Consider the following 115,343-nt stretch of genomic DNA (forward strand, 5'->3'; position numbering starts at 1 on the left):
AGTAAAGAAACGCTGCCGCTGCGTTGGAAGCGGTGGGTGCCACACCCAAAAACAGTGGCAGAAAGAATATACGAGGAGAGATTGTGGGAATGAGCTCGTATGAAATGCTTGTTGACGAAATAGTTTCGTTGATGGGGATGAAGGGTTCTTACGCGGGGATTGAGAAACTTGAATCCATGAGGCGCGAGGGAGACACCAATGCGACGACCTGCCTCGGAGAGCTTTACCTCGAAGGAGCTGGCGTAATTGCAGATACGGAGATGGGCATCAGCCTTCTCCAAGAAGCATCGGAGGCAGGAAACCCGCACGCGGACGATACCCTTGGAAGGGTCTACCTGTACGGTTCGTACGGGGTACCCGAGGACAAGCCGAGGGGCCATGCGTATATAGAAAAGGCGGCCAATGCTGGTATTCCAGAGTCTATCGGCACCTGTGCCTGCGATTACTACTACGGCAAAGGCGTTACGAAAGACCTTGAAAAAGGCTTCGAATGGGCTTTACGCGGAGCTAAGCTGGGGGACCCCGTCTCAAATGCATTGTGTGGTGACGCCTATCAGACGGGCGAAGGCGCCACGAGAAACATCCCTCTTGCGATTCAGCACTATCGCGAGCATCTGAAATCTAATTCAGAGAACACCGATGTAATGTGCGACCTGGCGATTTGCCTTGCTGATATCGGCGGCGAATATGGAACTTTCCCCTCCCAAGACGACCTGACGGAGGCCTTCGGACTGCTCGGCAAAGCTGTCGAGATGGGCGATGTTAGAGCGCATTGCCTTCTCGGAATTATGTACGGAGACGGCAATGGGGTCCCTCAGGATTTCGAACTTTCGCATCATTACATTGAGCTTGCCGCAAATAACGGCTTTGAGCCTGCACAAGAGCTGCTCGGTCGCTTCAGGCGGACCATGCGAGGCAAATGGACTCTCTAATTGGCTTTATCCGCCTGTCGAGCGGTGAGCATATCGTGATACGCACAGAAAGGAAAGACGAACATGCTTAAACTCAAGGATCTTCAGGAGATGGGAAATGTGACATTCGGCGACGCTGCGAATGTCACGCTCGACAATATCCAAACCGCAATCACTGACCTTGCAAAACAAAACGGGATTCCGGTAGCTTTTTATCAGGAAGACGCGAAGGACGGAGGGCTTTTTGGGAGTACCTACACCGCTCTTGTCGCATATCACCCCGAGCATCGTCGTGACTACTTCAACATGGCGATGATAATGACAAAGCAAGGCAACTTCGGCAATGTCTCTGTATATGCAGCAGGCAAATCCAAGCAGATGAACAAGTTCGCTCGCTCGGATGCCTCGAAAGCCGGCTTTGGCGCTGCGATTGCTGGCGGAGGGTCTTTCGCTGTTGGGCAGATGATAGGCGGAGCTCTTGGAAGCATCGGCAAGAGCAAGGCGAGGCTCCAGGAGGAGCAAACGTACTACGAGATTATTTTGAATATCATAGGCGCCGCCTTGAACGAATAATCGATTCATGTCGCAGAGGATGGTTTGCTCCCTTCCTCTTCAAATAAGCTTATGAAGCCGCATTGCCGATGGGTCCATTGAGACAAATCGACAATGCGGCTAATAAGAGCAAGAGCTGTTCTTATCGAAATTCGAGTCAGCGAATCGCGGCGATTGCTGTTCGCACTGGGCAGATAATTGGCTTTTCGGAGAAGGATTCGCTTTTGTAATGTCCAGCGTTTGGAGATTGTGCCACACTGGCGCTCGCGCTCTCGGACATCGTGGCGGCCTGCTTTATTTCTCTTGTTTTGGGAATGGCTCTCACGCCGTTTTCGGTCCAGCGCGGCAGCGGTTCGCTTCGAAGTAATTCGAGCTCTTTCTTTCAGTTGTTTTTTGTGCTGGGAATGCTTGGGGTAGGGGAAGGCTGGCAAGTTTTGCTTGGCACATTTGTTGTCGCTTGCGTATCCAGCGTATAAGGCATATGCGGTTTTCGGGACATAGCAAGAATTTATACAGGTGGTCGCATAATAAACGCTGGTGTTTTTTGGTGCCAGCTGAGCAGTCTATTGAGATGAAACGAGAACGACATGAAGACGTCGAAGTTTAATTACATCATCAAGAAGCCCAATACTGACTCCATTGTTTACAACACGTTGAACAACAGCTTTGTATCTCTTTTAAATGAAGAGCTGGAATGCCTAACAACCGGCAAGTTTGACTTATTGCCGCAAGAGGTGGTAGGTAGCCTGTATGATAACGGTTTTCTTATTGATGAGACCATGGATGAGACCGAGTTTCTTAAGTATCAGTTCGATAGAACCCGATATGCAACTGAAACTTTTGCTGTAACCATAGCACCGACTCTAAATTGCAATTTTGCTTGCGAGTATTGCTATGAAAGTCCACGTCCAGGAGTTCTTGATGATGCTGGATTTGGCTTAATAATGGATTTTATTCGCAGCGCCTACGACCGTGCTCCGTTCAAAAGGCTCCAGGTGAATTGGTACGGTGGAGAGCCTATGCTCTGCATCCAGTCCATAGCTCGATGGAGCAAGGGGCTCCTTAGATTCAGCGAATCCCATGCAGTTAAATATGTGTCACATATTATCACTAACGGATCGCTCGTAACCGAGAAGAATGTCGCCTTGCTGGAGGGCAGCAAGATAAGTAACGCCCAGGTCACCATTGACGGTTGGGGCGACATGCACGACAAAAGGCGTCCATCTCGGGACGGAAAGCCGAAGTTTGATTTAATCCTTTCTGCGGTCGAGCTTATGGCTAAGCATGGCATCGAGGTGAGCATTAGGGTCAATGCCGACATCAACAATCTTTCTGATTATCAGAAACTTGCTGACTACTTTCAAGGAACTGAAAATGTGTATGTGCACATTGGTCACTTGCGTGATTACGAGGCGCTTCCTGCTGACATCTTTAGATGCTTTGATTGCGAGGGGTTTTCGAAAGCGGAATACGAGATCTTTGAGAAATCGGGCTACACAATCGAAGATCTGGACAATATTTTCTCTAAGAGACGAATGTTCTGTGGTGCGTGCACGGAGAACAGCTATGTGATTGACGATCGATGCAACGTTTACAAGTGCTGGAACGATATCGGAGATGAGAGCCAAGCGATATTCAACTTACACGTGCCCGAGGAGAGCCGCGACGTGAACTACGCGGCTTTATGTAGGTATATGACATGGAATCCCTTCGAGGACGAGACCTGCGGAGCATGTGCGTGGATGCCAATTTGCGGCGGAGGCTGCATATTCGAAAAAAGGAAGCTTGGCGACCCATTCTGCTATCCACCGGTTTACTCGGTAGATAAATATTTAGACCTGTATTTGAAGGAGGTGAGAGAGGATGAAGATAATCAAGAAAGCTGAGAGGCAGAGTGCGTACAGCGCGAGTTTTGTACGCAAAAGCTCCTGCGTAGGCTGCTTATGCGACAGTAAGCAGTGCTCTCCGAGCTGCCCTAAGGTTTTGAAATAAGGTCAGCTCGGCGCCCGGAACGATTCCGATATCGTTCCGGGCGCGTTTGATTGTACCATCGTCATTGGTTGCAATCAGGGTGCTCGGGAATGACTATTGGGGTGCTTGCAGGGTGGGTATGTCGACGGAGTCATAATGGCGTTGTATCTCAGTGTCTGCCGATGACAACAGTTTCCCAATGTCCTTCCTCGGAATGAGCAACAGCTTTCTCTCCGGTTTTTTCTTGATGAATCTCACTGTGGTAGCCGGAACCTTCTCCGGCGAGCATGTGCTGCTTGCTGTGGGCAGACGTGTTCCCTGTGATGTCGGCGCCGCAGATGTTGCAGACCGATCTCTCGACGCTCTCGTAGATGGGAATCGTTTCGACCCATGCAGCCTTGTCGACGACCCAGATCTTCTGGGATTCGGCGAGGCTGTTTGATTGCGAATCAGCGAAGCCTTCCCCCGCGCTTGTGGCGTCCGTATAGTCTCCATCGATGACGGTGGTGCTGCTGTCCGTTACGGTTGGCATGGCTCCCGTGGTTTGTTCTGTGCTTTGGCTTTCGGATCGACGGGCATCCGCCGTGCTTGCCTCGGTGCTGCTGGACTCCTTCCCGACGCTTCCTCGATCGGCTGATTCATCGCTCGATACGCTCGCGTTACCGGCGCCATTCGCTCATCCGCCTTGCTGCTTTCGTGGCCTCGGCCGTCGAGGGCTTCGCCGAGCCCGGGGGCAGGCCGGCGCCGACCGAGGAGAGGCGCCGCGCGTTCGGGCGGCGCGCCAAGGAGGTCGTGGACGAGATAGTCGAGAGGCGCGGCCTCAAGAAGGAGTAACATCGGAACTTGCAGCGACGGACGCCAGGACCCTCTTACGCCACATCCGCGCGCGCGACCTTTTGGGCCGAAACAAATACGCGAACGGGGCCTCCCTCAGGGAACGCAGGATGCCTTTAGCGGCGCTTGCTGTGCTGGCGAGCCACTTCGGCGCGGTGTGCGCGGCCGGGGCGGAAGTCGCCCTTCGGCTTCGCGGCGCTCGTCTGCTTGCGGCCGCTTCCGCCCTGCGTCTGCTTGCGCGAGTGATCGCCCTGAGCTTGCGCGCTCTTGCGCGAGCGTTCAGCCTGCGCTTTTGCTCCCTTGGCGGGCTTGCTTGTCGCGGGCGAGCTCTTGCGGGCGCGTTGCCCGTCAGCATGCGTCGCCTTCTTGCTGTTGTGCGCCTTGGTGCCCTTGCCCGCTGGCTTTCCGCTGCGCCCGCCGTTCCCGCTGCGCGCTTCCTCGCGCTCCTCGGCGGCGCGGGCCTGCGCCTTCTTCTTTTTCTTCTCGCGCTTGTCCATCTCGCGCTTCGCCTCGGCGATGTCGGGGTCTCGCTTTGCTGCCGCCTTCGTGGCACGCTCGGCGGCGGCCACGGCGCACGCCTCCTCGTCGAAACCCTCGATGCGCACCTCGGGAATCTCGCGCTTCGTGAACTTCTCGATGTCGGCGAGCGCTTCCTGCGTCTCGGGCGTGACGAAGGAAATCGCGCGGCCCTTCGCGCCTGCACGGCCCGTGCGCCCGATGCGGTGTACGTAGTCCTCCGCCTGCGTGGGCAAATCGTAGTTCACGACGTAGTTCACCTCGTCAACGTCGATGCCTCGGGCGAGCACATCGGTTGCCACCAGGATGTCGGTCGTCCCGGCCGCGAAGTTCTCGAGCGCGCGTCGGCGCTGGTTCTGCGTGCGGCTTGAGTGGATGGCCTCCACCGAGTACCCGGCGCGCTTCAGGCGGCGGCACGTCGCGTCGGCGCGGCTGCGCGTGCGGGCGAACACGATGACGCGCTCGTGCCCCCATGCGGCGATCGTCGCGCGCAGAAGGTCGGCCTTGAGCACCTGCGGCACGCGCACGATGCACTGGTCGACCGTGTCGGCGGTCTCGCCCTTGTGCGCGATTTCCACCACCTCGGGGTCGCGCAAGAACGTGCCCGCAACCCCCTCGATCGAGCGGTCGATGGTGGCGGAGAACAAAAGCGTCTGGCGCGTTTTCGGCGTGGCGGCGACAATCTTTTTCACCGACGGCAGAAAGCCCATGTCAAGCATGCGGTCGGCCTCGTCGAGCACGAGCACCTCCACGCGATCGAGGTGCGCAGCCTTCTGCTCCATGAGGTCGATGAGGCGCCCCGGCGTGGCGATAAGCACGTCGGTTCCGCGTTTCAAGGCGCTGATCTGCGGGTTGTACGACACGCCGCCCACGACGGAAAGCACGCGGTGGTGGGTCGATTTCGCCACAGCCTCGCAGACCTCCGCGATCTGCGCGGCGAGCTCGCGCGTCGGGGTGACGACGAGCATGAGCGGCCCGCGCTCGCCCTTCGCATGCCCGAGCTTGTCCATCGAGGGAAGCGAGAAGGCGGCGGTTTTGCCCGTTCCCGTCTTCGCGGCGGCAATGATGTCGTGCCTTTCGAGTACAAGCGGGATCGCGCGCTCTTGCACGGGGGTCGGCTCTTCGTAGCCGAGGGACGCGACGGCGGCAAGCGCCTTGGGGCTCAGCCCCAGATCGTCGAATGAAGCCATAATTTTTCAGTTGTTCCTTTCCATCTCGGCGCGATGCCGAGTGCGTTAGCGGATGTGTGCGGGGGTATGCCCCCAGTAGAAGTGGAGGAAGTGCTTCTTGCGCATGCGCGCGTCGGTGCTCGGCTCGGCTGCGGCCAGGCGCAACGCGTTGCGAGCGATGTCGATCGCCGCGTTCGGGCGGCGCAGGAAGGAACCCTGCGTGAGCATCGCTTCCACGATAGCGGGGTTCGCATCGACATGACCCATCGCTCCGACGAGCTCGCGCGCGGTCGTCACGTGCAGGGCGGCACCGAGTGAGGTCAGCATGCGCACGTTGATGTTCTCCTGACCATAGGCGCGCCCGAGCAAGATCATGGGCGCCTTCGCGCAGAGGCACTCGGTCACGGTGAGCCCGCCCGGCTTGCAGATTACCAGATCGCTCGCGGCCATGAGCTCGGCCATGCCCTCCACGTACTCGAGCACCGTGGCGTTCGGAATTCCCAGCTCCTCGCATTCCCGTCGCAGATGGGCGGCGTATTCCGCGTCAGCGCCCGCTACGATCACGAGGTGGGTGTTCTTGAAACGGTGCAGGTAGGGAAGCATCTTGTCGAGCGCCTCGCGGAAGCGCACGTAGGGCGTGGGGAGATACGCGCCCGCGAGCGCCAGCACGATGCGCTTGTCCTGCGGCAGCCCGAACTTCTCGCGTCCTGTGGCCTTGTCGTAGGTCTTGCGGAACGCGGGGCGCGCGGGGATGCCCGTAATCGTGATGCGCTCCTCGGGCACCTTGCGCGGGCGTAAGGTCTCGGCCATCGACTCGTTCGCGACGCAGAAAAGGTCGCTGTGCAGATGGGGCCACATGCCCTCCGTCTCGTAGTCGGTGGGGACGCATACGATGGGGAAGGACTGCCCGGTGATCATGCGCGCGCCGACGGCGACGTTGGCGGCGGTGATGTGCGTGCAGACGATGGCGAGGGGCTGGGTTTTGCGCACGTGCTCGGTGAAACGGGGGAACATGATACGCGACCAGGCGGTGCCGCCTCCCCACAGAAGGCGCCCCGTGAGGGTGTAGCGCCAGGTGAGGTCGTAGATGGGACGCGTCGGGCCGGTGAACATCGACGCCATCTTGTCGCCGTTCATGCGCATGCGGCCGAAGTCGAGCACGTCGAGCACCTCGACGTTTAGGTCCTCGGGGCAGGGGACGCCATCGCGAAGGGACGGGTCGTCGCGCAAAAGCTCGAGCGCCTGTGCGACAGCGTTCGCCGCGCTGCGATGGCCCGAGCCGACCGAGGCGTGCATCACGATGACCGTCGGGCGCGCCGCGTCGTCGGGGGTGCTGCCGGCAAGCTCGCGCTCGGGTGCGCCATCGCTCGCGACGACGGCAACCTCGCGCTCGGGTGCGCTGGGTGCGTCGCCCGTGGCCGTGTTCTTCATTTCACCGGTGAGTTCCATGTTCCCCATGCTATACGAGCCGGCCTAGCTCTCGCTCGGCGTTTCGGCAGGCGCGTCTCCGCCGTCGAGGAAGATCTTCCGCGTGACGAAGTTCCACACCATGACGATGAACGTGGCGCCGATCTTGGTGATGAGGTAGTGGATATGCGCGAGCTCGACGCCTGCCCACATGCAGAGGTTGTTGATGATAAGGCCGATCACCGACAAGGTCACGAAGATGATGAACTCGCGGCGCCGGCTCATCCCCTCTTTATGGGTGAAGACGTAGCGCATCGAGGCCAGGTAGTTGAAGATGACGGACGCGGTGAAAGAAATCGTGGCGCTCACCAGGTAGTTCACGCCGAAGACTTCCGTCAAAAGGGCGAGCAGGCCGTAGTCGATGATGAACGCGATCACGCCGACGACGCCGAATTTCATAAGCTGTGCGATAAGTTTCTTCACAATACCCGAGTGCCTTTCGAGCGCGCGTCTTAAGCGTGCGCCCCGTATGTGGTTCCAATAAGCACGCTCAAATCTCGCGCGCAGGCGGTTTCAACCCGCGTGAACTCTATCACAGCGAGCTGCTTGCGGCGCGTTCTCCTCTGATTCCCTGTTTTTCCCTTGACGTCGTGCCGGTTCGGGCTTTCATCCCCTAACATTCACTAGTTAGAAGTTTTGAGTTGCGCGCTTCGGCGCGGCTGATTGCACATATTCACGAGGAGCACCTACATGAGCCTTGAGGCTGCCGATAACACCACCGATCGCACGGGGAAGCCCTCCGTCGCCGTCATCATTCCCTGCTACAACGAAGCGCTCACCATCGCGAAGGTGGTCGACGACTTCAAGCGCGTCTTGCCCGACGCCTCGATCTACGTCTACGACAACAACTCCACCGACGGCACGGGCGACATCGCGCGCGAGCACGGTGCGCAGGTCCGCGTCGAGCGCCGCCAGGGGAAGGGTAACGTTGTGCGCCAGATGATGCGCGACATCGACGCCGACTATTACATCATGGTCGACGGCGACGACACCTATCCCGCCGAGGCCGCGCCCAAGCTTCTGGCGCCGCTTATGAACGACGAGGCCGACATGGTGGTGGGAGATCGCCTGTCGAACGGCACTTACGGCGAGGAAAACGACCGCGCTTTCCACGGCTTCGGTAACAATCTCGTCCGCTTCCTCATCAAGGCCATCTACGGGTTCGAGTTCTCCGACGTCATGACGGGGTATCGCGCCTACAACGAGGTGTTCGCGAAGTCGATGCCGGTGCTCTCGCCGGGATTCGAGATCGAGACGGAGCTGTCGATCCATGCGGTCGACAAGCGCTGGCGCATCGCTGAGGTTCCCATCGATTACCGCGACCGCCCCGAAGGCTCGGAAAGCAAGCTCAACACCTTCTCCGACGGCATGAAGGTGCTCATGATGATTCTCTCGCTGTTCAAGGATTACCGCCCGTTGGCGTTGTTCTCGCTTCTGGGGCTTCTGCTGTGCGTGGTCGGCCTTTTGTTCGGCGTGCCCGTGATCTGGGAGTTTGCCCATACGGGACTCGTCCCGAAGATGCCGAGCGCGCTTTTGGCCGTGGCGTTCATATTCTTGGGAATGCTGTCGTTCTCGTGCGGCCTGATCTTAGACACGGTGGTGAAGGGGACGCGCAAGCAATACGAGCTCGAGGTCACGCGCATCTACGAGGAATGCGGCAAGACTACGCACGCATAGCTGCGGGAATAAGCCGGTGGCAGCGTCCCGCTGCGCCCGCAGTCTCAGGTGGCGGTGTCGGGCGTGCCCAGGCGGTCCCGCGCCGTGTGCTCGCTCAGCGTGCGGCGGCTTCAACCCTCTTTGTGTATCGGGACGCGGCGGCATATGTGATTGCAGGCGAGTTGCGGCTTTCCTAACAGGTGTTTTGCGCTGCCTGAGTAATCTCTCCCCTTTTCTCTCCCCAAAAAGTATCTCTTGGATTACCATTAGCCAGGTATAACTTTCGAGATTCATACAAGTGAAAACGGGGAAGACGTGTTCGATAAACGCTTGCTTTCGATGGTGCCGGGCGCCGTCAAGTTCATCGTCGCCGACGTGGCGTTCCAGTGGATGGCCCTTGCGTGCAACATCGCGCTGTTCATGGTGATCGGCCTGTTCTTGCAGGCAACGCTTGAGGGCGCGGCGGACGCGGGCATGGCGATCGGCGTGCTTGCGGCATCGGCGGCGGCGATCGTGGTGCGCATGGTGTGCCAGACGGCGGCGCAGCGCATGGGCCGCAAGGCCGCTTCCTGCGCGAAATGCTCCATTCGCCAGCAGGTCTACGACAAGCTCGCAGCGCTCGGGCCCGCCTACAGCGAGACCGTGGCGACTGCCGTCGCCGTGCAGGTGAGCGTCGAGGGGACCGAGCAGCTCGAGAGCTACTTTGGCCAATACCTGCCGCAGCTCTTCTACGCCCTGCTCGCGCCCTTGACGCTGTTCGTGGCGCTTTCGCCCCTGTCGCTTCCCGCCGCCGTGGCGCTGCTCGTGTGCGTGCCGCTCATTCCCGCATCCATCGTCTGCGTGCAGAAGATCGCGCGCCGTACCATGCGCAACTACTGGGGCAGCTACACCGATTTGGGCAGCATGTTTCTCGAAGCGATCCAGGGGCTTACGACCCTCAAGATCTATTCCGCCGACGCGCACAAGCACGAGGAGATGAACGGGGCGGCCGAGAGCTTCCGCAAGGCGACGATGCGCCTGCTCACGATGCAGTTGAACTCGATCACCGTCATGGACCTCTTCGCGTTCGGCGGCGCGGCGGTGGGAATGATCTCCGTGCTGTGGCAGTTCTCGTGCGGTGCGGCGACGTTCGCTGCGGCCTTCTCCATCGTGTTTCTGTCGAGCGAGTTCTTCATCCCCATGCGCACGCTGGGCTCGTTCTTCCACACGGCCATGGGCGGCATGGCTGCGGCGGAGAAGATGTATGCGATCCTCGATGCGCCCCTGCCCGTTGACGGTGCACGCGAGGTCGACCCGCGCGATGCGGGCGTGGAATGCCGCGGTGTCGGGTACTCCTACGACGGGAAGCGCCAGGTGCTTGAGGGGGTCGATTTCTCGGCGCCGCGTGGCAGCTTCATCGGCGTGACGGGCGAGAGCGGCTCGGGCAAGTCGACGCTCGCGGGCATTTTGTCGGGCGTGAACGCGCGCTATGCGGGCAACGTCAGCATCGGCGGGATCGATTTGCGCGACATCTCAGCCGAGTCGCTGCGCAAGACCGTCACCACGGTGCCGTTCTCAAGCTACGTGTTCAAGGGAACGCTGCGAGCGAACCTGCTGCTCGCCAAGCCCGATGCGAGCGACGACGAGCTGTGGGGCGCCCTCGCGAAGTGCCGGTTGGCGGGCTTCGTGCGCGAATCGGGCGGTCTCGATATGGAGATCGCGGCAGAGGGCGCGAACCTCTCGGGTGGTCAGCGCCAGCGCCTGGCGTTCGCCCGGGCCCTCCTGCACGACTCGCCCATCTACATCTTCGACGAGGCCACGAGCAACATCGACGCCGAAAGCGAGGCCGCTATCATCTCAGCCGCGCGCGAGCTTGCGGGCAGCCACACGGTCATCATGATCTCGCATCGTTTGTCGGCCATCGAGCATGCCGATGAGATTTATGTCCTTGAGCAGGGAAAACTTGTGGAGCATGGAACGCATTCCCAACTGCTTGCGCGCGGATGCGCCTACGCGCGGTTGTGGAAGAGCCAGTCGCAGTTGGAGGCGTTCGCGCAGGGCGACGGGGAAGCGGCCTCGGGCGAGACGGCGATCCCGGGCGCGAGCGTCCCGGAGTCGCCTTGCGAAGCCGACGAGCCGGTGCGGCCTGCGGGTGACGCCCGCCGCGGGACCCCGGGCGCCGCAGTGCCGCGCCGCCGTTCCAATTTCTCCATCATGGCGCGGCTTGTGGGGCTTACGCGCCCGCTTCTTCCCGTGATGGCGCTCGCCATCGTGCTGGGTGTGCTCGGCTTCCTCGCGGCGATCTTCCTCACCGTGTTCGCAGCGTACGGCCTGCTCAATGCAGCGGGCTCGTGGGGCGTTGTCCCTCTAGGCGTGGCGTGCGCGCTCGTGGTCGTGTGCGGTGTGGTCCGCGGGCCGCTTCGCTATGGCGAGCAGCTGTGCAACCACTACCTGGCGTTCAAGATCCTCGCGCTCGTGCGCGACAAGGTGTTCGGCAAGATGCGCACGCTTGCGCCCGCAAAGCTCGAAGGCCGCGACAAGGGCGACCTTGTGTCCCTGCTCACAGGCGACATCGAGCTTCTCGAGGTGTTCTACGCGCACACGCTCTCGCCCGCCGCGATCGCCCTTATCGTGTCGGTCGTCATGGTGGCGTTCACGGCAACGCTCTCGCCGCTTTTGGCCGCCTTCGCCGCCTTTTCCTACGCGGTCGTGGGCATTGCGGTCCCGTGGATTTCGTCGAAGGCGAGCGGCACGGGCGGGCGCGAGGTGCGCGACGCCATCGGCTCCATGAACGCGTTCGTGCTCGACAGCCTGCGCGGCCTGCGCGAAACGCTGCAGTTCGGGCGCGCCGGCGATCGCGCGTGCGAGCTGGCCTGCCGCATGAGCGACCTCGCCAAGGTGGAAGGTCGCTTGAAGGATCGCACGGCGGTGGCCATGGCGGCGACGGGTGCGGTGGTGCTCGCGCTCGATATGGGCATGCTGCTCGCGGCGATGCATCTGGCGAACAGCGGGACGATCGCCTTCGGCCCGGCGGCGATCGCGTGCGCGGCGCTCATGTCATCGTTCGGCCCGGTCATCGCCGTGGCGAACCTGGGTTCGACGCTGCAGCAGACGCTCGCATCGGGCGCCCGCGTGCTCGACGTGCTCGACGAGAGTCCGCAGACCGTAGAGATTGAAGACGGCGTCTCGCTCGACGGGTTCAGCGGCGCTATGGCGAGCCATGTCGACTTCTCGTACGGCGATGCGTGCGTGCTCTCCGATGTCGAGCTGAGCATTCAGCCAGGTCAGGTGGTTCGCATCGCGGGACGCTCGGGATCGGGGAAGTCGACCCTGCTCAAGCTGTTCATGCGCTTCTGGGACGTGAGCAGCGGCGCTATCGAGGTGTCGGGGCGCGACGTTCGCCGCGTGGCCACCGCGAGCCTGCGCCAGGTGGAAGGCTTCATGACGCAGGAGACGCACCTGTTCGCGGGCACCGTGCGCGACAATCTTGCCTTCGCGAAGCCGGGCGCGAGCGATGAGGAAATCATGGCCTCGTGCGAAAAGGCCTCCATCGCCGGCTTCGTCCGCAGGCTTCCTTCAGGCCTCGATACTCAGGTGGGGGAACTCGGCGATGCGCTTTCGGGCGGCGAGCGCCAGCGACTGGGACTTGCGCGCGTGTTTTTGCACGACGCGCCCTTCGTGCTGCTTGATGAGCCCACGAGCAACTTGGATGCCCTGAACGAGGCCGCCGTGCTGCGGGCGCTCGCCGACAATCGGGCGGGGAAGACGGTGCTGCTCGTAAGCCATCGTCCGAGCGCCGCCGCCATCGCCGATGCGACCTACTCGGTCGAGCACGGCCGGGTGTCGTAGTGCGAGGGAGAGCTGCGCCGCGGGGTAGATGGCGACGTGCGGGAAGCGCTGCCTCACGGGGCTCGTGGGAAGGCGCTGCGCCCCGTGGGGCTTGCAAGACTCGCGAGCGGGTGCTGCGGGCGCGGCTATCCCTGCAATAAGAAACGCCAGGTCTTGCGGCCTGGCGTTTTCATTTTACCCTGGTGCCCCTGGCAGGATTCGAACCTGTGGCTTTCTGCTCCGGAGGCAGACGCTCTATCCCCTGAGCTACAGGGGCACAACCCAGGAATTATACGCTATCATGGGTGAATCGCAAACATCGATATCGAAAATGAAAGAGAACGGGCAAAGGGCATGGGAGAAATCGTAACGATCGAGCGCATGGGGTTCGGCCCCGAGGCGGTCGCGCATCTTGAGAGCGGCAAGGCCGTGTTCGTCGAAGGCGGTGCGCCGGGCGACGTGCTCGCCATTGAGCTGACGGAGGAGAAGCACTCCTTTGCGCGTGCGCGCATCACCGAGGTGAAAGAGCCTGCGGCGTGCCGCGTGGCCCCCACCTGGGCGGAGCCGTCGTCGCAAGGGGTCGCTCCTTGGCAGCACCTCAGCTATGAGGCCCAGCTTGCCGCGAAGACCGACAACGTCGTTGCGGCGCTTTCGCGCACGGCCGGCTTCGGAGACGAACGCGCGGCTGCCCTCGTGCGCCCTTGCCTGGGAAGCAAGCGACAGTGGGGGTATCGCAACAAGATCGAGCTCGGCGCGGCGTTCGATGCGGCGGGCATGTTCCAGCTGGGCTTTCACGATGAAGGCTGCCAAGACGTCGTCGCGAGCGCCACGTGCCCGGTTGCCTACAAGCAGATCGAGCGTGCCCCCAAGGCGCTGCGCGGGGCGCTCCGCTTCGCGCAAGGTGCGGACGACCTGGGAATTTTCCGCGTCGGCGTGCGGCATAGCGTGCGCACCCACAGCACCGAGGTCGCGCTTTGGACGACGCCCGCCGCCTTCCCGCGCGGCCATGTGGCCAACATCCTCAAGGGGTCGTTCAAGGCCACGAGCATTGTGCGCGTGCTCGCCGACCCCGGTCGCGCGCGCAAGATCAAGGGAGTGGAGGTGCTCGACGGCAAGGGCTTTTGGGAGGAGAAGCTGCTCGGCTTCACCTTCCGCGTGGCAGCGCCGTCGTTTTTCCAGGTGAACACCGCGCAGGCGGAAAAGCTCATCGGCGAGGTCATTCGCGGGCTCGGTGGGGAAGTAGGCGATGAGGGGCCTGTCGGCCTTGACGAGATGCTCATTGCCGATCTGTACTCGGGCGGCGGCACGTTCTCCATCCCGCTCGCCGCGGCGGGCGCCGACGTGATCGCCGTCGAATCGGCGGGAAGCTCCGTGCGAGATCTGCGACGCAACGCCGACGCCAACGGGGTCGACATCGAGATTATCGGCGGCGATGCGGCCCGCGAGCTTCCCGAGCTGGGCGAGCTCGACGCGCTCGTCGTCGACCCGCCGCGCGCGGGCCTGGCGGACGGCGTGGTGGAAAGCATCGCTGCGGCGCGCCCCGAGCGCGTGGCGTACGTGAGCTGCAATCCCGCGACTTGGGCGCGTGACGTGGCGCGCTTCGAGGACAACGGCTATGGGCTGCTTTACGCGCAGCCGGTCGATTTGTTCCCCCAGACCTACCACGTCGAGGTCGTGAGCATTTTTGTGCAGAAAAATGCAAAATAGTTCTTGCCAAGGGCCGCGACCTTTGCGATAATATCCTGGCTGCTTTCGCAAGGAAGCGACTTCGTCCCCATAGTCTAGAGGTTAGGACGCGGCCCTTTCAAGGCTGAGACACGAGTTCGATTCTCGTTGGGGGCACCATTCGAAATGAACGGGCTGGTTGTTATCTTCCAGCCCGTTTTTCGTATGCGCGCTAAAACGGCGGTAGTTGTTCCTTTGCCCCTTACCCGCGTGTCTTCTGGTTTTGCCTTCGTTTGCGAACATTGCGGTTTTTGCATCATGTTCGCCGCATACTGGTAAAATACAGGTTCGTATGCAATCATCTGCCCGCCCGTGCAGCCTGGTCGGCCGCCCTGCGGGTCAAGGAAACGCAAAGGAGCCGCCTTATGGCGTTGTACACCCCCGAATACAAGCCGAACGGCAACGAAATCGCCGTCCTCACCACTTCCAAGGGAACCATCCGCGTGCAGCTCGCCGGCAACGACGCCCCCATCCACGTGGGCAACTTCGTCGAGCTTTCCCAGAAGGGCTACTACGATGGCCTGAAGTTCCATCGCTACGTCCCCGGCTTCGTCATCCAGGGCGGCTGCCCGAACACGCGCGACCTCACGCCTGAGCAGGTCATCAACGAGGGTTCTCGTCGCGGCTGCGGCACGGGCAACCCGGGCTACTCCATCCATGAGGAGTACACCACCAACCCGAACAATGTGCACAAGGACGGCACGCTCGCCATGGCACGTTCGTCAAACCCCAACTCCGCGGGTTCCCAGTTCTACTTCTGCCTGGGCGCGCAGCCTTTCCTTGACGACGGCTACACCGTGTTTGGCCAGACCATCGAGGGCAAAGACGTCATCGGTCAGCTCCGCGTGGGCGATGTGATCGAGAAGATCGAGATCGAGAACGCCAACGAATAAACCGATATCCCGGCGTTTTGCCCGGATCGAAGGAACCAGATGAACAACGAGCTTTTCAACAAAGCGCAATCTCTCTACGACGCCAAGGACTTCCAGGGCGCGCTCATGGCGTTCACGCAGTGTCTGCAGGATGAGGCTATGCCGCCGGCGCCCGGCGAGACGGGGCGTTTGTACCACCAGATCGGCAACTGCCTGATCAAGCTGAGGGATGCCAACGAGGCCATCCAGGCGTACACGCAGGCCGTGGCCGATCCCGCCTACGACATGAAGGGCGCGGTCGACTGCAATCTCGGCATGGCGTACGCGTCGCTCCACGACTACGACAACGCGGTGCACTATTTCGAGGCCGCGGTGGCCGACGAGGGATACGACGCGCGCTATAAGGCCTACATCGGCATGGGCAACGCGTACATGAAGGTGGGCAAGACCGCGGAGGCGGGCGTCGCGTTTCGCGAGGCCGCGCTCGACGAGGGCAATCCCGATCCTACGAAGGCGCTGCTCAACCTGGGTGTTTGCTTCATGGCCCTCAACCGTCCGGCAGATGCGGTCGCGTCCTACGAGAGCGCGTTCCAGTTCGACATGCCCCAGGCGATGAAGAACAAGCTCAACGCGAATCTGGGTCAGGCCTACGTCGCGTGCGGCGAGATGGCGAAGGCCGTCTCCGCATTCGAGTCGGCCATCGCCGATCAGACGTACTTTCTCTCCGACTCCGCGAGCGTCGACTATCAGCGCGCGGTGGGCGCCGTGGCTCAGGGAACGTCTTCCCAGCCTACGCAGGTGCTCGCGCCTGTTGACATGTCGGGCTTCGACGTGGTCGCCGACGGTACGGCGGTCTATCCCGAGGCTGAAAGCTATCCTGCCGAAGCAGTTCCTCAGGACCCGTACTATTACGACGACGGCCCCATGGAAGGCGCGCCGGGTTATCCGGAAGCTTACGCGGATGGCAACGACGACCGCTTCTTCACCGCGAGCGACGAAGAGCTCGAGCAGTGGTCGCGCGGCATCGCCAAGCAGGAGCGCAAGCGCAGAAACGTCGGCCTTAAGATTGTGGTGGCCATCATCATCGTGATCATCCTCGCGCTCGGCGCCGCCGTGTTCGCCTACACCCAAGGCTACGGCTTCCCGACGCAGGAAAGCGTCGCCAAGGAGCTGCTCGCGAACCCGTCCGGCTCCGATGCCCTGTTCTCGAAGGACGTTGAGGACATCGATTCGCTTACGGGCCCGATTGTGACTGACTCCTCCGCGGAGGTGCTCGGCGTCGACAAATCGATGAGCAACTCGACCGTTTACGTGAAGGCAACCACCGACCAGGGTGGGGAAGTGCAGTACAAGATCTCGATGGTTCGCGACCTCATCGGTTGGAAGATTTCGAACGTCGAGCTTTATTTCCCCAGCCAAAACTAACTATTTCGCGCGCTTTGGGCGCGTGGGAATAAAACGAACCGAACAAGAAAGGTTACAAGCATGGCAATCGAGAAGACCTACAACATGATCAAGCCCGACGGTGTGCGCAACGGTCACATCGGCGAGATCATCTCCCGCATCGAGCGCGTCGGCCTGACCATCGAGCGCATGGAGCTCGGCATGGTGACGCTTGAAGAGGCGGAGGCGAACTACGGCGAGCACAAGGGCAAGCCGTTCTACGAGGGTCTTGTCTCCTACATCACGTCCGGCCCGGTTGTGAAGATGGTCGTCTCCGGCGAGAACGCCGTGGCCACCATGCGCAAGCTCATGGGCGCCACCAACTGCGCCGATGCCGCCCCCGGCACCATCCGCGGCGACTTCGGCCTGACCGTCGACGAGAACGTGATCCACGGCTCCGACTCCGTCGAGTCCGCCGAGCGCGAGATCAAGGTGTTCTTCGGCGCATAAGCTGCGATTGAGCGAGCGTCATAGGGAGCACGTTTAGCCCCAAGCGCATCCGAAAGCCGGCAAGCCCTCATGGCTTGTCGGCTTTCTTGCGTTTTCGAGGGGTGTGACAGTGGTGCGCAGGCACGAAATCCCATCCATCCCGCGTCGGGGAAACGTGCCACTGGTCGATATGTTACTCTTTGGGTGCGCTTGTCGGAGTAGCATGATACGCGCACGAAGTAATCCCAGACGAGATAAGGATGCGTGCGTATGCTCTATCGAGTTATCGATGCGGGCGAGCTTCCCTCGCTTGTGTCGGCCTTCTTGGAAACCTATGAGGTGATCGCCCCCGTCAAGAGCGGCATGAGCCATGCGTACTCGACGGTCGAGTCGTTCGAGGAAATCGCGCTCGATTACACGACCACCATCACCCCGCTGAAGAAGCTCTTCTTGCCGGTGCGCGAGACGCTTCTCACCTTCGACGCCGAGACCAACGACGTCACCGAGTACTCGGAGCCTGTCGTACCGCGCGTCGTGTTCGGCGCCCATGCGTGTGACATCAACGCGCTCAACAGCCTTGACCTGGTGTTCCGAGACGGACCGTACCCCGATCCGTACTACACGGCGCGCCGCAACGCCACGCTTATCGTGGGCATCAGCTGCATGCCGACCGACACCTGCTTTTGCCATCTGTGGGGAAGCGACGAGGCTCGCTTCGGCTACGATTTGTTCCTGCAGGATATCGGCGGGAAGTACCTGGTGAGCATCTCGAGCGTCGAGGCCGCGAACATCTTGGAGGCGGCGTGCTCTCCCCGTGAGGCGACCGACGAGGAGCGAGCGGAGTTCCGCCACGTCACCCGCCGTCGTCAGGAGGCTTTCAACAAGGAAATCCCCGACATCCAGGAAGTCGCCATGCTGATGGACGCCTTCCATTCCGACCCCTTCTGGGAGGAACTCGGCGGACGCTGCCTGTCGTGCACCGCGTGCGCCTCGGCGTGCCCGACGTGCTACTGCTTCGATATCCGCGACGTGCGCACCCCCGACGGCAAGCACGGCTCGCGCGAGCGCGTGTGGGACTGCTGCACGAACCCGCAGTTCGCCGTCGTGGCGGGCGGGCACAACTTCCGACCCGACGGGCGCAACCGCGTGCGCCATCGCATGTATCACAAGCTCAACGGCTTTCTGGCCACGCACGACCGCATGCTCTGCGTGGGATGCGGGCGCTGCGTGCGCGCTTGCAAGGCCAACATCAATCCCATCGAGGTGCTGAAGTTCTTCGAGCGAAAGGGGGCAGACGATGCCGAATAACGTTGCAGCCTCCGCAATCGAGGTGCATCCCTTCCATGACGCCGGGTCGCCGATGACCGGCGCCGAGCGCATGGCCGCGAACCCGTATCGCCCGTGGCCGGCGCGCATCACATCGATCACCGAGCTCACCGCGACCGAGAAGCTCTTCGAGTTCCGCCTGGTCGACGAGTGCATCCGCAACGCGTTCCACCATGAGCCCGGCCAGTTCGTCGAGCTTTCCATCTTCGGAGTGGGCGAGGCGCCGATCTCCATCTCGTCCTCGCCGTCGAAGAGCGGCTTCATCGAGCTGTGCGTGCGCCGCGCGGGCCGCTTCACCGAGGCGCTCCATAAGATGCAGTGCGGCGACATCGTGGGCATTCGCGGGCCTTTCGGGCGCGGCTTTCCCTTCGAGAAGATGCGCGGTCACGACATCCTGCTCGTGGCGGGTGGTCTTGGCATCGCGCCGCTTCGCAGCCTTATCAACAACATCCACGACGAGCGCTCCGACTTCGGCAAAGTCACCATCATCTACGGCAGCAAGACGCCGCAGGAAGTGATGTTCCGCAACCAGTTCGAGATGTGGCGCCACCGCAGGGATTTCGACCTCTACCTTACCGTCGACCACGCCGACGAGACGTGGGACGGCGAGGAAGGCCTGGTCACGAAGCCCTTCGAGCGGCTCGAAATCAACCCGGACAACACATATGGCGCCGTGTGCGGCCCGCCGGTGATGTATCGGTTCGTCGTGCAGGAAATGCGCAAGAAGGGTATTTCCTACGACCACATCTACATGAGCTTCGAGCGGCACATGAAATGCGGCATGGGCAAATGCGGCCACTGCCAAATCGGGCACCAGTACTGCTGTATCGACGGGCCCGTGTTCAACTACTGGGAAGCCAAGAACATCCAGGGGTCGATGTAGCATGAGCAATCTTGAATTCGAGCGCGAGCGACCGGCTGCACCGCGCGTTGTGGTGGTGGGCCTGGCGAGCTGCTTTGGCTGCCAGCTCCAGATCACCAACGCCGAGCCCTACCTGCTCGACGTGTTGGGCCAGATCGACCTGCGCTATTGGCAGCTTGCCTCGAGCGATCCCATGCCCGAGGAGTTCGACGTGGCGGTGATCGAGGGTGCGGCGACGACCGCCGAGGCCATCGAGACCCTCAAGGCCGTGCGCAAGAAGGCGAGTGCGGTGATCGCCGTGGGAGCGTGCGCCACAACGGCGGGCATCCCCGGCATGGCGGCGGGCAATGTGGAAGCTGGCGCCGCTGCTGTCTACGGCGAGGCCGGCGCGCCCGAGGCGTGCGGTAAACTTGTCGACCCCGCGCCCATCTCGGCATACATCGATGTCGACTTCGAGGTGCTCTGCTGTCCTATCGACACTTTCGCCTTTATTGACGTGCTGCAGCGCGCGATTTACGGCTCGAACCGCCTGCCGCAGACGGCGACGCTGTGCGGCGAGTGCAAGCACAACGACCGCGGGTGCTTCTTCGGCCGCGGCGTTTTGTGCCTGGGGCTCGTCACGCGCTGCGGGTGCGGTGCGCGCTGCACGTCGCTCGGCCGTCCCTGTAACGGCTGCGCGGGTCTTTCCCCCGATGCGAACGTGGCTGCCGCGCGGGCGGTGTGCGCCGAGTCGGGCGTGAGCGTTACGGCCTTCGACGAGGCCCTTCAGATGTTCAATTACGTGAACCCCGCCCTTTCCGAGGCGAGCGAGGAGTAGACGCAAGATGAGATGTTCGATCAACGTTGACCATATCGCGCGTATCGAGGGCCACGGCAACGTTCACCTCGCGATCGAGGACGGCGCGGTCGCAACCTGCGAGATGAACGTCGTGGAGCCGGCGCGCCTGTTCGAGAGCATGGTGCGCGGCCGCACGTTCTCGGAAGTGCCCTACATCGCCTCGCGCATCTGCGGCATCTGCTCGGCAAGCCACGTGGTCACCGACCTTCTGGCCATCGAGCGCATCTTCGGCGTCGAGGTGAGCGACCGCACGCACGCCCTGCGCGAGCTTTTGATCTACGGGTCGTACCTGCAGAACCACGCGACGCACCTGTTTGTGTTCGCGGCACCCGATTTCACGGGGCACGCGAGCGTGTTTCCCCTGGCCACCGAGGCGTCCGAGCTGTTCAACCAGGCGCTTGCCCTGAAGGCCTTGGGCAACGAGCTCTGCACGAAGGTGGGCGGGCGCTCCGTCCACCCGATCACGGCGGTCGTGGGCGGCTTCACGAACGAGATCTCGCGCGACGAGTACTTGGCGCTCGCCGAGAAGATGGAAGCGATGCTTCCCTTCGCCGAGCAGACGGTCGACCTGTTCAACAGCTTCCCTATTCCCGACATCGAGACGGCGGGCGACATGCTCGCCATGGTGCAGGAAGGCTACTACCCGGTGTGCACCTCGCGCGACGCGCGGTTTGTGGGCACGGGGGAGACCTTCGACGCCGACGACCACGAAGCCCATGTTGAGGAATACGCCGTGCCGCACTCCGGCGCGCTCTTCGCGCGTTCTCGCTTGTCCCGAAAGCCGTACATGACGGCGTCGCTTGCGCGCATCAACGTGTCGTGGGGCCAGCTCGGCCAGCGCGCGCGACTGGCTGCTGCGAAGGCGGGGCTACGTCCGCCGGAGCGCAATCCCTTCCGCAACAACGTCGCGCAGGCCGTCGAGCTCGTCGATGCGCTCGACCGTTGCGCGCGCATCGCGCGCAGGCTCGCCGAGGGTGACAACGGCTTTGCGGGCTCGAGCGCGCCTGCGCCCTTCGAGGTGCGCGCTGGTCGTGCGACCGGGTTCACGGAGGCTCCGCGAGGCGTGCTCTTCCATGACCTGGAACTCGACGGGGAAGGCCGCGTGAAGCATGCGTCGATCCTCACGCCCACGGCGCAAAACGTTGCAAACCTCGAAGGCGACATGCGCGTTCTCGCCGAGAAGATGGTGGCGGAAGGCGCCGCCGAGGCCGATATTCGTCTGCGGGTGGAAGAGCTTGTGCGAGCCTACGACCCCTGTCTCTCCTGCAGCGTTCACTAGGGTATGCCAAAGAAGCGGCAACTCCACGGATTCCCTCGGAAAGCATGCGAATGGCAATGGGTAATCGCGTCCTTCTCATCTCCGGCAAGCCGAGCAGATGGGGAGGGCGCTTTGGGTTTGTCACTCGCTCCGTAGCACTTCTCAAGCGCAGATGGGTTGATCTAGCAGTTGCTGCCGCACGCCCTTTCGCCGACGGGTGCGCATCGTTTGAGACTGAGCGATTTAGTGATACTATTAAGTGCATGTTTGCCTAACACTGAGGGCAAGTTTTATTTCGCTAGCGAAATAAACGAGCTCTGCGGTGGGCTGCGGATTTGCTTCGGGAAAAGATGGAAGAAAGGAGATTGTTGGTTATGGCGAGCAGGAATACTCAAAAGACGGGGGGGGGGGTGGCTCTTCTCCGCGATTTTCTCGATGACGTTGGTCTTTGGGCTTCTGCCGAGCATTGCGGCTGCTGAGACGAACGCCGCCGACGCGAACGCGAAGGATGCCGATTCGACCGATGCCTCCCTCAGCATCGAGAGCGTCCCGAGAGATGTCGAAGCATCGTTCGGCGAAATCGTGAATGTCCGCACAAGCGAGGTCTACACCGACCTTGCTCTCGCCGCGGCCGAGGCGCAAAGCGGCGACACCCTCAAGCTTGGCGAGGGCAACTACACCCTCTACAAAGTGCCTTCCGAGGGCCACACCAAGGGCAAAGACCTCACTTTCGAAGGTTCCGGCACCGATAAGACAAGCTGGAACATCGGTGCAGAGGTGCCCGATCCTACCTATTTCGGCACCGAGTACAATGGCGACTACTCCTTCGACGGCGCCGGTACCGTGACGTTCAAGAACATGACGCTTCGTTCCGGCAGCGCCAACTATCTCGGCTTCATTCGCGCCGACAACACCGTGGTCGACGGTTGCGTCGTCAACGGCAAAACCTTCTACTGGGGTTACCAGAGCGCCACATTCACGGACACGACGTTTAACGCCCCTAGCGGCGACTATGCGATTTGGACCTACAGCTCGCCGATTATGACGTTCAATGGCTGCACGTTCAACGCGAGCGGCAAGGTCATCAATGTCTACACCGATGCCGGCGCGGGCAAAAACAACATTACCGTGAACGTGAGCAATTGCGCGTTCAATTCGAAGGCTTTTTTGGGCCTCTACAAGCAGGCGCTGAACATCAATGACTCGAATATGGGCGACTACAAGTACGTCATAAACTTCACTGGAAATAATATGGTCACGGCCGAGCGCGACAAAGCCACGTGCACTCAATTGTTCGGTTTCGGCGGCAAGTCGGGCAACAACACCGGGCGCAGCGACGTGTCCATCGGCGGTAAACTCGTGTACTCTGGTGGCAAGATGCTTTCCCACGATTACACCGATGGCGAGCATGAGGGCAACTTCGTCGATCAAGACGACTACGTATGGGAGCAGAAGGCCGATGGCTGGTACTGCACCGGCCACGCCAAGTGCGGCTACTGCGGCTGGCCGCTCGAGGAGACCGTGAAAGCTGAGCTCACGACCGAGACCAGCTGCACCGAGAACGGCAAGGCCATCTACACTGCCAACTTCCAGCACAAGTGCTTCGCGCCCCAGACAAGGTCCGACGACCTCGATCCGCTTGGCCACGACTGGGCCTCGCCTGTGTATACGTGGGCCAAGCAGGGAGACGACTGGTATTGCACCGCCGAGCGCGTCTGCAATCGCGACGCCAGCCACATCGAGAAGGAGACCGTGAAAGCATCTTATAAGGTGGCTGTCCCCGCCACTACCGAAAAAGAAGGCGAGGGCACTTATACTGCCGTCTTCGAGAACCAGGCGTTCGAGACTCAGGTTAAAACCGAGCCAATCGCGAAACTTCCGGCAACGCCGAGCGATTCCGGCAACCCTTCCGGCCCCGCCGATTCCGACAATCCCTCCAAGAGCCCGGATACCGCACAATCCCAGCTAGACAAGACGGGGGATGCAACCCTTGTTGTTCTGCCTGCAGTTGCGGCGATTGCGGCTGGTTCTGTGCTCTGCATCGGCTTTGCCGCTCGACGTCGTAAGAGCTGCTAAGGCAATCGTAATTCGATCGATGGCGACCTAAGGGCCGTGCGGGAATGCTCTCGTACGGCCCTTGTGCCCCTCATGGATTTTCAATCAGGTGAAATGCCGTGTGATAAAATCAGTCGTTACTTGAAACAACTGTGACCTCAAGGGGTTTTGCTTTTATGTCGTTTATGGATTGGTTCTCGAACCTTACGGGCCAGATGGGCACCGACATGGCCATCGACCTTGGAACCGCGAACACGCTCGTCGCGATGACGGGCGAGGGCATCGTCATCAACGAGCCCTCGGTCGTCGCCATCGAGAAGAGCACCCATCGCGTTCTCGCCGTCGGCCACGAGGCGAAGAACATGATCAACCACACGCCCGAGGCGTTTTCCGCCGAGCACCCGCTCAAAGACGGCGTCATCGCCGACTACGACGTGACGGAGGCCATGCTCTCGGCGTTCATCAACAAGGCGGCGGTCCGCAAGTACCCGTGGCAGGCCAAGCCGCGCATCGTCATCTGTATTCCCTGCGGCGCCACGTCCGTCGAGAAGCGCGCCGTCTTTGAGGCCGCCATCCAGGCGGGCGCCCGCCAGGCGTACCTTATCGAAGAGCCGATGGCCGCGGCGATGGGTGCCGATCTGCCCGTCACCGAACCGACAGGCTCCATGGTGGTCGACATCGGCGGCGGCACCACCGAGGTGGCCGTCATCTCCTTGGGCGGCATCGTGACGTCCTCGAGCCTTCGCCTTGCGGGCAACCGCATGGACGAAACCATCGCTATGCACCTGCGCGATCTGCTCGGCATCAAGATCGGCGAGCGCACGGCTGAGGTCATCAAGATCAAGATCGGCTCCATCCTGCCCTTCGAGGACGGGCGCGAGCGCGACATGATCATCTCCGGCCAGGACGTGCTCACCGAGCAGCCGAAGGAAGTCACCATCCAGTCCGAAGATGTGCGCCAGGCACTTCAGGCGCCGTGCGAGGAAATGGTCATCCATATCAAGGAAACGTTCAAGAAGACGAACCCCGATTTGGCTTCCGACATCATCCAGAACGGCATCCTGCTCACGGGCGGCGGCGGTCTGCTTTCCGGTCTCGACCGTTATCTGTCCGACAAGCTCGAGATTCCCGTGTGGGTGAGCGAGACGGCGCTGACCAACGTCGTTACGGGCTGTCTGAAGGTGCTCGAGACGCCCACGGCGCTCAAGCAGACGCTCATGCGCTCGAAATAGGTGCTGAACAGCTTTTATGTCGCTTAATTTCCAAAACAGAAACGGAGCATCCGCCAATCGGGTGCTCCTTATCGTTCTGCTCGCCGTCTCCCTCGTGATGGCGACGGTGTATTCCCGCGAGGGGGAGTCGGGGCCTTTGCACGCGCTCCAGGGCGCCGTAAGCTCGATCGCCGCGCCCCTGAAATTCGTCGGTGCGTCCGCTTCCTCCGGTGTGAGCGATGCCCAGGATGCGCTCACTGACGCCTCCGCGGACGATGCGACGCTCACGCAGCTGCGCGAGCAGAACGCCGAGCTGCTCGAGCTCGTCGCCCAGACCGAGGAGTACCGCCAGGAAGTCGAGCGCCTCGAGGGGCTCCTCAGCCTCAAGGAAAGTTCAGGTGCCGAAGGAATCGGCGGCCGTATCATCGGGCGCAACACCGATGCGTGGAACCAGACGGTCACTATCGACGTGGGAACTTCCTCCGGCGTGACGACCGGTCTTACCGTCATGGGGCCGAACGGCGTGATCGGGCAGGTGGTCTCGGCGCAGGCGAACTCCTCGACCGTGCGCCTTTTGAGCGACCCGCGCTCGGGTGCGGCGGCGCTTATCCAGTCGAGCCGCGCGGAAGGCGTGGTCAGAGGCTCGCTCGACGGCTTGCTCTACCTTGAGAACATCGATTCGGACGTGCAGGTCTCGGTGGGCGATGTCGTGCTCACGTCGGGTCTGGGCGGAAGCTATACTCGCGGGCTGCTCATCGGCACCGTCGTGAAGATCGAGGGCGCGCAAAACGACGCGAGCCGCCGCATCGTCGTCTCTCCCAACGATGCTGCGACGTCGCTTGAGGAGGTCCTCGTCGTCACGAGCGCTTCCGAGAGCTCGTCGGACTCCTCGTCTTCGTCGTCGTCCTCTTCCTCTTCTTCCTCGCAATCGAAGTCGTCGTCGAGCACGGGAGGTGCGCAGTAATGAACGAACCGATCACCGTCGTGCCGCGCGTCATCGGCGCGATCATCGCCGTGCTGCTCCAGATTGCGCTCGCTCCGAACATTGCGCTTTTCGGTGTGGTCCCTAACTTCATCATGGCCTACGTGCTCATCGTATCCATCGTCTGCCCCGGCCAATCGGGACCTGTGTTCGCGTTCGTCTTGGGCCTGCTGTTCGATCTTCTGGGTACGGGTCCTGTGGGTGCGATGGCGTTTCTGCTCACCGGCGTGTCGTTTCTCGCGAAGCGCATCTTCATGCTGGTGAACAACGACACGCTCTTCATGCCGCTGCTGCTTGCCGCCATATCGACGCTTGTCATCGAGCTTCTCTACGCTGCGTTCATGATGGCTTTCGGTGCGGGCGTGAGCGCCCTCGATGCGTTCGTCTTCCGCGCGCTGCCGGGCACCGTCTACAACTTCCTTGCGGCGCTTATCTTCTACCCGATCGTCGTGCGTTTCCTGGCGCAGCCGATTCAGCAGCAGCCTGGAACGCCGCATCTTCGCTAGGGGGCCCGCATGCTGGTAGCCATCATCGCAGCAGTGGTCGCGGCGCTCGTTGCGGCTGCGATCATCGTCGTCGTGCTCTCCGTGCGCAACCGCACGAAGACCCCTTACGCGAACAGCGGAAAGAAAGAGGTGCAGCAGCTCTCGACCGTCGGCGTCGGCTCGAGCGGGGGCTTCGCCCGCGGCAAGGGCGCCTCTTCCCGCCCCGAGTCCGATGTGCAGGTGAAAAGCGGCCATGCCAACTCGAAGAAGCCTGCCGACAGCTTGAAGGGCCGCTTCACAGGCGTCAGCATTTTCTCCGTCGCCGTCTTCGGCACCTTGGCGGCGAAGCTGTGGAGCATGCAGATCCTCTCAAACGAGGATTACTCGAACAAGGCTGCGAGCAACCTTTACACCACGGTGTCGACGCCCGCACCGCGCGGCTACATCTACGACGCCGATGGCATCGCGCTCGTGAAGAACCGCTCGAGTCAGACCGTCCTCGCCGATGCGGACGTGGTCGACGACCACGACGTCGTTGCCCGGCTTTCGGCCGTCCTCGGCGTTCCCCAGGCAATCGTGCGTCAGCGCATCCAGTCGACCACGGCGGGCGCGCAGAGCCAGCGCGTCGTGGCGAGCGATGTCCGCCTGCGCGACGTCGCCTTCATCGCCGAGCATTCCGACGCCTTCTCGGGCGTGACGGTAGAGACGCGCACGGTGCGCGATTACCCCTTCGGCGCCCTGTGCGCCCATGCCCTGGGTTACACGGGCACGCCGAGCGAGGACCAGGTTTCCAACGCACCATCCAACCGCGATATCCAACTAACCGATGACGTGGGCAAATCGGGTATCGAAAGCGCGTACGACAACCTGCTCGCGGGCGACCATGGGCAGCGTGTCGTCACCGTCGATGCGCAAGGTAACGTCGTGGACGTGGTGAGCGAGACCAAGGCGACCCGCGGTTCGGACGTGTACCTGACAATCAAAGGCTCGGTCCAATACGCCGCCGACGAGGCGCTCGCGAGCCTTATCGCGCCTAGTGACGGCGTTATCGGTACGGGAAAGGGCGTCGGTGGCGCGGTCGTGGCCATGGACGTGCGCGACGGCAGCATCATCGCGCTGTCGAGCTATCCCACGTTCGATCCGACGAACTGGGTCGGCGGGCTGTCCACCGAGGCGAACAACGTCTACAACTCCGATTCCGCGCACGCGCCGTTGCAAAACCGCGTGACGGCGGGCCTCTACGCCGCTGCCTCCACCTTCAAACCCTTCACCGGGCTTGCAGGCTTGGAATACGGCTTCGCGGAAGGCCGCTCGTGGGACTGCACGGGCAAGTGGGACGGCTTCAACACCGGATCGCCTCAGTGGTGCTGGTACCACAACGGCCACGGGTACCTCGATTTCCGCGGCGGCATCGTCAACTCGTGCGACGTCGTGTTCTACGAAATCGCGAAGAGCTTCTTCTACGCATCGAAAAGCCAGGGCGGCAACTTGTCCGACACCGCCATCCAAGAGATGGTCCAGCGGTTCGATTTCGGGAAGAAGGCGGGCATCGACATCGGCGGCGAGGTCGAGGGGCTTGTGCCCACGCCCGAGTGGAAGGCGACGCGCTGGCGCAACGTTCCCGCGAACGCCACGTGGACGGGCGGCGACTACACCAACATGATCATCGGCCAGGGCGACGTGCAGGTCACGCCGATCCAGGTAGCGGTGGCCTATGGCGGCATCGCGACGGGCAAGATCATGAAGCCGCATCTTTTGAAGGAAGTGCGCAACGCTTCGGGCCAGACGGTCGTCAGCTATGAGTCCGAGGTCGTCACCGAACCCGACGTCGACCAGCGGTATCTTGACACGGTGCGCGACGCCCTCCGTGGCGTGGTCACCGAGAACGAGGGCATCGCGTCCCTGTTCGCCGAGTCGGGCATCAAGGCGGCGGGCAAGACCGGCACCGCCGAGCATACCGACAAGGGCGACGACGCGTGGTTTGTGTGCTATGCGCCCTACGACGACCCGAAGTATGTGGTCGCGACCGTTATCGAGCAGGGCGGCGGCGGCTCGGCCGTGGCGGCTCCGGTGGGCGCGAAGGTAATGGAAGCGGTCATGGCCGCCGATGCCGGCAGCAACGACGCGTCCTCGATGGGCCGCATCGCAGGCTCGTCGGGCCGTCAAATCGAAGGCTTCAGCACCAAGAGCGCAAGCCGCTCCGACTAGGGAAGCGAGGTGGAATAGCATGGCATTGCCGCAGATAGACAGCTTGAAGACGCCCGATGCGTCGCTTTCGCGTGCAGCGAGCCCGCGCAGGGGGAGGCTCCCTCTGGTAAACCTCCCCTTTGTTGCGATTATCGTGCTGCTCGTGGGGTACGGCCTGCTTGTGTGCTGGTCGTCCATCGAGGGGTCGACTGACACGACCTACAGCTTCACGCGTCAGCTTATCTTCGCTGCGGTGGGCGCTGTCGTCATGATGCTCATGTGGCGGGTGGACTACCAACGGTTCGCGAACGCGGTCATGCCGCTGTTCATCTTGAACATCGCGCTCATCTTGTCCCCGCATATCCCGGGTCTCGGCACCGACGCTGGCATGGGCGCCCAATCGTGGCTGAAGCTCGGCATTCAGGTGCAGCCGGGCGAGTTCGCGAAGGTTACGATCATCCTCATGGATGCGGCCCTTGTGGCGCGTTACGGCGGCCGTCTCGATGACCTGCGGGAATACTTGAAAGTCGTTTTCTTCATCCTGGTGCCGTTCTTGGCCATCATGACGCAGCCCGACTTGGGCACGGGACTAGTGTATCTCGCCATCGGCGCGATGGCGCTCGTTGCAGGCGGCGCGCGTTCGAAGTACCTGCTCATCACGTTGGCGCTGGGAATCGCGGCCATCGCGGCGGTGTTCGCGATTGACCAGGTCATTTACAATTCCACTGGCGAGTACAAGCTGCTCAAGCAGTATCAGCGCAACCGCCTGCTCGTGTTCCTCGACCAAGACGGCTCGAACACGTCGTCGTCGGGGTATAACCTCCAGCAGGCGAAGATTGCTATCGGCTCGGGCGGGCTGTTCGGGAAAGGCCTGCTCAACGCTACGCAGTCGGGGCACGGCTTTCTGCCCGAGGCGCAGACCGACTTCATCTTCTGCGTGCTTGCCGAGCAGTTCGGCTTCGTGGGGTCGATGGCCCTGCTCGCGCTCTACGGTGCGCTCATCTACGTGAGCATGCGCATCGCGCGCAATTCGAACGACCTGTTCGGAACCTTGATAGTTATGTGCGTTGTCGGCATGTGGTTGTTCCAGATATTGGAGAATATCGGCATGGATTGCGGTCTTATGCCCATCACGGGCATTCCCCTGCCGTTTGTGAGCTACGGTTCGACTGGCATGATCATGAGCTTCATGGCGCTGGGGCTCATCGGCTCGGTCTATCGCGGATCGAACATCGACAAGAAGAAAGAAGGGCGGCTATGAAACTTCCCATCGACCTTAAGGCGGTCATCGAGGCGGCGACCGACATCGAAAGCGCGCGCAGCACGCCAGTGTCTGTGAGCGTGCTCATCGATGATTCGGCGCCTGGCGATGTGGCTGCGCATGTTCGCTCGGCCTTCGTCGGCGCGGGTGCGCATGCTCGCGTGACCGTGGGGTATTTCGCGGGTCCCGCCTTCTCGCCGTACGAAGGCGACGACATGGCGGTGATCGTCGCCGGCTTCTCCGAGGAAGTGGGCCGCCGAGCTGCGGAAATTCGCGCTGCGGGTGTTCCCGTGATGGTTGTGACGTCGATGCCGAGCCTCGTAGCCGACATGGCGAGCGCGTACGGTAATCCCATTCCCGAAGGCGACTTGGTTGCGCCTGAAGGCGTTGAAGGCTGTGAGGCCGACGGCAAGGCCGCCTGCGCGAGCGGGGAAGTCGCGGGTGCGCATGTGAGCGTGTTCACGGGCATACGCGCGGCGAAGTCAGCGGGCGCGGGTGCAGCCGCGGGGTTCGCGGGCGCGGCGGCGAGTTCGCCTGATGCCCTCGACGCCCCGATTCCCATCGATGCGGCTGCGGCTTGTGCGCTCGATCGCCGCATGGGCGAGTGGGTTGTGGCTGCGTGCCGCGAGAAGCGCCTCGCCCTCGCGCTATCGTTCCCGTTCGTGCGCAAGCCGCTTTCGCTCGAGGCGGTGAGCGCGACGTCGCTGCAGAACGCCGGCATCGGCCTCGTGCTTTTCATTCCCGGCGCCGACATGCCGCTTATGACGCTCAACCAGGCGAAGATGCTGCTCCAAATCGCCGCCGCATACGGCGAGCCCATGAGCGCCGCGCGCGTGAAGGAGCTTGCCGCCATCGTTGCCGGTGGGTTCGCGTGCCGCAGCGTCGCCCGCCAGGTCGCGGGCGCGGTGCCCGCCATCGGCTGGGCCGTGAAGGCGGGTGTGGGCTATGCGGGCACGAAGGCGATGGGCCTTGCAGCTGTCGAGTACTTCGAGCGCGGCGGCAACATCGCAGGTCTTGCGGGCGTCGTTTCCACGGCGACGGCGAAAGCGACGCAGATTGCGGGTGATGTCGCGGCGACTCCTGCGGGGGCTCGCGTGCTCTCGACCGTGAAGACGGCGGTCCGCCAAGGCGCCGCGTCGGTTCTCAAGAAGACTGAATAAGGGCCGCATCTGCGGTTTTGCATATCAAGGGTATATCGAGGGGGATACATGATCGACTTGTGGCCGCGGCTTGAGCCGCTGCTTGCGCGCGTGGAGCGACCAGCGCGCTATCTCGACCACGAATGGGGGAGCACGCGCAAGGAAGGCGCGGACTTCAACTATTGCATGGTCTACCCGGACACCTACGAGCTCGGGCAGCCGAATCAGGCGGTTCGTATCCTCGTGAACGCGGTGAACGCGACCGAGCATCTCGCCGCCGAGCGCGCGTTTCTGCCTGCGGTCGACCTGATTGACCTCATGCGTGAAGAGGGCATTCCGATGTTCTCGCTCGAAAGCTGCGCCCCGCTTTCGGGGTTCGATGCGATTGGCATCACGCTGCCGCACGAGCTTGCGGCGACCAACGTTCTCGAAGTGCTCGACCTGTCGGGCATTCCCCTGCGTGCGGTCGATCGCGCGCAGGACGACCCGATCGTGCTTGGCGGCGGGCCTTGCGTTTTCAACCCCGAGCCCTATGCGCCGTTCTTCGACGCGATGCTCATCGGCGAAGGCGAGGAGTCGCTGCCCGAGGCGCTGCTCTGCGTGCGCGAGGGGCGCCGTGCGGGTGCGACGCGCCAGGATATCCTGCGCTCGCTCGCGGCGCTTCCCGGGTGCTACGTTCCCTCGCTGTATCGCGTGCGGGAAGAAGAGGAGGCGCAGCGCGCGGGCTCATGGGTCGAGCCGCTCGAGCCGGGCGTTCCCGAGCATATTGAGAAGCGCCTGTTCGCGGGCTTCTCCGAAAGCTCTGGATGGGAGCCGTGCATCGTTCCCTATACCGAGTGCGTGCACGATCGCCTTTCGGTCGAGGTGCTGCGCGGGTGCGCGCGCGGGTGCCGCTTCTGCCAGGCCGGCATGATGTACCGCCCGGTGCGCGAGCGCTCTGCGGACAACGTGGTGTCGTCGGTGCTCGATGGCCTTGCCGACACTGGCTACGACGAGGTGAGTCTGACCTCGCTTTCCTCGACCGACCATTCTCAGATTGCCGATATCCTCATCAAGCTGAACCATGCGTGCGACGGCAAGGGCGTGCGCATCTCGCTTCCTTCCCAGCGCCTCGACTCGTTCGGCGTCGACATGGCCGAGCTCGTTGCAGGGCAGAAGAAGGGCGGCCTTACCTTCGCGCCCGAGGCGGGCACGCAGCGCCTGCGCGACGTGATCAACAAGAACGTGACGGAAGACGACCTGTTCGGAGCCATCGACGCCGCGTTTAAGGCGGGGTGGCGCCGCTGCAAGCTTTACTTCATGATCGGCCTGCCCACCGAGACCGACGACGACATCAAGGGCATCGCGAGCCTTGTGCAGCGCGCCTACGATCGAGCGAAGGCTGCCGTGCCGCCCGAGCATCGCGGTAACGTGCGGGTGAGCGCGTCGGTCGCGCTGTTTGTTCCCAAGTCGCAGACGCCTTTCCAGTGGGACGGCCAGATTCCGCCCGAGGAGGCGCTGCGCCGCGTGAATCTTCTGCGCAACAGTGTGAAGTACAAGGCGGTCGATATTCATTGGCATGATCCGGCGACGAGCTTCGTCGAGGCCGTCATGAGCCGCGGTGGGCGGCAGGCGGCCGACTGGGTGGAGGCTGCATGGCGCCGAGGGGCACGCTTCGACGCGTGGACCGAGCTCTTCTCGGAGGACGCCTGGCGAAGTGCTGCGTCCGACGTGGGAATCGATCCTGCGGAAATCGCGCAGGCGCAGTGGGATACCTCGCGCGTCATGCCGTGGGCGCATATTTCCACGGGCGTGACCATGCGCTACCTGGCGCTCGAACGCAAGCGTGCGGCGGCGGAGACCACCACACCCGACTGCACCTTCGAGAAGTGCACGGGCTGCGGTGCTTGCCAGGCGCTCGATTGCGACAACATGCTTGCCGGCGTTCGCTCCATCCCGAGCGCGCCTGCCGCCGAGGCTGGAGAGGCCGACGTCGCGTCCGCGTTTGCCGTGGCGGCTGCAGCTTCTCCTGCTGCCATCAAGGTATCGGGAAACGACAGTTCTGCGGAGGCGGCGAGCAACGAGTGCCCGCTTCCCGCGTCCGAAGGGAGTGCGCGATGAGCGAGCCGCAACAAGTATTTCGCCTTCGATTGACGTTTGCCAAGCAGGGGCGCCTCGCGATGCTGTCGCATTTGGAAGTTGCCCGCGCGCTTGAGCGCACCGTGCGCCGTGCTGGCCTGCCTTATGCGGTGAGCCAGGGCTTCTCGCCTCATATGCTCATCGCGTTCGGCGCGGCGCTGCCCGTCGGCGTCGGAGGGACGCACGAGATCGCCGACGTCCGCCTGACGCACTATGTTTCCGCTGATAAGGCGCTTTCCGCCCTTCAGGATGCGAGCGTTGCCGACCTTATGGTGAAGGACTGCCGCTACATCGAGCCCAAGGCGGCGGCTGCGTCGGTCGCCTTCCCCGTGAGTACGTACCGCGCGCTTCTGTCTTGCACTCCGGCGGTGCTTCCGCTGCCAGACGAGATCCACGTTGTGCGCAAGAAGAAGGAGAAGGTACTGCATCCCGCCGAGTTCCTCGTGGGGAATTTCGAGCTCACGGGTGCGGTTGCCACCTTCAAGTTGGAGGCGAAGCCGACGGGTAGCTTACGTCCGGACTTGCTTTTGCGCGAGGCGGTCGACAATTACAATTTGGCTGCGTCGGGGGAGATCGTTCAGGGCGTGACGTGGGTGGAGAATGCAGTGGCCCCGGAGGCGATGATCGCGAAGAAGGCCGAGCGCGGACTCGACTTGCCCTGCTGCGACGATGATGCGCTTCGTATCCTGAATATCATGCGCATCGCCCAAGAGTAGGGGCGCGCGGCGAGGTCTGCTAGGCTGGATGCGCGAAGGTAGCTGTCGGGCGAGGCGCGCGTCGAGAGAAAACTGTTCTGCGCGCGGTTTCGCGTGTGGTCAAGTCGCTTCTTTGAGAAAAGTTTCGCCGTGATAGGGCAACTTGCGGTACAATAGCTAACGCTGCAAATCGCGGGTGTGGTTCAATGGTAGAACTTCAGCCTTCCAAGCTGATAACGCGGGTTCGATTCCCGTCACCCGCTCCATGAAACACCAGGCCAGAGACTATAAGTCTCTGGCCTTTTCTTTTAGGGCCAAATCTTCACACCAAATGGGATGCGGGACAAACTGGGGATCAAATTGGGGAGGGCGGGACCGAATGCGTGCCAATTGGGGACTGAAGTTTGCGTGAATGCGGGCGTGGGAAACGTTGCCATGTACAAGATTGACGATAAGTTGTGCAGGAATAGTGAATTAGATTGTCGAAGTGCTCCATGTGTACCAAAAACGGTGCAATTGAAGCAAGATCGAGATGAGATACTCCACATATTCATAGCACATGGGGGGTAGCACGCAATTCCTTCATAACTTATCGTCATTTTTGTACACAACCTCAAGCGGTTGGAGGCTTCACTGTTCGCGCAAGTCGATGTCAGTGTGGCGCCCCTGCTCCTTCAGGCAAAAGACATCGGGGGAATTTCGACCCGAGTGTGCGAGGGGGCTGAGCGGTCTCGGCGACCTTGTGCTGCCGACAAAGCAGCGCGTGCACAGGCGCGTCCGATTGGGCGAACTCGCGCACTTGCGTCAGCTCGCCGCATTTGGGGACTTGAAAGCATCGGACTCGCTGCCTGGAGGCTTTGCAAGGTGCATGCGCTCACTTCGAATCGGTAATAAAATAGCCGTCCCGAAGGACGGCTATCGGCAAGCTGCGGGTTCCTACCGCTTTCTCCTCTAACAAGGTGTACTCGTATGTGCATTTGCACTAGTTCTTGCCGCCCCTATTATCCTAGAGATTCGCAGCTTGCTCAACGGCTGCAAGTCAATCAAACCATGGGTAAACAGGTGCTTCGTCTTTTTCGCGGCTGTCGACGATGGAGAGCGGCTCGTCTCGATCATCTGCAACATCAAGATGCCCTGTCGAAGGGGTGCATTCTCAGGATGAAACAATCGAGGCGAAGCCGTGTGCAACTTCGCCTCGAAAACTCTTCAGTGGCGCCGCTCTTGTTTGCGGCGTGGGGTTATGCGTGGACGGCTACTCGTCCGAGCGCCCTTAATTGCGACGACGCTTCAGGGCAGTGGCGATTGCGCAAGCGCTTGCGCCCGCAACGAGCAGGCATCCCATGCCAATCGCGAATGCCTCATCGCCCGTCTTCGCTAGAGCGGTCTTCGCTCCCGGCTTGTCGGTGGTCGTTCCGTTGTCGGAAGGCTTGTCGGTAGCGCCGGGTTGCGGGGCCGGATCGGGCTTGGCAACCGTATAGTCGACGGTGGGAACCGGGAACTCGTATGCCTCGCCAGCCACGCCGTTGCCGTCAATGGGATGGAGCACTGCGCTCTCGTTGACCTTGAGGGTGTGGGTGCCGGGTTCGGTGGGCTTATTCACCAGCAGCTCGCTGTATTCCAGCACGACAGGCCTGCTCGGCGCAGCAGCCTCGTTCAGCGTGAGCGTGAGCTTCTCGTTTTCCCCAGCCTGGTACTTCAGGGTGAAGCGGTACGTGCCGTCGTTGTTCTTGCCGAAACCGTAGGTCGTGGCATCGATCTTCTCAGGCGAGAGCTTTTCGCCATTGGCGGTGAGGCTGATCTTTGCGGGATCGTTGACGAAGTCGAAGTTGGCACCAATAGTATCTTCAACCGTCGAGCCAGCGGCGATCTTATCCACGAGCTTGGCCTTGAGCTTGTCGAAATCGGTGTTGAGCTCGCCGTTGTTGGAGTTCCTGGTGAGGTACTTCAGGAAGACCTGGCCGTCAAAGTCGGCGGCGTTCTTGTAATAGACGTTCATGTCGTAGCCGGCGTTGACCATCGACTGGAAGGTGTCGTCCGTGCTCCAGAACGCGACGTCGATGTTGCACGGCGCGGTAACGTCGAGAGGGATGGGGTTCGTGGTGCCGGTATTGGCTGCTAAAGCGGTGTATTCATAGTCGTACTGAGCCCAGTTCTTGTCGGAGTTCTCGTACTGATCGCGATAGTAGGCGAGATACTCGCCAAGCTTTTCGGGGCTTTTCATGGCCTGCGAGAAGATGAAGTTGGAGCCGTCGGTGAACTTCTTCCAGGCGTTGTCGGTGTGGTACTCGCGGGACTGCCACTCCCAGATGCCGCCCATCATGTTTCTGCCGCCCTCAACGCTGCCGAACGACCTGGTGTAGGGCTTGGTGAAGTCGCCGTCCTTGCAGTAGAGGTAGGTGGCACCGTCGCTGATGAGAATCACGTGCTTGTTTTCGGCCTTAACGGCGGTGTCCTCATCGAGAATGCTCTTTGCGGCAAGAAGACCAGCGTCCATGTTGGTGCCCGAACGCACGCTCGAGTTCATCGCGTTCAGGATGTCGTCATAGCCCGTGACCACGTTGGTCAGCGGCAGCTGCACGTTGCCCATCTTGTTGAAAAGGACGACGCCGACCTTGATGTTGAGTCCGTCGGCCTTGGCCTTCTGGTTGATTTCCTCCAGGAACGCCTTGGCTTGTTTGAAGATGTCCGTCTGGGCGGAGGCGCCGGACTTGTCCAGTACGAACACGACGTCAGCGGGCTCTGCCTCGCGCTGACCGGGGAAGGAAAGGGTGACCTTGGTTTCGAGATTCTCGTCGAGCGCGGTCGCGGTCTTGACGTTTTGCGTTAGTGCTGCAGACTGATCCGTTGCCCCGGGAATATCCTCAGCAGTGGCTTGGGGGGGGTAGTCACCGATACCCCAAACGTCAAGGCCGCGACCGCGCAAACTGCTACGGTGCGTTTGAGCCCGTCTAATAGCTTTCTTGGATATCTCATGGTTCCTCCCCCTTCTTCCAACGAGAATACGGCTGCTGATAAGCAATCGCAGTTCATTGGAATTTGCTGTGTGTAATTACTGACAGTGTGCTTAGTATAACCCGTCAAGTGATATTTGACGCGAAAAAGTGTGGTGCGTATATGCGAATGGTTACGATGACCTTGGTGAATCGGGTTGAAAGTGGTATGAGGCCCGCCAATTTCATTAGGGGACGATGCTCACAGGACGGGTGCAGAGGGGAAGGGCGGGAGCCGCGGGAAAGGGCAAGGCCGCAGGGAAGGGAAGGCCGACCTGCGTCAGGCGCGGCGGAGAAGTGACGGGGCGCGGTGGGTTAGGGCGAGACAACAGGGAAGGGCAAGGGCCGATCGTTCGAAAGTCTTTCGGGTGGATTTCGATTCTTCTGCTATAATCGATGCCGCTGTGCAGCGTCGGGATGTGGCGCAGTTTGGTAGCGCGCCTGCTTTGGGAGCAGGATGTCGCAGGTTCGAATCCTGTCATCCCGACCATTCGATTGCCCGCCATGTGCGCCCATGGCTCAACGGATAGAGCATCGGACTTCTAATCCGACGGTTGCAGGTTCGAGTCCTGCTGGGCGCGCCATTTCTTTGCGTGGGCAAAAAGTTTCCCCATGAGTTAAACGCTTCGCCGATAATTCGCGACCTATTAAAATGCGCCACTCGCGTGCTGTTTGCGAGTGGCGCATTTCTTCATTTCCGATGATAGCCCAGGCAATTCGTGCAGGAAGACGGGGCGCGTGTCGCGAGGTTTGCGACCTTCGGTCCTGCTGGCGCTGCTACTTTACTTCGACAGCTTCTCGCGTAGCTCAACGAGGGCGTTCCCTCGATGCGAGATGGCGTTCTTCTCCTCGGGCAGGGCTTCTGCCAGCGTACGTTTGAAGTCGAATACCTCGGCTAAGAAGAGCGGATCGTAGCCGAAGCCGTGTTCGCCGCGCTCCTCGTGCCCGATGCGGCCTTCTACCGTGCCGTGTGCATTCGTCTCGGCGCCGTTCTCATCCAAATAGACAAGCGTGCACACGAAGCGCGCCGTTCGCTCTTCATCGGGGGTTTCGCCCAGCTCGCGCAGCAGCTTCGCGTTGTTTGCGACGTCGTCGCCATGCTCGCCGGCGTAGCGCGATGAGAACACGCCCGGCGCGCCGTCGAGCACATCGACCTCGAGCCCCGAGTCGTCCGCAAGCACGGCGACGGGGTGTCCGAGCGTTTCCCTCGCAGCCTCCCAGGCGGCCTTCGCCTTGATGCGCGCGTTGCCGAGGAAGGTGTCGGCGTCCTCGGCGGGGTCTGAGGCGATGTGCGCCTCTTTGAGTGTTCGGAATTCCCATCCAGGGAAGTCGAGGGCGTGGGCAATTTCCTCCGCTTTGTGGGCGTTGTTGCTCGCAATGATGACGGTTTTCGCGTTTGGCATGGGGTTTCCTTATGGTAGATCGACGTGGTTCACATGGCCGATGGCGTGTCCGAAGGCGCGACCGCCGAAGCGCTCGAAGCCCTCGATGTCGGTGCCAGTTGTGTTGAACTCGTAATGCGCGACGGCGTCGGGACTGGCAAGCTCTCCGCGGCGGGCGAGTATTTCCGCCACGTCGATCGCGGTTTCGTGAGCGGACGAGATAAGTGTGACATCGCGCCCGATTACGCCTCCGATCAGCGCTTTCAGCAGAGGGAAATGTGTGCAGCCCAGCACGAGCGTGTCGATTTCGCAACGGCGCAGCGGGTCGAGGTAGTCCTGCGCGATTTCCTGGAACGCAGGGCGGATGTAGACTTTCGACGCGAGCGAGGTGAACTCCTCGATGGGGCCTTCCGCCATCTTGATGCCTTGCTCGGCGATGTCGACGAAGCGCGGTGTTGCCGTGGAGAAGACGGTGATGCCGGCGTCGATGTGACGAATCGCCTTGGTGTAGGCGTCGGATTCCACCGTTGCCTTCGTGGCGATGACTCCCACGCGGCGGTTCTTCGTTGCGTGGGCGGCGGCACGCGCACCTGGCTCGACCACGCCGATCACGGGTACGGGCAGCGTTTGCTGTGCGTGGGAAAGACCCGCCGCGGTCGCCGTGTTGCAGGCGATCACGATCATCTTCACGCCGCGGCTCACGAGCCACGACCCGATTTGCTGCACGAATCCGTCGACCTCGGAAAGGGGCCTGGGACCGTAGGGGCCTCGCGCGGAATCGCCCAGGTAGATGAGGGATTCGTTTGGCAGTTTCTTCGCGATGTCGCGTGCGACGGTAAGCCCGCCGAAGCCGGAGTCGAAGATGCCGATGGGTGCATCGCTTGTGCGGGTGAGAATGGGTTGGGTGTTCGCTGTGGGTTCCATGCCTGGAAGTATACCCCAGCTGTTCGAGTGTGCTCGGTGCACCACAATATGACCAACGGCTTGTTCGTGGGGTGCGTGCAGGAGTCCGCGAGCGGGCGTTCGTGGGAAGCGCGGGTGGCGGCAATTCAGAAAAAGTTGAAAAAGGGGCTTGCGCGCATTTGGGGGCTAGTGTATTCTAATCAGGCTGCTGAAGCACGGGGTGTTAGCTCAGTTGGTTAGAGCGCCGGCCTGTCACGTCGGAGGTCGCGAGTTCAAGTCTCGTACATCCCGCCATTCTTTTAGCACATTACACCTTGGGGTGTTAGCTCAGTTGGTTAGAGCGCCGGCCTGTCACGTCGGAGGTCGCGAGTTCAAGTCTCGTACATCCCGCCATTCGAATTTCAAAGCCCGCGAAAGCGGGCTTTTCTGTATTTCTTCGCAACCAATAATGAAAGAAAGGGAAAGGGGGGATATAGGCAAAAAGGGAAAGGGCGATGCTGGCAATGCCATCGTCCTCGCTATTTCAAGATACGACTCGGGAATAAATGTCTGGAGTGCATTGTGAAGCCCGAACACGCGATGATCATGGAAAGGTGTTCGAGCTACAGAGGTTTTTGCTCGCATGCCTTGACGTGCTCCTTGGCTCGCGCGTTGCAAAGTCCTGCGAGTTTGCCGAAGTCCACTGTTGGGTTCTTCATGCGCTTGACCCAGTTGGGGCATTCGGTGAGAAGGTCCTTCCAGCACATCGACGTGAACATGCCCATCATCTTGCGGCTCTCGGGGTCGAAAGCCTCCGCGTTGACCATGGTGCACACTTTGGCAACCGTCTTTTCAAGTTCGGCGTCGGTCATATACCCATTGACAATTTCGAGCTCGACGTCGACGCTTTTGCTGGCGGGCTTGCGCTGCTTTATGAACTCGTCGAGCACCACCTTGCCGTAAGCTGCGTGGCCAAAGCGGTTTTTCCATCCCGGGACCTTGCAAACCACGCCTTCTCCGACCGCATCCGTCCCTTCGAGCAGGAAATTGTTGGCCTTCGCCACGGCGACGACGTCGTCGAGCGTGGGGTGGTCGAGCACCGCAAGCAGCTTAATGAAGTAAGGTTCCAAACCGCTTGCCGAGAGCTCTTCGCGCCATTCGGGTTCGCCGAGGAAGCGCTCTTCGGCGGTCTCGTAAACGTCGAAAATGAGGAGCTTGCCGAGTGCCGCCTTGTCGTAGCCCTTGAAGGCTCCGATGAATCGGTCGCGCCTCATCCACTCGCCGTATACGATGCGCGTCGGGTGCTCCTCGCAATAAGTGCGAAGAAGCGTTGCCTCGTCAGCGCTGCTTTTTATCCAGGCATGGAAGTAGGCATTGTCCTCTGCATCGGAAAGCTCGAAATTGCGCGATCCGACCATGACCCCGCCCGCCTTCTCGCTCCAATAGACGCAGCCGTTCGATCCGTCGATCTTCGCCGTCACATAGACAGCGTTATTGTCGAGCAGGCCCTCGCACTCCTCCGACCCGAGACGTTCTACATGCAAGTACTTCTTGTATTCGCTCATTGCTTCCATCCTTCGTCTTATCCGCTCTTCTCGGCGGGATGCGGGCATTGTCCTCTACGTCGTAGCTTTCGAGAGTCCTTTGTATGGGACAGGGGTATTTCTTGAATTGCGCAGTTGTGTAATGAACGTTTTCTGTTGCGGGGCATTTTCGGAAGATGCGCGCTGGTGTGGTTTATGAGTGAGAGACTCCTAGGCTTGCAAGCGAGGGGAATCCCCGGCCTGGAATGAGCGTCTTATGCCCCTACCCGCTTTCAGCTTGCGTGCTTTGAGTGGGGTTGTTCCCGTGTCGCCGATTCTCGTTTAGCATAGAGCAGTTACCGAAGGAGCAGGCAACGTCGAAGGACTATGGGGCAGGCGATTAGGAGCAGGCAGCTTCGGGGAAGGCGTCGGGCACTCTAGGGCCAGGCGTCTTACGACATAGCGGGAAAGGAACGCGCGGGTGGCAGTATACCCCTCGAAAGACATCGATCGCGAAGCTGCGGGCAATGTGCGCGCGGCAGGTTCGCGTGCTCGCAAAAAGCTCCCGCCCCGCGCCGAAATCGCGTACGTTGCCCCCGAAAGCCCTGCCGACGATGCAGGATTCGAACCCGGCTGCTTCATCACCACGGTCGACGGCGAGCCCGTGCGCGACCTGATCGATTGGCGCTGGCTTTCCGCCGAAGATGAGATTACGGTGGGATACATCGACCTCGACGGTGAGGCGGGGGAGGTCGACCTTTTCCGCGACGAGGGCGAGGACTGGGGCTTCGAGTTCGACGGCGTGGTGTTCGACGGCGTGAAGCAGTGCCGTAACGCCTGCATTTTCTGCTTCATGCGCCAGCTCCCCGACGACATGCGGGCATCCCTCACGCTGCGTGACGACGACTTCCGTCTGAGCTTCCTCGCGGGCACGTTCGTCACCTTCACGAACCTCTGCGCCGAAGACGAGGCGCGCATTGTCGAGCAGCACATCAGCCCCCTGCGCGTGTCGCTGCACGCCTCGAACCCCGAGGTCCGCCGCCGCATCATCGGCAAGCACGCCGCCCACGGCATCGAGGTGCTCGACCGCCTGCTCGCCGCTGGCATCGAGTTCCACGCGCAGATCGTGCTCATGCCCGACGAGAACGACGGGGAAGTGCTGCGCGAGACGCTCGAGTGGGCCTATGCGCGGCCGGGGATTCTCGATGTCTGCATCGTCCCGCTCGGGTTCACCAAGCACCAGACGTGCTTTACGAAAAGCTTCGACGACCCCGACGCCGCCTATCGCGCGATGGAGGTCATAAAGCCTGTTCAGGAACGCGCGCTGGCCGAACGTGGGACCCTTTGGGCCCATGCCGCCGACGAGTTCTACTGCAACGCCTACGGCGACGCGCTGCTCGAGCACCTTCCCCCCGCCAGCTGCTATGGCGAGTTCGAGATGTTCGAGGATGGCGTGGGGATCGTGCGCTCGTTCGCCGACGATTGGCAGCGCGCCGTGGAATCGGGCGCGGACGCCGCCTGCGCGCAGGTGCTTCGCGAGTCGAACGTGGCCGTGCGCCTGGTGTTCGGCTACGCCACGCGCGGTTTCGCGGCGCGCCTTCTGGGGGAAAGCGCCGTGGCGGGGCTCGTTCGCCCGCTGTTCGTGAAGAACGACTTCTTCGGCGGCAACGTCGACGTGACGGGGCTCCTTTGCGGCTGCGACATCGTGCGCGCGATTCGGGGCGTCAGTTTAAGGGAGGGGCCGCTCGATGAGCCGGCCTCGCTCGAAGATGCCGACTCGCCCGCTTCGAGCGACTCGCCGCGCGCCCTCTTCTGCATCCCTCGCGTCGTCTTCAACGATGACGGGGTGACGCTCGACGACATGACGCTTGCGGATATCGAAAAAGCCGCAGGTGCGCATGTGGCCGTGGTATCCTGTAACGGTTCGGAATTTTTACCGGAAATCGCCCGCCTGGCCGCTGATTTGCGCGCCAAGAGCTTTGAAGGATAGTTCAATATGGCATTACCAATCGTTGCGGTCGTTGGCCGCCCGAACGTGGGCAAATCCACGTTCGTCAATCGAATCGCCGAGGCCGACGAGGCTATCGTGCACGAGATGCGCGGCGTCACGCGCGACCGTTCGTACCACAAGGCTGACTGGAACGGCATCGAGTTCAAGCTGATCGACACCGGCGGCATCGAGATGGGCACGGAGGACCAGTTCCAGGGTTCCATCCGCTCGCAGGCGTTCGAGGCGACCAACGAGGCCGACGTGATTGTCTTCATCGTGGACGGCAAGACCGGCATCAACGCCGACGATGAGGAAGTTGCGCGCATCCTGCGCAAGACCTCCAAGCCGGTGCTGCTCGCGGTCAACAAGCTCGACACCCCCAACAAGCTCGATGAGCTGTGGGAATTCTACCAGCTGGGCTTGGGCGACCCGTTCCCCATCTCCGCCACGCACGGCCATGGCACGGGCGATTTGCTCGACGAGGTTGTCGATTACCTGCGCAAAGTCGATTGCAGCTTCGAGGATGAAGAAGACGACGAGGACATCATCAACGTCGCCATCATCGGCCGTCCGAACGCGGGCAAATCCTCGCTCACCAACCGCCTCACCAACAACGATCGCTCCATCGTCTCGGATGTGGCGGGCACCACGCGCGACGCCATCGACACGGTGGTCGTGCACGACGGCAAGAAGTATCGTATCGTCGACACGGCTGGCCTGCGCCGCAAAAGCCAGATCGACGAGGACGTGGAGTACTACGGCTTCGTCCGCGCGATGCGCGCCATCGACCGCGCTGACGTCGCGCTGCTTGTGATCGACGGCTCGATCGGCCTGACCGACCAGGACCAGCGCGTGGCGGGCTTTGCGGCCGAGCGTGGATGCGCCATGATCATCGTGCTGAACAAGTGGGACCTCGTGGAAGGCCCCGAAGCGAAAGCCGAGGTCCGCGAGCGCATCGAGGACCGCATGACCTTCGTCGGCTATGCGCCCGTCGTCGCCACATGCGCACTCACAGGCAAGAAGGTCGACCGCATCTGGGACGCTGTCGACAAGGCCTACGCCGGTTTCAGCCAGACGATTTCCACCAACAAGCTCAACTCGTGGCTGTCCTCCATCCGCGAGACCGGCCACACGGTGTCGCAGGGCAAGGCCGTGCTGCGCATGAAGTATGTCACGCAGACGGGCACCTGCCCGCCGCATTTCACGGTGTTCGTGAACCGCCCGGATCTGGTGACCGACAACTACGAGCGCTTCCTGGAGAACCGCCTGCGCAAGACGTTCGATTTGGAAGGCACGCCTATCCGGCTCAAGTTCAAGAAGAAGGATTAGCCACCGCCTATGTCCTATCCCGAATCGCCCTGGTCATACACGGATTTCTCGTTCCTTGCGGCCATCGCTTTGGGCATGGGCGCCATCATCTGCGTCATCAGTCTTGCAAAGGAGTTTGTTTTGGTCGCGCTTGCGCTGCTTGTCGTCGTTTGCTTCCTGCTCGGGTCGATTCCCTGGGGAGTCATCATCTCGAAGTCGGTATTCCATACCGACATTCGCGAGCACGGCAGCGGCAACATCGGAACCACCAACGCCATGCGCACCATGGGCAAGAAGGGTGGCGCCGCGGTGTTCGTGCTCGATTTCGGCAAAGGCCTGCTTTCGGGTCTCGCTGCCCTTTTCGTGTTGGCGACGTTCATCCCGGGCGCCGGCGCGGCGGCCGATTCGCCGGTGAGCGCTTCTACGGTAGTGGCGCTTGCCTTCCTTTTCTGCACGCTCGGGCACATCTTCAGCCCGTGGCTCAAGTTCAAGGGCGGTAAGGGGATTGCGGTCGCGGTTGGCTGCCTGTTCGTGACCTTCGGCGTGATGGGCGCGCTTCTGGAGATCGCCGTCTTCGCCGTGGTGGTCGCTATCTCGCGATTCGTGTCGGCAGGCTCGCTCGCGGCGGCGATCGTGTGCCCGATTTTTGCGGCATACTACTTCCTCTTCCAGTCATTCGACCCGATTGCATGGGTGTTGTGCCTGGTCACTGCACTCGTTGTCATTTGGGCGCATCGCGGCAACATCCATCGTCTTGCAACGGGGACCGAGCGCCGCATCGGAGACAAGGCAAAGGAGTAGCGCATGAAGGTTTCGGTTATCGGCGCGGGCTCTTGGGGCACCGCGCTTTCGCAGGTGCTTGCGAACAACGGCCATAACGTGGGGCTTTGGGCGCGCAAGCCCGAAGTGGTGAAGGCGATCAACTCCGAGCACAAGAACCCTCGCTACCTTAGTGATGTCGAGCTGAACCCCGACGTCGTTGCCACACTTTCGTATCGCGATACGCTGCTGCGCGCACGCGCGGCCGTTATCGTGACGCCCTCGACGCTCGTGCGCGGGGCGGCGCGCGCCTTGGCCGACGTGGTCGACTCCGACTTCCCCGTCATCGTGTGCTCGAAGGGCATTGAAGAGGGCAGTGGGCTTCTCCCCATCGACATTCTCGACGCCGAGATGGGTAATCGCAGCCGATTTGCCGTGCTTTCGGGGCCCAACCATGCCGAGGAAGTGGTGCGCGGCGTTCCCGCTGCCACGGTTATCGCGAGCGAATCGCCTGATACGGCAGCGTTTTTCCAGGAGCTGTTCGCGTGCGAGTCGTTCCGCGCCTATACGAGTGAGGACGCGTGCGGGGTGGAGCTGTGCGCCGCTTTCAAGAACGTGGTCGCGATTGCCGTGGGCATGTCCTACGGGCTTGGGTTCGGCGACAACACTGCGGCGCTCCTCGTGTCGCGCGGCCTGGCCGAGATGAGCCGGCTCGTGGTGGCCTGCGGTGGCAATGCGATCACCTGCATGGGGCTTGCGGGTACGGGGGACATGGTCGCTACATGCATGTCTCACCATTCGCGCAACCGCACGTTCGGCGAGATGCTTGCAGCTGGCAAAACGCTCGAGGATTTCACCGCTGAGACGCACATGGTCGCCGAGGGCGCCAACGCGTGCCGCAACGTGAAGGTGCTCGCCGACCGCTACGGCGTCGATCTACCTATCGCCGACGCGGTCCGCTCCGTGGTGTGGGAGGGTGCCGACCCGAAATCGCTCGCCCGCGACCTGACGAGCCGTTCGCTGAAGCCTGAATTCTACGGAATCTAGCTTATTTTCCCATTTATTTGCGAACGGAAGCTGCCGATTAGAGCAATACAGCGGGTTCGTGGTCACTTGGACGAGTTGTGCGGCGTTTTTTCGCCCGATTTCCCCCTTCATGATGGCTTGGAACATCCTTCGATAGGAAAAGCCCAGGTCAACTTCAAGCAAGTTGAATTATCCTGAGAAATGGCAGTGCATAACTCGTTCTGTTGACCACCAACTAAGGGTTTTGCTTCAAAGTCAGTTCTGGAAGCTGCGCCCGTGCGCTAGTGCCGAGTAGATAGCGTCCCAATGTGCGCTGGAACGTCGGGGCATCGCCGCCGCGGTCGAAGCTGCTGCATTGATGCCCCAATGCGCGTCGGGGCATTGGGTTAGGCTGTCTTGCTTGATGATGGGCGACGGGTGACGGGCATCGCGCTCGGCGGCTTCGCTTGGCGTGGCCGCCATGCAAGCACGCGGTGGTTGACGTGCAGGTTCGTTTACACGAGCTTCTCGAAGGCGATCCGCGGCTCACCTGCGTCGTTCCCCTCCACTAGGGTGATAACTCCGCAGGGGATGAATCCCGCTTTCTGGAGAGCGCACTGCATGGGCTTGTTGTCGGCGTGCGTGTCGATGCGGACCGAGGTGAGCCCCATCTGGGCGGCTTTGTCGCACGCGAAGTCGAGCATCATGCCGGCGATGCCTTGGCCCTTCGACTCTGGGGCTACGCCCACGCGATGCACGGCAGCGTAGTTTGCTTTGGGTGTGAGCCATGAGCCGTCGATTTCGCCGTACGAGGGCTCCGGGTCGCGCGTCTCGGCGTTGGTGACGAGGGCGAACATTCCCGCAACCGTTCCCCCGTCGGTTTCCGCCACGTACGCGAAGCCGTCGTCGACATCCGCCTCCCAGCATGCGCGGTTGGGGTAGCCGTCTTGCCACTGATCGATACCCATGCTCCGCATGGCTGCTTTCGCCGCCTCGCAGATCTCGTCCATACGATCAACGTCGGAATGGGTTGCCGGTCGAATAATCATGCGTTCCCTCTCTCGCATATGATGCTCCGATGATGATACCAGCCAACGCAGTTTGCAGGACGAGCCGTTAAGTGGCCGTTTCCCTTGCCTTGTCAAGCGGAGGGGGGAGACCTGCCAGAAATCGGGTGGTTTTCATCATCTGGAAGGAGTGGGGTGGGTGATGGGGGGAGCATCTTTGGCGCTTGCGCTAATTTGACCTGGCCTTTTAATTTTGCGTGTGGAAAAACATCACATGACAGGATGAATTGGAGGGCGAACGGGGGGCGCGGTTGATGAAAACTGCCGATTTTCTGGCAGTTACTCCTCGTTTTTTGCACGCGCATTACTGGCAAGGGGCTCCCGTGGGGAAAGGGGCTGCAAGTTAGTCTGTCTCGGCGTCGCCCTTGTCTTCTTTAGTGAGAATGAGTATCATTAAGGAATCGATATTTTCAAGAGAGAGGGAGGAACCAGTGATCGAGAAGTCCGCTTTCCACAGCTTAAGCTACGGAATGTACGTCATCGGAACCCATTCTGAAGGCAAAGATTTCGGCTGCGTCGTGAACACCTTCGCCCAGGTCACATCCTTGCCGTTGCAGGTGAGCGTCGCCTTGAACAAGGAAAACGCCACGACAGCTGCCCTGCGCGCCGCGGGGCGCTTCACGGCGTCGTGTCTGTCGGAAGACGCCTCGATGGAGCTTATCGGCACGTTCGGCTTCCGTTCTTCGACCGAGCTCGATAAGTTCGCCCAGTATGCGAGTTCCCGCGATGCGGCGGGCATGCCGTACGTTGCCGAGGCGTGCTGCGCGTGGTTCTCCGCGAAGGTCACGGGCGAGTTCGATCTGGGCACGCACGTGCTCTTCATCGGCGAGGTTGAGGAGAGCCAGAAGGTAGAAGGCTCGGCGTCACCCATGACCTACTCGTTCTATCACCAGGTCAAAGGCGGGAAAACGCCGCCTAAAGCTTCGAGCTATCTGGGCGACGAACAGCCGGTGTCCGCCTTGGCGTCTGTAAGGGAAGGCAGCGAAGACGAGAGTGCTGCGGCCCCGAAGGTGGAGGATGCGGCCCCGAAGGTGGGCTGGCGTTGCACGATTTGCGGCCACATCGAGTACGTCGATGAGCTCCCTGATGATTTCGAGTGCCCCATTTGCGGTGTTGGCAAAGAGATGTTCGAGCGCGTGGAGCTGTAAGCTGCCGCTACGCCTCTTTACCCGAGTTTTTCCCGATAGGGAGCCGTGTCCACGAGCTCCGCGAGTTTTACCTGCCCACAGAAGCGTTCGGCGCCGCTCGCGATGAGGCCCGGCTTCATCGCGAGCATGGTGACGGTGACGTCGGCGCAAAAACAGGGGTCGGCCCAGGTCGCCGCTTGCGCGGAATAGCCGCTTGGCACATCGACCGCTACGGCGAAGGGGGCGTCCTTCCTGCGATCGCACAGGGTGGTGCCGCTTGCTCGCTTGCTCGGTTTTCCCGTGCGGGCGCGATGGGCTCCGCGTCCCTTTCCGCGGGGCCCTTTGAACCTTCGCAGGTTGGCAAGGGAAATCCACGTTGCGTACGGCTCGCGCAGGCTGCTTCCCGTAAAGCCGGTCCCCAGAATCGCGTCGACGACGACCTCTGCCTCATCGAGCGCTCGTGCAGCATCGTCGGCTTCAGGCGCAACCGTGACGGTCAGGGGAAGCTCGCCCTCGATCGCGCGGTCCAGGGAAGAGACGGCCTCGGTTCTCGCAGGCTCGGCTGTCAGCTCCTCTGCCGTTTTCGGGGTTATCAGCGTAACGGGGTACCCGCTTCTTGCGAGGCTTTCCGCGCAAACCCAGCCGTCGCCTCCGTTGTTGCCCGAGCCCGCCAGCACGCATACGCGCACAGGACCTCCCGCCCAGGTGCGCACCTCGTCTGCGACCGCTTCGCCCGCACAGCGCATGAGGCTTGCGAGCGGTGTGCCGCCTTCAGCGATAAGTTGCTCAAGCTTTCGCACGTCATCGACGGAAAGTGCGCTCAGCCTCGCGCGTTCGGCCGCAAGGCCGCTCTCCGTCATGATGCGAGTGCGGCTCAGCATGCCGTTCAGCATCACGAACGGAGCGCGGCCCGACGCTGCCCGCACGCCGCGAATGATCAGCGAGACGACCCAGGCCACGGTGAACACGGCGAGCACCGCGATGCAGGCCTCGGTGTTCTGCGAGGCGAAGGTTGCCAACGTGCCCGCCTCGGATCCGATCGAGCTGCCTCCCACTTCGGTGAGCAGGGTGAACAGCCCCCAAGGAATCCAGATGAAGACGAACAGCAGACCGTATCGCGCCAGGTAGTGGTACCACGATGCGCGCCGCGCTCCCGTGCGCACGATGCGCAGGTGCAAGAGCGCCTGGGCGGGAGTGCGGCCCTTCGTCATCACGGGCACGATGAAGAACACGATGACAAGGGCGATAAGTATGCACAGGCGCGCCGGCAAGAGCGCATCGCTTATCTGCGCGGTGGTCGCCTCGAGGGCCTGCGCTGCCGTTGCCTTCGCGCTAATCGGGGCTGCAACCAGGCCTGATCGATACACCAGGTAGGTCGATCCCACCGCAAGTGCGGCTGTCAGCGCGGAATCGAGCGCGAAGGAGAGGGCGCGCCTCGTGACACTTGCGGAAAGCCCCACTTCGGCCGCACGCAGGTTCGCCGTGCGTAAGTCGGGTAGCGCGCGCATCGCAGGACCCGCCAGCCAGAATCCCAGCATGGCGCCTAAGGTGTTTTGGATCAGGTCGTCCACATCGAACAGGCGATACGGGTGCTCGTAGATGCCCCACAATCCTGTGAGCTGGGTCGTCTCGAACGAGAGCGTCACCAAAAAACCGATGATGAGCGCTTGCCACCACCTGCGCCTGAAATAGTAGCGAAGGTAGGCTCCTAGCGGCAATAGCAACAGCACATTGAAGAACGCCTCGTAGATGTACGGGTCGCGCAAAACCTGCAGCCATGTTGCGGGGTCGCTTGGCGAGAAGGTGGTTTCGGCGAGAAACTCATGGACGAAGTTGAAGGGGACAAGTTGCGGCGTCGCCGCGTAGGCGACATACGCCGTGCGGTCTGCGGGAAGCGGCAGCAGCACGAGAAAGTACGCGCACATGAGGTAGAACACGAACGAGTAGACAATCGCGGTATGGAGCTTCGGCACCGACCCGCGGCGACGGTATTGGTAGATCATATAGGGGACGGTGATAAGGAAGGCGACCACCGGAAACAGGATGCATGCGGTGAGGATGTCGCTCAAATATACGTTCAAAGTGTTCTTGCCTCTTCTTTATTATTGTCCGGCCCCGGGGAAGTCTTCACCTGGCTTTGCGGGGTCGCGTACGAGTTCGGTTTCCTCGGCCTTGCGCGCGGTTCGGTTTATTGCGGTTGCAAGCGGCGCGCCTTATCGGGGTTGCACTCGCTGGCTTTGCGAAACCGTGCGCGGGCGGAACGATGCGTTGCTCGTCAGCTCGAGCGTCGCTACGTTAAGCTCCCGCGCGTTCCCGCTCCATATGCAAAAGCCCCTCGCGGATGCGCCCGCGCGCGTCGGCGGCGATGGGCCGTCCGTTGGCGCGCACGACCCGATGGTCGGGGACGATCACGGCGAGCGGGTTTTCCCTCACCGCAGTCCCCACGGCGCGGTATGACTTCGGTTTCCCCAGCTCGCGCGCGATATCTCCGCTGGTGACCGAGGTGGCGAAGGGTACGCGGGAAAGCGCTTCCCACACGCTTTTTTGAAACTCGCTCCCCTCGGGGTCGAGCGGGACGTCGAAGGCGGTGCGCTTCCCAGCGAAGTATTCTAAAAGCTCGGTGGCACAGCGGTTCGAAAGCTCCGTCGGGCGTCGGGTGCCAGCAAGCTGCACCTCGCCGAACGCGACCGCGCGCACGCCCCGCTCGCTCACGCAGATGGTGATCGGGCCGTGGGGGGTGGGGTAGGAATAGTGCGAGAGCATGCTGTGCGTCATGGGGCCTTCTTCCTGTCGGTGCATCCATTATAGGCGGGCGAGGTGCCTTCGCGCGTTGCTGCGTGGGGATTTCACATGTCATTGCTCGATGTGCCCGCCGCGTGCGTCCAGTGCGCTAGAATGGCTGCGTGATGAGAGAACGTCGCAGGTAGGCGGCGTAATAGGCAGACAAGGAGCAAGCCCATGTTTCAACCGGTGGCCATAGCGCCCTCCATTCTTTCGGCTGACTTCATGAACCTCGGCCGCGATATCCTCATGATCGAGCAGGCGGGCGCGGGCTATGTCCACGTCGACGTGATGGACGGGCATTTCGTTCCCAACCTCACCATGGGCGTTCCCGTGGTGAAGCAGCTCGCGAAGCTGGCGAACATCCCGCTCGACGTACACCTCATGATCGACAACCCGCTCGACGAGCTGCCGTGGTTTCTCGAAGCGGGTGCCGACATCGCGTGCGTGCACGCCGAGGTGCTCTACGGCGACGAGCTGCGCCGTGCGGTTGACATGATCCACGACGCGGGCGCGAAGGCCGCCGTGGCACTCAAGCCCCACACGCCCCCCGAGGTGCTCGAGGAGGTCATCGCGCGCCTCGATATGGTGCTCGTGATGAGCGTCGAGCCGGGCTTTTCCGGGCAGAGCTACATTGAAGGCAGCGAGGAGAAGGTTGCGGCCGTCGCCGAGATGGCGCGCGCGGTCGGCAACGATTCGCTCCTGATCGAGGTCGACGGCGGCGTGTCCGAGGCAACGGTCGAGCGCCTCACTGCGGCAGGCGCCGACGTGCTCGTGTGCGGCAGCGCTGTGTTCGGGGCGCAAGACCCTGCGGCCGCGCTTGCCGCTGTGAAGGAGAAGGGCGATGCCGCGCGCGTGGCGGCCATCGAGGATGCGCGGGCCGAGGAAGCCCTCGTCGAAGAGGAGATGTAGGCAATGCCTGCCACAGTGAGCCCCGATTACGTGTATCTCGATTATGCCGCGACGGCGCCTTTGTGCGAAGAGGCGCTCGAGGCCATGAAGCCCTACCTCACCTGCGGGCGCGACAACCTCGCCCTCAACATGAACGCGAACTCGCTCCATTCGCCCGGCCGCGCCGCCTTCGAGGCGCTCGAAGCCGCGCGCAAGTCGATTGCTCGCGACATCGGCGCATCCCGCCCGAGCGAGGTCATCTTCACATCGGGTTCCACCGAATCCGACGACACGGTGCTTTTGGGGGTTGCCCCCGCCGCTGCCGAAGCACGCCGTGTGGCCTCGGGCTCGTTCACGCCGCACCTCATCGTGTCGGACATCGAGCACGAGGCGGTGCTCATGCCCGCAAAGCGCCTCGAGCAGCAGGGCTTTCGCGTGACGCGCCTGCGCCCCGACTCCCGAGGCTTTATCACCGCAGACGCGCTTGAGGAAGCGATCGATGCCGACACGGTGCTCGTGTCCATTCAGGCTGCGAACTCCGAGCTCGGCAGCGTCGAGCCGGTACGCGAGCTTGCCGCCATCGCGCACACTCACGGCGCGCTCTTCCACGTCGACGCGACCCAAGCTTTGGGGAAGATGCCTCTTGACGTGGGTGAATGGGACGTCGATGCCGCTTCGTTCTCTGCGCACAAGGTGGGCGGCCCGAAGGGCATCGGCGCGCTGTACCTGAAGGCTCGCACCCCGCTTTCGGCGTTCCAGCTCGGCGGTGGGCAGGAGTCGGGTCGGCGCTCCGGCACGCAAAACGTCATGGGCGCAGCCGGTTTCGCCGCAGCCTGCCGCGCGGTCTGCGCGATGGAGCCTGAGGAATCCGGCCGCCTTCGCGAGTTGCGCGACGAGCTCTACGAGAAGCTTTCCCAGGTGCCGGGCGTGCGCCCGACGGTCGACGTCCCGCGAGGTTCGGCGGACTTCCTGCCGAACATCGTGCACGTGATCGTGAGCGACCTTGAAAGCGAGACGCTTATCCTGCGTCTCGACATGAAGGGCTTCGGCGTATCGGGCGGGTCGGCCTGCTCGTCGCATTCGCTCGAGCCGAGCCACGTGCTGCGCTCCATCGGCGTGGAGGGCGACGACGCCTACGGTGCGCTGCGCATTTCGATGGGGCGCTACACCACCGCCGAAGATATTGATAGGTTCCTCATCGCTTTCGACGAGGCCCTCAACTGGAATCGAGGCTAGCGTGCCTGCGATGCCGCTTGTGAACACGCACTCCCACACGGCGCTCTGCGGCCACGGCGAGGGCACGGTGGCCGAACTTGTCGCCGCAGCTGACGCGGTGGGGATCGAGGTGCTCGCCGTAACGGAGCACTTCCCGCTTTCGGGCGCGTTCGACCCGCGCGGGGACGAGGCCATGCCCCGAGAGTCCGTCGCGGGCTATCTCGCCGACATCGACCGCGCCCGCGCAGAGCATCCGCACATGACCATTCTCTCAGGATGCGAGATGGACTGGCTCGGCGCGGCGGAGGACCGTACGCCTGCCGAGCGCGACACCTCGCGCTTCGACGTGGTGCTGGGGTCGGTGCACTTCCTTGGCACCTGGGGCATCGACAACGAGGACATCGAGGGCCCCTGGCTTGAACCTGGCGCACCCGACCGCATCTGGCGCCAATACGTGGACGAATGGTGCGCAATGGCGGCCTCGCCCGACCGTTTCGATGTTCTTTCTCATCCTGACCTGCCGAAAAAGCTCGGGCACTTCCCAACCTATCCCTTGGAGCCCCTGTATGCGCGCATGGCCGAGGCGGCGCGCGCGGGCGGGCGCATGGTGGAGGTGAACACGGCAGGCGCCGTGAAACGCTGCGCCGAGATGTACCCGACGCTCAAGCTGCTTTCCGCGTTTTGCCGCGCGGGCGTGCCTTGCACGGTGGGCACCGACGCGCACAAGCCGGTCGACGTCGCCTTCGGTATCCGCGAGGCGTACGAGCTCATGGCGCGCGCAGGTTATGATTGCGTGACGATTCCCCTGGCGCATGGCGAGCGGCGGGAGCTGCCGATACAATAGAGGGCATGAAACCTCATTCGAACGCATAAGGAGGATGTGAACATGGCTTCTGCAAAACCTGAAACGGGACTGAGCAAACGCGCATCCGGGCCCCTGTCCAAGAAGGAGAGGACCTTAAGCGTAGGTGCCTTGGAGGCGGTGCTGTTCAGGGCTTTCCCGAAAGAAGATGTTGAGGACTGGGATCGGGCGGGCCTTACGGTGGGCGATCCGTCGCGCCAGGTCACGCGCGTGGCGGTCGCGCTCGACCCCACGGTTGCGGCGATTCACGAGGCGGCATCTCGCGGCGCGAACGTGCTTGTGACGCACCATCCCGCCTTCCTCGATCCGCCAAGCGAGTTCAAGCCCGGCGCCTCTGCGGCGGTGTCTCCGGGCGCGGTGGTGTGGGCTGCCATCGAATCGGGCGTCGCGGTGATGTCGTTCCACACCGGCCTTGACGCAAGCCCGCTTGCGGCGCGCATGCTTCCCAACATGCTCTCGCTCGACTGGTCCGGGCGCGTCCTCGTGCCGTGCCCCTCGGGGCCCGATCGCGGATACGGCCAGCTGTGCTCGGTGCGCAAAGGCGATGCGCCCATGACGCTCGAAAAGCTCGCCGCGCGCTGCACCTCGGTGTTTGCGCAGGTCCCGCGTGTGTGGGGTGATTTCGACCGCGAGATTAAGAGCGTTGCCACCTATACGGGCTCGTGCGGCAGCATTGTCGCCGCGTGCCTGCGCGAGCATGTGGACTGCCTCATCTGCGGCGAGGTGAAATACCATGCGGCGCTCGATGCGTCTGCAGCGGGGCTCGCCATCATCGACATGGGCCATGACACGACCGAGCTGCCCTTTGCCGGTGTTCTGGCAGATGCGGTGGCGGCAGCGGGCGTTTCCGTAGATTGCATCGAGGTGATCGACCAGAGCGGCAATTGGTCTCATCCGGAATCGACCAGGTTGTAGAATAGCGGACGTAAAACGAAGGAACACAAGGGAAGCGCGAGGTAACAACGCATGCAGGTCAAAGACGAAGACATTTCCACGCTCATCGAGTTGCAGCACAACGACATGGAGCTTCTTCGCGTCCAGAAGGCCATCGCCGATCTTCCGCAGCGAAAGACGATCGTCGCTGCGCGCAAGAAGATCAAGGCCATCGAGGAGAAGCAGGAAACGGTGGGGAAGCTTCGCGCGAAGGCAGAGGAGAAGCTTGCCGGCATCTCCGAAGAGGACGGCAAGCTGGCCGCCAAGCAGGAAGAGGCGCAGAAGGCGGTCGATTCGGCGTCTGGCTATCGCGATGTCGAGGCGCATACGCGCGAGATGGACGGCTACGCGAAGCGCCGCGCCACGCTTGAGGAGGACCTCGCCGCCGTCGATGCCGAGTTGGATAAGATTTCTGCAGTTGAAAAGCAAATCTCTACGGCACTTGCCCAGCTTCGGGAAACGGAGTCGGCTGCAACGGCCGAGTTCCAGTCGCAGGGTGGCGAGCTGAAAAAGCAAGAGGCCGACCTTGCCTCGTCGCACGATCGGATCGCGGCGAATCTGCCTGCCGACCTCAAGGCTCGCTACGACCGTGCGGCAAAGCACTGCGGGGGAGTGGCAGTTGCCCTTCTTCGCGACAATGCCTGCGGCGCCTGTCGCGCCCCGATCGAGCAAGGCCACCTGATCGACCTGAAAGCGCATGCGCCGCTTGGTGAGTGCCCCAACTGCAAGCGCCTGCTGATCGTGCTACCGTCGTAGGGGTATTTTTTTAGGCCCCCTCTTTCTTTGCGTGTGGAAAGAGGGGGCTTCGTGTTCTCGTGCTATCCTCCAAACCCAAAAAAGCCCGCTGATGCGGGCTTTGCTTTTGGTGCCAGATGGCAGTGCGGTCAATCGCGACGAGGGCAGAACCCGCTGCGCGATTGAAGTGCGTTTTTACGCGCGCTCGACCTTGCCGGCCTTCATGCAGCTGGTGCAGACGTTCGCCTTGCGGACGCGGCCCTTCTCGTCGCGGATGGTGACCTTCTGGATGTTAGGACGGAACATGCGGTTGGTCACTCGATGGGAGTGGCTCACGCTACGACCGAAAGACGGTGCCTTGCCGCAAACTTCGCAAATCTTCGACATAATTCTCAACTCCGTGTACGTGCCGGTTAAAAACCGTTGATGACAAAAAAGCCTAACTACTATATCACAAACAGACAGCTCGTTTCAAGGACTTTTCGTGTGTAATAGCGGCCGCTGGGTTCTGGCAGCTATCGTAGGCGCTTTTCCTTGCGCTATACTGCCTTTTTGGATGATTACGCGCGGGCAATTAGGCTTCGCGCGTGTTGCGAAAGGAGCATCATGAGCACAACGATTCCTGGCAACCTGCATGTTGCCAACGACGTTCTGGCCGACATGGTCGGCAACGCGGCTCTCGAATGCTACGGCGTCGTCGGCATGGCGGCTCCGAACGCCGTCGACGGCATCGCGAAGATCCTGCCCGCCTCGCGCCTGCGCCGCGGCGTGGTCGTTTCGAGCACCGACGCCGGGGTCCACGTCGAGCTTTACGTCGTCATCGAGTACGGCACGAACATCAGCGCTGTTTCCCAGAACCTCGTCGACCAGGTCACGTTCGCGCTCAAGGAGTACGCGCGCGTCCCGCTCGACGGCGTCGAGGTCCACGTGCAAGGCGTGAAGGTCCGCAAATAGCATCGTTTCTGCGGGTGCGCGCCGCATCGGCGTGCGGGCCTGCTTGTTAAGGAGATCGTTCCACTATGTCACAAACCTATACCGGATCAGACGTCCTTGCCGCCATTGCTTCGGCATCTGCTCAGCTCAGCGAGCGCAAGGAAGAGATTAATCGCCTGAACGTGTTCCCCGTTCCCGATGGCGATACCGGCACGAACATGTCGCTTACGCTGAAGTCGGTCGTCGACAATATTGCGAAGCTTCCCGCGAACGCGGGCATAGCCGAGGTTCGTCGCGCCATCACCACGGGCGCTCTCATGGGCGCGCGCGGGAACTCCGGCGTCATCACCTCGCAGATTCTCCGCGGTTTGTGCGAGGGCTGCGCGGAGGCCGAGGAGGTTTCCACCGCGACGATCGATGCGGCGTTCGCCCGCGCGGTCGAGGTCGCTTTCCAGGCGGTGCGCAAGCCGGTCGAGGGCACGATCCTCACGGTGGTGAAGGACATGGCCGCCGCTGCCAAGCACGCGCGCAAGAAGAAGCTCTCCGTCGACGAGGCGCTCGAGTCCATCGTCGAGGAAGGCTACGCCTCGGTGAAGCGCACGCCCGACCTGCTTCCGGTGCTCAAGGAGAACGGCGTGGTCGATGCCGGCGGCTTCGGCCTGGCTATCCTGGCTGACGCGTTCACCGCAGCGCTGCTCGGCAAGTCCGGCCCCCTCGGCGACGAGCTCGCGCTTGCCCGTGCCGGTGCTGCCCCGAAGGTCGCGATCGAGCAGATTAACGACTGGGAGGGCTCCAAGTACACCTACTGCAACGAGTTCCTCGTCGATTCCGATGTGCTCGACAAGGACGAGGCGCTCGACTTTTTGTCCACGATGGGCGACTGCGAGCTGTGCGTTGGCGAGAAGCCCAAGTTCAAAGTTCACGTTCACTCCAACACGCCCGACAAGGTGCTCCATTATTTCTTGGAGCGCGGCCAGATTTCGGAAGTCTTCATCCACAACATGAAGCTTCAGAGCGTCGAGCGCAACGAGAAGCTTGCGGCCGAGGAGCGCTCTGAGCACAAACCGCTCGGATTTGTGGCGGTCGCCGCCGGCTCGGGCATGGCGAAGATCCTCGAGAGCTTGGGCGTCGACGTCGTGGTGTCGGGCGGGCAGACCATGAATCCCTCGACGAAGGATTTGCTCGACGCCGTTGAGCGCGTGAACGCCGACGCCGTCATCATCCTGCCGAACAACTCCAACATCATCATGGCGGCCCAAAGCGCGGCGGGGTTGTCCGAGGTTCCCTGCGCCGTCGTTCCCACGAAGAGCGTGCCTCAGGCGTTCTCGGCGCTGTTCAGCGCTGACGAGACCGCGTCGCTCGAGGAGAACGTCGAGAACATGACGAGTGCGTTCGCCGACACGAAGACCGGCGAGGTCACTACGGCGATCAAAGACTCCAAGGACGCGCACGACAACCCCATCCACAACGGCGATGTCATCGGTATCGCCGACGGTTCGATCGAGGCTGTTGGCTCGAGCGTGGAGGATGTCGTGATGTCGCTGCTCGATACCATGGAGGCCGAAGATGCCGACACGTTGACGCTGCTTGCGGGCGAGGACTTCTCGGACGAGCAGCTGGATGCTTTGGTGGAGTGCATCGAGTCGCGCTTCGACGAGCTGGAAGTCGACGCGCACCGCGGCGAGCAGCCGCTCTACCCGATCGTGTTCTCCGTGGAGTAGGCTAGCTTTTTCAACTCAATCGGATAGCGTCCGGCGGAGCATCGTCGTGCTCAGACAGTCCTGCTTTGGCGAACAGCCCACTGGGCTGTTCGCGTCGTGCGGAACTGCGCGCGACGACACCCCGCCGGACGCGGTATTATCGAGGTTGAAGTGGGAGCTGGTCGGCTTCCATTGTGAAAGGAAATTTTGCCGGAAGCTTCCCACATACCCGATAGGCTGCAGGCCACGCTCGGGCTTGACGAGCCGGTGAGCCGCGTGCGCCTCGTGAGCCCCGCGCGCGCGAAGGCGCTCGAGAAGCTCGGCATTCGCACGGTCCGCGGGCTCATCACGCATTTCCCGCGGCGCTACATCGACCTTTCCGCCCGCGAGACCGCTGCCTCGGCGCGCATCGGTGAGTCGTGCACCATCGAGGGCGTGATCCACGACGTTAAACTCAAGCGCCCGAAACCGCGCCTGACTTTGGTGGAAATAGGCGTCACCGATTCTACGGGCGTCGTAATCGTGACCGCGTTTCGCCAACCGTGGCTCGCCGAGCAGCTCTCCGCCGGCATGCGTGTGGCGATTGCCGGCAAAATCGAGTTCAACTACGGCTTCAAGCGAATGGTGAACCCGCAGATCCTTCCGCTCGAAGGGTCCGATGCACCTGCGCATGGCCTTGTCATCCCCGTGCACCCCGCTGGTGAGAAGGTGACGCCGGCGCTGATGCGGCGTTTCGTGAGTAATGCGCTCGAGCTCGCCGAGGGTGTGCTCGACCCGATGCCGCTGGAGCTTCGCGTGAAGTATCGCCTGGTGAGCCGCCAGGTCGCGTTTCGCGCGATTCACTTTCCCGAAAGCCTGGCCGAAGCCCATGAGGCGCGGCGCCGCTTGGCGTACGAGGAAGTGCTCCTGCTTGAGCTCCACCTCATGCAGCAAGGGGCGGCTCGCAGCCGCGGCCATGTACCCACGGCGCACGAGATTGCGGGCCCGCGCATGCAGGCGCTCGACGCGGCGATTCCGTTCACGCTCACCGACGAGCAGCAGCAGGCTCGGCTCGACATCCTCGGCGAGATGGCGCAGCCGCACGCGATGAACCGCATGCTTTTAGGTGACGTGGGCACGGGCAAGACCGTCGTGGCCGCGTTCGCCATCGCGGCTGCGGCCGATACGGGCGGGCAGGCGCTGCTTCTCGCTCCGACCGAGGTCCTCGCGCAGCAGCACGAGCGCAGCCTGGGGAAGCTCTTCGATGCGGCGGGTATCACCCATGCGGTGCTCACCGGGTCGACCTCGGAATCCGAGCGGGCGGAGTTGCTCTCCCGCCTCGCCGCTGGCAGCCTCGACGTGCTCATCGGCACGCATGCGCTGCTCGAGGACGACGTGCGCCCGAGCAACCTTACGCTCGCCGTGATCGACGAGCAGCAGCGCTTCGGCGTCGCCCAGCGCGCGAAGCTGCTCGCCAAGGGCGACGCGCCTGACGCGCTCTTCCTCACGGCGACGCCGATTCCGCGCACGCTCGCGCTCGCGCTGTTCGGGAACTTGACGCTCACGTACCTGAAGCATCGACCGCACGACGCGGCGCGCCGCACGACGCGCGTGCTCGCGAAGTCGGAGCGCGGGTATGCCTACGATGCCGCCCGCGAGGCGCTCGGTCGCGGCGAGCAGGTGTACGTCGTGTGCCCGCTTGTGGGCAAGGACACCCAGGAGCGCGACGCGATGGCGGGGGAGGGGGCCGCCGCGTCGCGCGAGGAGCCCGACGGTGGGGCGTACCACCCGACGGTCGCCATCGAGGACGATGCCGACTTGAAGCACGATGACGTTGCCGCGGCGACGCGCGAGGCGGAGATGCTCCAGGGGAGCACGTTTTTCGATTGGAAGGTCGAGCTTTTGCACGGCGGCTTGCCATCTTCCGAGAAACAGCAGGTCATGCAGCGCTTTCATGATAATGAGACGCAGGTTCTGGTCGCCACCACGGTTATTGAAGTTGGCGTGGACGTTCCCAACGCGACCGTCATGATCGTGGAGGACGCCGACCGCTTCGGTCTCTCGCAGCTCCACCAGCTGCGCGGCCGCGTCGGTCGCGGTGAGAAGCCCGCCTGGGTATTCCTCGTGTCCGCCTCGAAGCAGGACGTCGCCCTCGAGCGCCTTCGCGCGATGGAGACCTGCGATGACGGCTTCGAGCTCGCCCGCATCGACTTGTCGCTTCGCCGCGAAGGCGATATCCTGGGCAATCGCCAGAGCGGTGCCTCGGTGCTGAAGCTGGTGAACGTGGTGCGCGACGGGGGGCTTATCGAAGCGGCCCATGCCGACGCGCGTGAGCTTTTGGAAAACGACCCCGACCTTGTCGCTGCCGATCATGCGGCGCTCGGGCGGGAAGTACGGTTGCTGCTCGGCGCTGCGCGCGCCGGGGAAGGCGGATAGCATGAGAATCATCGCAGGTGAATACCGCGGCCGCGTTATCAAGGCCCCTAAGGGGGACGGCACGCGCCCGACGACCGATCGCGTGCGCGAGTCGCTGATGAGCGCGCTAGCTTCTGCTCGCGGGGGCCTTGAGGGTGCGGTCGTGCTCGACGCCTTTGCAGGGTCGGGGGCGCTAGGCCTCGAGGCGCTCTCTCGCGGCGCCGCATCGGCGTGCTTCTTCGAGCGCGACGGCGCGGCAGCATCCGTGGTGTCGGGAAACATGCGCACGCTCGGCCTTGAGCCGCGCCGCGCCCGCCTCGTGCGCGCCGATGTGCTCGAGAAGCCGCCGCTCCGTCAACGTCCCGCGTTCGACCTGGTGTTTCTTGATCCGCCCTACGCGCTTGCCGCAGAGGAGTCCCTCGGGATGGTGGCGAACCTCGCGAAGGCGGGCGCCATCTCGGGCGACGTTATCGTGGTGTATGAGCATGCGCTCTCGACGAACGCCGATGCCGACGAGGCAGAGGCGGCGTGTGGGTTCGTGCTTTCTTCTCGCAAGAAATACGGCGAGACGGCGGTCGATATCCTGCGCTTGGCGGATACGTTCGGGTAGCGCGCGGCGGGTGCAATTATTTTTTGCGTCTGCGCCCAGCTGAGGCTTATGAATGCTCTGTGGTGCGTTTTGCCAAATCAGGGCGTCGTGATATGATAAGTGGACTCATGTGCGCACAAAGCGCAGCACACGAAGCGCAGATTACACGCTGCATAACAGCAGGTTGGAAGGAATAACATGGACGAAACCGGGGTCTTGGGTCTTCTCGAGGAACTCTCGATTTTGCTTGAGGATGCAAAGCCAGTTTTCGGCAAGAACAACCTTCGCCAGGTTGACGTGTCCGCCGCTTTCGAGATCATCGACGAGATTCGCGACACGTTCCCGAGCGAATTCGCGCAGTCGCGCCAGATCGTGCGCGAACGCCAGAGCCTTCTCGATGATGCGGAAGCCGAAGCGAACCGCATGATCGAAGACGCGCGCAGCCAGGCGATGACCATCGCTTCCGAGCAGGAGATCGTGCGCATCTCCCAGCAGCAGGCCGACACCATCTTGGCCGATGCCCGCGAGCTCGAGCGTCAGACGCGCGCCGGCGCGGAAGACTACGCCGACGAGGTGTTCGGTCACGTCGAGCAGAGCCTCGACACGCTTCTCGGCAACGTGCGCCGTTGCCGCGATCGCCTGAACGCCGGGTCGACCAACGTCGGTCGCGGCTAATGGACGAGCTTTCTAGCGTTAAAAGCTCCCTGCGCGTCGTCTCGGGGGATTCGCTTTCCCTCGAGGTTCCCGCCGAGCTATTCTCGCCTGCAGAGTTTGCCCAGTTCGAGGGCACCGTTGCCGTTGATGAGTTCGAGTGCGGTCCCGACTCGTACCGATTCAGTGAGCCGCTTTCGTGGCATACCGACGTCTCCAACACGGGCGACGCGCTGCTCGTCACGGGGAGCGTCACGGGCGAGGCGCGCACCGATTGCGCGCGCTGCCTTGAGGACGCGGTCTTCGATGTCGAGGGCGAAATCGAAGGATACTTCCTGCTCGACGGCGCGGAGATTCCCGAAGGTGCCGACGAGGACGAGTTCGACCGTCTGCCCGCGAACCACGTGCTCGATATGGAGTCCCTCGTCGTTTCGGCCATCGTGTTCGAGCTGCCGCTCGTCCCTCTGTGCGATGAGGACTGCAAGGGCCTGTGCCCCACCTGCGGCGCCAACTTGAACGAGGGGCCGTGCGGGTGCGAGAAGGAGCAATCCGACGGGCCCGACGAGTTCGAGCTGGCGAAAAACCCCTTCGCGGCGCTTGCGAACTTCTCGTTCGATTCCGACGAATCGGCCGATTAAGCGTTCTCGCGTTCATTTTTTCAGCGCGTCCGTCGAAATGGCGGGCGCGTTTTTTCTATCGGCTTCGAGCCCTCGTTTCCCGAGGAGCGTCCTCTTAAGGCACTCTTCCGCCCCGAACCCTCGCGCGGGCACTTTGCCCCGATGCCCTTCTCTTCGCTTTCGTGCCGGGCTTCTTCTCGTGTCTCTGCCTAGCTCATCTCTGCGTTCGAGAGGCCGCGCTCGGCGACTTCCATCCGCGCGAAGTCGATGAACCGCTTCTCCGCGCTGGTGAGCGCTGCGTTTTCGGAGTAGACCATGTAGAAGGTGCGGTAGTTGTTCTCGTTCTCGATTTCAAGGCAGCACACGTCGAGCTGGTCGAATATGGCGAGCCGTGGCACGACCGCGATGCCGAAGCCGGCAGCCACCATGCCGGTGACCGTGTAGTCCTCGCGCTCCTCGGAAAGGTAGCGCACCGATACGCCGGCATCCGAGTACATCTTGTCAACCGTCTGGCGAAGCCCCGTCCCTGGGGCGAACCCGACCTGCGGGTAGCGTGCCGTCTCGATAAGGTTCACGCTGTCCTTTCGCGCTAGCTCGTGGTCGTGGGGCGCGATGACGACGAGCTTCTGCTTCGCGACGGCGATATGCTTAAGCTCCTCGTTACCCACTCGCGAGCACAGTCCGATTCCCGATCGCCCTTCCTCGATGTCGGCTGCCACCTCGGACGCTATTCCTAGCCGTAAATCGAACTTGCATTCCTCATCGGGAAAGGCCTGCTTGAAACGCGTGATCGCGTTCGGGAGGAATATCGCGCCGAGGACGCGCATGAGCGAGATGCGCACGATGGAGGCGCCTCCTGCGATCGTGCGGGCGCGCGCCTTCCCGATGTCGAGCTCCTCGATTGCGCGGTCGACGTGCTTGAGGTACTCCTCGCCGGCAGGCGTGAGGCGAACCCCCCGCGCGGTGCGCTCGAACAGCTTGATTTCCGTGCGCGCCTCGAGTTGCGATATCGCGTAGGAAAGCGCCGGCTGGCTGATGAAGAGCTGCTTTGCTGCTGCGGTGTAGCTGCCGCAAGCCGCGAGCGTCTGAAAGTATCTCAAGTGGTCGAAATCCATTGTTACAGACCTTCCTGATTGTCTTTGCGGCATTATCTTTATTGAATCTACCAGGTATTATCAATTTCTTTTATAGCTCCTCCATCCATTCTATTGGATTTGCACATTCGTGTTGCGAAATAATGCGCCCTGTCTCGCGACGGGCAACACGAAACAGGGGAGAGATACCGGCGGCAGGAGGGAAACGCACGACCGCCGACGCGCGCCCGTCCCCCTCGCGGCTGTGGCCGCAGAACCAAGGAGGGCATGCATGGCAGCCTCAACGAAAACGCTCTCGAAAGAGCAAATCGCCAACCTATCCAAGCGGGAGAAGACGACGATCCTTATTGCGATCTTGTCGCTGTACTTCGTTGTCTGCTCGACGATGACCATCTCGCCGGCGTTGCAGACGCTCTACAACGCGTTCCCCGACTTCGACCGCACCACCGTCATGTACATCTACACGCTGCCTTCGCTCGTGGGCATCCCGGTGACTATCTTGATCGGCCTCATCGCCGGCACCAAGGTGCGCTACCGCACCATCCTGCTTTCCGCGACGGCGCTCATGGTCGTCATGGGCGTGGCGCCGTTCTTCATCGACAACCTCTACGCCATCCTCGCGTGCCGCTTCCTGTTCGGCATCGGCCAGGCTTCCTGCCTCGGCGTTGAGGTGAGCCTTATGTACATGTTCTTCTCGGGCAAGGAGCTCGCTCGCTACATGGGCTTCACTCAGGTCGCAGGCTCTCTCGGTAACATCGTGTTCATGCAGATCGGCGGCATTCTGGCCACGACCGGGTGGCATATGGTCTTCCTTGCGTACCTCATCGTCACTGTCGCCTTCGTGCTCGTGCTGCTCTTCATGAAGGAGCCTGAGGTGAGCGCCCCCGAGAAGAAGGCGAAGACCGCCGATTCCGCCGCAGGCGCCACTTCCGCCAAGAAGGACCGCATCCCGCTCGCTTCCTGGGTGTGCATCTTCCTTGTGTTCTTCTTCACCCTCGTGTTCCAGGGCCTGACTGTGAGCCTCTCCTCGCTCGTGAGCGAGCTTGGCATCGGCGACGCCGCCACGACCGGCACCCTCTCCTCCATCTCCATGGTGTTCGGCATGGTTGTGAGCGCGTTCTTCGGCCCGATCTTCGGCGTGACCAAGCGCATCGGCGGCCGCGTGTTCTGCCTGTTCGGCATGGCAGTGGCGCTGCTCATCATGATTACCATGCGCTCCTTCGTCGGCATCGCAGCCTCGATGTGCCTGTTCAGCTTCTTTGGTCTGCAGGTCATGATCAGCTCCATGGCGTCCGCCGCTAACGGCGCGCCCGATTCTGTGAAGGGCAAGATTGGCGCCTTCTGCCAGACCGGCGTGAAAATCGCCGTGTTCATCGTGTCCTACTTCACCGCTGCCTCGCTCGCCGTGGCACCCGCGACCGGCCTGTACGCCTTTGCCCCTTCGGCCGCCCAGTACTCCGCCGACCTTTGGACGGGCGCGCTCCTCTGCATCATCTGCGGCGTTGTCGGAATCGTGGCGCTTGTGGTCAAGAAGGGCAAGGGCGCAAAGAGCGTCGAGGCTGAGACTGCAAGCGATGCCGCTTAGCCCGTTTGAAGGAAAGAGACGATTGGAATGACTGAAGAAATGAACGAGGCGCCTTTCAAGGCCGTCGATATGTCCCAGTTCAAGCGCACCTATCTCGACATCCCCTATGCCGACGCGCACGAGCGCGAGAAGCTTGACCTCGTGCTTCCCGACGAAGGCGAGGGCCCCTTCCCGGTGGTCGTCGCGGTGCACGGCGGCGCGTGGAAGTTCCGCTTCAAGCGCGCAGACAACATCGCGGGGCTCTTCCAGGCGGCATCGCAGGGCTACGCGGTTGCGAGCGTCGGGTACCGTTTGAGCTCGCATGCGAAATGGCCTGCCCAGGTCAACGACGTGAAGGCGGCGATTCGCTACCTTCGCAACCATGCCGATGAGTATCACCTTGACCCCAAGTGCGTGATCGTGTGCGGCAATTCCTCGGGCGGTCACATCGCACAGACCGTCGCCGCGACCAACGACGACATCGACTTCGAGGACTGCCTGCTCGGCGACTGCGGCGATTCCTCGGTCCAGGGCTGCTTCTCGATGTACGGCGTGTCCGACATCTACGTCTGCGAGCACCAGACGGGCCATCGCGATGACGGGGACAACCCGATGTCGCCTCCCGACCAAGTGATGGGCTTCTGCATCGTGGCCGAGCCAGAGGAGCGCTGCGACATGGCAAGCTCCGTGAAGGCCATCAAGCGCCGCCCCGACGGGGTGCCCCCGATGCTTATCCAGCATGGCACGGGCGATCCGGTTGTCCCCTTCGAGCAGTCGGTGGCGCTCTACGAGACGCTGCAGGGCTTAGGTGACGGCGAGTGCATCGCCTATCGCTCCGCCGATCCGCATAAGGAATACGAGCTGCTCAAAGGCGAGCTTGCTGGCAAGCGTGCGGTTCTCGAGCTCGTCGAGGGCGCCGTGCACGGCGACGAGTGGTTCAAGAGCTCGCAGAACATGGACCGCTTCATCGATTTCGCCGACGAGATCTCGGGAATCGATCGCGGTGCCCATCCGCGCACGCCGCTTCCTGAAATCGAGCTTGTGCCGTCGTATCTGTAGGAAGGTTCGAGGCGTAGCGCTCCCGCGGGCTTTCAGGCCTGCGGGAGCTCCTAAACATGATGAGGCGCGGCTCTCTGTGGCTGCGAATAGGCGAGGGCGCGCGCTGCGTGAACGGTGCGCGCCCTTGTTTTGTCGCGGTGTCTGCGATTTTCTGCGCATTATGTGGTAAGCTGAGGCGAAAACGCGCACAAGGCCTTGCGCCGCTTGTTTCTCTTTGCTATCATATCTCTTCGCGTGTTTACCCAGTGATAAGCGGGCGGTTCGGAAATCCGTCCGATGTTTTACAAAGGAGCTAGATCATGGCAGTACCTAAGCAAAAAACGGGTCGTGCAAGCACCCATACTCGTCGCAGCGCTAACGACCGCATCGACGCACCTTCTCGTTCCGTGTGCCCGCAGTGCGGCGAAGTGAAGCTTCCGCATCGCGTGTGCCCGAACTGCGGCTTCTACAAGAACCGCGAAGTCATCGAGACCGAATAGCGGCTTGCGGGCTCGCCGAGTCCGACCTAGCTTCTTAACATAGGCAAGCCTAGAGCCTCCCATTTCCGTGCGCCCTTGCGCGCGGACGGGAGGCTTTTTCACGAGGTGGGTGCAATCGCGTCTGCCGGATAGGAGTTCACCTTGGGAAGGAAATCTCGCGAACTGGCCGCTGCACGCGCTGCAGCCGAGGCGTTTCCCGGAACCGTTCTTGCAGTTGACGCCATAGGCGGCGACAACGCGCCCTCCGTCGTGCTCGAAGGTGTCGCAGCAGCGCTTGAAGCCGATCCTGCGCTCAAGATCGTTTTGTGCGGGCCTGACGAGGTGGTGACCCCGTTCGCTGCGAGCCATGAGCGCTGCGAAGCGCACGTTACCACCCAGGTGATCGATATGGGCGAGCACCCCGCCCGCGCCGTGCGGCAGAAGAAGGACTCCTCGATCGTGGTCGGCTGCCGTTTGGTGAAGGAGGGCCAGGCAGCGGGCTTTTTCTCCGCAGGGTCTACGGGCGCATGCCTCGCCGCCGCGACCCTCGTGGTCGGGCGTGTGAAGGGCGTGCAGCGCCCAGCTCTCGCCATGCCCCTTCCCGCGCCGTCCCACCCGGTGCTTCTGTGCGATGTGGGCGCGAACGCCGACTGCAAGCCTGCCTACCTCGTACAGTTCGCCCGCATGGCGGGCATTTACGCCGAGCGCATCTTGGGTATCCCGAACCCGCGCATCGGCCTTCTCAACATCGGCGAGGAGGAGGAAAAGGGCAACGACCTCGCGATCAAGACGCATGCGCTCATGGCCAGGCAGGTGCCGGGCTTTGCGGGCAACGCTGAGGGACGCGATATCCTCACGGGCGATTTCGACGTTGTGGTGTGCGACGGCTTCACCGGCAATGTGACCCTCAAGACCATCGAGGGCACGTCGAAGGTGCTCTTCAAAATGGTGAAGGAAGCCATGATGTCGTCTGCGAAGGCGAAGATCGGCGCGCTTGCGCTCAAAAGCGAGCTCTACGAGCTGAAAGACCGCATGAGCGCCGACACCTACGGCGGTGCGCCACTTCTGGGCTGCAAAGGCGCCGTTGTCGTCGGGCATGGCTCCTCGAACGCGAAGGCGGTGAAGAACGGCATCCTCGTGACCGCCCGCACCGCCCGGGAGAACGTTTCTGAAATAATCGCGCAGACGCTCGCAGGCTCCGACGCAAATAATTCTGAACAGGTAGAATAAACGTTTAAGCAATCAGAAGACACGATAGGCGCAAGGTGGTCCGATATCAGCATGTCGATGACTGAAGAACAGCAGGAAAAGCTCGCACGCGCCCAGGAAATCTTGGGCTATGAATTCAAACAGGAGCAGCTGCTCCTCTCGGCAATCACGCACCCTTCGGCGACGGAGGGCCGTCCGGTCAAATACTCCTACGAGCGCCTGGAGTTCTTGGGCGACTCCATCGTGGGCGCCATCGTCGCGGCGATCGCGTTCGACAGCTTCCATGAGATCGACGAGGGCGGGCTCACCCGCATCAAGGTGGCGCTCGTCGCAGGCTCGAGCCTGTCGGATGTGGCTGCGAAGCTCGGTTTCGCCGACATCATCGTGTTCGGCTCCTCTGAGACGGGCACGGGCAAGCGAGGCCTTCACTCCGCGCTCGAGAACGTCTACGAGGCAGTTGTTGCTGCGCTCTACCTCGACGGCGGAATCGACGCTGCGGTGAAGTTTGTGCGCCGCACGCTCATCCCGCATATGTCGCTCGATCTGGCCGCCCAGCCTGAAAATCCCAAGAGCGCCCTTCAGGAGAAGCTGCAGGAGGGCGGCATCACGCCGACTTACAAGCTGATCGAGACGCAGGGCCCGCCGCACGACCGTACGTTCGTCGCTCAGGTCTACGCGGGTGACCAGGGACTTGCCCGCGGCACCGGTCGCACGAAGAAGGAGGCCGAGAGCCAGGCTGCGAAGAGCACGCTCGCGCGCCTCGGCGAGTTCTTCGGGCTCGGGCTCACCGAGGAGGAGCGCGCCGCCAAGGAAGAGGCCGCGGCGCAGGCCAAGGCCGAGAAGGCAGCCGCCCGCGCTGCCGAAAAAGAAGCCGCAGCGCATGCGAAGGCTGAGAAGGCCTCCGAGCGCGCCCGCATCAAGGCGGAGAAGGAAGCCGCACGCCTTCAGAAGAAGCAGGGCTAGCGAATGCACCTCAAATCCCTCGTCCTCAAGGGCTTCAAGTCCTTTGCCGACAGAAGCGCGCTCACGCTCGAGCCGGGCATCACGGCGATCGTGGGCCCGAACGGATCGGGCAAATCGAACATCTCGGATGCCGTGCTGTGGGTGCTCGGCGAGCGCAACGCCAAGCATCTGCGCGGACAGGCCATGGAAGACGTCATCTTCGCCGGCTCCTCCGCCCGACGCGCGGCGGGGCTTGCCGAAGTCGACTTGGTGCTCGACAACTCCGACGGCACGCTTCCCGTCGACTACGACGAGGTCGCGATCACACGCCGTATGTACCGCTCGGGAGAGAGCGAATACCTCATCAACGGCACGGTGGCGCGTCGCATGGATGTGCTCGACATTCTTCACGACTCGGGACTTGGGACGGGCACGCACTCGATCATCTCGCAGGGCAGCCTCGACTCCATACTGCAATCGAAGCCCGAAGACCGCCGCGCGCTCATCGAAGAGGCCGCGGGAACGCTCAAGCATAAGCAGCGTAAGGCGAAAAGCGAGCGCAAGCTGGCCCAGATGGATCAGCATCTCGCGCGCGTGCGCGACGTGACCGCCGAGGTCGAACGTCAACTGAAGCCGCTCGAGCGCAAGGCGAAGCGCGCCCGCACCTACATCGGGCTTTCCGCCGAGCTCTCCGAGCTGAAGCTCAAGCTTGCCGTCGATGACCTGCGCCAGCTACAGGAAAAGCACGCCGCCGCCACGGCGCGCGAGGAAGCCGTCGCTGCCGAGCTCGAGGCGAAGCGCGCGGAGATTTCGAACGCGGAAGCTGCCGCCGAGGCGCTGCAGGAAAAGATTCGCCAAGAGGGGGCGAGCGCCGGCGAGCTCACACGCCAGCATCGTCAGGCTTCGAGCGCCGTTGAGCGCATCGAGTCCGCTGAGCTCGTCATGCGCGAGCGCAAGCGTGCTGCCACCAGCCGTGCGGGCGAGCTGGCGGTGTCGCTCGAGGCGAACGCCGCTCGCACAAAGACTGCGCAAGCCGATCTTGACGCGGCAAACGCTCAGCTTGCAAGCGTGCAGGCCGAGCGTGCGCAAGCTGAAGAAAAGGTGTCGCGGCTCGCTGCCGACCATGCGGACGTAACGTCGAGGCGCGCCGAGACCGAAAAGCGCGCGACCGAGCTCGGCCGCGCGAGTCGCGATTTGGAATCGCGCATCAACTCGGCCCGCGCCAAGCACGCCGAGCTTAAAGAGGCCCTCACGAACGGGCTCGCGCACATGAAGATCATCGAGGGGCATACCCAAGAGCTTACCCTTCAGTTCGACCGCGCCCAGGCCGAGGCTTCCCAGGCGGAGGCCCATGCCCGAATGCTTGCCGAAGAGCTCTCGGCGCTCGAGCAGGTCGAGAAGGAATCCCGCATGCACGTGGGCGAGGCTGTGCGCGCTGCCGAGGAGGCACGTGCCGCCCGCGACGAGGCGAGCGACGCCGAGCGCGCCTGCGCTGCCTCAATCGAGGCACTGCGCGAAGTTGAGCGGGCATCCGCGAAGGCCCAGGGCCCGGCGCTCGAATGGCTCGCGAGCAATGCTGCCGCCTTCGACGCCGCAGTCGCGCCGCTTTCCCACGAAATCTCTGCTCCCGAAGGGCAGGAGGCACTCGTCGAGCACCTTCTCGGCGCCGACGTGGCAGCGCTCCTCGTGGCTGACGGGTTGCATGCGGCAAGCATGGTCGCCGCGCTCGCCGCCGAAGGGAAAAACGGCGAGGTGACGCTTGTCTTGCGCGACGATGCGAACGGGGTCTCCATGCCTGATGCCTCAGCACGACCCGCGAACGCGTTGGGCCGGGCGCTTCTCGAGGGGCTTTCGTTCCCCGAGTCGTCCGCTCGTGCGGTTCGCGCGCTCCTCGGCGATGTCGTCGTGTGCGAAAACCTTGAGGAGGCGCTCGCTGCCCATGAGGCTGATACGCTCGGCCTGCGTTTTGCCACGCCCGACGGGTGCATCGTGTGGCCGACGGGCAAGGTGGTCGCCGGTCGCCATGTCGACGACGGGGGACAGGGCGCCCTCGCGCGCGCTCGCAGGCTTGAGGAGCTTTCCCACGAGCTTGTCATTGCGAAGAAGGCGACGCAAAAGGCGAAGGAGGCTGCCGATACCGCCGACGCTGCCCTGCGCACGGCGCAAGGGGAAAGCCTCGCGAAAAGCCAGGAGCTCGCTGCCGCCAAGGGCAAGTCGGACGCCGCGCGCGCTGCTGCCGACGCCGCAGCGCAGAAGCTTACCTCGACTCGTCATGAACTTGAGAACGTCGAGCGGCAACGCTCGGAGGCGGAGCAGGTCATCGCAAAGGCCCGCCCCGACGTGGAGGAATATGCGCGCTTGGCCGATGAGCTCGGGCATGAACTGGAAGGCGTGAAGGAAAGTCTTGCCGCCGCGCTCGACGCCGCCGCTCCTTTGCGCGATGCCGCCCAGCAGGCAACTGATGCCCTCTCCGAGGCTAGGCTCGCCGCAGCGACGCTCGTGGAGCGTGAGACCTATACCATCCGCGTCCGCGATGCGCGCGCAGGAGAGCTCGCCCAGCTCGCCGCCCAGGCGAAGACGCAGCGTTTGGCCCATCGTGCGAAGGATCTTTCCGCCTCCCGCATCGAGCCTTTGCTTGCGGTGTTCGAGGAGCTCGCGCAGAGCGCCCGCCGCTGGACGGTCGACTTGGAGGACAAGGCAACGCAGGCGCAGGATTCCCAGTCGGGGCTGCATGCCCAGGCGAACGAGGCGCGCTCGAAGGCGCGCGCGGCTCACGATGCCTACGACGCGGCCAGTGAGCGCATGAGCGCTGCGCGTGTAGACAAGGGACGTTTGGAGGTGCAGGTCGAGGCCGCGGTCAACGAGATTGTCCACGGCTGCCGCACGCCGCTCGAGACGGCGCTCGCGTGTCCCGAGCTCGAGAACCGCCACGAAGTGGAGGACGCCGCCTTCAAGCTGCGCCGTCGCATCGCAAACTTGGGCACGATCAATCCCGACGCCGCCGACGAGTACGACGCGCTCAAGGTGCGCTACGACTATCTGGCAAGCCAGCTTGCCGACCTCGACGGCGCGCGTAAGGCGCTCGCGAAGATCAACCGCGTCATCGATGCGCGCATGAAGGACGATTTCGCGAGGACCTACGAGGCGGTGAACGCCAACTTCCAGGAAATCTTCTCCACACTGTTCCCCGGTGGCACGGCGCATCTGTCTCTCGTCGACCCCGACGATATGGAGAACACGGGCGTGGAAGTCTCGGCGCAGCCGCGCGGCAAGCGCATCACGAAGATGTCGCTCATGTCCGGCGGCGAGAAGTCGCTCACCGCAATCGCGCTCCTGTTCGCGGTCTACCGCATCCGCACGACGCCGTTCTATATCTTGGACGAGGTCGAGGCTGCGCTCGACGACACGAACCTGCGCCGCCTCGTCGCGTTTGTGGAATCGCTTCGCGGCACCACGCAGCTCATCATGATCACGCACCAGCGTCGCACGATGGAGACTGCAGACGTGCTCTTCGGCGTCTCCATGCAGGCCGACGGCGTCACGAAGGTGATCAGCCAGAAGCTCGACCGCGCGCTGCAGTACGCCGAGTAGCCGCATCGAGGGCGGGGAGGGCGCGCCAGATAGGGGAGGCACCCTCCGGCGCGCCCTCCGTATGTTTCGATCATGTTTCCTTGAATCGCCAGCTACCCATTCTTTACCTGCCTTTTTCCCGCCGTTGACGGTAAAAAGCGAATAAATAGTCCAAAAAATCCCCACTCGTGGCACGCGCGCGTGCTTTGCTGCGCTAAAGTGTATCGATACGAATTTCTAGCTGTTCTTAGGAATTCGTGGGAAAGCACGGTACAGGAAGCTGTGCGACGGCCCGTCGGCGAACGATCGGGTCGAAATGGGAAGGGAGAAATCCAATGGAAGAAAGCAAGCTGCAAGTCAGCAGGCGCCAGTTCATGGGCCTGCTCGGCACCGCTGTTGCGAGCACCGCCGTCATTGGCATGGCCGGCTGCTCGAGCAACTCCGGTTCCAGCGAGAAGAAGAGCGACTCGTCCGCTTCCGGCTCGGGCGTTGCCGAGAGCATCACCTACAGCCTCACCGCCGACCCGCGCGCTCTCGACCCGGCGTACTTCGACGACGGCGAATCCGCCATCGTTTCCTGCAACATCCATGAGGGCCTCTACGGCTACGGCGCGAAGGACGCGACGGTCCAGCCGCTGCTCGCCGCCGAGCTGCCGGAAATCTCCGACGACATGCTCACCTACACCATCAAGCTGCGCGAGGGCATCAAGTTCCATGACGGCGAGGAGTTCAACGCCGCTGCCGTCGTGAAGTCCGTCGAGCGCCTGCTCGAGCCGAACCGCAACTCCGACATGCCCTACGCCTCCTTCGTCTTCGGCGAGGAAGCCGCGAACTCGGGCGTGAAGACAGTCGAAGTCGTCGACGATAAGACCGTGAAGTTCACCATGCGCGCCGCGAACACGTCGTTCCTGAAGAACCTGGCCATGTGCCTCGCTTCCCCGATCGTGTCGCCGAAGGCCATCGACGATGCCGCCGGCAAGCCGATCGAGAAGCCCGTCGGCACCGGCCCCTACAAGTTCGTCGACTGGACGAAGTCCGCTTCCATCACCCTCGAGGCCAACGAGGACTACTGGGACAAGGACAACGCCCCGAAGACCAAGAACATCATCTTCAAGGTCATCGCCGAGGGCAACACCCGCATCACCTCGCTTCTGAACGGCGAGTGCGACATCATCTCCTCGGTCGACCCCTCTTCCGCCAACCAGATCACCGACGGCGGCTACGAGCTCTTCGCTGAGGACGGCATGACCATCAACTACATGGCGTTCAACACCGATGAGGGCGGCATCTGCGCCGACAAGGAAGTCCGCAAGGCCATCGCCCAGGCGATCAACGTCGAGGAAATGGTCACCGCTATCTACAGCGACTACGCTTCCGTCGCGAACTCCGTCATGCCGCTGTGGATGGCTCCCTACGACAAGGACATCAAGCAGACCGCGTACGACCCGGATGCTGCGAAGGCCACGCTTTCCGCGAAGGGCGTCACCGAGCTCACCTGCATCACCTACTCCACCGCCCGTCCCTACAACGCCAAGGGCGGCGTCGAGCTCGCCAACATGATCCAGGGCTACCTGGACAAGGTCGGCGTCAAGGTGAACATCACCCAGTACGACTGGACTACCTACAAGTCGAAGGTTCAGACCGATCCCTACGACATCTGCTTCTACGGCTGGACGGGCGACAACGGCGACCCGGACAACTTCATGAACCTGCTCGCGGACTCCAACAAGTCCATGAACGTGGCTCACTGGAACAACGCCGAGTACAAGAAGCTCATCGCCCAGGGCATCGACACGCCGGACGGCGACGACCGCGACGCGATCTACAAGAAGTGCGAGGAAATGGTCGCTGAGGAGCAGCCGTGGGTGCTCATCTCCCATGGTAAGAACCTGCTCGGCTACAGCCCGAAGGTGAAGGACTTCTACTATCACCCGACGGGAGTCGTCTTCTTCAAGGGCGTTTCCAAGGAAGCGTAGAACCGTTTCCCTGAGTTTTGCCCTTTCCGGGGCGCGCAAGCGGGTTGTCCGCTTCGCGCGCCCCGTTTTGCGCAGAGGTGCGGCTTGCCTGGAGTCGAATGACGGGGATTCGCTTCCAGGCAGGATCCGCAACCTGCGTCTTTACAGCCCCGAGTCAGACGAGACGGGGCTCTTTCGAAAGGAACAAGGTGCTCAAATACATCCTCAAGAGAATCTTTATGGTGATTCCCGTGCTGCTGGGTGTGACGATCATCATCTTCTTCATCACGCGCGTCTTGGCGTCCGACCCTGCTCCCGTCGTTCTCGGCGAGCATGCGACGCCCGAGGCGATGGCCGCGTGGCGGGCTGACTACGGACTCGATGATCCGATCTGGATGCAGTACGTCAACTTCTTGGTGTCGGCGATCCAAGGCGACCTGGGTACGTCGTACTACACGCACACCTCCGTCGCGGCCGAGATCGCGTCACGCTTCCCGGCAACGGCCGAACTCGCCATCTGCGCCATCATCGTCGCATCGGTATGCGGCATCGCGCTCGGCGTGCTCGCCGCGGTGAAGAAGAACAAGCTCGCCGACAACGTGAGCATGGTCATCGCGCTCATCGGCGTGTCGATGCCGATCTTCTGGTCCGGCATCCTGCTTATCTTGCTGTTCTCGGCGACGCTGCACATCCTGCCGTCGTCCGGCCGCGTGACGCCGCTTCTCCAGCCGACGGGCGGCACGGGCTTCTTCATCCTCGATACGATCATGAAGGGCGACTGGACCGCGCTCGGCGACGTGCTCGTGCACCTCATCCTGCCGACGCTCGCGCTGTCGCTGTACTCTATGGCGATCATCACGCGCATGACGCGCTCCTCCATGCTCGAAACGTTGAATGCCGACTACATCCGCACTGCTCGTGCGAAGGGTTTGACCAAGCGCTCGGTGAACATCAAGCACGCGCTGCGCAACGCGATGCTGCCCGTCTCCACCGTTATCGGCCTGCAGTTCGGCAGCCTCCTCGGCGGCGCGCTGCTCACCGAAACGGTGTTCGCATGGCCGGGCATCGGCAAATACGCTGTCGACTGCGTGCTCAAGAGCGACTTCCCGGTGGTGCAGGGCATCGTACTGCTCGTCGCGGTCATCTTCGTCATCATGAACCTGCTTGTCGACATCGTCTACGCATGGCTTGATCCCCGCATCAAGTACGGTGCGAAGGAAGAGGGGTGATCGAGATGAGCAAGAATACGGTTCTCGCGACCGAAGGCGCCGGCGAACTCGATTCGAACGCCGCAGCAGCGCCTGTGGTTGAAAAGCGCGAGAGCATCTGGAAGGACGTCATCGACGGCATCGTCTCCAACAAGGCGGCGCTCGTGTCGGCCATCTTCATCCTCGTTCTCGTGGTCATCGCCGTTGCGACGAAGCTCGTTCCCGGCGTGCTGCCCTACGATCCCTACGAGCAGAACCTCGCGCATTCCGCGCAGGGCCCTTCGGCCGAGCACTGGTTCGGCACCGACCTTCAGGGCCGCGACATCTTCAGCCGCGTGCTCGTCGGCACCCAGATTACCCTCGTCGTCGGCCTGGCGGCCGTGGCCATCTCGCTGTCGCTCGGCGTCGTTCTGGGCGCGATCGCCGGCTACAAGGGCGGGAAATGGGACACGGTCATCATGCGCATCATGGACATGATGCTCTCCATCCCGTCGATTCTGCTCGCCATCGCCATCATGGCTGCGCTTGGCCAGGGCATCGAGAAGGCGGTTGTGGCCATCGGCTTCGTCGCCATTCCCGAATACGCGCGTATCGTGCGCTCCGAGATCCTCTCCATCAAGGAGAACGACTACGTCGCCGCCGCGCGCGTCATGGGCAACTCGAACTTCGCCATCGTGTTCCGCCATGTGCTCCCGAACGCGCTGCCCTCGATCATCGTCCGCGCGACGCTCGGCATCTCGTCGGCCATCCTCGACTGCGCGGCCCTCGGCTTCTTGGGCCTTGGCGTGCAGCCGCCCGACGCCGAATGGGGCGACATGCTCGGCCGTGGTCGCAACGAGTTGTTCCGCGCGCCGTGGCTCATGATCTTCCCCGGCCTCGCCATCACCCTCACCGTGCTCGCGTTCAACCTGCTCGGTGACGGCATCCGCGACGGCCTTGACCCCAAGTCGAGAAAGAGGTAGTCACATGTTGCTTGAAGTGAAGAACCTCTGCACTGAGTTCCCCGTCAAGCGCGGCGTCGTCCGCGCCGTCGACGACGTGACGTTCTCGGTCGACGAAGGGGAGATCCTCGCCATCGTGGGCGAATCCGGCTCGGGCAAGTCGGTCACGAGCCTGTCGATTATGGGCCTTCTGGCCGAACCCGGCCACGTCGCCGGCGGCTCGATGGAGTTCGACGGCAAGGACCTGACGACGCTCTCCGAGAAGGAATACCGCGAGATGCGCGGCAACGACATGGCCATGATCTTCCAGGAGCCCATGACGTCGCTCAACCCCGTGTACCGCATCGGCGACCAGATCGTCGAGGCCATTGGCACGCACGAGAAGATTTCCAAGAAGGAAGCGCTCACGCGCGCGATTGACCTTCTGCGCAAGGTCGGCATCCCGAGCCCTGAGGCCCGCGTGCGCGACTATCCGCACCAGATGTCGGGCGGCATGCGCCAGCGCGTCATGATCGCCATGGCGCTTGCGTGCAACCCCAAGCTTCTCATTGCCGACGAGCCCACCACGGCGCTCGATGTGACCATCCAGGCGCAGATCCTCGACCTTCTGCGCCGCTTGCGCGACGACACCGGCATGGCCGTGCTGCTCATCACGCACGATTTGGGCGTCGTGTCGGAAACCGCCGATCGCGTCGTCGTCATGTACTGCGGCCAAGTCGTGGAAGAAGCCGAGGTGCGCTCGCTGTTCGACAACCCTATGCACCCCTATACGCTCGGCCTTCTGAAGTCGATTCCCCGTTTGGAAGACGACGATTCGAAGCGCCTCTACATGATCAAGGGCATGGTGCCGAATCCGCTCGAGATGCCCCCGGGATGCCACTTCTCCGACCGCTGTGATAGCTGCATGCAGGTTTGCCGCGAGCGGATGCCTGAGTTGGTGCAGGTGGGCGACCATAAGGTTCGCTGCTTCCTCTACGAGGAACAGGATGGCCATGCGAAAGATGCCGCCGAGGTGAAGGCGAACGAGAAAAAGGCTCGCGAGGCTGTCGAGGCGGCGCGCGAGGTTTCGACCGCCGAAGCGCTTATCGAGGGCGATGTGGCGCGGGAGGTCGAGGAGGGAGGCGCTGATGAGCGATAACGGAACTATTGCGAGCCCTGAGCTGCGCAACGATGACGTGCTGCTCGATGTGCAGCATCTGACGAAGCTCTTCGCAGCTGAGACGAACTTCTTCGGCAAGGCGACGTCTTATGTGCATGCGGTGGACGACGTAAGCTTCCAGATTAAGAGGGGAGAGGCGTTTGGCCTTGTGGGCGAGTCTGGGTGCGGCAAGACCACCGTTGGCAAGATGCTCGTGAACCTGCTTCGCCCCACGAGCGGCAAGATCATCTTTGACGGTAAAGACCTCACCGCGATGAAGGACTCCGAGCGCAAGAGCTACTGCAAGGACATCCAGCTCATCTTCCAGGACCCCTATGCTTCCTTGAACCCGCGCATGCGCATCGGTGACATCATCGCCGAGCCGATGATTGCAAATAACATCGTTCCAAAGGACAAGGTCGAAGCTCGCGTGAATGAGCTTTTGGAATGCGTCGGCCTGGCAAATTATATGCGCAACCGCTATCCGCACGAGTTCTCTGGCGGCCAGCGCCAACGCGTTGGTATTGCCCGCGCGCTCGCCGTGAACCCCAAGCTCATCGTTTGCGATGAGCCAGTCTCCGCGCTCGACGTCTCCATTCAGGCTCAGGTTCTCAACTTGCTCGACGATCTTAAAGAGGAGTTCGGCTTAACCTACCTGTTCATCGCGCATGGCTTAAACGTCGTGAAGCATGTTTCCGATCGCGTGGGTGTTATGTATTTGGGCAGGATCATGGAGATTGCCCCGAAGCGCTCGCTTTATTCCGACCCGTTGTCCCCCTACACGCAGGCGCTGCTTTCCGCTATCCCTGCGGTTGATCCGAAATCGAAGCGCGAGCGCATCATCTTGCAAGGTGATGTTCCCTCCCCGATCGACCCGCCCCCGGGATGCCGTTTCGCGGGCCGCTGCTTCAAGCGCCTCGGCGTATGCGGGAACTCGGTTCCCGAGCTGCGCGAGGTGAAGGAAAACCATCGGTGCGCCTGCCACCTGTACGACCCCGAGCTTCCTCCAACGGAGGAGATGACTCGCGCGGTTCGTTAATTCGCGCTTCCGCCTACGTGTTGTCAACGCCCTCGGCATTTTCGGATGTCGGGGGCGTTTCTTTGCTATGCTGTGGTGTGAAAGAATCTCAGGCGCTTCGCCTGCCTCTTCGTTTTCCTGAAAGGATTGACCATGGGCTTTTTCGATCGCATCAGCGAGGGTCTTTCGCGCTCGCGCGACAAATTCAAGGAGCAGATGAACGTCCTGCTCGACCGCGGGCCGGACTTGGACGATGAGTTTTGGGACGGGCTCGAGGAGACGCTCATCTTAAGCGATGTCGGCGCCCCGGCGGCGAGCTCCATCGTGGAGAACCTGCGCGACCAGGCGACGCGCAAGGCGCTTCCCGACGCCTACGCTGTGCTCGATATGCTCAACGAGCAGATCGCGAGCACGTTCACCGAGGGCGGGGAAGAGGTCTTCGGCGGCGAGCCCGCGCTTGTTCTTTTCGTGGGCATCAACGGTACGGGCAAGACGACGACCGTCGGCAAGCTTGCCAAGGAAGCCTCCGATGCGGGTCGCAACGTTATCTTGGGCAGCGCCGACACCTTCCGCGCCGCCGCAATCGAGCAGCTTGAGGTCTGGGCTCGTCGTGCCGATGTCGAGGTCGTCGAGCGCGAGCGGGGGAGCGACCCTGCGAGCGTGTGCTACGCCACGATCGAGCGCGCGGAGGAAACGGGCGCGGATCTGGTGCTCATCGACACCGCAGGCCGCCTGCACACGTCTGCCGACCTTATGCGCGAGCTCGAGAAGGTTGTGAACGTCGTGCGCAAGCGTTCGCAGCTGCCAGTCTACACCGTGCTCGTCATCGATGCGACGACCGGCCAAAACGGCCTGCAGCAGGCGCGCGAGTTCAACAACTCGCTTTCTCTCGACGGCATCGTCGTCACCAAGCTCGACGGTACGGCGAAGGGCGGCATCGCGCTTGCCGTGAGCCACGAGCTTGAGCTTCCCGTGCTGAAGATCGGCGTGGGCGAGGGCATGGACGATTTGAAGGATTTCGACCCGCACGACTTCGCGCGCGCCCTTGTGGGAGACTTCGACGAGCGCGAGGCGTAGCGGCCTTCGCGCTTCGGCATCCGATGCGTGCCAACCTCGGTAGCACGTTCCATTCTTGTGAATCAAAAAACGCTCGGCCCTTGCGGACCGAGCGTTTTTTCATGCAAGCAAGGTTGTTCTGAGATTACTTAGAACAGACCGTTGTAGCAAGAGTTGGCGACGACCTGGGCGGCCATAGCGCGGCTGAGCACGGTGTCAGCCTGGATGTAGCGGGTGCCCTCAACGTCGACGCCGGAGATGACGCCTTCGTTCAGAGCCCATGCAACGCCCTCAGTTGCCCAAACGGCAACGCCTTCAGCATCCGGCATGGCATTGAGCTTATCCATGGAGGGATTCTCGGCCCCGAAGAGGCGGGAGAGGATGACGCACATGGTCTGGCGATCGCACGGGGTGTTCGGCTGGAACTCTTTGCCGTCAACGCCGGTGATGATTCCCTCGGCGACAGCCCAGTTGGCAGCCGGGGTGTAAAACTTGCCGTCCTCGACGTCGGAGAAGATCTTCGATGCATGCGTGGTCTGCAGGTTCACGGTGACAACGCCGGTGGCAAGACGCCAACCAGGAGCATTGATCGTGCCGGCCTCGTCAGCCTTCTAGCCGCGGAAGGCCTTTGCGAGGGGGTAGGTGTTCATGCTGGCGGCAGCAGCCTGAGCCGTGTTGCTCACAGCTTCGCCGTCGGATTTCTGAGAACCGTAGGTGAACGAGAGAACCGCGGGGGTCTCGACGGGATCAGTGATGTTCTCATCGCTCGGGGACTGGCTGGGGTAGAACAGGTTCTGCTCCGCGATATTCTCGAAGGTGGGCTGGTCCTTCCCGTAGAGGCCGTCGGTGCTGACGATGTCGGGTTCGTTGAACAGGTTGTACACGCCGACAGTAATTTGCGCGACGACGTTTTTCACCAGTTCGTCGGGCGCGACGGGGTACTTGCCGAGTGCGAACGAGGCGAAGAGCATGATGACGAGCACGGCGACGATGCCGAGCTTCACTCCAAGAGGGATTCTTTTATCGAGCGCCTTCTGCGCTTCGCGATATTCTTCGCTGAAGTCGGGCGTCGTGACGCTCTGCGTGCTTTTCTGCATCGTAATTGAAATCCCCTAAATCAAAATATACGCAATGCCAAATAAAATCAAATGAGACTATACCAGAATTAGAACATATGAAAATAAGTATTATGCGAAATATAGGCAATATGTTCGATTTAGGATAAGAACTGACGCAGGGAGTGCAGGAAAAAAGAAAGCGCCCTCGACGGGGCGCTTTCTGGTGAGGCTCGGTTGTTTTTCGGTAAAGCTCTACGCGGCTTCGATGTCTTTTCCTGGTTTGAAGTCGCGGCCTTCCTTTCTCCACTGGCTGTACTCGGCAGATGCGGCGAAGAGCACGTCGGAGGAGGAGTTGAGCGCGGTCTCGCAGGAGTCCTGGATGACGCCGATCACGAAGCCGATGCCGACGACCTGCATCGCGATGTCGTTGCCGATGCCGAACAGCGAGCAGGCGAGCGGGATCAGGAGCAGCGAGCCGCCGGCGACGCCCGACGCGCCGCATGCGCTCACGGCGGAGAGGACCGACAGGATGATCGCGGTGGGGATGTCGACCTGGATGCCCATCGTGTGCGCCGCCATCATGGCCATGACCGAGATCGTGACCGCAGCGCCGCCCATGTTGATGGTCGCGCCGAGCGGGATGGAAAGCGAGTAGTTGTCCTTGTCAAGACCCAGCTTGCGGCACAGCTCCATGTTCACAGGGATGTTCGCCGCGGAGCTGCGGGTGAAAAACGCGGTGAGGCCGGAATCCTTCAGGCAGCGAAGAACAAGCCCGTAGGGGTTCTTGCGGAAGCACGCGAAGGAGAGGATCGGATTGGTGACGAAGGCAATGAAGAGCATGCAGCCTACGAGCACGAGAAGCAGCTGACCGTATTCGGTGAAGATTTCCAGGCCGTTGGTGGAAACCGCCGTGTAGATGAGGCCTAAGATACCGAAGGGGGCGAGCGAGATGATCCAGCGGACGACGGTCGACACGGCGTCGGAAACGCTCGTGAACACGTCTTTTACCTGGTCGCTTGCGCGCCTAAGGGCGATACCCAAAACGACGGCCCATGCGAGGATGCCGAGGTAGTTCGCGCTCATGAGCGCCGTGACCGGGTTGGCAACCACGTTGGTGACGAGCGTTGCGAGAACTTCCCCGATGCCGGAGGGCGAGGATTGCGCCTCGGCGGCGGTGGAGAGCGTGAGGTCGACGGGGAACAGGGTGCTTGCCAGGACGGCGACGGCGCCGGCAATGAAGGTGCCCACCAGGTACAAGATGATGACGAGCTTCATCTGTCCGCCGCCCTTCGCGTTGCACAGGGCGCTGATTACCAGGAAGAACACGAGGATGGGGGCGACGCTTTTCAGGGCGTTCACAAAAAGCGTGCCGAGCATCTCGATGATCTCGTTCCCGGGGACGACGAGCGCGAGGATGGTGCCGATGACGAGGCCCACGATGATGCGCTTGATGAGGCTGATCGAGTTCCAGGTTCGCCCTATCTTCTTGATGGTATCCACTGGCGGTCCTTTCAAATATATAAGCTGCGCAAAAAGAAGCTGGGGGAAGGGTGCAGGAAAAGCACCCTTCCCCCAGCTGGTGCGGGCGAAAGGACTTGAACCTTCACGGGGGTTGCCCACCAGAACCTAAATCTGGCGCGTCTGCCAATTCCGCCACGCCCGCACGCTTTGCTGCTTGAAAAACAGCGGACACATAATAGCAGAACAGAACGCGATTGATACGCGCAAGTTTTTGGTTCGGCGTCGGCGGCGTCGAACGCCCAAGCAGGCGGTGATTTGGCCTTCGGGAAAGCTTGAAGCCCTTCCGAACCTTATTAACATGAGCCTAGTTAATAGGTGGAGAACCAAACCGTTGGCTGGCCTGCGCCCGCGCGCAAGCGAAGGCGTTCCGTGTGGATGTCTTTGTTTGGTTGGCACAACTTCGCCATATGTGCGATAATCCCTTCTCGGTGCGCATTCGGGCCGATGTACGGCCGCGCTGTCCGATTCGGCCAGATTCGATTGCGCGCTGCACGAATCGTGCGATAAGCGAACGATGGAGGAAAGTTAGTGGAAACAAAAGTAGAGGCATTGCAGGACAACAAGGTCAAGGTGACCGTCACCGTCGATGCCAAAGAAGTCGACAATCGCATCAAGAAGGCTTACAAGGACTTCGCGAATAAGTACAATTTCCCCGGATTCCGCAAGGGCAAGGCGCCCCGTCCGATCATCGACAACGCGCTCGGCGCTGAGGCTGTGCCTGCCAGCGTTACCGATGACATCGTGAACGGCTGCTATCCGCTCGCCATCGACAGCTGCGATCTCTACCCCGTCGGCGAGCCCGAGTTCGGCGAGCCCGCTCTCGTCGAGGGCGGCAAGCCCTACGAGTTCTCCTTCGAGGTTGAGTGCAAGCCGACCTGCGAACTCTCCGATTACGAGCCGGTCGAAGTGAAGCTCCCGGCCGAAGGCGCGTCCGAGGCCGAGATCGACCAGCAGATCGAGGCGCTGCGCGACTACTACCATGACTTCGAGAACGCCAACGCCAACACCAAGGTGAAGGCCGACTCCTACGCCGACCTCAAGATCGCCGCGACCGACGAGAACGGCGAGGACGTGAGCGCGCTGTCGAGCGAGTCCCGTCTGTGCCTCATGGGCTCCGGCATGTTCCCGGCCGCCTTCGATGAGCAGGTCATCGGCCTGAAGAAGGGCCAGACCGCGAGCTTCTCCGTCAACGTCGAGGACGCGAAGGGCGCGACCCTCATGGCCTCCCTCGAGGGCAAGACCAAGACGGTGAACTTCGAGGTCGAGGTTCTCGCCGTGAAAAAGCAGGTGCTCCCCGAGCTCACCGACGAGTGGGTCAAGGACACGCTGGGCTTCGATGACGTCGCCGACCTGCGCGAGCGCGTTGCCGACAGCATCAAGGAGCAGAAGGAAGACGTCCTTCCGCGCATGAAGGAAAGCGCCTGCCTCATCGAGCTCGCAAAGCGTCTCGACGTCGAGGTCCCTGCCGCCGTGCAGGAGCAGACTGAGGCCAAGCTGCTGCAGGACTTCTTCGCCCAGCTGCAGAACCAGGGCGCAAGCTTCGACGCGTATCTCCAGCAGAACGGCATCACCGCCGACCAGTTCAAGGCCGACGTGAAGCAGCAGGCCGCCGACACCGCCAAGCAGGATATGGCGCTCGACGCGTGGGCAGCGCATTTCGAGCTCAAGGTCACCGACGAGGAAGTTCTCGAAGAGTTCGAGAAGTCCGGCGCTAAGGACCCGAAGGCTCTCCTGAAGGAGTGGCGCGAAGGCGGTCGCCTCTACCTGGTCCGCGAGGCTCTGCTTCGTTCCCATGCCGTGCTCGACGTGATGGAGAAGGCCAAGGTCACCGAGTACGACCCTGCCGAGGAAGCCGAGGAAGAGAAGAAGGCTGCCAAGAAGTCTTCCAAGAAGGCTGCCAAGAAAGAGGAAGAGACTGCCGACGCCGAGGCGTAGCACTTCACCCTCAAGCTTCATCCGATCGCGTAACGGGGTCGATGCATCTGCGTCGGCCCCGTTTTATGCTTATAGTGAACGGCGTGTTCGCGACCCCTTGCGCGAAGCGGCAAGCTGTTCCATCATGTGAAGCAGACTGCAATTTCGCGGCCCCGTGAGGCCGTGTCCTTTTCGAAAGCGAGGCTTTTTATGAGCATCGAACGTGCCACTTCGGCGCTGATCCCCTACGTCATCGAGCAATCTCCGCGCGGTGAGCGCAGCTACGACATCTATTCACGTCTTTTAAACGACCGCATCATCTTCCTCGGCGAGCCCATCGATGACCATGTGGCGAACTCCGTCGTCGCGCAGATGCTCCATCTCGAAAGCGCCGATCCCGAAAAGGACATTTCGCTCTACATCAATACCCCGGGCGGCAGCGTGTCGGCGGGCCTTGCCATCTACGATACGATGCAGTTCGTGAAGTGCGACGTGTCCACCATCTGCCTGGGCATGGCGGCATCGATGGGTGTGCCCCTTCTAACCGGCGGCGCGGCTGGCAAGCGCTTCATCCTGCCGAACGCCCAGGTCATGATTCACCAGCCCATGGGCGGCACGGGCGACGGCCACACGCAGCAGACCGACATCCAAATCATGGCCGACGAGATTAAGAAGACGCGCGACCGCTTGGAGGGCATCATCGCCAAGCACTGCGGCAAGACCCAAGAGCAGGTGCACGTCGACTGCGAGCGCGACAACTGGCTCTCCGCTGAGGAAGCGAAGGCGTACGGCCTGGTCGACGACATCATCACGAGCCATCGCGGCTCCTCTGACAAGTAGAACCCGAGAAGAGAAGCGACCTAACGCATATGACAAACGAACGAAGAGGCGACCTTGGCTATCGCGGTGACGACGCGGTGTACTGCGCGTTCTGCGGGAAGTCATCCGATCAGGTGACCGCGATGATCGCGGGCCCGAACGGCATCAACATCTGCGACGAGTGCATCTCGGTATGCGCCGACGCGATGATGCGCGACTTGGGCCTCTCGACCGCCTTCGACGGCATGCCCGACGAGGAGCCTACCAGCCGTCGGGGACGCCGCCGCGCTCAGGATCGCGGGGCGATCGTCGAGGCCGACATCGAGGACGAGACGCCGAACCCCGCCGACATCCTGGGCAACCTTCCCACGCCGCATGAGCTCTACGCCGAGCTCTCCGAGCATGTGGTGGGGCAGGAAAACGCGAAGCGCGCCCTCTCCGTCGCCGTCTACAACCACTACAAGCGCATCAGCATGGAATCGAAGGCGCAGGAAGGCGACGTCGAGCTCGCGAAGAGCAACATCATGCTCTTGGGCCCCACGGGTTCCGGCAAGACGCTGCTTGCCCAGACGCTCGCGCGCACGCTGCGCGTCCCGTTCGCGATCGCCGATGCGACGACGCTCACCGAAGCGGGCTATGTCGGCGAGGACGTCGAGAACATCCTGCTCAAGCTGATCACCGCCGCCGATTTCGATATCCCGCGTGCGGAAATCGGAATCATCTACATCGACGAGATCGATAAGATTGCCCGCAAGGCCGAGAACCTCTCCATCACGCGCGATGTGTCGGGCGAGGGCGTGCAGCAGGCGCTTTTGAAGATCGTCGAGGGCACCGAGGCCTCCGTGCCGCCGCAGGGCGGGCGCAAGCACCCCCAGCAGGAGCTCATCCACATCGACACGACGAACATCCTGTTCATCCTGGGCGGCGCGTTCGTCGGCTTGTCCGACATCATCGGCCAGCGCGTCGGCAAGAGCGGCCTTGGCTTCTCCTCCGAGCTGCCCGAGAGCAAAAAGCACGCCGAGGCGGAGCTTCTGGCTCAGGTGCTTCCCGAGGACCTGAACAAGTTCGGCATGATCCCCGAGTTCGTCGGCCGCATCCCCGTGATCACGGCGCTCAACGAGCTTTCCGAGGACGACCTTGTCCGCATCCTCACCGAGCCGAAGAACGCGCTCGTGAAGCAGTACACGAAGATGTTCGAGTTCGAAGATTCCACGCTCGAGTTCGAAGAGGACGCCCTGCGCGCTATCGCGCACGAGGCCCAGGAGCACGGCACGGGCGCTCGCGGCCTGCGCTCGATCTGCGAGCGCGTGCTGCAGGACGTCATGTACGACCTGCCCGAGCACAAGGTCGCCACGCACGTCATCGTGCGCGCGAGCGACATCGCGGGGGAGACGGTTCCCGAGATCGTTCCCGCTTCCTAAACTGCACCATTCCGGGGCGCCTTTTGCGGGCGCCCCTCTCGGCGTTTTTGCGCCTGTCCGCTTACGTTTCATCGAAGGAGCTTGCATCCAATGGAAAACATGCCGAAGAATTACGATGCAGAAGCCGTCGAGCAGCGCATGCTCGACAAATGGCTCGCCGGCGATTACTATCGCCGCAACCCCGGCGTGGGCGATTGCACGGTGACGATTCCGCCGCCGAACGTGACCGGCAAGCTTCATATGGGCCATGCGCTCGACGACACCATCCAGGACACCATCATCCGCATGAACCGCATGCGCGGCGTCTCCACCCGCTGGATCTTGGGCACCGACCATGCGGGCATTGCCACGCAGACGAAGGTGGACAAGAAGCTTGCGTCCGAAGGAATCTCCCGCCGCGAGATCGGCCGCGAGAAGTTCGTCGACGCCTGCTGGGACTGGACGCACGAGTACGGCGGGCACATCGTCGAGCAGATCAAGCGCATGGGCTGCTCGATCGACTTCTCCGACCCGCACTTCACCATGGACGCCGACTACGCCACCGCGGTGCGCAAGGTCTTTTGCGACTGGTACCATGACGGGCTGATCTACCGCGGCAAGCGCATCGTGAACTGGTGCCCGCATTGCACGACGGCCATCGCCGACGACGAGGCGGAGTACAAGGAAGAAGACGGCCACCTGTGGTATCTGCGCTACCCGCTCGTGGAGCCTGTCGAGGGGCAGGAATACATCGTGGTTGCCACCACGCGTCCCGAGACCATGCTCGGCGATACGGGTGTTGCTGTGTCCCCGAAAGACCACGATAAGGACAAGTTCGTCGGCGCGAAGGTTCGCCTTCCCATCGTCGACCGCGAGATCCCCATCTTCTCCGACTTCTACGTCGATGCGGGCTTCGGCACGGGCTTTGTGAAGGTAACCCCTGCTCACGACCCCAACGACTACGGCATGGGTGAGCGTCACGGCCTTGAGAAGGTCAACATCTTCGACGAGACGGCACATGTCGTCGAAGGCTACGGCGAGTTCTCAGGCATGGGTCGCGACGAATGCCGCCAAGCGGTCGTCGCCTGGTTCGAGGAACATGGCCTGCTCGACCATGTGGACGACCATCATCATTCCGTCATGCACTGCTACCGCTGCGACTCGACGCTCGAGCCGTGGCTGTCCGAGCAGTGGTTCGTCGCCGTCGACAAGTTGAAGGGCCCGGCGACCGAGGCGGTCACTTCCGGCAAGGTCACCTTCCACCCCTCGCGCTGGACGCAGACCTACCTCACGTGGATGGAAAATCTCAAGGACTGGTGCATCTCGCGCCAGCTGTGGTGGGGCCATCGCATCCCCGTGTTCCACTGCGAGGACTGCGGTTGGGAAGACGCGCTCATGGAGGACACCGACGTGTGCCCGAAGTGCGGCAGCCACCATGTCGCGCAGGAAGAGGACGTGCTCGACACCTGGTTCTCGAGCCAGCTGTGGACGTTCGCCACGCAGGGTTGGCCCGAGCATCCCGAGCGCCTGGAAGGGCATCATCCGACGACCGCGCTCGTCACCGCGCGCGACATCATCGCGCTGTGGGTGGCGCGCATGATCATGTCGTCGACGTACTTCCTTAAGGAAATCCCGTTCAAGGACGTGGTCATCTATGCGACTATCCTCGCGAAGGACGGCACGCGCATGTCCAAGTCGAAGGGCAACGGCGTCGACCCGATGGACCTCATCTCCATGTACGGCGCCGACGCGATGCGCTTCAACCTGCTCACGCTCGTGACCAACAATCAGGACGTGCGCTTCGATGCCGATATCGACAAGAAGACCCACGAGCTTCTCGGCAGCCCGCGCACGGAGTCGGCGCGCGCCTTCGTGACGAAGATCTGGAACGCGAGCCGCTTCGTCTTGGGCAACCTGGACGGCTTCACGCCCGGCGAGCCGCGCGCGGTCTCGCAGGCCGACGCGTGGATCTTCAGCCGCCTGGCGAAGCTTTCCGTCGAGGTCACGAAGGACATCGAAACCTACCAGTTCGGCGAGATGGCACGCGAGTTGCACGCCTTCTTCTGGAACGAGTTCTGCGACTGGTACATCGAGTTTAGCAAGGCAAGCCTGCGCGAAGAGGGCGACGCCCGCCTGCAGACGCAGCGCAACCTCGTGTACGTGCTCGACAACGCGCTTCGCCTGCTGCATCCCGCGATGCCGTTTGTCACGGAAGCTATCTGGGAAAACGTCCCGCATGCGGAAGGGGAGGCGCCCGCGCTCATGATGGCGAAGTGGCCCGAGCCCGAAAGCCTCGCGTCGCTTGTCGACGAGGAGTCCGAGCGTGCGGTGAGCCTTCTATGCGACGTGGTGAGCGCCGTTCGCTCGACGCGTGCGCGCTACGGCATCTCGCCCAAGCAGGAGCTCCCCGTGGTTTTGCGCGCCGGGTTTGAGAATGCCCACGTCCTCGAGGGTCTGAAGAGCCAGATCGTCTCGATGGCGCGCGCGTCCGAGCTCTCGATCGTTCCGTCCGATGCGCGCAAGCCCGCCGAGAGCGCCTGCGTCGTCGCGCACGGGTGCGAGGTGTACTGCGTGCTCACCGGCCTTATCGACTTCGAGGCCGAGCGCGCCCGCCTTACCAAGGAGCGCGCAACGCTTCAGAAGGACGAGGCCAAGTTCGCCAAGAAGCTTTCCAACCCGGGCTTCCTTGCGAAGGCGGCGCCCGAAATCGTGGAGAAGGACACGGCGAAGCTCGCTGAGCTGCGCGATAAGCTTGCGCGCGTCGAAGAGCAGCTCGCCGAGTTGGGCTAAAAGCCGCATCTGCCAGAGTCTGTTTTTGCGCCGGACTTGTAAGCGAGTCCGGCGCAGCTTTTATTCAGGTGAACGGACTATATCCTACGGCGAGAACACAGAGCCCGGCAAAGGCGCCGTCGCGGTGTCTGCGGTCGAATCTGGCAACTTCATTGGCTCCGCTATGATCGAAGGTAATAGTGCGAGGTTGACGTTGTCTTAATAATTGGTCATAATTCTGACCATATTGGAAGGGGGATTGCATGGCAACGCTGACGATGGGCCTCGCGGAGGCCAAGACCAACTTTTCCCGCTTGACTGCTGAGGTCAACAGAACCGGCCGACCGGTTACTGTCTTGAAGAACAATAAGCCTTGGGTGGTGATTCAGCCAGTTGGGGCAGAGGCATCGACTTTGGACGTTGCGGTCGATTTCATGGATGAGTATTCCGATGTGTTCGAGGAGCTTGCCAGATGAGATTTCGTCCCATTACCAAAGATGAGGCGATTGCGGTGCACGCTGCGGTAATCGCCAAGTTCGGCGGAGTCGACGGTGTGCGAGACGAGGGGCTTTTGGAGTCTGCGCTCGCGCAGCCGCTCCAGTCGTTCGACGGCGCAGAGCTCTATCCAACCGACGAAGCCAAGGCATGTAGATATGCTTACGGCATCATCAAAAACCATCCGTTTGTTGATGGTAACAAGCGAACCGCCACCGCCCTTATGGGAGCGTCCCTTAGAATATCCGGTCTTGCATTTCGGCCACGTCATGACGAGCTGTTGAGAGCCATGCTCGGCGTAGCCGAAGGTTCATGGGATTTCGATGCATTGGTTGAATGGGTGCATTCCGTCATAGATTAAGGTAATTTCGTGATGCGCGCGGCTGGATTTCGGCGCAGCTCATTGTCGATTCTTTTGCTCTCATATACGTTATTTGGCGATGCCTGCGATATCGCGAGGTATACCGTCTGCTCTAAAGGTTTTTTGTTATAATCGTTCGCTAGTTGCCCGAAATGCCTGTTGGACGGGCGTCATTGGAAACGAGGAATCCATGTCCGAATTGATGTCGCAGCTCATTACGCCGGAACTGATGACGGCGTTCACGGTCTTCATCGTGCTGCTTGTGGTGCTCTATGTCCTTTCTATCGTGTGGGTCATCCGCGACGCGTACATGCGCGGAACGCACTGGTACGTTTGGGGCATCGTCGCGCTCGTACCGCTTGTCGGTGTCATCGCGTACTGCCTGCTTCGTCCGCCCCTGTTGCAGATCGATCGCGATGAGCAGGAACTCGAGGTTGCCCTGAAGCAGCGCGAGCTCATGAAGTACGGCGAGTGCGCGAATTGCGGCTATCCGGTCGAGTCCGACTACGTGCTGTGCCCGAACTGCCATACGCGCCTGAAGAACCTCTGCCCGAGTTGCCATCATGCGCTTGAGCCTGCATGGACCGTGTGCCCGTACTGCGCCACGCCGGTGGGACAGAATCGCAACGGTGGGTCGGCCCCGCGTCGCCGTCCTCGCCCGCAGCAGGGCTCCGCTCCGCAGGGGCAGGTTGCCCGCGAGCCGCACAACCAGGTGCGCTCCCGTGCTCCGCGCACGCAAGAGCATCGCGAGGAAAAGGAATAAGGCGAGCTTCGCTTTCTCGTTCGAAGGACTGCCTGTTCAGGGCGCCGACTCCTCTTGGGGTCGGCGCCCTTTTTCGTTGCGGTGTGTGGTGGATTCACTTTCGATTCGGTAGACCTTCATTTCGTGCCAGGACCGCCGCGGTTCGCTGCACTTTTTGGAAGGGCTAAGGATGAGGTAAATCACTCAACTCCTGTCCCGCACCTAGGTGAGCCCCGCTTGGCGTGAGGGAAATCACCCGACCTCTTCCTATCATGCTGACTCCTGCCGCATTCGCTCACGAGCCCCGCGGCCCTTGCCGTCCGATTCCACGTTTTCGGTGCAGTCTTCGCGCGCTACCCGAGGACTTTCCCGTCATGCGCCCTACCTGGCGTATAATCCCAAGCATTGTGCACTTTTCGATTCCACACTGGAGGATTCATGCTTGAAAGTCTTTCCGAGCGTTTGCAGGGCATATTCTCGGGCCTGCGCGGAAAAGGCCGCTTGACCGAGGAAGATATCAACTCCGCCATGCGCGAGATCCGCTTGGCGCTACTCGAGGCGGACGTCAACTTCAAGGTTGTGAAGCAGTTCTGCGCTCGCACGAAGGAGCGCTGCCTCACCGCCGAGGTGCTCGAATCGCTCACGCCGGCGCAAAACGTCGTGAAGATCGTGCTCGACGAGCTCACCGAGCTTTTGGGCCGCACCGACTCGAAGCTCGTCCTCTCGAGCCGCATTCCCAACGTCATCATGCTCGTCGGCCTGCAAGGCTCGGGCAAGACGACCGCCGCGGCCAAACTCGCGTACCGTCTGAAGCAGGAGAAGCACTCGCCCCTGCTCGTCGCGTGCGACGTGTACCGCCCCGCCGCCGCCGATCAGCTCCAGACGCTTGGCGACGAGATGGGGGTGCGCGTCTACCGCGGCGACGGGAAAGACCCGGTCGCCATCGCGAAGGAGGGCGTGCAGGACGCCATCGACCATCTGCGCGACGTTGTCATCGTCGACACGGCGGGCCGCTTGCACGTCGATGACGAGATGATGGAGGAAGCCGAGGCAATCAAGCGCGCCGTCAAGCCCGACCAGATCCTTATGGTCGTCGACGCGATGACAGGCCAAGACGTCGTGAACGTGGCGGCCGCGTTCGCCGAGCGCGTCGATTTCGACGGCGTCATCATGTCGAAGATGGACGGCGACGCCCGCGGTGGCGGCGCGCTTTCCATCAAACAGGTCACAGGAAAGCCCATCAAGTTCATCAGCGCAGGTGAGAAGCCCGATTCGCTCGAGGAATTCCATCCCGACCGCATCGCCAAGCGCATCCTCGGCATGGGCGACATGGTGAGCCTCATCGAGAGCGCCGTGCGCGTCCAGCAGGAGACAGAAGAGGCCGAAACGGCGAAGCGCCTCGCGAAATCTCAGCTCACGCTGAACGACTTTATCGACATGAACCGCCAAATCCGCAAGATGGGCGGCGTGCGCAAGCTCGTGAGCGCGCTCCCCGGTGGTGACAAGGCGCTCGGGTCGGGGCAGGTCGACGAGGGCGCACTCGACCACATGGAGGTTATCATCAACTCCATGACGAAAGCCGAACGCGAGAAGCCCGACCTTCTGAACGGCAGCCGCCGCGCGCGCATCGCCGCGGGCGCCGGAGTGTCGGTCACCGAGGTGAACCAGCTCATGAAGCAGTTCAACGAGACCAAGAAGATGATGAAGAAGATGATGCCCTCGGTCGACGAGCTTTCCGGCAAGAAGGGCAAGAAGGGCAAGCGCCGCCGCCGTATCCCGGGCATGCCGGGCGGCATGAGCATGGCCGACATCAAGAAGGTGCAGGCGATGCTCGAACAGGGCGACAAGTAGTCGAGCAGGGTGGCGCCAGGCTGCTCGGGCTTGCGGGCAATACGCTCAACCGCCGCGAAGGCGGGCGGGAGCGGGCAGCCGGGTGCTGCTCGAAGGCGCTCTCGTCGCGCGGAGCGGGAGCGTACAAGTTTGGTAAGAGCCACCTGAAGGCACCCGCCGCATGAGAAGCGGGGGAGTGAGGGTTCGCGTCCGACCAGCAGGAAGAGAGGCCTGCCGTCGGGCGCATCACGAGAGAGGGGACGGTTATGTCTTGTAAGGTGCTGGTAGTGACGGGAAGCCCGCGCGTCGGCGGCAACTCCGACACGCTCGCCGAGGCGTTCATCGAGGGCGCGAAGTCGGCGGGCTGCGAGGTTCGGCGCATCGACGCCGGGCGCGCGAAGATCGCGGGCTGCCTTGGGTGCAACTACTGCTTCTCCCATGAGGGCGCTTGCGTTCAGCAAGACGACATGCAGCAGTTCTACCCCGACCTTCACTGGGCGGACGTGCTCGTGTACTCCACGCCGCTCTACTGCTTTACGTACCCTGCGCAGCTGAAAGCCTTCCAGGACCGTATGTTCTGCGGCATCGCGAAATCGTTCAACATCCCGCGTGTCGGCCTGCTCCTCTGCCTTGAGGACAAAGACATCACGGCGGCGGACTCGCTGCTCGACACCTACAAGCGGGCAAACGCGTACGCGCATCAGGAGAGCATCGGCGAGGTCGTCGTGAACGCCGTTTTCGAGAAGGGCGCCATCGCCGGAAACCCCGGTCTTGAGAAGGCTCGCGAGCTCGGTGCAAGCCTTGCATAGGCCGCTTTCGTCCGTTTGTGTGAGTATCATGCGTTCTCGCTTGCCATTTCATTCAAATCTGAGTAATATTAGCAATCGCTGTTTTTCCCGAAGTTGAAGCTTCGCGGAAATCGAAAGATGTAAGGTTAAAAGGAGTTCAACTTCATGGCAGTCAAAATTCGCCTGGCTCGTCACGGCGCTAAGAAGCGTCCGTACTACCGTATCGTCGTTGCCGATGCTCGCGCTCCGCGTGACGGCAAGTTCATCGAAGAGGTCGGCCGCTACAATCCGTGCGTCGATCCCTCTATGATCAAGTTCGACCTCGAGAAGGTTGACAAGTGGATCGCCAATGGCGCCCAGCCGACCGACACGGTCGCTCGTCTTCTCGAAACCGCTCGCAAGGAAGCGTAGAAGACATGTCCGAGCAGACGGAAGATCTCGTCGGCTTGGTTGACGCGATTGTTCGCCCCCTCGTGGACAACGAGGAGGATCTCGATATCCAGGGAAGCGAGACCGAAGAGGGCTCGATTCTCGTGGAGATTCGCGTGAACGAAGAGGACGTTGGCAAGATCATCGGCCGTCAAGGTCGCGTCATCAAGGCTATCCGCACGCTTGCACGCGCGGCGGCTTCCCGTGCCGACATCCCCGTTGACGTGGAGCTTGTCGAATAGTGCGCACCTGGGCTGATGTTGCCTGGTTGGCGACTGCGAAGAATCTAGATGGGGGGCTCGTCGTGCGAAGCGCGTCGGGCCTTCCTTTTTTGCTCGAGGAGGGCATGGAGGTGGCGTTCGTGCCGCCCGTGCTTGATATGCCCCGTCGCGCGAAGGTCGAGGAAATCCGTCCGCAGGACGATACCTCCGCTGTTGTGTGGTTCGAAGGCGTGGACGACATCGACACGGCGAAGGCGCTTTGCGGATGCCACGTGCTCGTTCGTCGCGAGGAACTTCCCGAACTTGCGCAGGCCATCGCGGCGGCGCATTCCGACGGCGTGTCCGGGTGGGAAGTCCATGATGCGCAGGCGGGCCTTCTGGGGACGCTTCTGCGTGTGGAGGACAACCCTGGGCAGAGCCTTCTCGTCGTCGATCGCGCAGACGGGCAATCGCCCCTGCTCATTCCGCTTGTGGACGAGTTTTTGGTCGGCATCGACGAGGATCGCGAGCGCATCGATGTCGATGTGCCGGCGGGCCTTTTGAGCTTGTAGCAACGCAATCCCGCGAGATGGGCGTTCAGGGTCTGTCCTGGGCGCCCATTTTTCATTTCAAGGAGGACACGGATGATCATCGAGACCCTGTCAACGTTTCCGGGCATGTACGACTCGGTGATGAACTCGTCGATGATGCGCATCGCCCAAGAGAAGGGTATTCTCGATTTTCATGCGTACGACCTGCGCGATTGGACGCACGATCGCCATCGTACGACCGACGATGACCCCTATGGCGGAGGTGCCGGGCTCGTCATGAAGTGCGAGCCGCTCTTCGAGGCGTATGACGATATCTGCGCGAGGGGAGCGCTTCTCTCGGGGGATTGGCGAGAACGCGACGCCGTCCAGTCGCTCGGCAGTCCTGACTCGCACGAAAGCCCCACTGGGGCTTTCGGCTCGTGCGGAACTCGCTTTGTGGACGACATCGAGTTCTCGCCCAAAAGCTCTCAATCTCAGGCTCCCAAACCCTGCACCATATTCCTCGCGCCGCAGGGCGAGCGCTTCTGCGACGAAGTCGCGCTCGATCTTGCCAAAGAAGAGCGCCTCCTGTTCATTTGCGGGCATTACGAGGGCATCGACGAGCGCGCCTATACGCTGGCAGATCGCGTCATATCGCTTGGGGACTACGTGCTCACGAGCGGCGAGCTCGCCTCGATGGTCGTGATCGACGCGGTGGTCCGCAAGCTTCCCGGCGTGCTCGGTGCCGAGGACGGCGCGATCACTGAGAGCTTCTCCGACGGCCTTTTGGAATATCCCCAGTACACGCGCCCCGCTGAGTTCCGCGGAATGCGGGTGCCCGACGTGCTTCTTTCCGGGGATCACGGGAAGGTGGCGAAATGGCGCCGCGAGCAGAGCCTGCTGCGCACGGCACGCCTTCGTCCCGACCTGCTTGCCGACGTGGAACTTTCACCCGCTGACAGGGATTTTCTGCAAAGATTGGGCGAAGAGGGCTAACGACTTGCGTGAAGCGCTATCATTCGAATTCACGACTTGAATCACGGGCGGCACCGCCTCCCGTATCGAAAGGATATCGCGCTTCATGTTTTCCGGTCAGCATGCCGAACGCCAGGGCTCGAAGATGGCCCGCAGCCTGTTGAGCATCGTCATCATGGTACTCGTCGTGTTCGGTCTCTCGCGCCTGCTGAACACCTTCGTGTTCGGCGCCTACGAGATTCCCTCGGGCTCGATGGAGGACACCATCGAAGTGGGCGACCTCGTCTTCTCCGAGAAGCTTTCCTACTATGCGAACGAGCCCCAGAAAGGCGACATCGTCACCTTCGCCGACCCGCTCGTCTCCAACCGCACGCTGATCAAGCGCGTCATCGCCACCGGCGGCCAGACGGTCGATCTGCAAAACGGCAAGGTCGTCGTCGACGGGGTCGTGCTCGACGAGCCCTACACCGAGAACAAGGTTTCCGAGCCGTTCGAGAAGACGGCCGTTCCCATCAGCTATCCCTACACCGTGCCCGAGGGCTGCCTTTGGGTCATGGGCGACAATCGAACCAATTCGCAGGATTCGCGCTATTTCGGCGCAATCGACGCCTCGAGCGTAAGCGGCCACGCGGTGTTCACCTACTGGCCGATCCCGCATATCGGGGTGCTGTCTTAAAGGGTGGAGAACCGGGCGCTCGGCGTCCCGCGCATCGATACGAGAAGGAGAGTCATGGCAGAGACATCCGCCGGCCCTGCGGCCGACAAGCTGACGTTCCAGGACATCATCATGAACCTGCAGCACTACTGGGCGAAGCAGGGCTGCGTCGTCATGCAGCCCTACGACAGCGAGGTGGGCGCGGGCACGTTCCACACCGCTACCACGCTGCGCAGCCTTGGGCCCAACGCCTGGCGCACCTGCTATCCGCAGCCGTGCCGCCGCCCGGCCGACGGCCGCTACGGCGAGAACCCCAACCGCATGCAGCACTACTACCAGTTCCAGGTCATCTTGAAGCCCTGCCCGGTCGATTCCCAGGAGCTCTACTTGGGCTCGCTTAAAGCCATCGGTCTCGACCCTGCCGAGCACGACGTGCGCTTCGTCGAGGACGACTGGGAAAGCCCGACGCTCGGCGCGTGGGGCCTTGGTTGGGAAGTGTGGATGGACGGCATGGAGGTCACGCAGTACACGTACTTCCAGCAGGTCGGCGGCATCGAGGTCGATCCCGTACCCGTTGAGATCACTTACGGCCTTGAGCGCATTGCCATGTACGTGCAGGGCGTCGACTCCGTCTACGACCTTGTGTGGTCCTACCTGCCCGACGGCACGCCCATGACCTACGGCGACGTCTTCCATGAAAACGAGTACGAGTTCTCGACCTACAACTTCGAGGTCGCCGACGTCGAGCTGATGCGCCGCAAATTCGACGAGTACGAGGCCGAGTGCCATTCCTGCCTCGAACGCAAGCTGCCGCTGCCGGCCTACGACTGCGTTATGAAGTGCAGCCACGCGTTCAACATCCTCGACGCACGCGGCGCCATCTCGGCGACTGAGCGCGCCAACTACATCCTGCGCGTCCGCGCCGTCGCCAAGGCCTGCTGCGAGAGCTATCTCGCCGAGGTCGCTGGCAAGAAAGACACGTATTCCACGAAGGGCGAGGTGGCCTAAATGGCAGATACTCTGGATTTCCTGCTCGAGATCGGTACCGAGGAGATGCCCTCGGCGCCGCTGATCAACGCTTCCAAGCAGCTTCCGAAGCTCGTCGTGAAGATGCTCGACGAGGCTGGTTTGGCGCATGGCGATGTGCGCGTCGTTTCCTCGCCGCGCCGCCTTGCCGCGATCGTGTCGGACGTGGCATGCGCCACCGAGGCTGTCCATGAGGTCAAGCGCGGCCCCAAGGTCCAAATCGCCTTCGACGCCGACGGCAACCCGACCAAGGCCGCTGCCGGCTTCGCCCGCAAGTGCGGAATCGACGCCTCCGAGCTCACCCGCAAGGTGGATGAGGACGGCAACGAGTACGTCTTCGCTGAGAGAAACGTTCCCTCCGAGCCCGCGATGCCGATCCTGTCGGCGCTCGGCCACGACGTCATCGCCGCCATCGAGTGGCCGAACTACCGCTCCCAGCGCTGGGGCTCCGAGCACGAGACCTTCGTGCGCCCGATCCGCTGGATTTGCGCGCTCCTCGGCTCCGAGGTCGTGCCCGTTACCTATGCTGACGTGACGAGCGGCAACACCACCCGCGGCCATCGCGTCCTGGCGCCCGGCGAGCACGTCGTTGCTGAGCCCGCCGCCTACGAGCAGGTGCTCAAGGATTCCTACGTGCTTGGCGCCGTGGCCCGCGAGGCCGCCATTCGCGAGGGCATCGCCGCTATCGAGGCAGAGCGTCCCGGCAGCCATGTGGACACGCCCGCCCGCATCTTCGACGAGGTCGTGAACCTCTGCGAGTGGCCGACCGTGCTCGTCGGCACGTTCGACGAGGAGTTCCTCCGTGTCCCGCAGGAGATCATCTGCGAGTCCATGCTCTCCAACCAGCGTTATTTCCCGATTTTCGACGCTGCGGGCAAGCTCACCCGCGAGTTCGTGATCGTCTCGAACGCCGATCCGAAGGTCTCCGATACCGTCGTCTCCGGCAACGAGCGCGTCGTGCGCCCGCGCCTCGACGACGCGAAGTTCTTCTTCGACGAGGACTTGAAGCGCCCGATGGAGGAGTTTGTCGAGCGCCTCGGCATCGTCACGTTCCAGGAGAAGCTCGGCACCACCTTGCAGAAGGTTCAGCGCATGGAAAAGCTTGCGGGCGCGGCCGCTGCCGCAGCCGGCGAGGACGCGGCGGGCGTCGCGAACGCCGTCCGTGCTGCGCACCTGGCCAAGGCCGACCTCGTCTCGCAGGCCGTCGTCGAGTTCACCAACCAGCAGGGCGTCATGGGCGGCTACTACGCCGAGGCCGCAGGTGAGGTCCCCGAGGTCTGCGCCGCCATTCGCGAGCACTACCGTCCGCGCTTCGCAGGCGACGAGCTCCCCTCCGGCATCTGCGGCAAGTGCGTCGCCATCGCCGACAAGCTCGACACCTGCTGCGGCATCTTCGCCATCGACGAGCCCCCGACGGGCTCTTCCGACCCCTACGCCGTGCGCCGCGCCGCCATTGGCATCATCGCCATGCTGCGCACGATGCCCACGGTCAGCTTGAAAGACCTCATCGCCGCGTCGCTTGACGCGTACGCCGAGCAGGGGCTTGAATTCGACCGCGCCGCCGTGGCCGAAAAGGTCGAGCAGTTCTTTGCAGGGCGCCTGAAGTCCATCGCGAAGGACGAGGGAATCCTCCTCGACTCCATCGAGGCCGTCTCGGCTGTGGGCGTTATCGACCCCGCCGAGTTCTTTGCCCGTGCCTGCGCGCTCGATGCGGCCCGTGCCGAGCAGCCCGAGACCTACGAGGCTCTCGCGGGCGCCTTCACGCGCGCCCATAATCTTGCGGACGCCGCGCTGGGCTGCGAGGTCGACACCTCGATCCTCGGCGACTCCGAGCTCGCGCTCCTTCGCGCATGCGAGGAAGGGGAGGACAAGGTCTCTTCCGCGCTCGCTTGCAAGGACTTCGACGCTGCCTGCAGCGCCCTTGCTGCCCTCAAGGAGCCGATCGACGCCTTCTTCGAGGACGTCATGGTCATGGACGAGAATGCGTCGCTGCGCGAGAACCGCCTGCGCCTGCTCAACCGTTTCGTCGGCGTGTTCACCGACGTCGCCGATTTCGGGTTGATGGCGAAGAAGGCTCAAAAGTAGCCCACTCAGACAGGAAAAGCCAGGCGAGAGATGGATTTCGTTGTGCACACGAACAGGACGCCCCTGCCGACGATTCACGTCGTCAGCGACTCTGTGGGATTGACGGCGCAGTCTTTGGCCCGCGCCGCCGCCGCGCAGTTCGGGGTGACGAACCCCTGCATCGAGGTATTGCCGAAGGTGCGCAAGTTCGACGAGGTGAAGCGTTTCCTCGAAGACCACATGCAGCTTCATCGTGAGCTCAAGGGCTCGCCTAAGATCCTCGTCTGCTACACAATTGTCGACAAGGAGCTGCGCACCCGCTTGGCCGAGTTCGCAGCCTCCGAGCCCGATATCATCGCAATTGACCTGATGACCCAGGTCATCGACGCCATTTCAGACCTCTCGGGCCTCGAGCCGTCTTCGAAGCCTGGTGGTCTGCACGTGGCCGACCAGCATTACTTCCGCCGCATCGAGGCGATCGAGTTCACCATCGCCCATGACGACGGCCGCAACCCCCAAGACCTCACGCAGGCCGACATCGTTCTACTCGGCGTATCGCGCTCGTCGAAGACGCCGACGTCGATTTATCTGTCCCAGCAGGGTTACAAGGTGGCGAACGTTCCGCTCGACCCCCACACCGAGCCTCCTCGCGAGATCTATGACGTCGACCCGACGCACCTGTTCGGCCTCATGACGACGCCCGAGGTGCTTGTGGGCATCCGCGCCCGCAGGCTCGGCAATGCCGTGGGCGTCGCGAGCAGCTACGCCGACCCCACCTATGTCTACGAGGACCTCGAAGCGGCCCGCGCGCTCATGCGCAGGCTCGGCGCCATCGTCGTTCACACTGAAAACCGCGCCGTCGAGGAGACCGCTCAGGAGATATTGCGCTACTACGAGCGTCTGCACCCCGCACCTACTGGTATAGTTGATTAGTGCTCGAAACGGAAGGGAAACGTGCGCGAAATGTTTCTTCGCAAGTCACGTTTTCCGACGTCATGGGTAAAAAGGTAACCGGAGCTTGTAAGGAGAACAAGGTGACCGAACCAGTGAAGCGCGTCTATGCGTTTGGCAAAGACGCTCAGGGAAACAACGTAACCGAGGGTAACACTACCATGAAGGCAACGCTCGGCGGCAAGGGCGCGAACCTCGCCGAGATGGCCAACATCGGCCTTCCCGTTCCTCCGGGATTCACGATTTCCTGTCAGACGTGCATGGAGTACGCCAACGCCGGCAACGTATGGCCGGAAGGCGTTCTCGACACGATCCACAAGTATCGTCTCGATCTTGAGAACCGTATCGGAAAGAAGATCGGCGATGCGGAAGACCCGCTGCTCGTCTCCGTCCGTTCCGGTGCTCCCATGTCGATGCCCGGCATGATGGACACGGTTTTGAACCTCGGCCTGAACGACGAGTCCATCAACGGCCTCATCAGGCAGACCGAGAACCCCCGCTTCGCGTGGGACTCCTACCGCCGCTTCATCCAGATGTTCTCGAACGTCGTCATGGGGCTTGACGGCGATTTGTTCGAGAATGCCATCAACGCCATGAAGGCAGTGCGCGGCGTGAAGTCTGACACCGACCTTACCGCGGAAGACTTGCAAGAGCTCGTCGCGGAGTTCAAGGGCATCTTCACCGAGAACGTCTCGGGCGAGGAATACCCGGCGCTCGTCGTCGACGGCTCCGTGCAGTTCCCGCAGGATCCGATGGTGCAGCTCAAGCTTGCTATCGAGGCGGTGTTCGGCAGCTGGAACAACCCCCGTGCGGTCCTCTACCGCAAGAAGAACAAAATCTCCGACGATCTGGGCACCGCCGTCAACGTGCAGTGCATGGTCTTCGGCAACAAGGGCAACACGTCTGCCACGGGCGTCGCGTTCACGCGCAACCCGGCCAACGGCGCGAAGGAATTCTACGGCGACTACCTGGTCAATGCCCAGGGCGAAGACGTCGTTGCGGGCATCCGCAACACGAGCCCCATCGCCGAGCTCAAGCATGTGGAAGGCCTCGAGGAAGCAGGTCGTGAGCTCGAGGAGATCTTCGTGCTTCTGGAGAACCACTTCCACGACATGATGGACATCGAGTTCACCATCGAGCAGGGCAAGCTCTTCATGCTGCAGACCCGCGTGGGCAAGCGCACCGCCGCCGCCGCGCTCCATATCGCTATCGACATGGAGAAGGAGGGCCTCATCGACAAGAAGGAGGCCGTCCGCCGCGTTGCCCCCGACCAGCTCGACCAGCTGCTTCACCCGCAGTTTGACAAGAACGCCGACTACGACGTGCTCGCTCGCGGCCTGAACGCGAGCCCCGGCGCCGCAGTGGGCGAAGCCGTGTTCTCCTCCGCTGACGCCGTCGCTGCCGCTGAAGCCGGCCGCAAGTGCGTGCTCGTCCGCTGGGAGACCAACCCCGACGACCTCGCCGGCATGATCGCCGCCGAGGGCATCCTCACCTCTCATGGCGGCAAGACCTCGCATGCTGCCGTCATCGCCCGCGGCATGGGCGCTCCGTGCGTGTGCGGCGTCGAGGCTCTGAAGATCGACGCCGAGAAGAAGCAGGCAACGGTCGCAGGCACCGATGTCGTCATCAAAGAAGGCGACATGATCTCGCTCGACGGCACCTCCGGCATCGTCGTTTTGGGCGCGGTCGACCTGGTGATGCCCGAGCTCACCGGCGATCTCGACACCATCCTCGAGTGGGCCGACGGGTTCCGCAAGCTCGGCGTCCGCGCGAATGCGGACAACCCCGAGGATGCGAAGCTTTCCCGCGACTTCGGCGCATCGGGCATCGGCCTGTGCCGCACCGAGCACATGTTCTTGGGCGAGCGCAAGCAGATCATCCAGACCTTCATCTTGAACGACGACGAGGCTGTGCGCGAGAAGGCAGTCGGCGAGCTCTTCGAGGCCCAGACCGGTGACTTCTACGGCATGTTCAAGGAAATGGACGGGCTGCCGGTCATCGTGCGCCTGCTCGATCCGCCGCTGCACGAGTTCCTCGAGAGCCCGCGCGCGCTCGACGTGGAAATCGCACGCCTCGAGGCGACGGGCGGGGATAAGACCCTCATCGCCGAGAAGCGCATGCTCATGGAGCGCATCGACGGCTTCGCCGAGCAGAACCCGATGCTGGGCCTGCGCGGTTGCCGCCTCGGCATCGTCTACCCGATTCTTCCCGAGATGCAGGTTCGCGCCATCGCGACCGCGACCGCGAAGCTTAAGAAGGAAGGTCTCGACCCGAAGCCCGAGATCATGATCCCGCTCGTGTCGACCGTCGCCGAGCTCGAGAAGCTGCGCGCCGTCGCGAAGAAGATCATCGCGGAAGTGGCCGCTGAAGAGGGCGTCGAGCTCGACATCGAGGTCGGCACCATGATCGAGCTGCCGCGCGCTGCCGTCACCGCCGACGAGATCGCCACGCAGGCAGACTTCTTCTCCTTCGGCACCAACGACCTCACCCAGACGACGTTCGGCTTCAGCCGCGACGACGTCGAGGCCGAGTTCGTGCCGCAGTACCTGCAGGAGCACCTGCTTCCGTACAACCCGTTCGCCACGATCGACCCGGGCGTGGCCAAGCTCGTGGAGATGGGCGTCAAGCTCGGCCATGAGGGCAACCCCGACCTGGTCTGCGGCGTCTGCGGCGAACACGGTGGCGACCCGGATTCCATCCACACGTTCAACAAGATCGGCCTCGATTACGTCAGCTGCTCGCCGTACCGCGTGCCTGTCGCCCGCCTCGCTGCGGCCCAGGCTGCACTCGAAGAAGAGTAGCACGACCACAGGTTCATCATTGCAGGGGTCGGGCGTTTCGCGCTCGGCCCCTTTTGCGCATATCTAGGGAAGGGGAATGATGCAACGCACGAAAATTGCCCAGCTGTTCGCCGACGTCGACGCGTTCGGGGGCACCGAAATCACCGTGGCGGGTTGGGTCCGCTCGGTGCGCGACATGAAGAACTTCGGCTTCGTCACCTTGAACGATGGAAGCTGCTTTCGCGACCTCCAGGTGGTGATGAGCCGCGAAACGTTGGAGAACTACGACGAGATCGCAGCTCAGAACGTGAGCGCCGCCCTTATCTGTAAGGGCACGCTGAAGCTCACCCCCGAGGCGCAGCAACCCTTCGAACTCACCGCCGAGAGCATCACCGTCGAAGGTGCCTCTGCGCCGGACTACCCGCTGCAGAAGAAGCGCGCCACCGTCGAGTTCCTGCGCACCCAGCAGCATCTCCGTCCGCGCACGAACCTCTTCCGCGCCGTTTTCCGCATCCGCAGCGTCGCGGCCGCGTCCATTCACAGCTTCTTCCAGGACCGCGGGTTCGTCTACGTGAACACCCCGATCATCACGGCGTCCGACTGCGAGGGGGCAGGCGAGATGTTCCGCGTGACCGCGCTCGATATGGAGAACGTGCCGCGCGTGAGCGAGAAAGCCGCCGCCGAGTCGGGTGGGGAACTTCACGCAGGGGAGGTCGACTGGAGCCGCGATTTCTTCGGCAAGCCGGCAAGCCTTACCGTGTCCGGCCAGCTCAACGCCGAGAACTTCGCCATGGCCTTCGGTGACGTGTACACCTTCGGGCCGACGTTTCGCGCGGAGAACTCCAACACGAAGCGCCATGCGGCCGAGTTCTGGATGGTCGAGCCCGAGATCGCCTTCGCCGACCTTGAAGACGACATGAACCTTGCGGAAGGCATGTTGAAGCACGTCATCAACGAGGTGATGGATCGCTGCCCCGACGAGCTCGCGATGCTGAACAAGTTCGTCGACAAGGGGCTCATCGAGCGCCTGACGCACGTGGCGACGAGCGATTTTGCGCGGGTGACCTACACCGAGGCCATGTCGATCCTCGAGGACGCAGTCGCGAAGGGTCACGCATTCGAATACCCCGTGAGCTGGGGAATCGACCTGCAGACCGAGCATGAGCGTTTCCTTACCGAAGAGCACTTCAAACGCCCGACCTTCGTGACGGACTACCCGGTCGAGATTAAGGCGTTCTACATGAGGCTGAACGACGACGGCAAGACCGTCGCTGCGGCTGACTGCCTCGTGCCGGGCATCGGCGAGATCATCGGTGGCAGCCAGCGCGAGGAGCGCCTCGATGTGCTCGAGCGCCGCATCGGCGAGCTTGGAATGGACCCGGCGCAGTACAAGTACTATTGCGACCTGCGCCGTTACGGTTCCTGCCGCCATGCGGGCTTCGGCCTTGGCTTCGAGCGCCTGGTGATGTATCTCACCGGCGTCCAGAACATTCGCGACGTCATCCCGCACCCGCGCACCGTCGGCAATGCTGAATTTTAATCGATAACGAAAAAGCCCCGCATTGTCGGGGCTTTTTCGTTGAAGGGGATTGCTTCAGGGGGTAGACGCTATGCGTTTTCTGCTTCTTCGCGCCGGGCAAAGGCGTTGTCGTAGCTCTTTGTGCCAACGAAGATCTCGTTGGTGTAGGGGTTCCTTCCGAGTTTCTTGCTACGATAGATAACATATCCTAGTGCAGCAACATTCGCTACGAGGGCCAGCACCGAAATGCCGAGATTCACGTCAGGGTTGTTCACCGACTGCACCGCGAAGATGCTGTCGTTGGCGAACATCGGGCATACCTGGCAGAACATGCACCACAAGGCCAGCGTGTTCGCGCGGTTCTGAATCCAGCCGCCCTTGTTCCAGATGAGTCCGGCAACGGTTGGGGCTAACAGCAAGGCGAGGCCGCAGTACCAGCTGTGAGTCGGCAGGCAGTTGTAGGTATAGCAGAAGTTCCAGATGTCGTAGGAGATAATGAACACCCATGTCATATCGGGCCACAGCATGTCCTGCTTCTTCTTGGAAACATAGATTCCGAACCAACCGGTCATGACGAAGATGTTCAAGATTCCCGCGATACCGTTGAACACGTTGTGCCAGCCGCCGTAGAGCGTGACGCCTTCGGTAGACACCCATGTCGTGCCGAATGCGCGTACGGCGCTTTCGAAGTCGCTTACCACAGCAATCAGAATGTTGATGGCCACGATTACGAACGGGAAGCACTTGAACCATTGCGATTTCCCGATTTTGCCCCATTTGTACTTGAGCGCCATGAAGCCGATGCACCCGATGGTTGCCGCGTAGAGCTTCGCGTAGTGGAACCAGCTGTTCATATCGGTGTAGGTGGGGTTGTCGAGTGCCCATTGCGCGCCCGATGCTGCACCGATTGCGATCGCGATGAAGTATACGGTGAGCACTGCCGGTAGAACGAGGAAGCAGATGATGCCGCCAGCCTTGCTGCGCCTGGCAAACTCATTTACCAAGATGAGCGCGATGAATACGATAGCCCAACCGATCCACTGGAAGACGGCGTTGTCGCCATAGACTTGGAATAGCATGATGCCCTCCTTATTTAGATTGGGAACTATATACTTGGCAGGTCCTACCGCGGGTCGGGCCTGTGTTTGCGTGAATCGCGCTCGCTTGGATCTAGCGCTCCATATGAAGCGATTGCGCGATTATGTCTTTCAGCACCTCGTCGCTCACGTCTTGGTGGGTACGAATGTATCCGCATATCCCCAAAATCAGGATATAGAAGGTCTCGTAGAGGTGAACGATGGACACCGAGTGAAGCTCGGAGTAGTCGCGCACCGTCGTATCGACAATGTAACGAGCTGTGCGATCAGCCACACGGTTGATGAACTCTATATATAACGCGGCGTTTTCCCGCGTGTCGAGCGCGCGGCGAAACGACGATCCTTCGAACACCGACACCCGAAGAACGCGCACGACGCCATCGAGGGCTTGCTCTATTTCGCCTGTCATACGCTCATCGTTCCAGATGCTCAGCGCCTCGATGTAGTCTTCGACGAAGTCGTCGAGCACGGCGGAAGTGACCGCCTGCTTGTCGGGAAAGTAGTGGTAGAACAGCGAGCGTGTGATACCAGCGCGCTCGGCGATGTCTTTCACCGAAGTTCGGGAGAGCCCCCGTTCCTCGTAGAGCTGCCTTGCCGCCTCGACGATATCGCTTCGTCGTTGTTCGTAGACGTCGTTCACGGCTTGCCCCATTCCCTTGAAGCTTACAAAATCGGTCCCTTATCATTCTCGATGTTCCCTTGATTTCGATGACCACAGATTACGAGTATCGTTGACGTTGCGTCAACGAACATATTTAAGTATGTGTCAATTGCCGATGGTATTGCCATCGAAGAGATAGAATAGGGTGCATTCGAATTGACTTGACGCCTGCCTGCTCGAAGACGCGACTCTTCGAGCGGATTGCATAAGGAGCTGACAACCATGGATCACCCTATCGACCTCACCCGTCTTCCTCGTAGCGTGCGCCTTGGGCTCGATGCGGACGGGCGAGCGGAGCTCACCTATCTTGACGAGCGCTTTTTACCTGGTGAGGAACGTTTTTGCTCGACGGGCAGCTGGCGCGAGGTCGTAGAAGCCATAAAGACGCTCGCGGTGCGCGGAGCCCCTGCCATCGGTGCCGCGGGGGCTGCCGCCGTGGCGCTTTGGGCGATGAACGAGGGTGCTCGTGGCGCCGTGTCGCACGGGTGTGCCGAGGCGGGGGAGAGCTTCCTGGGGGCGCTTGGGCCCGTCGCCGCTGAGATTTCTGCGGCGCGCCCGACGGCGGTGAACCTCATGTGGGCCACCGCGCGCATGGAGTCCCTCGCGAAGCGTCTCGTTGCGGAGGGGGCGGCACCTGGCGAGGTGGCCGACTCCCTCTTCGACGAGGTGCTTCGCATCGAGCGCGAGGATGAGGCGGTGAACCGGGCGATCGGCGCCGCGGGGGCAGCTCTCGTCCCCGAGCACGCGCGCATCCTCACGCACTGCAACGCGGGAAGCCTTGCCACCGTGTTCTTCGGCACGGCGCTCGGCGTGGTGTACGCTGCCGCCGAGCAGGGCAAAGTCGAGCGCGTCTTCGCCGATGAGACGCGTCCGGTGGGCCAGGGTGCGCGCCTCACGAGCTGGGAGCTTTCTCGTGCGGGCGTCCCTGTGACGGTGATCTGCGACAACATGGCGGCAAGCCTCATGGGTAAGGGAATGATCGATTTCGTCGTCGTCGGAGCCGATCGAATCACCGCGAACGGAGACGTCGCCAACAAGATAGGTACCTATGGTGTAGCCGTCCTCGCGCGCCACCACGGCATCCCCTTCTACGTTGCCGCACCTGCGAGCACCTTCGACGTCTCGCTGCCCGACGGTTCGGCCATCCCCATCGAGGAGCGCGATCCGAGCGAGGTCCTGCCGCAGCCGATTGACGGGGTCGATGTGTACAACCCCGCCTTCGACGTGACTCCTGCCGAGCTCGTTTCCGGCATCATCACCGAGTTCGGCGTGTTTCCGCCCCAAGATGCCGCCCGCGAGGTTGCCGCGCGCATCGGATAGCCGCTGACTTCTGCTACACTTCGGGTAATTGGGAAATCGAGGTCAGGAGCAACGATGCGCATCGTCACCAGGGGGGATCAGCAGTTCCGCGAGCACGAGCTCCTTTCACCGGACGCGGCCTTCTCCGACGAGTCCGACGGGCGCGACCGTTCGAGCGATCCCGATTTCCTGCGAAACGACTTCCAGCGCGATCGCGATAAGATCCTCCACACGAAATCGTTTCGGAGGCTTTCGCACAAAACGCAGGTCTTCCTTGCGGCGGAGGGCGACCACTTCCGCACGCGCCTCACGCATACCCTGGAGGTTTCCCAGATAGCGCGCACCATCGCGCGGGCGCTCGGCCTCAACGAGGATCTTGCCGAGGCCATCTCGCTTGGTCATGACCTGGGACACACGCCTTTCGGCCACACGGGCGAGGACGCGCTGTGCCGCGCGATAGCCCGCGTTCGCGGCGTGGATCCCGAAAGCCCCGAGGCCGCCGCGCTCTACCGCCACAACGAGCAGAGCCTTCGCGTGGTCGAGACGATCGAGAACGGCGGGCGAGGATTGAACCTCATGCCCGAGGTGCGCGACGGAATACTCTGCCATACGGGGCCTGTTCGCGCTGAAACCCTCGAGGGGCGCATCGTCGCCGTGGCCGATCGCATCGCGTATGTGAACCACGACATCGACGACGCCATCCGCGCGGGCATCCTTTGCGAGGGAGACCTTCCTCCCTCGACGCACGAGGTGCTCGGGTGCGACCACTCCTCGCGCATCGAGACGCTCGTGGTCGATGCGGTCCGCACGTCGGCGGCCGAGGACGATATCCGCCTGTCGCCGCGCGTATGGGACGCCATGGCCGAGCTGCGCCAGTTCCTCTTCGACAACGTCTACACTTGCGATGCCGTCATGGAGGAAGTGGCGAAGGCGATGCGCCTCATCGACGTGCTCTTCTCCTACTACATTGACAATCCAGGCGAGATTCCCGTCGAGTACCGCGCCATCTCGGAAGGCGACGACGTCCGCGCTGCGACCGACTACATCGCCGGCATGACCGACCGCTATGCGAAATCCCGCTTCCAGAACCTGTTCGAACCCCATTCCCTTCACGTGTAAAGAGCTATGACCAACCTAAAAACCGACTTGCAAGCCAGCTTCACCGCGGCGCTCCCCATCGTGCTCGGCTATGTCGCCATCGGCGTGCCGTGCGGCATCCTGTGCGACTCCATTGGACTCAATGCGCTGCAGGTGTTCGCCATGTCCGTGCTGTTCTACTCGGGCGCGGGCCAGTTCATGATCCCTAATATGTGGCTCGCCGGCGCGCCTATTGCGTCCATCATCGCGAGCGTATCGTTCGTGAACACGCGCCAGATGCTCTACTCGGCCGCGTTCGCCCCCCACTGCATTGGCGTGCGCAAGCGCCTCGCGTTCCTCTTCGCCGCCACGGTGACCGACGAAAGCTACGGCGTGAACACGCTCAAGTTCGAGGAGGGGGACTGGTCGGTGCGCCGGGCCCTGTTCGTGAACCTGTTCTCGTGCACCTCGTGGACGATCTCGTGCACGGTCGGCGTGCTGGTGGGCAACGCCATCGGCATCCCGCTCGCGATCGCCTCGTTTGCCATGACTTCGATTTTCATCTGCCTTCTGTGCACTCAAAAGGCGAATGTGGAAAATGTGGTCGCCGCCGCGGTCGCGATGCTCGGCGTCTACGTTTTCAAGCTGGTGGGGCTTAGCGGGCCTGCGATCCTTCTCGGCGCGGTGGCGGGCGTGGTCGCCGCCCTGTGCGTGTCCCAAGTGCGCCTTGCTCGCTCGCGCGAGAGTGCGGCGCTCGAGGCTCGCATCGAGGGGATGTGTGCCGGTGGGGAAGGCGCCGGCCAGAAGGGGGGTGAGCGCGAATGACGTGGGAGGAGTACTTCATCGTCTTGGGGTCGTGCATCGTGACGATGCTCGCCTGCCGCGTGCTGCCGCTCTTTCTTCTGAAGGGGCGCTCCCTGCCCGACGCCGTCGAGCGCGCGCTCGGCTTCATTCCCTCGGCTGCCTTCGCCGCGCTTGTCGCGAACGACCTGCTCTCGCCTGGGATGTTCGCTTCCGGCGTATGGCCCGCGGCCATGCCCCTGGTAGCGAGCGCCGTAGTCGTGGTGGTGGCGTGGAGGACGAAATCACTTCTTGGCTGCGCGGTGGCAGGTGTGGTATCCTACGCCTTGCTCACGCTCATTTAGCGAGAGTGAAAAGTATCAACGTAAAGACCGGGATGTATACGACGCTTCGTTAAGAAGAGCAGTCCAGGACCTCTCTCGGAAACTCGTCGAATTCCAAGTGCAATGCTATTGCGCTTGGTTAACGTGCGCAGTATAATGTCCAACTGTGTCTTTACACCGATATGTACAAAAACGGTTTCAAAAGAGAGCATAGAAGGAAACGAAGATGGACATCATTCGCGCTATCGAGCAGCAGCAAATCAAGCAGGACCTCCCTGATTTCAAAGTGGGCGACAACGTGAAGGTCCACTACCGCATCGTCGAAGGCAATCGCGAGCGTATCCAGGTGTTCCAGGGCGACGTCATCCGTCGTCATGGTGCTTCCTGCCGCGAGACCTTCACCGTTCGCAAGATCAGCTTCTCCGTGGGCGTCGAGCGTACCTTCCCGGTCCACTCCCCCAAGATCGACAAGATCGAGATCACCCGCCGTGGTGACGTGCGTCGCGCCAAGCTGTACTACCTCCGTAAGAAGGTTGGCAAGGCTGCGAAAATCAAGGAGAAGTCGTTCCGCTAAGGCGAACACTTCGTTTGCATCCATTGAAAAGGCCCTTCGGGGCCTTTTCTTGTATCGTGGCCACGGCGCGTGTGCGCAGGGGCGCGGAAGTTCGAAGGAGATGCTCATGGGCGTGACGGTCGCCGAGATAAAGAAGAGGCTTTCCGAGGCCGATGCGGAGGAGTTTGCTGTGCTCGAGCGCGCGCTCGTCGCCGATGAGCGCAAGGGCGTTCGAAGCGCGCTCGCTGTGGCGAAGAGGCGCCTTCAGGCTGAGGCCGACGAGGAAGCACGCTTGGCCTCGATGTATTCTTTTGAGCGCTCGCTGTGCAGGGAGAATCCCCATGCTGTCGTGGTCGGGCTCGATGAGGTGGGCCGCGGCCCGCTTGCGGGGCCCCTGGCGGTCGGCGCCGTCGTCTTGCCTGCTGACCCGAAGATTGCGGGCCTGAACGATTCCAAGCAGGTGAAGCCTGCCGATCGCGAGCGCATCGCGGCAGAGGTGAAGCGGGTCGCGCTCGCCTGGGGCGTGCACTACATCGAGCCATCCTACATCGACGACCACGGCATGACGGCGTCGCTCAGGCTCGCGTTCACAAGCGCCGTTAAGGCAATCGAGCAAGCGGGGGTGCGCCCCGATGTCATACTCCTCGACGGTAATCCGCTGCATCTCGACCCGCGCGAAGTCAATGTCGTGAAGGGCGACGGAAAATGTGCGTCGATCGCGGCGGCTTCCATTGTGGCGAAGGTCGAGAGGGACGCGCTCATGTGCCGCAATGCGGAGAGTTATCCCGAGTATCACTTTGCCGAGAACAAGGGGTATGCAAGCCAAGCCCACATTGACGCCATCGAGCGTGTGGGCTTAAGCCCCATTCACCGCAAGAGCTTCTGCACGGCGTTCACGCAGCAAACGCTGTTCTAGCGAGGTTTTCCGCCGCTTTTGGCGAACGACTGCGACCTTCGACGCCGATGAGGCGAATCGCTGCCTGATCCTTGCCAGGTTCCTGCCAGGTTTTTGCGATTTGCGGGCGATATTGCTCCAGGTTTTTTCTCCTTCGCGACGACTTTGCAACGTGGATTTGGCTCCTTTCCTTGGCATTCGTTGCCGCGGATTGCCACCTTAGGCGTAAGGAATCGGCAAGGACCCTGTGCATGTTCTGGCAGAATGCGTCTCTATGATGTTGCTCCGTCCCCGAGAAAGGAGCACCATCATGACGAACCAACCTGCCGCTTGCGCGTCCGGAGAGGATCTCGCCCCGAAGCAGCGCAAGCCCAAAAAGGGCTCATCGAGCAAGAAGAACATGCACAACAAGGACCTTGGCCGCAAGGGCGAGGAGGCGGCCGCGCGCTACCTCGTGAGGCGCGGCTACGATATTGTCGAACGCAACTGGACCTGCATCGCCGGGGAAGCGGACATCATCGCCTTCGATGGGGACACCATCGTGTTCGTGGAGGTGAAAACCAGGACGAGCGCCGCAAACGGCCTTCCCGGGGAGGCCGTCACCAAGGAGAAGCGCGCGCGTTACGAGAAGATCGCCTGCCTGTACCTTGAACATTCCGAGGTGACCGACGTGCCGGTCCGCTTCGACGTCGTCGCGCTCACCCTTATCGGACCCGACCGCGCGTTCATCCGCCACCATATCGACGCATTCGGAGTTGGTTGGTAATGTACGGTCGATGCACGGTGCTCGGCGCGACGCTGCGCGGGGTTGAGGCGATACCCGTCGACGTCGAGGTCGCGGTGTCGAACGGGCTTCCAGGCTTCTCTATCGTGGGGATGGGCGACGCTTCGGTCCAAGAGGCACGCGAGCGCGTGCGTGCCGCCCTTCGCTCGAGCGGGTTTCAGATGCCGAGCGACAAGATCGTTGTCAACCTTGCGCCAAGCTCCCTGAGAAAGACCGGCTCGGGCCTCGATTTGCCCATCGCCGTCGCGCTTCTGGCCGCGACGGGTCAAATCGATCGTGCCTGCATCGAGAACCGCTTGTTCGTCGGGGAGCTTTCGCTCGAGGGCTTCGTGCGCGGCGTGGCAGGCTCGCTCGCCTTCGCGCTGTGCGCCAAAAAGAGGGGCTGCTCGCTTGTGTGCGCCGAGGACGGCGAAACGGTGAGCGTCGATGGGCTCGCCCAGTACGGCCTGCGATTCCTCGGCGGGATGCGCGCGGCAGCCGACTTGCCCTTGCTCTCGCCCCTTGTGCCCGAAAGCACGGCATGCGATCTCGATTTCCGCGATGTCGCAGGGCACGAGGTCGCCAAGCGCGCCCTGCAGATAGCGGCTGCGGGAAGGCATGGGGTGCTCATGATGGGGCCTCCTGGGTCGGGCAAGACCATGCTTGCCTCGCGGCTGCCCTCTCTTTTGCCGCCCCTCTCGCAGGACGAGGCACTCGAAACCGCTCTTATCCACTCGGTGGCGGGGGAATCGATTGCGCCGATCCTCTCGGGGGTGCGGCCGTTTCGCAAGCCCCACCACTCGGCCTCGCTCGCGGGGCTGGTCGGGGGAGGGTCCCCGATACGCCCGGGCGAGATCACGCTCGCGCACAACGGCGTGCTCTTCCTCGATGAGCTCTCTGAGTTCAAGAGCTCGGTTCTGCAGGGCATTCGCCAGCCGATGGAAACCGGTGAGGTCAGGCTCACCCGCGCCGACGGCACGGTCACGTTCCCCGCGCGGTTCATGCTGGTCGCGGCCTCGAACCCTTGCCCGTGCGGCCATCTGGGCGACGAGGAGACCGCATGCACGTGCACGCTTACCCAGGTGAAGAACTACCAAGGACGCATAGGGGGTCCGCTTATGGATCGAATCGATCTGCATCTCGATGTTCAAAGGATTCCTCCAAGCGACGTGATTGCGACGGGGTCGGGAACGTCGTCGGAGACGCTTCGGGAAGGGGTGCTGAAGGCGAGGGAGTTCGCGCGGTGGAGGTCGCTGCACGACGCGGGGGCTCGCGTGTCGGCATCCGATTCTCCCGATGGGGCCGCATCGTGCGATTCAGCTGCGCCGGGACCAAGGCGGCCGGCCGACCTGGTGCGCGATTGCCATCTTTCCGAGCCGAACCGCGAGTTCTTCGAGCAGTCCGCGAAAGCCCACAACATGAGCGGCCGCGCCATCATGCGCACCCTCTCCGTCGCGCGCACCATTGCCGATATGGAGGAATCCCACGAGGTGCTGATGACGCATCTGTGCGAGGCGCTCAGTTTTCGGGTAAGGGAAGGGGTGGGCGCATGAGCGCGACAGCTGCACAGACTGCGGTGCTCTCCGGACCGAAATCGGTCGTCGAGCGGGGGAGCGAAGACTACCCCGAGCGCCTTTTGCGATGTGGATCGCCTCCCGATCGCCTGTATGTGATCGGCAATGTAGCGGTCTTGCGAATGCCTTCGCTCTCCGTCGTGGGCGCCCGCAAGGCGACACCCTACGGTCGCGGATGCGCGCGGCGCTTCTCGACGCTTGCCGCTGAGCGGGGCCTTGCCATCGTATCGGGCGGCGCGCGCGGGTGCGACTCCGAGGCCCATCGCGCGGCGATCGCCGAAGGCGCGCCGACGGTGGCGTTCCTCGGCGGCGGCTGCGACCGCATCTACCCCGCGGAAAATGCCGCGCTCTTCCAGTCGATCATCGACGGCGGGGGCGCTGTCGTCTCCGAGCGCGACTGGACGTTCCCGCCGGTGCCGTACGCCTTCCGCACAAGAAACCGCCTCATCGCGAGTTTATCGGCGGCAACGCTCATCGTCGAGGCGGGGTTGCCGTCGGGCACCTTCTCCACCGCTGACGAGGCGCTCGCGGCGGGAAGCGAGGTTCTTGCCGTGCCTGGGTCGATAACCTCGGCGTCGTCTCGCGGGGCGAATCGCCTGATCTCGCAAGGGGCGGTGCCCATTATCGACGATGATACGTTCCTCGATGCCCTGTTCAGCATCTACGGATGCTTGCGGCAGGAGACCTACCCAGGCGAGGGCGCGAAGGGTGTCGCGTTGACGAGCCGTCAGGCCGTCGATCCCCTCGTCGCTGCGCTGCGGGCCGAGCCTTTGGGGATGGAGAAGCTTCGCGACATCGCGCAAGAGTGCGCGCCTGCGGGCGAGGACCCGTGGGTCTGGCTCATGCTGCGTTTGGCAAAGCTCGAGCAGGAAGGGGAGGTGCAGCGTTATCCCGACGGGCGCTTCGGGCCAGTGGTGCGCCCTCTGGTATAATCTCACGACGCGGGCGCCGTGCCCGCTCTTTTGCACTTATAGGCCGGGTCTTTCGCCCGCTGCCTTTTGCTTTCGAGGAGGAACCGATGGGCGACAGTCAACGTGTGGTGCGCATCTTGGGTGCAGGGCTCGCAGGTAGCGAGGCGGCGCTCCAGCTTGCCGATCGCGACATTCGCGTGGAGCTTGTCGAGATGCGCCCTGAGGTGGGCACCGCCGTGCACAAAACCGGCAACGCCGCGGAGCTCGTGTGTTCGAACTCGCTTAAGAGCACCAACCCCGATAGCGCTGCGGGAATGCTCAAGGCGGAGCTCTCCGCGCTCGGGTCGCACCTTATCGAGATCGCGATGCGCAACCGGGTGGCCGCAGGCGGCGCGCTCGCCGTCGATCGCGACGCGTTCTCGGGCGAGGTGACGGCGCGCCTTTGCGCCCACCCCCTCGTCGAGATCTCCCGACGCCGCGCAAGGAACATCGACGAGGAGGCGGTGGGAGTCGACGCGCTCATCGTTGCTACCGGGCCCTTGACCGAGGGCGATCTGGCGCAGTCGCTGTGCGAGGCGACGGGTGCGGACAACCTGGCCTTCTTCGACGCTGCGGCGCCCGTTGTCATGGCTGAGTCCCTCGATCGCGAGAAGCTCTTCTCCCAAAGCCGCTACGAGGAGGGCGCGGGCGATTACCTGAACGCCCCGTTCAGCAAGGAGGAATACGAGGCCTTTGCCCAAGAGCTCATCGGGGCGGAGCGTGTGATCAAGCGGGAATTCGAGTCGAAGGACCTCTTCCAGGCGTGCCAGCCGATTGAAGAGATCGCCCGTACGGGAATCGACGCTCCCCGGTTCGGCGCCTTGAAGCCCGTGGGGCTCACCGACCCGCGCACGGGCCGCAGGCCTTGGGCGGCGCTCCAGCTGCGTGCCGAGGACGCCCATGGCGAAAGCTACAACCTTGTCGGCTTCCAGACCAACCTCACGTTTCCCGAGCAGCGGCGCGTGTTCCGCATGATTCCGGGGCTCGAGGGCGCCGAGTTCGCGCGCTATGGGGTCATGCACCGCAACACCTTCATCAACGCGCCCTCGCTTCTCGATTCCAACCTGCGGTTCCGTCCGGAAATCGGGGCGCGGTGGAGCGTTCCCGTCCATGTGGCGGGGCAGCTCGCCGGCACGGAAGGCTATTGCGAGGCCATCCGCTCGGGGCTCCATGCGGCGCTCGCCGTCGCGGCCGAGCTTTCGGGCGAGA

Annotated in this window: 97 protein-coding genes and 8 tRNA genes (1 of these 105 running past the window's edge); 85 read left to right on the top strand and 20 right to left on the bottom strand. The window is 62.2% G+C overall.

What is annotated here, in order from left to right; translation table 11 throughout:
- Positions 1 to 89: 89 nt before the first annotated feature.
- The 3 genes from Q0I65_RS00005 (at position 90) to Q0I65_RS00015 (ending at position 3,349) form a co-directional block, all read left to right on the top strand.
- Positions 90 to 932: a tetratricopeptide repeat protein gene (locus Q0I65_RS00005; RefSeq protein ID WP_296058488.1), complete on the top strand. Its 843-nt coding sequence runs from the start codon at positions 90 to 92 to the stop codon at positions 930 to 932.
- Positions 933 to 995: 63 nt separating this feature from the next.
- Positions 996 to 1,484 (top strand): hypothetical protein, encoded by a 489-nt coding sequence (locus Q0I65_RS00010; RefSeq protein WP_296058490.1) that lies wholly within the window; start codon positions 996 to 998, stop codon positions 1,482 to 1,484.
- A gap of 566 nt (positions 1,485 to 2,050) precedes the next feature.
- Positions 2,051 to 3,349, top strand: coding sequence for a radical SAM protein (locus tag Q0I65_RS00015; RefSeq protein WP_296058492.1), 1,299 nt, complete (start codon positions 2,051 to 2,053; stop codon positions 3,347 to 3,349).
- A 254-nt stretch (positions 3,350 to 3,603) separates the two neighbouring features.
- Here the strand turns inward: Q0I65_RS00015 and Q0I65_RS00020 are convergent, their stop codons facing one another.
- The 4 genes from Q0I65_RS00020 to Q0I65_RS00035 form a co-directional block, all read right to left on the bottom strand.
- Positions 3,604 to 3,966: a hypothetical protein gene (locus Q0I65_RS00020; RefSeq protein WP_296058493.1), complete on the bottom strand. Its 363-nt coding sequence runs from the start codon at positions 3,964 to 3,966 to the stop codon at positions 3,604 to 3,606.
- Between the two features lie 418 nt (positions 3,967 to 4,384).
- The gene (locus Q0I65_RS00025; protein WP_296058495.1) at positions 4,385 to 5,974 is read right to left on the bottom strand and encodes a DEAD/DEAH box helicase; all 1,590 of its coding nucleotides are present in this window, start codon (positions 5,972 to 5,974) and stop codon (positions 4,385 to 4,387) included.
- 45 nt (positions 5,975 to 6,019) lie between these two features.
- Positions 6,020 to 7,402: a glycosyltransferase gene (locus tag Q0I65_RS00030; RefSeq protein ID WP_296058497.1), complete on the bottom strand. Its 1,383-nt coding sequence runs from the start codon at positions 7,400 to 7,402 to the stop codon at positions 6,020 to 6,022.
- Between the two features lie 24 nt (positions 7,403 to 7,426).
- A complete protein-coding gene (locus tag Q0I65_RS00035) occupies positions 7,427 to 7,843 on the bottom strand; it encodes a GtrA family protein (protein ID WP_276997113.1) in 417 nt (138 codons plus the stop codon).
- Between the two features lie 267 nt (positions 7,844 to 8,110).
- Between Q0I65_RS00035 and Q0I65_RS00040 the strand changes: the two genes are divergently transcribed.
- Together Q0I65_RS00040 and cydC are read left to right on the top strand one after the other, a co-directional pair.
- On the top strand, positions 8,111 to 9,097 hold the full coding sequence (locus tag Q0I65_RS00040) for a glycosyltransferase family 2 protein (protein WP_296058501.1): 987 nt from the start codon (positions 8,111 to 8,113) through the stop codon (positions 9,095 to 9,097).
- A 294-nt stretch (positions 9,098 to 9,391) separates the two neighbouring features.
- Complete coding sequence (gene cydC, locus Q0I65_RS00045; RefSeq protein ID WP_296058503.1) at positions 9,392 to 12,904, top strand: thiol reductant ABC exporter subunit CydC; 3,513 nt, start codon at positions 9,392 to 9,394, stop codon at positions 12,902 to 12,904.
- A 180-nt stretch (positions 12,905 to 13,084) separates the two neighbouring features.
- On the opposite strand, the gene Q0I65_RS00050 is transcribed toward cydC, so the two are convergent.
- A tRNA-Arg gene (locus Q0I65_RS00050) sits at positions 13,085 to 13,160 on the bottom strand.
- Positions 13,161 to 13,237: 77 nt separating this feature from the next.
- Here Q0I65_RS00050 and rlmD point away from each other — a divergent pair.
- From rlmD to Q0I65_RS00145, 19 genes are all read left to right on the top strand, one after another.
- The gene (gene rlmD / locus Q0I65_RS00055; RefSeq protein WP_296058505.1) at positions 13,238 to 14,590 is read left to right on the top strand and encodes a 23S rRNA (uracil(1939)-C(5))-methyltransferase RlmD; all 1,353 of its coding nucleotides are present in this window, start codon (positions 13,238 to 13,240) and stop codon (positions 14,588 to 14,590) included.
- Positions 14,591 to 14,653: 63 nt separating this feature from the next.
- Positions 14,654 to 14,728, top strand: a tRNA-Glu gene (locus Q0I65_RS00060).
- Between the two features lie 245 nt (positions 14,729 to 14,973).
- On the top strand, positions 14,974 to 15,501 hold the full coding sequence (locus Q0I65_RS00065) for a peptidylprolyl isomerase (protein WP_296058507.1): 528 nt from the start codon (positions 14,974 to 14,976) through the stop codon (positions 15,499 to 15,501).
- 39 nt (positions 15,502 to 15,540) lie between these two features.
- Positions 15,541 to 16,905, top strand: a complete 1,365-nt coding sequence (locus tag Q0I65_RS00070) for a tetratricopeptide repeat protein (protein ID WP_296058509.1) — start codon at positions 15,541 to 15,543, stop codon at positions 16,903 to 16,905.
- A gap of 60 nt (positions 16,906 to 16,965) precedes the next feature.
- Entirely contained in the window at positions 16,966 to 17,373 is a 408-nt protein-coding gene (gene ndk / locus Q0I65_RS00075) for a nucleoside-diphosphate kinase (protein ID WP_296058511.1), read from the top strand.
- 249 nt (positions 17,374 to 17,622) lie between these two features.
- Entirely contained in the window at positions 17,623 to 18,660 is a 1,038-nt protein-coding gene (locus Q0I65_RS00080; protein WP_296058513.1) for a 4Fe-4S dicluster domain-containing protein, read from the top strand.
- A complete protein-coding gene (locus Q0I65_RS00085; protein ID WP_296058515.1) occupies positions 18,650 to 19,561 on the top strand; it encodes an FAD/NAD(P)-binding protein in 912 nt (303 codons plus the stop codon). The genes Q0I65_RS00080 and Q0I65_RS00085 overlap by 11 nt, the downstream gene beginning before the upstream one ends.
- A 1-nt stretch (position 19,562) precedes the next feature.
- Positions 19,563 to 20,357, top strand: coding sequence for an NADH:ubiquinone oxidoreductase (locus tag Q0I65_RS00090; RefSeq protein ID WP_296058517.1), 795 nt, complete (start codon positions 19,563 to 19,565; stop codon positions 20,355 to 20,357).
- A 7-nt stretch (positions 20,358 to 20,364) separates the two neighbouring features.
- Positions 20,365 to 21,657: a Ni/Fe hydrogenase subunit alpha gene (locus tag Q0I65_RS00095; RefSeq protein ID WP_296058519.1), complete on the top strand. Its 1,293-nt coding sequence runs from the start codon at positions 20,365 to 20,367 to the stop codon at positions 21,655 to 21,657.
- A 414-nt stretch (positions 21,658 to 22,071) separates the two neighbouring features.
- The gene (locus Q0I65_RS00100) at positions 22,072 to 23,712 is read left to right on the top strand and encodes a hypothetical protein (RefSeq protein WP_296058521.1); all 1,641 of its coding nucleotides are present in this window, start codon (positions 22,072 to 22,074) and stop codon (positions 23,710 to 23,712) included.
- 155 nt (positions 23,713 to 23,867) lie between these two features.
- Positions 23,868 to 24,923 (top strand): rod shape-determining protein, encoded by a 1,056-nt coding sequence (locus Q0I65_RS00105; protein ID WP_296058523.1) that lies wholly within the window; start codon positions 23,868 to 23,870, stop codon positions 24,921 to 24,923.
- 16 nt (positions 24,924 to 24,939) lie between these two features.
- Positions 24,940 to 25,866 carry a rod shape-determining protein MreC gene (gene mreC, locus Q0I65_RS00110; RefSeq protein WP_296058525.1) on the top strand — a complete coding sequence of 309 codons (927 nt, stop codon included), beginning with the start codon at positions 24,940 to 24,942 and terminating at the stop codon, positions 25,864 to 25,866.
- The gene (mreD, locus tag Q0I65_RS00115; RefSeq protein ID WP_296058528.1) at positions 25,866 to 26,390 is read left to right on the top strand and encodes a rod shape-determining protein MreD; all 525 of its coding nucleotides are present in this window, start codon (positions 25,866 to 25,868) and stop codon (positions 26,388 to 26,390) included. Before mreC ends, mreD begins: the two co-directional genes overlap by 1 nt.
- Positions 26,391 to 26,399: 9 nt before the next feature.
- On the top strand, positions 26,400 to 28,577 hold the full coding sequence (mrdA, locus tag Q0I65_RS00120) for a penicillin-binding protein 2 (protein WP_296058530.1): 2,178 nt from the start codon (positions 26,400 to 26,402) through the stop codon (positions 28,575 to 28,577).
- 19 nt (positions 28,578 to 28,596) lie between these two features.
- Entirely contained in the window at positions 28,597 to 29,817 is a 1,221-nt protein-coding gene (gene rodA / locus Q0I65_RS00125; RefSeq protein ID WP_296058532.1) for a rod shape-determining protein RodA, read from the top strand.
- A complete protein-coding gene (locus Q0I65_RS00130) occupies positions 29,814 to 30,977 on the top strand; it encodes a hypothetical protein (protein WP_296058534.1) in 1,164 nt (387 codons plus the stop codon). Before rodA ends, Q0I65_RS00130 begins: the two co-directional genes overlap by 4 nt.
- A 48-nt stretch (positions 30,978 to 31,025) precedes the next feature.
- Positions 31,026 to 33,056, top strand: a complete 2,031-nt coding sequence (locus Q0I65_RS00135; RefSeq protein WP_296058535.1) for a TIGR03960 family B12-binding radical SAM protein — start codon at positions 31,026 to 31,028, stop codon at positions 33,054 to 33,056.
- Positions 33,053 to 33,790 carry a TIGR03936 family radical SAM-associated protein gene (locus Q0I65_RS00140; RefSeq protein ID WP_296058537.1) on the top strand — a complete coding sequence of 246 codons (738 nt, stop codon included), beginning with the start codon at positions 33,053 to 33,055 and terminating at the stop codon, positions 33,788 to 33,790. Before Q0I65_RS00135 ends, Q0I65_RS00140 begins: the two co-directional genes overlap by 4 nt.
- Positions 33,791 to 33,961: 171 nt before the next feature.
- Positions 33,962 to 34,035: transfer RNA gene (locus Q0I65_RS00145), tRNA-Gly, on the top strand.
- 1,004 nt (positions 34,036 to 35,039) lie between these two features.
- Here Q0I65_RS00145 and Q0I65_RS00150 read toward each other — a convergent pair.
- The gene (locus tag Q0I65_RS00150; protein ID WP_296058539.1) at positions 35,040 to 36,692 is read right to left on the bottom strand and encodes a vWA domain-containing protein; all 1,653 of its coding nucleotides are present in this window, start codon (positions 36,690 to 36,692) and stop codon (positions 35,040 to 35,042) included.
- Between the two features lie 480 nt (positions 36,693 to 37,172).
- Here Q0I65_RS00150 and Q0I65_RS00155 point away from each other — a divergent pair.
- A tRNA-Pro gene (locus tag Q0I65_RS00155) sits at positions 37,173 to 37,249 on the top strand.
- A gap of 18 nt (positions 37,250 to 37,267) precedes the next feature.
- Positions 37,268 to 37,343: transfer RNA gene (locus tag Q0I65_RS00160), tRNA-Arg, on the top strand.
- Positions 37,344 to 37,541: 198 nt separating this feature from the next.
- Here Q0I65_RS00160 and rdgB read toward each other — a convergent pair.
- Positions 37,542 to 38,162 (bottom strand): RdgB/HAM1 family non-canonical purine NTP pyrophosphatase, encoded by a 621-nt coding sequence (gene rdgB, locus Q0I65_RS00165; RefSeq protein ID WP_296058541.1) that lies wholly within the window; start codon positions 38,160 to 38,162, stop codon positions 37,542 to 37,544.
- Positions 38,163 to 38,171: 9 nt separating this feature from the next.
- A complete protein-coding gene (gene murI, locus Q0I65_RS00170; RefSeq protein WP_296058543.1) occupies positions 38,172 to 39,065 on the bottom strand; it encodes a glutamate racemase in 894 nt (297 codons plus the stop codon).
- 196 nt (positions 39,066 to 39,261) lie between these two features.
- Here murI and Q0I65_RS00175 point away from each other — a divergent pair.
- A tRNA-Asp gene (locus Q0I65_RS00175) sits at positions 39,262 to 39,338 on the top strand.
- Between the two features lie 22 nt (positions 39,339 to 39,360).
- Positions 39,361 to 39,437 (top strand) — tRNA-Asp (locus tag Q0I65_RS00180).
- Positions 39,438 to 39,646: 209 nt separating this feature from the next.
- On the opposite strand, the gene Q0I65_RS00185 is transcribed toward Q0I65_RS00180, so the two are convergent.
- Positions 39,647 to 40,588 carry an RNA ligase family protein gene (locus tag Q0I65_RS00185; RefSeq protein WP_296058545.1) on the bottom strand — a complete coding sequence of 314 codons (942 nt, stop codon included), beginning with the start codon at positions 40,586 to 40,588 and terminating at the stop codon, positions 39,647 to 39,649.
- 439 nt (positions 40,589 to 41,027) lie between these two features.
- On the opposite strand from Q0I65_RS00185, the gene Q0I65_RS00190 reads away from it, so the two are divergent.
- Genes Q0I65_RS00190 through Q0I65_RS00205 form a run of 4 tightly spaced genes read left to right on the top strand, consistent with a single transcriptional unit; the run spans position 41,028 to position 45,650 of the window.
- A complete protein-coding gene (locus tag Q0I65_RS00190) occupies positions 41,028 to 42,536 on the top strand; it encodes a DUF512 domain-containing protein (protein ID WP_296058547.1) in 1,509 nt (502 codons plus the stop codon).
- A 6-nt stretch (positions 42,537 to 42,542) separates the two neighbouring features.
- Positions 42,543 to 43,865, top strand: coding sequence for a ribosome biogenesis GTPase Der (der, locus tag Q0I65_RS00195; protein WP_296058549.1), 1,323 nt, complete (start codon positions 42,543 to 42,545; stop codon positions 43,863 to 43,865).
- 9 nt (positions 43,866 to 43,874) lie between these two features.
- The gene (gene plsY, locus Q0I65_RS00200) at positions 43,875 to 44,645 is read left to right on the top strand and encodes a glycerol-3-phosphate 1-O-acyltransferase PlsY (RefSeq protein ID WP_296058551.1); all 771 of its coding nucleotides are present in this window, start codon (positions 43,875 to 43,877) and stop codon (positions 44,643 to 44,645) included.
- A gap of 3 nt (positions 44,646 to 44,648) precedes the next feature.
- Positions 44,649 to 45,650: an NAD(P)H-dependent glycerol-3-phosphate dehydrogenase gene (locus Q0I65_RS00205; protein WP_296058553.1), complete on the top strand. Its 1,002-nt coding sequence runs from the start codon at positions 44,649 to 44,651 to the stop codon at positions 45,648 to 45,650.
- 473 nt (positions 45,651 to 46,123) lie between these two features.
- On the opposite strand, the gene Q0I65_RS00210 is transcribed toward Q0I65_RS00205, so the two are convergent.
- Positions 46,124 to 46,657: a GNAT family N-acetyltransferase gene (locus Q0I65_RS00210; RefSeq protein WP_296058555.1), complete on the bottom strand. Its 534-nt coding sequence runs from the start codon at positions 46,655 to 46,657 to the stop codon at positions 46,124 to 46,126.
- A gap of 449 nt (positions 46,658 to 47,106) precedes the next feature.
- Between Q0I65_RS00210 and Q0I65_RS00215 the strand changes: the two genes are divergently transcribed.
- Complete coding sequence (locus tag Q0I65_RS00215; RefSeq protein WP_296058557.1) at positions 47,107 to 47,823, top strand: flavin reductase; 717 nt, start codon at positions 47,107 to 47,109, stop codon at positions 47,821 to 47,823.
- A 17-nt stretch (positions 47,824 to 47,840) separates the two neighbouring features.
- Here the strand turns inward: Q0I65_RS00215 and Q0I65_RS00220 are convergent, their stop codons facing one another.
- On the bottom strand, positions 47,841 to 49,883 hold the full coding sequence (locus tag Q0I65_RS00220; protein WP_296058559.1) for a VanZ family protein: 2,043 nt from the start codon (positions 49,881 to 49,883) through the stop codon (positions 47,841 to 47,843).
- Positions 49,884 to 50,097: 214 nt separating this feature from the next.
- Positions 50,098 to 50,577 carry a methylated-DNA--[protein]-cysteine S-methyltransferase gene (locus Q0I65_RS00225; protein WP_296058561.1) on the bottom strand — a complete coding sequence of 160 codons (480 nt, stop codon included), beginning with the start codon at positions 50,575 to 50,577 and terminating at the stop codon, positions 50,098 to 50,100.
- Between the two features lie 183 nt (positions 50,578 to 50,760).
- On the opposite strand from Q0I65_RS00225, the gene rpe reads away from it, so the two are divergent.
- Genes rpe through Q0I65_RS00250 form a run of 5 tightly spaced genes read left to right on the top strand, consistent with a single transcriptional unit; the run spans position 50,761 to position 55,240 of the window.
- The gene (gene rpe, locus Q0I65_RS00230; RefSeq protein ID WP_296058563.1) at positions 50,761 to 51,495 is read left to right on the top strand and encodes a ribulose-phosphate 3-epimerase; all 735 of its coding nucleotides are present in this window, start codon (positions 50,761 to 50,763) and stop codon (positions 51,493 to 51,495) included.
- 3 nt (positions 51,496 to 51,498) lie between these two features.
- Positions 51,499 to 52,710 carry a cysteine desulfurase family protein gene (locus tag Q0I65_RS00235; protein WP_296058565.1) on the top strand — a complete coding sequence of 404 codons (1,212 nt, stop codon included), beginning with the start codon at positions 51,499 to 51,501 and terminating at the stop codon, positions 52,708 to 52,710.
- A 10-nt stretch (positions 52,711 to 52,720) separates the two neighbouring features.
- Complete coding sequence (locus Q0I65_RS00240; RefSeq protein ID WP_296059010.1) at positions 52,721 to 53,533, top strand: histidinol-phosphatase; 813 nt, start codon at positions 52,721 to 52,723, stop codon at positions 53,531 to 53,533.
- A 42-nt stretch (positions 53,534 to 53,575) separates the two neighbouring features.
- Positions 53,576 to 54,466 (top strand): Nif3-like dinuclear metal center hexameric protein, encoded by an 891-nt coding sequence (locus Q0I65_RS00245; RefSeq protein WP_296058569.1) that lies wholly within the window; start codon positions 53,576 to 53,578, stop codon positions 54,464 to 54,466.
- Positions 54,467 to 54,517: 51 nt separating this feature from the next.
- Positions 54,518 to 55,240 carry a hypothetical protein gene (locus Q0I65_RS00250; RefSeq protein ID WP_296058571.1) on the top strand — a complete coding sequence of 241 codons (723 nt, stop codon included), beginning with the start codon at positions 54,518 to 54,520 and terminating at the stop codon, positions 55,238 to 55,240.
- Between the two features lie 174 nt (positions 55,241 to 55,414).
- On the opposite strand, the gene rpmB is transcribed toward Q0I65_RS00250, so the two are convergent.
- Positions 55,415 to 55,606, bottom strand: a complete 192-nt coding sequence (gene rpmB / locus Q0I65_RS00255; RefSeq protein ID WP_158049204.1) for a 50S ribosomal protein L28 — start codon at positions 55,604 to 55,606, stop codon at positions 55,415 to 55,417.
- Between the two features lie 219 nt (positions 55,607 to 55,825).
- Here rpmB and Q0I65_RS00260 point away from each other — a divergent pair, with 219 nt between their 5' ends.
- The 6 genes from Q0I65_RS00260 to Q0I65_RS00285 all read left to right on the top strand — a co-directional run bounded on the left by Q0I65_RS00260 (position 55,826) and on the right by Q0I65_RS00285 (position 62,124).
- The gene (locus tag Q0I65_RS00260; RefSeq protein WP_296058576.1) at positions 55,826 to 56,173 is read left to right on the top strand and encodes an Asp23/Gls24 family envelope stress response protein; all 348 of its coding nucleotides are present in this window, start codon (positions 55,826 to 55,828) and stop codon (positions 56,171 to 56,173) included.
- 65 nt (positions 56,174 to 56,238) lie between these two features.
- Positions 56,239 to 57,873, top strand: coding sequence for a DAK2 domain-containing protein (locus tag Q0I65_RS00265; RefSeq protein WP_296058578.1), 1,635 nt, complete (start codon positions 56,239 to 56,241; stop codon positions 57,871 to 57,873).
- 186 nt (positions 57,874 to 58,059) lie between these two features.
- A complete protein-coding gene (locus Q0I65_RS00270; protein ID WP_296058580.1) occupies positions 58,060 to 60,267 on the top strand; it encodes an ATP-dependent DNA helicase RecG in 2,208 nt (735 codons plus the stop codon).
- Position 60,268: 1 nt separating this feature from the next.
- Complete coding sequence (gene rsmD / locus Q0I65_RS00275) at positions 60,269 to 60,856, top strand: 16S rRNA (guanine(966)-N(2))-methyltransferase RsmD (protein ID WP_296058582.1); 588 nt, start codon at positions 60,269 to 60,271, stop codon at positions 60,854 to 60,856.
- Positions 60,857 to 61,033: 177 nt separating this feature from the next.
- Entirely contained in the window at positions 61,034 to 61,510 is a 477-nt protein-coding gene (locus Q0I65_RS00280) for an ATP synthase F0 subunit B (RefSeq protein WP_158049208.1), read from the top strand.
- Complete coding sequence (locus tag Q0I65_RS00285) at positions 61,510 to 62,124, top strand: DUF177 domain-containing protein (protein WP_296058585.1); 615 nt, start codon at positions 61,510 to 61,512, stop codon at positions 62,122 to 62,124. The genes Q0I65_RS00280 and Q0I65_RS00285 overlap by 1 nt, the downstream gene beginning before the upstream one ends.
- A gap of 188 nt (positions 62,125 to 62,312) precedes the next feature.
- Here the strand turns inward: Q0I65_RS00285 and Q0I65_RS00290 are convergent, their stop codons facing one another.
- On the bottom strand, positions 62,313 to 63,218 hold the full coding sequence (locus Q0I65_RS00290; protein WP_296058586.1) for a LysR family transcriptional regulator: 906 nt from the start codon (positions 63,216 to 63,218) through the stop codon (positions 62,313 to 62,315).
- Positions 63,219 to 63,468: 250 nt separating this feature from the next.
- Between Q0I65_RS00290 and Q0I65_RS00295 the strand changes: the two genes are divergently transcribed.
- The 12 genes from Q0I65_RS00295 (at position 63,469) to ftsY (ending at position 79,336) form a co-directional block, all read left to right on the top strand.
- Positions 63,469 to 64,782, top strand: coding sequence for an MFS transporter (locus Q0I65_RS00295; protein ID WP_296058589.1), 1,314 nt, complete (start codon positions 63,469 to 63,471; stop codon positions 64,780 to 64,782).
- A gap of 27 nt (positions 64,783 to 64,809) precedes the next feature.
- Entirely contained in the window at positions 64,810 to 65,820 is a 1,011-nt protein-coding gene (locus Q0I65_RS00300; RefSeq protein WP_296058591.1) for an alpha/beta hydrolase, read from the top strand.
- 299 nt (positions 65,821 to 66,119) lie between these two features.
- A complete protein-coding gene (rpmF, locus tag Q0I65_RS00305; protein WP_158049213.1) occupies positions 66,120 to 66,299 on the top strand; it encodes a 50S ribosomal protein L32 in 180 nt (59 codons plus the stop codon).
- Between the two features lie 162 nt (positions 66,300 to 66,461).
- Positions 66,462 to 67,508: a phosphate acyltransferase PlsX gene (plsX, locus tag Q0I65_RS00310; RefSeq protein ID WP_296059012.1), complete on the top strand. Its 1,047-nt coding sequence runs from the start codon at positions 66,462 to 66,464 to the stop codon at positions 67,506 to 67,508.
- A gap of 51 nt (positions 67,509 to 67,559) precedes the next feature.
- Positions 67,560 to 68,450, top strand: a complete 891-nt coding sequence (rnc, locus tag Q0I65_RS00315) for a ribonuclease III (protein WP_296058594.1) — start codon at positions 67,560 to 67,562, stop codon at positions 68,448 to 68,450.
- A 3-nt stretch (positions 68,451 to 68,453) separates the two neighbouring features.
- A complete protein-coding gene (gene smc, locus Q0I65_RS00320; RefSeq protein WP_296058596.1) occupies positions 68,454 to 72,020 on the top strand; it encodes a chromosome segregation protein SMC in 3,567 nt (1,188 codons plus the stop codon).
- A gap of 314 nt (positions 72,021 to 72,334) precedes the next feature.
- Complete coding sequence (locus Q0I65_RS00325) at positions 72,335 to 73,975, top strand: ABC transporter substrate-binding protein (RefSeq protein ID WP_296058598.1); 1,641 nt, start codon at positions 72,335 to 72,337, stop codon at positions 73,973 to 73,975.
- A gap of 188 nt (positions 73,976 to 74,163) precedes the next feature.
- Positions 74,164 to 75,183 carry an ABC transporter permease gene (locus tag Q0I65_RS00330; protein WP_296058601.1) on the top strand — a complete coding sequence of 340 codons (1,020 nt, stop codon included), beginning with the start codon at positions 74,164 to 74,166 and terminating at the stop codon, positions 75,181 to 75,183.
- A 5-nt stretch (positions 75,184 to 75,188) separates the two neighbouring features.
- On the top strand, positions 75,189 to 76,124 hold the full coding sequence (gene nikC, locus Q0I65_RS00335; RefSeq protein WP_296058603.1) for a nickel transporter permease: 936 nt from the start codon (positions 75,189 to 75,191) through the stop codon (positions 76,122 to 76,124).
- A 4-nt stretch (positions 76,125 to 76,128) separates the two neighbouring features.
- On the top strand, positions 76,129 to 77,241 hold the full coding sequence (locus Q0I65_RS00340) for an oligopeptide/dipeptide ABC transporter ATP-binding protein (RefSeq protein ID WP_296058605.1): 1,113 nt from the start codon (positions 76,129 to 76,131) through the stop codon (positions 77,239 to 77,241).
- The gene (locus Q0I65_RS00345) at positions 77,231 to 78,280 is read left to right on the top strand and encodes an ABC transporter ATP-binding protein (RefSeq protein ID WP_296058607.1); all 1,050 of its coding nucleotides are present in this window, start codon (positions 77,231 to 77,233) and stop codon (positions 78,278 to 78,280) included. Before Q0I65_RS00340 ends, Q0I65_RS00345 begins: the two co-directional genes overlap by 11 nt.
- A 132-nt stretch (positions 78,281 to 78,412) precedes the next feature.
- Entirely contained in the window at positions 78,413 to 79,336 is a 924-nt protein-coding gene (ftsY, locus tag Q0I65_RS00350) for a signal recognition particle-docking protein FtsY (RefSeq protein ID WP_296058609.1), read from the top strand.
- A 128-nt stretch (positions 79,337 to 79,464) separates the two neighbouring features.
- On the opposite strand, the gene Q0I65_RS00355 is transcribed toward ftsY, so the two are convergent.
- From Q0I65_RS00355 to Q0I65_RS00370, 4 genes are all read right to left on the bottom strand, one after another.
- The gene (locus tag Q0I65_RS00355; RefSeq protein WP_296058611.1) at positions 79,465 to 79,863 is read right to left on the bottom strand and encodes an S-layer homology domain-containing protein; all 399 of its coding nucleotides are present in this window, start codon (positions 79,861 to 79,863) and stop codon (positions 79,465 to 79,467) included.
- 63 nt (positions 79,864 to 79,926) lie between these two features.
- Positions 79,927 to 80,412, bottom strand: a complete 486-nt coding sequence (locus Q0I65_RS00360) for a hypothetical protein (RefSeq protein ID WP_296058613.1) — start codon at positions 80,410 to 80,412, stop codon at positions 79,927 to 79,929.
- A gap of 213 nt (positions 80,413 to 80,625) precedes the next feature.
- Positions 80,626 to 81,864: a serine/threonine transporter SstT gene (gene sstT / locus Q0I65_RS00365; RefSeq protein ID WP_366513192.1), complete on the bottom strand. Its 1,239-nt coding sequence runs from the start codon at positions 81,862 to 81,864 to the stop codon at positions 80,626 to 80,628.
- 86 nt (positions 81,865 to 81,950) lie between these two features.
- A tRNA-Leu gene (locus tag Q0I65_RS00370) sits at positions 81,951 to 82,036 on the bottom strand.
- Positions 82,037 to 82,422: 386 nt separating this feature from the next.
- On the opposite strand from Q0I65_RS00370, the gene tig reads away from it, so the two are divergent.
- The 19 genes from tig (at position 82,423) to asnS (ending at position 104,162) form a co-directional block, all read left to right on the top strand.
- Positions 82,423 to 83,829 (top strand): trigger factor, encoded by a 1,407-nt coding sequence (gene tig / locus Q0I65_RS00375; protein ID WP_296058617.1) that lies wholly within the window; start codon positions 82,423 to 82,425, stop codon positions 83,827 to 83,829.
- Positions 83,830 to 84,018: 189 nt separating this feature from the next.
- Positions 84,019 to 84,648 carry an ATP-dependent Clp protease proteolytic subunit gene (locus Q0I65_RS00380; RefSeq protein ID WP_158049230.1) on the top strand — a complete coding sequence of 210 codons (630 nt, stop codon included), beginning with the start codon at positions 84,019 to 84,021 and terminating at the stop codon, positions 84,646 to 84,648.
- Between the two features lie 29 nt (positions 84,649 to 84,677).
- Positions 84,678 to 86,048, top strand: coding sequence for an ATP-dependent Clp protease ATP-binding subunit ClpX (gene clpX / locus Q0I65_RS00385; RefSeq protein ID WP_296058620.1), 1,371 nt, complete (start codon positions 84,678 to 84,680; stop codon positions 86,046 to 86,048).
- Positions 86,049 to 86,138: 90 nt separating this feature from the next.
- Positions 86,139 to 88,817 carry a valine--tRNA ligase gene (locus Q0I65_RS00390; protein ID WP_296058622.1) on the top strand — a complete coding sequence of 893 codons (2,679 nt, stop codon included), beginning with the start codon at positions 86,139 to 86,141 and terminating at the stop codon, positions 88,815 to 88,817.
- A 242-nt stretch (positions 88,818 to 89,059) separates the two neighbouring features.
- Positions 89,060 to 89,272, top strand: a complete 213-nt coding sequence (locus Q0I65_RS00395) for a type II toxin-antitoxin system Phd/YefM family antitoxin (protein ID WP_296058624.1) — start codon at positions 89,060 to 89,062, stop codon at positions 89,270 to 89,272.
- The gene (locus Q0I65_RS00400) at positions 89,269 to 89,652 is read left to right on the top strand and encodes a type II toxin-antitoxin system death-on-curing family toxin (RefSeq protein ID WP_296058625.1); all 384 of its coding nucleotides are present in this window, start codon (positions 89,269 to 89,271) and stop codon (positions 89,650 to 89,652) included. The genes Q0I65_RS00395 and Q0I65_RS00400 overlap by 4 nt, the downstream gene beginning before the upstream one ends.
- Positions 89,653 to 89,842: 190 nt before the next feature.
- Complete coding sequence (locus Q0I65_RS00405) at positions 89,843 to 90,415, top strand: zinc ribbon domain-containing protein (protein WP_296058630.1); 573 nt, start codon at positions 89,843 to 89,845, stop codon at positions 90,413 to 90,415.
- Positions 90,416 to 90,832: 417 nt separating this feature from the next.
- Positions 90,833 to 92,245, top strand: a complete 1,413-nt coding sequence (ffh, locus tag Q0I65_RS00410) for a signal recognition particle protein (protein ID WP_296058632.1) — start codon at positions 90,833 to 90,835, stop codon at positions 92,243 to 92,245.
- Between the two features lie 245 nt (positions 92,246 to 92,490).
- On the top strand, positions 92,491 to 93,033 hold the full coding sequence (locus Q0I65_RS00415) for a flavodoxin family protein (protein WP_296058634.1): 543 nt from the start codon (positions 92,491 to 92,493) through the stop codon (positions 93,031 to 93,033).
- A 144-nt stretch (positions 93,034 to 93,177) separates the two neighbouring features.
- Entirely contained in the window at positions 93,178 to 93,423 is a 246-nt protein-coding gene (gene rpsP / locus Q0I65_RS00420; protein ID WP_158049236.1) for a 30S ribosomal protein S16, read from the top strand.
- A gap of 5 nt (positions 93,424 to 93,428) precedes the next feature.
- A complete protein-coding gene (locus Q0I65_RS00425; RefSeq protein WP_296058636.1) occupies positions 93,429 to 93,683 on the top strand; it encodes a KH domain-containing protein in 255 nt (84 codons plus the stop codon).
- Positions 93,683 to 94,213: a 16S rRNA processing protein RimM gene (locus Q0I65_RS00430; RefSeq protein WP_296058638.1), complete on the top strand. Its 531-nt coding sequence runs from the start codon at positions 93,683 to 93,685 to the stop codon at positions 94,211 to 94,213. The genes Q0I65_RS00425 and Q0I65_RS00430 overlap by 1 nt, the downstream gene beginning before the upstream one ends.
- 72 nt (positions 94,214 to 94,285) lie before the next feature.
- Positions 94,286 to 95,167: a tRNA (guanosine(37)-N1)-methyltransferase TrmD gene (trmD, locus tag Q0I65_RS00435; protein ID WP_296058640.1), complete on the top strand. Its 882-nt coding sequence runs from the start codon at positions 94,286 to 94,288 to the stop codon at positions 95,165 to 95,167.
- Positions 95,168 to 95,252: 85 nt separating this feature from the next.
- Entirely contained in the window at positions 95,253 to 95,822 is a 570-nt protein-coding gene (lepB, locus tag Q0I65_RS00440; protein ID WP_296058642.1) for a signal peptidase I, read from the top strand.
- 54 nt (positions 95,823 to 95,876) lie between these two features.
- Positions 95,877 to 96,809 carry a glycine--tRNA ligase subunit alpha gene (locus tag Q0I65_RS00445; protein ID WP_158049242.1) on the top strand — a complete coding sequence of 311 codons (933 nt, stop codon included), beginning with the start codon at positions 95,877 to 95,879 and terminating at the stop codon, positions 96,807 to 96,809.
- Positions 96,810 to 98,912 carry a glycine--tRNA ligase subunit beta gene (gene glyS / locus Q0I65_RS00450; protein ID WP_296058645.1) on the top strand — a complete coding sequence of 701 codons (2,103 nt, stop codon included), beginning with the start codon at positions 96,810 to 96,812 and terminating at the stop codon, positions 98,910 to 98,912.
- A gap of 30 nt (positions 98,913 to 98,942) precedes the next feature.
- Positions 98,943 to 99,824: a pyruvate, water dikinase regulatory protein gene (locus tag Q0I65_RS00455; protein ID WP_296058647.1), complete on the top strand. Its 882-nt coding sequence runs from the start codon at positions 98,943 to 98,945 to the stop codon at positions 99,822 to 99,824.
- A 101-nt stretch (positions 99,825 to 99,925) separates the two neighbouring features.
- A complete protein-coding gene (gene ppdK, locus Q0I65_RS00460; protein ID WP_296058649.1) occupies positions 99,926 to 102,643 on the top strand; it encodes a pyruvate, phosphate dikinase in 2,718 nt (905 codons plus the stop codon).
- A 79-nt stretch (positions 102,644 to 102,722) separates the two neighbouring features.
- On the top strand, positions 102,723 to 104,162 hold the full coding sequence (asnS, locus tag Q0I65_RS00465) for an asparagine--tRNA ligase (protein ID WP_296058650.1): 1,440 nt from the start codon (positions 102,723 to 102,725) through the stop codon (positions 104,160 to 104,162).
- Positions 104,163 to 104,230: 68 nt separating this feature from the next.
- Here the strand turns inward: asnS and Q0I65_RS00470 are convergent, their stop codons facing one another.
- Both Q0I65_RS00470 and Q0I65_RS00475 read right to left on the bottom strand, forming a co-directional pair.
- On the bottom strand, positions 104,231 to 105,220 hold the full coding sequence (locus Q0I65_RS00470) for a DUF5692 family protein (RefSeq protein ID WP_296058652.1): 990 nt from the start codon (positions 105,218 to 105,220) through the stop codon (positions 104,231 to 104,233).
- A gap of 91 nt (positions 105,221 to 105,311) precedes the next feature.
- Entirely contained in the window at positions 105,312 to 105,878 is a 567-nt protein-coding gene (locus Q0I65_RS00475; protein ID WP_296058654.1) for a TetR/AcrR family transcriptional regulator, read from the bottom strand.
- A gap of 243 nt (positions 105,879 to 106,121) precedes the next feature.
- Between Q0I65_RS00475 and mtnA the strand changes: the two genes are divergently transcribed.
- The 10 genes from mtnA to trmFO all read left to right on the top strand — a co-directional run.
- Positions 106,122 to 107,219: an S-methyl-5-thioribose-1-phosphate isomerase gene (mtnA, locus tag Q0I65_RS00480; RefSeq protein WP_296058656.1), complete on the top strand. Its 1,098-nt coding sequence runs from the start codon at positions 106,122 to 106,124 to the stop codon at positions 107,217 to 107,219.
- 54 nt (positions 107,220 to 107,273) lie between these two features.
- Complete coding sequence (locus Q0I65_RS00485) at positions 107,274 to 108,317, top strand: deoxyguanosinetriphosphate triphosphohydrolase (protein ID WP_296058658.1); 1,044 nt, start codon at positions 107,274 to 107,276, stop codon at positions 108,315 to 108,317.
- Between the two features lie 6 nt (positions 108,318 to 108,323).
- Positions 108,324 to 109,100, top strand: a complete 777-nt coding sequence (locus Q0I65_RS00490) for an AzlC family ABC transporter permease (RefSeq protein WP_296058660.1) — start codon at positions 108,324 to 108,326, stop codon at positions 109,098 to 109,100.
- On the top strand, positions 109,097 to 109,420 hold the full coding sequence (locus Q0I65_RS00495; RefSeq protein ID WP_296058662.1) for an AzlD domain-containing protein: 324 nt from the start codon (positions 109,097 to 109,099) through the stop codon (positions 109,418 to 109,420). Before Q0I65_RS00490 ends, Q0I65_RS00495 begins: the two co-directional genes overlap by 4 nt.
- Positions 109,421 to 109,625: 205 nt before the next feature.
- On the top strand, positions 109,626 to 109,973 hold the full coding sequence (gene rplS / locus Q0I65_RS00500) for a 50S ribosomal protein L19 (RefSeq protein WP_296058664.1): 348 nt from the start codon (positions 109,626 to 109,628) through the stop codon (positions 109,971 to 109,973).
- Between the two features lie 106 nt (positions 109,974 to 110,079).
- A complete protein-coding gene (locus Q0I65_RS00505; RefSeq protein ID WP_296058666.1) occupies positions 110,080 to 110,868 on the top strand; it encodes a ribonuclease HII in 789 nt (262 codons plus the stop codon).
- A 289-nt stretch (positions 110,869 to 111,157) separates the two neighbouring features.
- Entirely contained in the window at positions 111,158 to 111,613 is a 456-nt protein-coding gene (locus Q0I65_RS00510; RefSeq protein ID WP_296058668.1) for a YraN family protein, read from the top strand.
- Positions 111,613 to 113,163 carry a YifB family Mg chelatase-like AAA ATPase gene (locus Q0I65_RS00515; protein WP_296058670.1) on the top strand — a complete coding sequence of 517 codons (1,551 nt, stop codon included), beginning with the start codon at positions 111,613 to 111,615 and terminating at the stop codon, positions 113,161 to 113,163. Before Q0I65_RS00510 ends, Q0I65_RS00515 begins: the two co-directional genes overlap by 1 nt.
- On the top strand, positions 113,160 to 114,116 hold the full coding sequence (gene dprA, locus Q0I65_RS00520) for a DNA-processing protein DprA (RefSeq protein WP_296058672.1): 957 nt from the start codon (positions 113,160 to 113,162) through the stop codon (positions 114,114 to 114,116). The genes Q0I65_RS00515 and dprA overlap by 4 nt, the downstream gene beginning before the upstream one ends.
- Before the next feature lie 86 nt (positions 114,117 to 114,202).
- Positions 114,203 to 115,343: the 5' portion of a methylenetetrahydrofolate--tRNA-(uracil(54)-C(5))-methyltransferase (FADH(2)-oxidizing) TrmFO gene (gene trmFO, locus Q0I65_RS00525; RefSeq protein ID WP_296058674.1), read on the top strand. The gene runs 248 nt beyond the window's last position; only the first 1,141 of its 1,389 coding nucleotides appear in the window; the start codon lies at positions 114,203 to 114,205; its stop codon lies beyond the right edge, outside the window.

Origin of the sequence: uncultured Ellagibacter sp., from assembly GCF_934643285.1 — a bacterium.
Taxonomy (GTDB): domain Bacteria; phylum Actinomycetota; class Coriobacteriia; order Coriobacteriales; family Eggerthellaceae; genus Ellagibacter.

Excerpts from the sequence above, each read along its gene's own strand:
- Q0I65_RS00005 (WP_296058488.1), top strand. The coding sequence starts at position 90 with ATGAGCTCGTATGAAATGCTTGTTGACGAAATAGTTTCGTTGATGGGG.
- Q0I65_RS00010 (WP_296058490.1), top strand. The coding sequence starts at position 996 with ATGCTTAAACTCAAGGATCTTCAGGAGATGGGAAATGTGACATTCGGC.
- Q0I65_RS00015 (WP_296058492.1), top strand. The coding sequence starts at position 2,051 with ATGAAGACGTCGAAGTTTAATTACATCATCAAGAAGCCCAATACTGAC.
- Q0I65_RS00020 (WP_296058493.1), bottom strand. The coding sequence starts at position 3,966 with ATGCCAACCGTAACGGACAGCAGCACCACCGTCATCGATGGAGACTAT.
- Q0I65_RS00025 (WP_296058495.1), bottom strand. The coding sequence starts at position 5,974 with ATGGCTTCATTCGACGATCTGGGGCTGAGCCCCAAGGCGCTTGCCGCC.
- Q0I65_RS00030 (WP_296058497.1), bottom strand. The coding sequence starts at position 7,402 with ATGGAACTCACCGGTGAAATGAAGAACACGGCCACGGGCGACGCACCC.
- Q0I65_RS00040 (WP_296058501.1), top strand. The coding sequence starts at position 8,111 with ATGAGCCTTGAGGCTGCCGATAACACCACCGATCGCACGGGGAAGCCC.
- rlmD (WP_296058505.1), top strand. The coding sequence starts at position 13,238 with ATGGGAGAAATCGTAACGATCGAGCGCATGGGGTTCGGCCCCGAGGCG.
- Q0I65_RS00065 (WP_296058507.1), top strand. The coding sequence starts at position 14,974 with ATGGCGTTGTACACCCCCGAATACAAGCCGAACGGCAACGAAATCGCC.
- Q0I65_RS00070 (WP_296058509.1), top strand. The coding sequence starts at position 15,541 with ATGAACAACGAGCTTTTCAACAAAGCGCAATCTCTCTACGACGCCAAG.
- ndk (WP_296058511.1), top strand. The coding sequence starts at position 16,966 with ATGGCAATCGAGAAGACCTACAACATGATCAAGCCCGACGGTGTGCGC.
- Q0I65_RS00080 (WP_296058513.1), top strand. The coding sequence starts at position 17,623 with ATGCTCTATCGAGTTATCGATGCGGGCGAGCTTCCCTCGCTTGTGTCG.
- Q0I65_RS00085 (WP_296058515.1), top strand. The coding sequence starts at position 18,650 with ATGCCGAATAACGTTGCAGCCTCCGCAATCGAGGTGCATCCCTTCCAT.
- Q0I65_RS00090 (WP_296058517.1), top strand. The coding sequence starts at position 19,563 with ATGAGCAATCTTGAATTCGAGCGCGAGCGACCGGCTGCACCGCGCGTT.
- Q0I65_RS00095 (WP_296058519.1), top strand. The coding sequence starts at position 20,365 with ATGAGATGTTCGATCAACGTTGACCATATCGCGCGTATCGAGGGCCAC.
- Q0I65_RS00100 (WP_296058521.1), top strand. The coding sequence starts at position 22,072 with ATGACGTTGGTCTTTGGGCTTCTGCCGAGCATTGCGGCTGCTGAGACG.
- Q0I65_RS00105 (WP_296058523.1), top strand. The coding sequence starts at position 23,868 with ATGTCGTTTATGGATTGGTTCTCGAACCTTACGGGCCAGATGGGCACC.
- mreC (WP_296058525.1), top strand. The coding sequence starts at position 24,940 with ATGTCGCTTAATTTCCAAAACAGAAACGGAGCATCCGCCAATCGGGTG.
- mreD (WP_296058528.1), top strand. The coding sequence starts at position 25,866 with ATGAACGAACCGATCACCGTCGTGCCGCGCGTCATCGGCGCGATCATC.
- mrdA (WP_296058530.1), top strand. The coding sequence starts at position 26,400 with ATGCTGGTAGCCATCATCGCAGCAGTGGTCGCGGCGCTCGTTGCGGCT.
- rodA (WP_296058532.1), top strand. The coding sequence starts at position 28,597 with ATGGCATTGCCGCAGATAGACAGCTTGAAGACGCCCGATGCGTCGCTT.
- Q0I65_RS00130 (WP_296058534.1), top strand. The coding sequence starts at position 29,814 with ATGAAACTTCCCATCGACCTTAAGGCGGTCATCGAGGCGGCGACCGAC.
- Q0I65_RS00135 (WP_296058535.1), top strand. The coding sequence starts at position 31,026 with ATGATCGACTTGTGGCCGCGGCTTGAGCCGCTGCTTGCGCGCGTGGAG.
- Q0I65_RS00140 (WP_296058537.1), top strand. The coding sequence starts at position 33,053 with ATGAGCGAGCCGCAACAAGTATTTCGCCTTCGATTGACGTTTGCCAAG.
- rdgB (WP_296058541.1), bottom strand. The coding sequence starts at position 38,162 with ATGCCAAACGCGAAAACCGTCATCATTGCGAGCAACAACGCCCACAAA.
- murI (WP_296058543.1), bottom strand. The coding sequence starts at position 39,065 with ATGGAACCCACAGCGAACACCCAACCCATTCTCACCCGCACAAGCGAT.
- Q0I65_RS00185 (WP_296058545.1), bottom strand. The coding sequence starts at position 40,588 with ATGAGCGAATACAAGAAGTACTTGCATGTAGAACGTCTCGGGTCGGAG.
- der (WP_296058549.1), top strand. The coding sequence starts at position 42,543 with ATGGCATTACCAATCGTTGCGGTCGTTGGCCGCCCGAACGTGGGCAAA.
- plsY (WP_296058551.1), top strand. The coding sequence starts at position 43,875 with ATGTCCTATCCCGAATCGCCCTGGTCATACACGGATTTCTCGTTCCTT.
- Q0I65_RS00205 (WP_296058553.1), top strand. The coding sequence starts at position 44,649 with ATGAAGGTTTCGGTTATCGGCGCGGGCTCTTGGGGCACCGCGCTTTCG.
- Q0I65_RS00210 (WP_296058555.1), bottom strand. The coding sequence starts at position 46,657 with ATGATTATTCGACCGGCAACCCATTCCGACGTTGATCGTATGGACGAG.
- Q0I65_RS00225 (WP_296058561.1), bottom strand. The coding sequence starts at position 50,577 with ATGACGCACAGCATGCTCTCGCACTATTCCTACCCCACCCCCCACGGC.
- rpe (WP_296058563.1), top strand. The coding sequence starts at position 50,761 with ATGTTTCAACCGGTGGCCATAGCGCCCTCCATTCTTTCGGCTGACTTC.
- Q0I65_RS00235 (WP_296058565.1), top strand. The coding sequence starts at position 51,499 with ATGCCTGCCACAGTGAGCCCCGATTACGTGTATCTCGATTATGCCGCG.
- Q0I65_RS00240 (WP_296059010.1), top strand. The coding sequence starts at position 52,721 with ATGCCGCTTGTGAACACGCACTCCCACACGGCGCTCTGCGGCCACGGC.
- Q0I65_RS00245 (WP_296058569.1), top strand. The coding sequence starts at position 53,576 with ATGGCTTCTGCAAAACCTGAAACGGGACTGAGCAAACGCGCATCCGGG.
- Q0I65_RS00250 (WP_296058571.1), top strand. The coding sequence starts at position 54,518 with ATGCAGGTCAAAGACGAAGACATTTCCACGCTCATCGAGTTGCAGCAC.
- rpmB (WP_158049204.1), bottom strand. The coding sequence starts at position 55,606 with ATGTCGAAGATTTGCGAAGTTTGCGGCAAGGCACCGTCTTTCGGTCGT.
- Q0I65_RS00260 (WP_296058576.1), top strand. The coding sequence starts at position 55,826 with ATGAGCACAACGATTCCTGGCAACCTGCATGTTGCCAACGACGTTCTG.
- Q0I65_RS00265 (WP_296058578.1), top strand. The coding sequence starts at position 56,239 with ATGTCACAAACCTATACCGGATCAGACGTCCTTGCCGCCATTGCTTCG.
- rsmD (WP_296058582.1), top strand. The coding sequence starts at position 60,269 with ATGAGAATCATCGCAGGTGAATACCGCGGCCGCGTTATCAAGGCCCCT.
- Q0I65_RS00280 (WP_158049208.1), top strand. The coding sequence starts at position 61,034 with ATGGACGAAACCGGGGTCTTGGGTCTTCTCGAGGAACTCTCGATTTTG.
- Q0I65_RS00285 (WP_296058585.1), top strand. The coding sequence starts at position 61,510 with ATGGACGAGCTTTCTAGCGTTAAAAGCTCCCTGCGCGTCGTCTCGGGG.
- Q0I65_RS00290 (WP_296058586.1), bottom strand. The coding sequence starts at position 63,218 with ATGGATTTCGACCACTTGAGATACTTTCAGACGCTCGCGGCTTGCGGC.
- Q0I65_RS00295 (WP_296058589.1), top strand. The coding sequence starts at position 63,469 with ATGGCAGCCTCAACGAAAACGCTCTCGAAAGAGCAAATCGCCAACCTA.
- Q0I65_RS00300 (WP_296058591.1), top strand. The coding sequence starts at position 64,810 with ATGACTGAAGAAATGAACGAGGCGCCTTTCAAGGCCGTCGATATGTCC.
- rpmF (WP_158049213.1), top strand. The coding sequence starts at position 66,120 with ATGGCAGTACCTAAGCAAAAAACGGGTCGTGCAAGCACCCATACTCGT.
- rnc (WP_296058594.1), top strand. The coding sequence starts at position 67,560 with ATGTCGATGACTGAAGAACAGCAGGAAAAGCTCGCACGCGCCCAGGAA.
- smc (WP_296058596.1), top strand. The coding sequence starts at position 68,454 with ATGCACCTCAAATCCCTCGTCCTCAAGGGCTTCAAGTCCTTTGCCGAC.
- Q0I65_RS00325 (WP_296058598.1), top strand. The coding sequence starts at position 72,335 with ATGGAAGAAAGCAAGCTGCAAGTCAGCAGGCGCCAGTTCATGGGCCTG.
- nikC (WP_296058603.1), top strand. The coding sequence starts at position 75,189 with ATGAGCAAGAATACGGTTCTCGCGACCGAAGGCGCCGGCGAACTCGAT.
- Q0I65_RS00340 (WP_296058605.1), top strand. The coding sequence starts at position 76,129 with ATGTTGCTTGAAGTGAAGAACCTCTGCACTGAGTTCCCCGTCAAGCGC.
- Q0I65_RS00345 (WP_296058607.1), top strand. The coding sequence starts at position 77,231 with ATGAGCGATAACGGAACTATTGCGAGCCCTGAGCTGCGCAACGATGAC.
- ftsY (WP_296058609.1), top strand. The coding sequence starts at position 78,413 with ATGGGCTTTTTCGATCGCATCAGCGAGGGTCTTTCGCGCTCGCGCGAC.
- Q0I65_RS00360 (WP_296058613.1), bottom strand. The coding sequence starts at position 80,412 with ATGCAGAAAAGCACGCAGAGCGTCACGACGCCCGACTTCAGCGAAGAA.
- Q0I65_RS00380 (WP_158049230.1), top strand. The coding sequence starts at position 84,019 with ATGAGCATCGAACGTGCCACTTCGGCGCTGATCCCCTACGTCATCGAG.
- clpX (WP_296058620.1), top strand. The coding sequence starts at position 84,678 with ATGACAAACGAACGAAGAGGCGACCTTGGCTATCGCGGTGACGACGCG.
- Q0I65_RS00390 (WP_296058622.1), top strand. The coding sequence starts at position 86,139 with ATGGAAAACATGCCGAAGAATTACGATGCAGAAGCCGTCGAGCAGCGC.
- Q0I65_RS00395 (WP_296058624.1), top strand. The coding sequence starts at position 89,060 with ATGGCAACGCTGACGATGGGCCTCGCGGAGGCCAAGACCAACTTTTCC.
- Q0I65_RS00400 (WP_296058625.1), top strand. The coding sequence starts at position 89,269 with ATGAGATTTCGTCCCATTACCAAAGATGAGGCGATTGCGGTGCACGCT.
- Q0I65_RS00405 (WP_296058630.1), top strand. The coding sequence starts at position 89,843 with ATGTCCGAATTGATGTCGCAGCTCATTACGCCGGAACTGATGACGGCG.
- ffh (WP_296058632.1), top strand. The coding sequence starts at position 90,833 with ATGCTTGAAAGTCTTTCCGAGCGTTTGCAGGGCATATTCTCGGGCCTG.
- Q0I65_RS00415 (WP_296058634.1), top strand. The coding sequence starts at position 92,491 with ATGTCTTGTAAGGTGCTGGTAGTGACGGGAAGCCCGCGCGTCGGCGGC.
- rpsP (WP_158049236.1), top strand. The coding sequence starts at position 93,178 with ATGGCAGTCAAAATTCGCCTGGCTCGTCACGGCGCTAAGAAGCGTCCG.
- Q0I65_RS00425 (WP_296058636.1), top strand. The coding sequence starts at position 93,429 with ATGTCCGAGCAGACGGAAGATCTCGTCGGCTTGGTTGACGCGATTGTT.
- trmD (WP_296058640.1), top strand. The coding sequence starts at position 94,286 with ATGATCATCGAGACCCTGTCAACGTTTCCGGGCATGTACGACTCGGTG.
- lepB (WP_296058642.1), top strand. The coding sequence starts at position 95,253 with ATGTTTTCCGGTCAGCATGCCGAACGCCAGGGCTCGAAGATGGCCCGC.
- Q0I65_RS00445 (WP_158049242.1), top strand. The coding sequence starts at position 95,877 with ATGGCAGAGACATCCGCCGGCCCTGCGGCCGACAAGCTGACGTTCCAG.
- glyS (WP_296058645.1), top strand. The coding sequence starts at position 96,810 with ATGGCAGATACTCTGGATTTCCTGCTCGAGATCGGTACCGAGGAGATG.
- Q0I65_RS00455 (WP_296058647.1), top strand. The coding sequence starts at position 98,943 with ATGGATTTCGTTGTGCACACGAACAGGACGCCCCTGCCGACGATTCAC.
- asnS (WP_296058650.1), top strand. The coding sequence starts at position 102,723 with ATGCAACGCACGAAAATTGCCCAGCTGTTCGCCGACGTCGACGCGTTC.
- Q0I65_RS00470 (WP_296058652.1), bottom strand. The coding sequence starts at position 105,220 with ATGCTATTCCAAGTCTATGGCGACAACGCCGTCTTCCAGTGGATCGGT.
- mtnA (WP_296058656.1), top strand. The coding sequence starts at position 106,122 with ATGGATCACCCTATCGACCTCACCCGTCTTCCTCGTAGCGTGCGCCTT.
- Q0I65_RS00485 (WP_296058658.1), top strand. The coding sequence starts at position 107,274 with ATGCGCATCGTCACCAGGGGGGATCAGCAGTTCCGCGAGCACGAGCTC.
- Q0I65_RS00490 (WP_296058660.1), top strand. The coding sequence starts at position 108,324 with ATGACCAACCTAAAAACCGACTTGCAAGCCAGCTTCACCGCGGCGCTC.
- Q0I65_RS00495 (WP_296058662.1), top strand. The coding sequence starts at position 109,097 with ATGACGTGGGAGGAGTACTTCATCGTCTTGGGGTCGTGCATCGTGACG.
- rplS (WP_296058664.1), top strand. The coding sequence starts at position 109,626 with ATGGACATCATTCGCGCTATCGAGCAGCAGCAAATCAAGCAGGACCTC.
- Q0I65_RS00505 (WP_296058666.1), top strand. The coding sequence starts at position 110,080 with ATGGGCGTGACGGTCGCCGAGATAAAGAAGAGGCTTTCCGAGGCCGAT.
- Q0I65_RS00510 (WP_296058668.1), top strand. The coding sequence starts at position 111,158 with ATGACGAACCAACCTGCCGCTTGCGCGTCCGGAGAGGATCTCGCCCCG.
- Q0I65_RS00515 (WP_296058670.1), top strand. The coding sequence starts at position 111,613 with ATGTACGGTCGATGCACGGTGCTCGGCGCGACGCTGCGCGGGGTTGAG.
- dprA (WP_296058672.1), top strand. The coding sequence starts at position 113,160 with ATGAGCGCGACAGCTGCACAGACTGCGGTGCTCTCCGGACCGAAATCG.